General features: G+C 72.0%; 107 protein-coding genes and 2 pseudogenes (2 of these 109 only partly in view). 53 read left to right on the top strand and 56 right to left on the bottom strand.

Translation table 11 applies throughout. The features are described 5' to 3' along the window. A protein-coding gene (locus B042_RS0118605) for a helix-turn-helix domain-containing protein (protein WP_028649597.1) crosses the window boundary here: on the top strand, positions 1-122 show its end. The gene continues 751 nt to the left of window position 1, outside the view; only the last 122 of its 873 coding nucleotides appear in the window; its start codon lies beyond the left edge, outside the window; it ends in the stop codon at positions 120-122. Between the two features lie 56 nt (positions 123-178). Here B042_RS0118605 and B042_RS0118600 read toward each other — a convergent pair whose 3' ends face one another. After that, positions 179-775: an HD domain-containing protein gene (locus B042_RS0118600; protein WP_028649596.1), complete on the bottom strand. Its 597-nt coding sequence runs from the start codon at positions 773-775 to the stop codon at positions 179-181. A 46-nt stretch (positions 776-821) separates the two neighbouring features. Beyond that, positions 822-2,075 carry an FAD-dependent oxidoreductase gene (locus tag B042_RS0118595; RefSeq protein ID WP_028649595.1) on the bottom strand — a complete coding sequence of 418 codons (1,254 nt, stop codon included), beginning with the start codon at positions 2,073-2,075 and terminating at the stop codon, positions 822-824. A gap of 179 nt (positions 2,076-2,254) precedes the next feature. Between B042_RS0118595 and B042_RS0118590 the strand changes: the two genes are divergently transcribed. Next, positions 2,255-2,872: a TetR/AcrR family transcriptional regulator gene (locus tag B042_RS0118590; protein ID WP_028649594.1), complete on the top strand. Its 618-nt coding sequence runs from the start codon at positions 2,255-2,257 to the stop codon at positions 2,870-2,872. Between the two features lie 11 nt (positions 2,873-2,883). On the opposite strand, the gene B042_RS23845 is transcribed toward B042_RS0118590, so the two are convergent. Both B042_RS23845 and B042_RS0118580 read right to left on the bottom strand, forming a co-directional pair. Continuing rightward, on the bottom strand, positions 2,884-3,396 hold the full coding sequence (locus tag B042_RS23845) for an alpha/beta fold hydrolase (RefSeq protein WP_051415781.1): 513 nt from the start codon (positions 3,394-3,396) through the stop codon (positions 2,884-2,886). After that, the gene (locus B042_RS0118580) at positions 3,393-3,824 is read right to left on the bottom strand and encodes a helix-turn-helix domain-containing protein (RefSeq protein WP_028649593.1); all 432 of its coding nucleotides are present in this window, start codon (positions 3,822-3,824) and stop codon (positions 3,393-3,395) included. Before B042_RS0118580 ends, B042_RS23845 begins: the two co-directional genes overlap by 4 nt. 54 nt (positions 3,825-3,878) lie before the next feature. On the opposite strand from B042_RS0118580, the gene B042_RS25915 reads away from it, so the two are divergent. Next, positions 3,879-4,034 carry a hypothetical protein gene (locus tag B042_RS25915; protein WP_155989208.1) on the top strand — a complete coding sequence of 52 codons (156 nt, stop codon included), beginning with the start codon at positions 3,879-3,881 and terminating at the stop codon, positions 4,032-4,034. Positions 4,035-4,172: 138 nt separating this feature from the next. Beyond that, the gene (locus B042_RS0118570; protein WP_028649592.1) at positions 4,173-4,844 is read left to right on the top strand and encodes an enoyl-CoA hydratase-related protein; all 672 of its coding nucleotides are present in this window, start codon (positions 4,173-4,175) and stop codon (positions 4,842-4,844) included. A 50-nt stretch (positions 4,845-4,894) separates the two neighbouring features. On the opposite strand, the gene B042_RS0118565 is transcribed toward B042_RS0118570, so the two are convergent. Continuing rightward, positions 4,895-6,244: a CoA transferase gene (locus B042_RS0118565; protein WP_028649591.1), complete on the bottom strand. Its 1,350-nt coding sequence runs from the start codon at positions 6,242-6,244 to the stop codon at positions 4,895-4,897. A 199-nt stretch (positions 6,245-6,443) separates the two neighbouring features. On the opposite strand from B042_RS0118565, the gene B042_RS0118560 reads away from it, so the two are divergent. After that, positions 6,444-7,139, top strand: a complete 696-nt coding sequence (locus B042_RS0118560; RefSeq protein WP_028649590.1) for a type 1 glutamine amidotransferase domain-containing protein — start codon at positions 6,444-6,446, stop codon at positions 7,137-7,139. 339 nt (positions 7,140-7,478) lie between these two features. Next, positions 7,479-8,288, top strand: coding sequence for a bifunctional 2-polyprenyl-6-hydroxyphenol methylase/3-demethylubiquinol 3-O-methyltransferase UbiG (locus B042_RS0118550; RefSeq protein ID WP_028649589.1), 810 nt, complete (start codon positions 7,479-7,481; stop codon positions 8,286-8,288). A gap of 402 nt (positions 8,289-8,690) precedes the next feature. Here the strand turns inward: B042_RS0118550 and B042_RS0118545 are convergent, their stop codons facing one another. The 3 genes from B042_RS0118545 to B042_RS0118535 all read right to left on the bottom strand — a co-directional run bounded on the left by B042_RS0118545 (position 8,691) and on the right by B042_RS0118535 (position 10,588). Next, positions 8,691-9,116 carry a VOC family protein gene (locus B042_RS0118545; protein WP_028649588.1) on the bottom strand — a complete coding sequence of 142 codons (426 nt, stop codon included), beginning with the start codon at positions 9,114-9,116 and terminating at the stop codon, positions 8,691-8,693. A gap of 21 nt (positions 9,117-9,137) precedes the next feature. After that, the gene (locus B042_RS23840; protein WP_051415779.1) at positions 9,138-10,127 is read right to left on the bottom strand and encodes a phosphotransferase enzyme family protein; all 990 of its coding nucleotides are present in this window, start codon (positions 10,125-10,127) and stop codon (positions 9,138-9,140) included. A 71-nt stretch (positions 10,128-10,198) separates the two neighbouring features. Beyond that, positions 10,199-10,588, bottom strand: coding sequence for a RidA family protein (locus B042_RS0118535; RefSeq protein WP_028649587.1), 390 nt, complete (start codon positions 10,586-10,588; stop codon positions 10,199-10,201). Positions 10,589-10,669: 81 nt separating this feature from the next. Between B042_RS0118535 and B042_RS0118530 the strand changes: the two genes are divergently transcribed. Continuing rightward, positions 10,670-11,032 (top strand): helix-turn-helix domain-containing protein, encoded by a 363-nt coding sequence (locus B042_RS0118530; protein WP_028649586.1) that lies wholly within the window; start codon positions 10,670-10,672, stop codon positions 11,030-11,032. An 11-nt stretch (positions 11,033-11,043) separates the two neighbouring features. Here the strand turns inward: B042_RS0118530 and B042_RS0118525 are convergent, their stop codons facing one another. Then, the gene (locus B042_RS0118525) at positions 11,044-12,339 is read right to left on the bottom strand and encodes a DUF2637 domain-containing protein (RefSeq protein WP_028649585.1); all 1,296 of its coding nucleotides are present in this window, start codon (positions 12,337-12,339) and stop codon (positions 11,044-11,046) included. 139 nt (positions 12,340-12,478) lie between these two features. Here B042_RS0118525 and B042_RS0118520 point away from each other — a divergent pair, with 139 nt between their 5' ends. The 5 genes from B042_RS0118520 (at position 12,479) to B042_RS0118500 (ending at position 19,289) form a co-directional block, all read left to right on the top strand. Further along, positions 12,479-12,937 carry a helix-turn-helix transcriptional regulator gene (locus B042_RS0118520; protein WP_197024359.1) on the top strand — a complete coding sequence of 153 codons (459 nt, stop codon included), beginning with the start codon at positions 12,479-12,481 and terminating at the stop codon, positions 12,935-12,937. Positions 12,938-12,942: 5 nt separating this feature from the next. After that, positions 12,943-13,353 carry a VOC family protein gene (locus B042_RS0118515; RefSeq protein ID WP_028649583.1) on the top strand — a complete coding sequence of 137 codons (411 nt, stop codon included), beginning with the start codon at positions 12,943-12,945 and terminating at the stop codon, positions 13,351-13,353. A gap of 74 nt (positions 13,354-13,427) precedes the next feature. Continuing rightward, a complete protein-coding gene (locus B042_RS0118510; RefSeq protein ID WP_028649582.1) occupies positions 13,428-15,788 on the top strand; it encodes an excinuclease ABC subunit UvrA in 2,361 nt (786 codons plus the stop codon). 389 nt (positions 15,789-16,177) lie between these two features. Continuing rightward, entirely contained in the window at positions 16,178-16,804 is a 627-nt protein-coding gene (locus tag B042_RS26960) for a TetR/AcrR family transcriptional regulator (protein ID WP_028649581.1), read from the top strand. 28 nt (positions 16,805-16,832) lie between these two features. Further along, complete coding sequence (locus tag B042_RS0118500; RefSeq protein WP_028649580.1) at positions 16,833-19,289, top strand: MMPL family transporter; 2,457 nt, start codon at positions 16,833-16,835, stop codon at positions 19,287-19,289. A gap of 207 nt (positions 19,290-19,496) precedes the next feature. Here B042_RS0118500 and B042_RS0118495 read toward each other — a convergent pair whose 3' ends face one another. Further along, positions 19,497-20,282, bottom strand: a complete 786-nt coding sequence (locus B042_RS0118495) for an SDR family oxidoreductase (RefSeq protein ID WP_028649579.1) — start codon at positions 20,280-20,282, stop codon at positions 19,497-19,499. A gap of 526 nt (positions 20,283-20,808) precedes the next feature. Between B042_RS0118495 and B042_RS25910 the strand changes: the two genes are divergently transcribed. Together B042_RS25910 and soxR are read left to right on the top strand one after the other, a co-directional pair. Then, complete coding sequence (locus B042_RS25910; RefSeq protein WP_028649578.1) at positions 20,809-21,315, top strand: hypothetical protein; 507 nt, start codon at positions 20,809-20,811, stop codon at positions 21,313-21,315. Positions 21,316-21,324: 9 nt separating this feature from the next. Next, positions 21,325-21,792: a redox-sensitive transcriptional activator SoxR gene (soxR, locus tag B042_RS0118485; RefSeq protein ID WP_028649577.1), complete on the top strand. Its 468-nt coding sequence runs from the start codon at positions 21,325-21,327 to the stop codon at positions 21,790-21,792. Positions 21,793-22,469: 677 nt separating this feature from the next. Here the strand turns inward: soxR and rnhA are convergent. From rnhA to B042_RS0118460, 3 genes are all read right to left on the bottom strand, one after another. Beyond that, entirely contained in the window at positions 22,470-22,946 is a 477-nt protein-coding gene (gene rnhA, locus B042_RS0118475; protein WP_028649576.1) for a ribonuclease HI, read from the bottom strand. A 463-nt stretch (positions 22,947-23,409) separates the two neighbouring features. Continuing rightward, complete coding sequence (def, locus tag B042_RS0118465; protein WP_028649574.1) at positions 23,410-24,078, bottom strand: peptide deformylase; 669 nt, start codon at positions 24,076-24,078, stop codon at positions 23,410-23,412. A gap of 108 nt (positions 24,079-24,186) precedes the next feature. Continuing rightward, positions 24,187-24,618, bottom strand: a complete 432-nt coding sequence (locus tag B042_RS0118460; protein WP_028649573.1) for an SMI1/KNR4 family protein — start codon at positions 24,616-24,618, stop codon at positions 24,187-24,189. A gap of 220 nt (positions 24,619-24,838) precedes the next feature. On the opposite strand from B042_RS0118460, the gene B042_RS0118455 reads away from it, so the two are divergent. Then, a complete protein-coding gene (locus B042_RS0118455) occupies positions 24,839-26,104 on the top strand; it encodes a sensor histidine kinase (RefSeq protein ID WP_028649572.1) in 1,266 nt (421 codons plus the stop codon). Then, positions 26,056-26,703, top strand: a complete 648-nt coding sequence (locus tag B042_RS0118450) for a response regulator transcription factor (RefSeq protein WP_028649571.1) — start codon at positions 26,056-26,058, stop codon at positions 26,701-26,703. Before B042_RS0118455 ends, B042_RS0118450 begins: the two co-directional genes overlap by 49 nt. A 64-nt stretch (positions 26,704-26,767) precedes the next feature. On the opposite strand, the gene B042_RS0118445 is transcribed toward B042_RS0118450, so the two are convergent. From B042_RS0118445 to B042_RS0118425, 5 genes are all read right to left on the bottom strand, one after another. Continuing rightward, positions 26,768-28,705 (bottom strand): AMP-binding protein, encoded by a 1,938-nt coding sequence (locus B042_RS0118445; RefSeq protein WP_028649570.1) that lies wholly within the window; start codon positions 28,703-28,705, stop codon positions 26,768-26,770. A 143-nt stretch (positions 28,706-28,848) separates the two neighbouring features. Further along, positions 28,849-30,021 (bottom strand): multidrug effflux MFS transporter, encoded by a 1,173-nt coding sequence (locus tag B042_RS0118440; RefSeq protein ID WP_028649569.1) that lies wholly within the window; start codon positions 30,019-30,021, stop codon positions 28,849-28,851. 241 nt (positions 30,022-30,262) lie between these two features. Further along, positions 30,263-30,700, bottom strand: coding sequence for a DUF3037 domain-containing protein (locus B042_RS0118435; protein ID WP_028649568.1), 438 nt, complete (start codon positions 30,698-30,700; stop codon positions 30,263-30,265). Further along, positions 30,697-31,464 carry a HipA family kinase gene (locus tag B042_RS0118430; protein ID WP_028649567.1) on the bottom strand — a complete coding sequence of 256 codons (768 nt, stop codon included), beginning with the start codon at positions 31,462-31,464 and terminating at the stop codon, positions 30,697-30,699. The genes B042_RS0118435 and B042_RS0118430 overlap by 4 nt, the downstream gene beginning before the upstream one ends. 326 nt (positions 31,465-31,790) lie before the next feature. Continuing rightward, entirely contained in the window at positions 31,791-32,477 is a 687-nt protein-coding gene (locus B042_RS0118425) for a hypothetical protein (RefSeq protein ID WP_028649566.1), read from the bottom strand. Positions 32,478-32,632: 155 nt separating this feature from the next. On the opposite strand from B042_RS0118425, the gene B042_RS0118420 reads away from it, so the two are divergent. The 5 genes from B042_RS0118420 (at position 32,633) to B042_RS0118400 (ending at position 37,334) form a co-directional block, all read left to right on the top strand. Then, on the top strand, positions 32,633-33,694 hold the full coding sequence (locus B042_RS0118420; RefSeq protein ID WP_028649565.1) for a MoxR family ATPase: 1,062 nt from the start codon (positions 32,633-32,635) through the stop codon (positions 33,692-33,694). Positions 33,695-33,711: 17 nt separating this feature from the next. Further along, complete coding sequence (locus tag B042_RS0118415; RefSeq protein ID WP_369797730.1) at positions 33,712-34,665, top strand: DUF58 domain-containing protein; 954 nt, start codon at positions 33,712-33,714, stop codon at positions 34,663-34,665. Positions 34,666-34,747: 82 nt separating this feature from the next. Next, positions 34,748-35,695, top strand: a complete 948-nt coding sequence (locus tag B042_RS0118410; protein ID WP_028649563.1) for a VWA domain-containing protein — start codon at positions 34,748-34,750, stop codon at positions 35,693-35,695. 152 nt (positions 35,696-35,847) lie between these two features. Then, positions 35,848-36,582, top strand: coding sequence for an HAD family hydrolase (locus B042_RS0118405; protein ID WP_028649562.1), 735 nt, complete (start codon positions 35,848-35,850; stop codon positions 36,580-36,582). Next, positions 36,579-37,334 (top strand): NUDIX hydrolase, encoded by a 756-nt coding sequence (locus tag B042_RS0118400; RefSeq protein WP_028649561.1) that lies wholly within the window; start codon positions 36,579-36,581, stop codon positions 37,332-37,334. The genes B042_RS0118405 and B042_RS0118400 overlap by 4 nt, the downstream gene beginning before the upstream one ends. A 10-nt stretch (positions 37,335-37,344) precedes the next feature. Here B042_RS0118400 and B042_RS0118395 read toward each other — a convergent pair whose 3' ends face one another. Both B042_RS0118395 and B042_RS25340 read right to left on the bottom strand, forming a co-directional pair. Next, complete coding sequence (locus tag B042_RS0118395) at positions 37,345-38,604, bottom strand: APC family permease (RefSeq protein WP_028649560.1); 1,260 nt, start codon at positions 38,602-38,604, stop codon at positions 37,345-37,347. Between the two features lie 222 nt (positions 38,605-38,826). Then, positions 38,827-39,333, bottom strand: coding sequence for a dsRBD fold-containing protein (locus tag B042_RS25340; protein ID WP_081748877.1), 507 nt, complete (start codon positions 39,331-39,333; stop codon positions 38,827-38,829). A 142-nt stretch (positions 39,334-39,475) separates the two neighbouring features. Between B042_RS25340 and B042_RS0118385 the strand changes: the two genes are divergently transcribed. The 4 genes from B042_RS0118385 to B042_RS0118370 all read left to right on the top strand — a co-directional run bounded on the left by B042_RS0118385 (position 39,476) and on the right by B042_RS0118370 (position 43,443). Further along, on the top strand, positions 39,476-40,150 hold the full coding sequence (locus B042_RS0118385) for a class I SAM-dependent methyltransferase (protein ID WP_028649558.1): 675 nt from the start codon (positions 39,476-39,478) through the stop codon (positions 40,148-40,150). Positions 40,151-40,270: 120 nt separating this feature from the next. Next, positions 40,271-40,831, top strand: coding sequence for a TrmH family RNA methyltransferase (locus B042_RS0118380; protein ID WP_028649557.1), 561 nt, complete (start codon positions 40,271-40,273; stop codon positions 40,829-40,831). A gap of 225 nt (positions 40,832-41,056) precedes the next feature. Further along, a complete protein-coding gene (locus tag B042_RS0118375) occupies positions 41,057-42,436 on the top strand; it encodes a hemolysin family protein (RefSeq protein WP_028649556.1) in 1,380 nt (459 codons plus the stop codon). Beyond that, complete coding sequence (locus B042_RS0118370) at positions 42,433-43,443, top strand: hemolysin family protein (protein ID WP_028649555.1); 1,011 nt, start codon at positions 42,433-42,435, stop codon at positions 43,441-43,443. Before B042_RS0118375 ends, B042_RS0118370 begins: the two co-directional genes overlap by 4 nt. Before the next feature lie 66 nt (positions 43,444-43,509). Here B042_RS0118370 and B042_RS0118365 read toward each other — a convergent pair whose 3' ends face one another. The 3 genes from B042_RS0118365 to B042_RS0118355 all read right to left on the bottom strand — a co-directional run bounded on the left by B042_RS0118365 (position 43,510) and on the right by B042_RS0118355 (position 46,219). Then, positions 43,510-43,938, bottom strand: a complete 429-nt coding sequence (locus B042_RS0118365; RefSeq protein ID WP_028649554.1) for an organic hydroperoxide resistance protein — start codon at positions 43,936-43,938, stop codon at positions 43,510-43,512. Positions 43,939-44,003: 65 nt separating this feature from the next. Then, on the bottom strand, positions 44,004-44,489 hold the full coding sequence (locus B042_RS0118360) for a MarR family winged helix-turn-helix transcriptional regulator (RefSeq protein WP_028649553.1): 486 nt from the start codon (positions 44,487-44,489) through the stop codon (positions 44,004-44,006). Between the two features lie 182 nt (positions 44,490-44,671). Continuing rightward, positions 44,672-46,219 (bottom strand): aldehyde dehydrogenase family protein, encoded by a 1,548-nt coding sequence (locus B042_RS0118355; RefSeq protein WP_028649552.1) that lies wholly within the window; start codon positions 46,217-46,219, stop codon positions 44,672-44,674. Positions 46,220-46,376: 157 nt separating this feature from the next. Between B042_RS0118355 and B042_RS0118350 the strand changes: the two genes are divergently transcribed. Next, positions 46,377-47,921, top strand: a complete 1,545-nt coding sequence (locus B042_RS0118350) for a polysaccharide deacetylase family protein (protein WP_028649551.1) — start codon at positions 46,377-46,379, stop codon at positions 47,919-47,921. A gap of 12 nt (positions 47,922-47,933) precedes the next feature. Here B042_RS0118350 and B042_RS0118345 read toward each other — a convergent pair whose 3' ends face one another. Beyond that, positions 47,934-49,340, bottom strand: a complete 1,407-nt coding sequence (locus tag B042_RS0118345; RefSeq protein ID WP_028649550.1) for an aldehyde dehydrogenase family protein — start codon at positions 49,338-49,340, stop codon at positions 47,934-47,936. Positions 49,341-49,488: 148 nt separating this feature from the next. Between B042_RS0118345 and B042_RS0118340 the strand changes: the two genes are divergently transcribed. Continuing rightward, positions 49,489-50,115, top strand: coding sequence for a TetR/AcrR family transcriptional regulator (locus B042_RS0118340; protein ID WP_028649549.1), 627 nt, complete (start codon positions 49,489-49,491; stop codon positions 50,113-50,115). Between the two features lie 24 nt (positions 50,116-50,139). Here the strand turns inward: B042_RS0118340 and B042_RS0118335 are convergent, their stop codons facing one another. Both B042_RS0118335 and B042_RS25335 read right to left on the bottom strand, forming a co-directional pair. Further along, positions 50,140-50,475: a type II toxin-antitoxin system PemK/MazF family toxin gene (locus B042_RS0118335; RefSeq protein WP_028649548.1), complete on the bottom strand. Its 336-nt coding sequence runs from the start codon at positions 50,473-50,475 to the stop codon at positions 50,140-50,142. Next, positions 50,472-50,747: a RuvA C-terminal domain-containing protein gene (locus tag B042_RS25335; RefSeq protein WP_155989204.1), complete on the bottom strand. Its 276-nt coding sequence runs from the start codon at positions 50,745-50,747 to the stop codon at positions 50,472-50,474. The genes B042_RS0118335 and B042_RS25335 overlap by 4 nt, the downstream gene beginning before the upstream one ends. A gap of 146 nt (positions 50,748-50,893) precedes the next feature. On the opposite strand from B042_RS25335, the gene B042_RS0118325 reads away from it, so the two are divergent. After that, entirely contained in the window at positions 50,894-51,937 is a 1,044-nt protein-coding gene (locus B042_RS0118325; protein ID WP_028649547.1) for an aminotransferase class V-fold PLP-dependent enzyme, read from the top strand. Here B042_RS0118325 and B042_RS0118320 read toward each other — a convergent pair. Next, positions 51,934-53,205: a GNAT family N-acetyltransferase gene (locus B042_RS0118320; RefSeq protein WP_051415778.1), complete on the bottom strand. Its 1,272-nt coding sequence runs from the start codon at positions 53,203-53,205 to the stop codon at positions 51,934-51,936. The two genes, B042_RS0118325 and B042_RS0118320, sit on opposite strands and share 4 nt — an antisense overlap. A 173-nt stretch (positions 53,206-53,378) precedes the next feature. Here B042_RS0118320 and B042_RS0118315 point away from each other — a divergent pair, with 173 nt between their 5' ends. Beyond that, positions 53,379-54,389 carry an N-acetylglucosamine kinase gene (locus B042_RS0118315; protein WP_028649545.1) on the top strand — a complete coding sequence of 337 codons (1,011 nt, stop codon included), beginning with the start codon at positions 53,379-53,381 and terminating at the stop codon, positions 54,387-54,389. Positions 54,390-54,398: 9 nt separating this feature from the next. Here B042_RS0118315 and B042_RS0118310 read toward each other — a convergent pair whose 3' ends face one another. Continuing rightward, positions 54,399-55,757 (bottom strand): NAD(P)/FAD-dependent oxidoreductase, encoded by a 1,359-nt coding sequence (locus tag B042_RS0118310; RefSeq protein ID WP_028649544.1) that lies wholly within the window; start codon positions 55,755-55,757, stop codon positions 54,399-54,401. A 198-nt stretch (positions 55,758-55,955) separates the two neighbouring features. Here B042_RS0118310 and B042_RS0118305 point away from each other — a divergent pair, with 198 nt between their 5' ends. After that, positions 55,956-56,588 (top strand): trimeric intracellular cation channel family protein, encoded by a 633-nt coding sequence (locus tag B042_RS0118305; protein WP_028649543.1) that lies wholly within the window; start codon positions 55,956-55,958, stop codon positions 56,586-56,588. Here the strand turns inward: B042_RS0118305 and B042_RS0118300 are convergent. Beyond that, entirely contained in the window at positions 56,518-57,480 is a 963-nt protein-coding gene (locus B042_RS0118300; RefSeq protein WP_028649542.1) for a LysR family transcriptional regulator, read from the bottom strand. The two genes, B042_RS0118305 and B042_RS0118300, sit on opposite strands and share 71 nt — an antisense overlap. Positions 57,481-57,579: 99 nt before the next feature. Between B042_RS0118300 and B042_RS0118295 the strand changes: the two genes are divergently transcribed. From B042_RS0118295 to B042_RS23835, 4 genes are all read left to right on the top strand, one after another. Further along, entirely contained in the window at positions 57,580-58,509 is a 930-nt protein-coding gene (locus B042_RS0118295; protein WP_028649541.1) for a serine/threonine dehydratase, read from the top strand. Positions 58,510-58,611: 102 nt separating this feature from the next. Continuing rightward, positions 58,612-59,283, top strand: coding sequence for a 1-acyl-sn-glycerol-3-phosphate acyltransferase (locus B042_RS0118290; RefSeq protein WP_028649540.1), 672 nt, complete (start codon positions 58,612-58,614; stop codon positions 59,281-59,283). Between the two features lie 619 nt (positions 59,284-59,902). Next, complete coding sequence (locus B042_RS27145; protein WP_197024358.1) at positions 59,903-60,181, top strand: Arc family DNA-binding protein; 279 nt, start codon at positions 59,903-59,905, stop codon at positions 60,179-60,181. After that, a complete protein-coding gene (locus B042_RS23835; protein WP_036555547.1) occupies positions 60,165-60,920 on the top strand; it encodes a cyclopropane-fatty-acyl-phospholipid synthase family protein in 756 nt (251 codons plus the stop codon). The genes B042_RS27145 and B042_RS23835 overlap by 17 nt, the downstream gene beginning before the upstream one ends. Here the strand turns inward: B042_RS23835 and B042_RS0118280 are convergent. From B042_RS0118280 to B042_RS0118270, 3 genes are all read right to left on the bottom strand, one after another. Next, positions 60,917-62,404 (bottom strand): aminopeptidase P family protein, encoded by a 1,488-nt coding sequence (locus B042_RS0118280; protein WP_028649539.1) that lies wholly within the window; start codon positions 62,402-62,404, stop codon positions 60,917-60,919. The two genes, B042_RS23835 and B042_RS0118280, sit on opposite strands and share 4 nt — an antisense overlap. A 182-nt stretch (positions 62,405-62,586) precedes the next feature. Continuing rightward, positions 62,587-63,126 carry a GNAT family N-acetyltransferase gene (locus B042_RS0118275; RefSeq protein WP_028649538.1) on the bottom strand — a complete coding sequence of 180 codons (540 nt, stop codon included), beginning with the start codon at positions 63,124-63,126 and terminating at the stop codon, positions 62,587-62,589. A 42-nt stretch (positions 63,127-63,168) separates the two neighbouring features. Next, the gene (locus B042_RS0118270) at positions 63,169-64,095 is read right to left on the bottom strand and encodes an oxygenase MpaB family protein (RefSeq protein ID WP_028649537.1); all 927 of its coding nucleotides are present in this window, start codon (positions 64,093-64,095) and stop codon (positions 63,169-63,171) included. Between the two features lie 173 nt (positions 64,096-64,268). Between B042_RS0118270 and purB the strand changes: the two genes are divergently transcribed. Continuing rightward, a complete protein-coding gene (purB, locus tag B042_RS0118265) occupies positions 64,269-65,699 on the top strand; it encodes an adenylosuccinate lyase (protein WP_028649536.1) in 1,431 nt (476 codons plus the stop codon). 39 nt (positions 65,700-65,738) lie between these two features. Here the strand turns inward: purB and B042_RS0118260 are convergent, their stop codons facing one another. Both B042_RS0118260 and B042_RS23830 read right to left on the bottom strand, forming a co-directional pair. After that, positions 65,739-66,719, bottom strand: a complete 981-nt coding sequence (locus B042_RS0118260; RefSeq protein WP_036555546.1) for a threonine/serine dehydratase — start codon at positions 66,717-66,719, stop codon at positions 65,739-65,741. Between the two features lie 31 nt (positions 66,720-66,750). Next, the gene (locus tag B042_RS23830; RefSeq protein ID WP_155989202.1) at positions 66,751-67,461 is read right to left on the bottom strand and encodes a zinc ribbon domain-containing protein; all 711 of its coding nucleotides are present in this window, start codon (positions 67,459-67,461) and stop codon (positions 66,751-66,753) included. 202 nt (positions 67,462-67,663) lie between these two features. Here B042_RS23830 and B042_RS0118250 point away from each other — a divergent pair, with 202 nt between their 5' ends. Continuing rightward, positions 67,664-68,257, top strand: coding sequence for a flavin reductase family protein (locus B042_RS0118250; protein ID WP_028649534.1), 594 nt, complete (start codon positions 67,664-67,666; stop codon positions 68,255-68,257). A 5-nt stretch (positions 68,258-68,262) separates the two neighbouring features. On the opposite strand, the gene B042_RS0118245 is transcribed toward B042_RS0118250, so the two are convergent. From B042_RS0118245 to B042_RS0118210, 8 genes are all read right to left on the bottom strand, one after another. Next, entirely contained in the window at positions 68,263-68,931 is a 669-nt protein-coding gene (locus tag B042_RS0118245; RefSeq protein WP_028649533.1) for a maleylpyruvate isomerase family mycothiol-dependent enzyme, read from the bottom strand. A 127-nt stretch (positions 68,932-69,058) separates the two neighbouring features. Next, positions 69,059-70,132 (bottom strand): lytic polysaccharide monooxygenase, encoded by a 1,074-nt coding sequence (locus B042_RS0118240; protein WP_028649532.1) that lies wholly within the window; start codon positions 70,130-70,132, stop codon positions 69,059-69,061. Between the two features lie 73 nt (positions 70,133-70,205). Further along, a complete protein-coding gene (locus B042_RS0118235) occupies positions 70,206-71,573 on the bottom strand; it encodes a cellulase family glycosylhydrolase (RefSeq protein WP_028649531.1) in 1,368 nt (455 codons plus the stop codon). Positions 71,574-71,735: 162 nt separating this feature from the next. After that, positions 71,736-73,544 (bottom strand): glycoside hydrolase family 6 protein, encoded by a 1,809-nt coding sequence (locus B042_RS0118230; RefSeq protein WP_028649530.1) that lies wholly within the window; start codon positions 73,542-73,544, stop codon positions 71,736-71,738. 541 nt (positions 73,545-74,085) lie between these two features. Continuing rightward, positions 74,086-75,513, bottom strand: a complete 1,428-nt coding sequence (locus B042_RS0118225) for an endo-1,4-beta-xylanase (RefSeq protein WP_028649529.1) — start codon at positions 75,511-75,513, stop codon at positions 74,086-74,088. A 74-nt stretch (positions 75,514-75,587) separates the two neighbouring features. Next, positions 75,588-78,266: a glycoside hydrolase family 48 protein gene (locus B042_RS0118220; protein ID WP_028649528.1), complete on the bottom strand. Its 2,679-nt coding sequence runs from the start codon at positions 78,264-78,266 to the stop codon at positions 75,588-75,590. Between the two features lie 409 nt (positions 78,267-78,675). Next, positions 78,676-79,299 carry an FMN reductase gene (locus B042_RS0118215; RefSeq protein WP_028649527.1) on the bottom strand — a complete coding sequence of 208 codons (624 nt, stop codon included), beginning with the start codon at positions 79,297-79,299 and terminating at the stop codon, positions 78,676-78,678. After that, the gene (locus B042_RS0118210) at positions 79,296-80,390 is read right to left on the bottom strand and encodes an LLM class flavin-dependent oxidoreductase (protein WP_028649526.1); all 1,095 of its coding nucleotides are present in this window, start codon (positions 80,388-80,390) and stop codon (positions 79,296-79,298) included. The genes B042_RS0118215 and B042_RS0118210 overlap by 4 nt, the downstream gene beginning before the upstream one ends. 219 nt (positions 80,391-80,609) lie before the next feature. Between B042_RS0118210 and B042_RS25905 the strand changes: the two genes are divergently transcribed. Then, complete coding sequence (locus tag B042_RS25905; RefSeq protein WP_155989200.1) at positions 80,610-80,831, top strand: hypothetical protein; 222 nt, start codon at positions 80,610-80,612, stop codon at positions 80,829-80,831. 714 nt (positions 80,832-81,545) lie between these two features. On the opposite strand, the pseudogene B042_RS23825 reads toward B042_RS25905, so the two are convergent. After that, positions 81,546-82,149, bottom strand: a pseudogene (locus B042_RS23825) (SAM-dependent methyltransferase). A 203-nt stretch (positions 82,150-82,352) separates the two neighbouring features. On the opposite strand from B042_RS23825, the gene B042_RS0118185 reads away from it, so the two are divergent. Continuing rightward, positions 82,353-83,177 (top strand): DNA polymerase beta superfamily protein, encoded by an 825-nt coding sequence (locus B042_RS0118185; RefSeq protein WP_028649522.1) that lies wholly within the window; start codon positions 82,353-82,355, stop codon positions 83,175-83,177. 810 nt (positions 83,178-83,987) lie between these two features. Continuing rightward, positions 83,988-84,215 (top strand): hypothetical protein, encoded by a 228-nt coding sequence (locus tag B042_RS23820; RefSeq protein ID WP_036555545.1) that lies wholly within the window; start codon positions 83,988-83,990, stop codon positions 84,213-84,215. Positions 84,216-84,224: 9 nt separating this feature from the next. On the opposite strand, the gene B042_RS0118170 is transcribed toward B042_RS23820, so the two are convergent. Then, positions 84,225-84,941: an alpha-ketoglutarate-dependent dioxygenase AlkB gene (locus B042_RS0118170; RefSeq protein ID WP_051415777.1), complete on the bottom strand. Its 717-nt coding sequence runs from the start codon at positions 84,939-84,941 to the stop codon at positions 84,225-84,227. Continuing rightward, positions 84,938-86,746 carry a hypothetical protein gene (locus tag B042_RS0118165; RefSeq protein WP_028649519.1) on the bottom strand — a complete coding sequence of 603 codons (1,809 nt, stop codon included), beginning with the start codon at positions 86,744-86,746 and terminating at the stop codon, positions 84,938-84,940. The genes B042_RS0118170 and B042_RS0118165 overlap by 4 nt, the downstream gene beginning before the upstream one ends. Positions 86,747-87,049: 303 nt before the next feature. Here B042_RS0118165 and B042_RS0118160 point away from each other — a divergent pair, with 303 nt between their 5' ends. The 4 genes from B042_RS0118160 to B042_RS0118145 all read left to right on the top strand — a co-directional run bounded on the left by B042_RS0118160 (position 87,050) and on the right by B042_RS0118145 (position 92,826). Further along, entirely contained in the window at positions 87,050-88,534 is a 1,485-nt protein-coding gene (locus tag B042_RS0118160; RefSeq protein ID WP_028649518.1) for a DHA2 family efflux MFS transporter permease subunit, read from the top strand. Positions 88,535-88,795: 261 nt separating this feature from the next. After that, the gene (locus B042_RS0118155) at positions 88,796-89,338 is read left to right on the top strand and encodes a GNAT family N-acetyltransferase (protein ID WP_028649517.1); all 543 of its coding nucleotides are present in this window, start codon (positions 88,796-88,798) and stop codon (positions 89,336-89,338) included. A 108-nt stretch (positions 89,339-89,446) separates the two neighbouring features. Further along, positions 89,447-90,688, top strand: coding sequence for a hypothetical protein (locus tag B042_RS0118150; RefSeq protein WP_028649516.1), 1,242 nt, complete (start codon positions 89,447-89,449; stop codon positions 90,686-90,688). A 20-nt stretch (positions 90,689-90,708) separates the two neighbouring features. Continuing rightward, positions 90,709-92,826: an FUSC family protein gene (locus B042_RS0118145; RefSeq protein ID WP_028649515.1), complete on the top strand. Its 2,118-nt coding sequence runs from the start codon at positions 90,709-90,711 to the stop codon at positions 92,824-92,826. Between the two features lie 15 nt (positions 92,827-92,841). Here the strand turns inward: B042_RS0118145 and B042_RS0118140 are convergent, their stop codons facing one another. After that, on the bottom strand, positions 92,842-93,495 hold the full coding sequence (locus tag B042_RS0118140) for a cyclase family protein (RefSeq protein ID WP_028649514.1): 654 nt from the start codon (positions 93,493-93,495) through the stop codon (positions 92,842-92,844). 226 nt (positions 93,496-93,721) lie between these two features. Between B042_RS0118140 and B042_RS0118135 the strand changes: the two genes are divergently transcribed. The 3 genes from B042_RS0118135 to B042_RS0118125 all read left to right on the top strand — a co-directional run bounded on the left by B042_RS0118135 (position 93,722) and on the right by B042_RS0118125 (position 98,980). Further along, positions 93,722-94,408 (top strand): 1-acyl-sn-glycerol-3-phosphate acyltransferase, encoded by a 687-nt coding sequence (locus B042_RS0118135; protein WP_028649513.1) that lies wholly within the window; start codon positions 93,722-93,724, stop codon positions 94,406-94,408. A 328-nt stretch (positions 94,409-94,736) separates the two neighbouring features. Continuing rightward, entirely contained in the window at positions 94,737-96,083 is a 1,347-nt protein-coding gene (locus B042_RS0118130) for an FAD-dependent oxidoreductase (protein WP_028649512.1), read from the top strand. A gap of 383 nt (positions 96,084-96,466) precedes the next feature. Then, positions 96,467-98,980, top strand: a complete 2,514-nt coding sequence (locus B042_RS0118125; RefSeq protein ID WP_028649511.1) for a penicillin-binding transpeptidase domain-containing protein — start codon at positions 96,467-96,469, stop codon at positions 98,978-98,980. A gap of 56 nt (positions 98,981-99,036) precedes the next feature. Here the strand turns inward: B042_RS0118125 and B042_RS0118120 are convergent, their stop codons facing one another. The 5 genes from B042_RS0118120 to B042_RS0118100 form a co-directional block, all read right to left on the bottom strand. Further along, entirely contained in the window at positions 99,037-99,348 is a 312-nt protein-coding gene (locus B042_RS0118120; RefSeq protein ID WP_028649510.1) for a DUF3040 domain-containing protein, read from the bottom strand. 174 nt (positions 99,349-99,522) lie between these two features. After that, a complete protein-coding gene (locus B042_RS0118115) occupies positions 99,523-100,599 on the bottom strand; it encodes a sulfate/molybdate ABC transporter ATP-binding protein (protein WP_028649509.1) in 1,077 nt (358 codons plus the stop codon). Continuing rightward, positions 100,596-101,414 carry an ABC transporter permease gene (locus tag B042_RS0118110; RefSeq protein ID WP_028649508.1) on the bottom strand — a complete coding sequence of 273 codons (819 nt, stop codon included), beginning with the start codon at positions 101,412-101,414 and terminating at the stop codon, positions 100,596-100,598. Before B042_RS0118110 ends, B042_RS0118115 begins: the two co-directional genes overlap by 4 nt. Then, positions 101,411-102,208: a molybdate ABC transporter substrate-binding protein gene (gene modA / locus B042_RS0118105; RefSeq protein WP_028649507.1), complete on the bottom strand. Its 798-nt coding sequence runs from the start codon at positions 102,206-102,208 to the stop codon at positions 101,411-101,413. The genes B042_RS0118110 and modA overlap by 4 nt, the downstream gene beginning before the upstream one ends. After that, positions 102,201-102,602 (bottom strand): molybdopterin-binding protein, encoded by a 402-nt coding sequence (locus B042_RS0118100; protein ID WP_028649506.1) that lies wholly within the window; start codon positions 102,600-102,602, stop codon positions 102,201-102,203. The genes modA and B042_RS0118100 overlap by 8 nt, the downstream gene beginning before the upstream one ends. Positions 102,603-102,821: 219 nt before the next feature. Here B042_RS0118100 and B042_RS0118095 point away from each other — a divergent pair, with 219 nt between their 5' ends. Continuing rightward, positions 102,822-103,529 (top strand): nuclear transport factor 2 family protein, encoded by a 708-nt coding sequence (locus B042_RS0118095; RefSeq protein WP_028649505.1) that lies wholly within the window; start codon positions 102,822-102,824, stop codon positions 103,527-103,529. 11 nt (positions 103,530-103,540) lie between these two features. Here B042_RS0118095 and B042_RS0118090 read toward each other — a convergent pair whose 3' ends face one another. Beyond that, positions 103,541-104,443 carry a trans-aconitate 2-methyltransferase gene (locus tag B042_RS0118090; protein ID WP_028649504.1) on the bottom strand — a complete coding sequence of 301 codons (903 nt, stop codon included), beginning with the start codon at positions 104,441-104,443 and terminating at the stop codon, positions 103,541-103,543. A 134-nt stretch (positions 104,444-104,577) separates the two neighbouring features. Here B042_RS0118090 and B042_RS0118085 point away from each other — a divergent pair, with 134 nt between their 5' ends. The 3 genes from B042_RS0118085 (at position 104,578) to B042_RS0118075 (ending at position 106,114) form a co-directional block, all read left to right on the top strand. Beyond that, a complete protein-coding gene (locus tag B042_RS0118085) occupies positions 104,578-105,192 on the top strand; it encodes an XRE family transcriptional regulator (RefSeq protein ID WP_028649503.1) in 615 nt (204 codons plus the stop codon). A 73-nt stretch (positions 105,193-105,265) separates the two neighbouring features. Further along, positions 105,266-105,772: a pyridoxamine 5'-phosphate oxidase family protein gene (locus B042_RS0118080; RefSeq protein ID WP_028649502.1), complete on the top strand. Its 507-nt coding sequence runs from the start codon at positions 105,266-105,268 to the stop codon at positions 105,770-105,772. Positions 105,773-105,904: 132 nt separating this feature from the next. Beyond that, positions 105,905-106,114, top strand: a complete 210-nt coding sequence (locus B042_RS0118075) for a hypothetical protein (RefSeq protein WP_028649501.1) — start codon at positions 105,905-105,907, stop codon at positions 106,112-106,114. On the opposite strand, the gene B042_RS25320 is transcribed toward B042_RS0118075, so the two are convergent. Together B042_RS25320 and B042_RS26900 are read right to left on the bottom strand one after the other, a co-directional pair. Further along, a complete protein-coding gene (locus tag B042_RS25320) occupies positions 106,068-106,649 on the bottom strand; it encodes a VOC family protein (RefSeq protein ID WP_255342360.1) in 582 nt (193 codons plus the stop codon). The genes B042_RS0118075 and B042_RS25320 overlap by 47 nt on opposite strands. Positions 106,650-106,786: 137 nt before the next feature. Beyond that, positions 106,787-106,876 (bottom strand): annotated as a pseudogene (locus tag B042_RS26900) (VOC family protein); the annotation flags it as partial. A gap of 215 nt (positions 106,877-107,091) precedes the next feature. Here B042_RS26900 and B042_RS0118065 point away from each other — a divergent pair. Continuing rightward, on the top strand, positions 107,092-109,551 hold the full coding sequence (locus B042_RS0118065) for a PEP/pyruvate-binding domain-containing protein (RefSeq protein ID WP_028649499.1): 2,460 nt from the start codon (positions 107,092-107,094) through the stop codon (positions 109,549-109,551). A gap of 75 nt (positions 109,552-109,626) precedes the next feature. Next, positions 109,627-110,532, top strand: a complete 906-nt coding sequence (locus B042_RS23815) for a hypothetical protein (protein ID WP_028649498.1) — start codon at positions 109,627-109,629, stop codon at positions 110,530-110,532. 69 nt (positions 110,533-110,601) lie between these two features. Here the strand turns inward: B042_RS23815 and B042_RS0118055 are convergent, their stop codons facing one another. Together B042_RS0118055 and B042_RS0118050 are read right to left on the bottom strand one after the other, a co-directional pair. Next, the gene (locus tag B042_RS0118055) at positions 110,602-112,656 is read right to left on the bottom strand and encodes a PhoX family phosphatase (protein ID WP_028649497.1); all 2,055 of its coding nucleotides are present in this window, start codon (positions 112,654-112,656) and stop codon (positions 110,602-110,604) included. A gap of 290 nt (positions 112,657-112,946) precedes the next feature. After that, positions 112,947-113,330, bottom strand: coding sequence for a PPOX class F420-dependent oxidoreductase (locus tag B042_RS0118050; RefSeq protein ID WP_028649496.1), 384 nt, complete (start codon positions 113,328-113,330; stop codon positions 112,947-112,949). A 180-nt stretch (positions 113,331-113,510) separates the two neighbouring features. Here B042_RS0118050 and B042_RS0118045 point away from each other — a divergent pair, with 180 nt between their 5' ends. Beyond that, a protein-coding gene (locus tag B042_RS0118045) for a sodium:proton antiporter (protein WP_028649495.1) crosses the window boundary here: on the top strand, positions 113,511-113,642 show its beginning. It continues 1,146 nt past the right edge of the window; only the first 132 of its 1,278 coding nucleotides appear in the window; its start codon is at positions 113,511-113,513; the stop codon falls past the right edge of the window.

Raw genomic sequence — 113,642 nt, 5'->3', positions numbered from 1 at the left:
ACTGGTTCCCCTCCCAGCCGTCCTATCGGATGCGGCCAGGGCCCAGCCTGCTGCGGGTGGAGTACACGGCCGACCGCACCAGTGCCGAGGCCCAGCTGTGGCTGCCGGTCGAGAGGGTGTGAGGGGCGGGGCCCGCCGGTGCCGTGGCCGCGCATCCGCGCGGCCACGGCACGCCCGCTCAGACCAGGGCGTGCCCGTAGGAGAGCGAGAGCGCCTCCAGGTCGGGCTTGCCGTAGCGGGCGACCATCGCCTCGAACCGGGCCTGCTTGTCGGTGCCGAATCGGCGGACCCTGCGCGCGTAGGAGGCGGCCGAGACGAATACCGGCGGGCTGCTCTTGCTGTGGAACTTGTCGGCGTACATCACCACCTCCTCCTCGGTCGATCCGGCCGTGTAGTCGTCCTCGGGGATCGGCAGCCCCTGCGAGCGCACGTCGGCGCGGGTGATGCCCACGCCCGTGTGGCAGGAGCAGAACCGGCACAGCGCCTCGCCGAACCCCCGCGCGTACAGCACCTCGTGGCCGAGCACACCGTGGCGCACGTAGTGCGCACCGTCGAGCACCCCCGAGGCGTCCATCAGCCGGTACACGCCGATGTCGTGGAGCAGGCTTCCGGCCCGCACCAGCTCCAGGTCGACGTCGAGCCCGCCGAGCTCGACGAGCCGCTCGGCGATCTGGCACACGATCCGGCAGTGCGTGTGGACGAGGTCGAACGCAGCACGGGTGGGCGCGAGCTCGGCGTGCAGCGCCCGGATCTCCCGGTCCGTTGGAATCGGCATACCCGGACTCTACGGGGGCACGGGCACCGCTCCGGCCGCCGCGTCTTCAGCGGGGGCCGGACGTACGCGCGGCGGCAGTGTCGCGCACGGCACCGCGCGGCGGACGCTCGGGGCGCACCCCCACACCGAGTACGTAGGCGGGCACCGCCGAGAGTCGGGGGGCGGCCCGGACCAGGGCCACCATCGGCTTGGGCGGGCTGGGGCGCCGACCGTCCAGGATGGGGCCCACCACCTGCTTGTGCAGGATCTTCTGCAGTGCCTGCACGAGGACGGTGGGCAGTGCCCGTCGGCGGCGCACGGCAGCCAGGCGCCGAACAGTGACCCGTCGGCGGCGCAGGGGGTCGGCCAGCAGCCGGGCGGTGGCCACCGCGTCCTGGACGGCCAGGTTGATGCCGACCCCGCCCATCGGTGACATGGCGTGCGCGGCGTCGCCGATGCACAGCAGGCCGTCGGTGTGCCAGCGGCGCAGCCGGTTCAGCCGCACGTCCAGGTGCTTGACGTCGTCCATGGAGGCGACCTCGCCGACGGTGTCGGCCAGTTCGGGGATCAGTTCGACCACGTCCCGGCGGAACGCCTCGATACCGCGCGAGCGCAGTTGCGGGTCGGTGCCCTTGCGTCCCAGGTAGGCGATCTGGGCGTAGCCCTCGCGCGGGATGACGACCATGATCTTGCCCGGCCCGGTCCTGGGGGTGAGGGAGGGCAGCACGGAGCCTTCGACGGGGACCTTGAACCACCAGGCGTCGAAGTCCACGCCGAACTCGCGCACGGGCAGTCCGGAGGTGCGCCGGGCCATCGACCAGCGGCCGTCGCAGGCCACGGTCAGGTCGGCACGCAGTTCGCCCTCCCCGTCGGGGCCGGTGTAGCGCACGCCCGACACGCGCCCGTCCTCGCGTACCAGTGAGGTGGCCTCGGTGCGCATGCGCAGGGTGAAGGCGGGTTCGTCCCGGCCGGCCTCGGCCAGCAGGTTGAGCAGGTCCCACTGGGGGACCATCGCGATGTAGGGGTGGGACAGGCGGCGGCGCAGTCGGGTGAAGTCGCCGAAGACGACCTGGCTCCCCCCGACGTCGAAGGCGACCCTCTCGATCCTGCTCTGGGGCAGGGCGGCGAACCTCTCGCCCAGGCCCAGCTCGTCCAGCAGGTCGAGCGTGGTGGGGTGCACGGTGTCGCCGCGGAAGTCACGCAGGAAGTCGGCGTGCTTCTCCAGCACGGTGACCTCCACGCCGGCGCGGGCCAGCAGCAGGCCCAGCACCATGCCGGCGGGCCCGCCGCCGATGATCGCGCAGGTGGTCGTCTCGTTCATGGTGGCTCCGTCCTTGGAACACGACCCAATTTATCTCCACAAGCGTAGAATTCTACACTTGTGGATGTCAACACCTGTGGAATTTCCAACGGGCCGACGGGAGCGGCCCCGCACCCGGGGATACCCGGTACCTGCGGGGATGTAGAATTCCACACACAGGGAATTGAGGGGAGGGCGCCATGGCCGCCACCGAACCGCGGCGCGCAAACCAGCGGCCCGGCGGACGCAGACCGGGCCGCAGCCAGACCAGGGAGGCCATCCTGGCCGCCGCGCGCGAACAGTTCGCCGCCAAGGGCTACACCGGCACCACCTTCCGCGGCATCGCCGCCCAGGCCGGCGTCGACCCCGCCCTGGTCCGCCACTTCTACGGCACCAAGGACCAGCTCTTCGCCGCCAGCATGCACATCCCCACCGAAGTGTTCGCGGACGTGGAGAGCGCTCTGCTCACCGGCGGCCCCCACGGACTGGGTGAGCGCCTGGCCCGCACCTACCTGGGCCTGTGGGACGACCCCGCCACGGCCGCCCCGCTGGCCGCGCTGGTGCGCACCGCCCTGACCACCGACCAGGGCGCCGACCTGCTCAGGAACTTCCTCCAGGGGCGCCTGCTGGAGAAGGTCACCCCCGCACTGGACCAGGACCGGCCCCGGCTGCGCGCCGAACTGGCCGTCTCCCACCTCATCGGCACGGCCCTGGCCCGCTACGTCCTGCGGGTCGAACCGATCGCCTCACTGGAGACCGACGAACTCGTGGCCGTCCTGGCCCCCGCCCTCCAGCGCTACCTCACCGGCACGATCTGACCCGGCGCCGCTCAGGCACGCAGGAACCGCCCCACCGCCTCCGTCTGCCCCAGGACCGCGTGCCCCACCCCGGGCAGCAGCACCGCCTCGGCGCCGGCCACGTGTGCGCGCACCCGCCGCAGCGTCTGGCGGGAGTCGAACATCACGTCGCGCTCACCCACGATCACCTGCACCGGCACGGACAGGCCCGCCAACTCCCGGTCGGAGAAGACCGGGAGCCGCTCCGTGCGCGGCCGGAAACAGGAGAAGGCCTCCACGGTGAAGTCCAGCGCCTCCCGGTGCTCGGGTGCGCCCAGACCCGCCACGTGCGCCACCGACCGGCGCAGACCGCGCCGACCGAGCAGCCGCCGCAGCAGCATCCCGGGCAGCCACCTGGTCGTTGTCTGCCTGCCGATACCCGCCGGGCACAGCAGCACCAGCCGCTCCACCCGCTCCGGGCGGCGCACGGCGTAGTCCAGCGCCGTCCACCCGCCCAGCGCCAGGACCCGCTCGCGGCCCTGAGCGGAGGAGTAGATCCCCTTCACGCCTCCACCAGCCCCTCGATGTACTCCAGCATCCGCGCGGTGTCGGCCAGGGAACCCATGAGGACGACCTTCATCCGGGCCCGGTCCGGGTCGTAGACCGCCTGCACTCGCAGCGGCTCCTCCTGCGGCCCCCGCCCGGTGGCCGAGGCGGTCACCAGCGTGGTCAGGCGGTGGGCCGTCTCGGGCGGGACGGCCTCGACCTCCACGATCGCCGAGACCTCGCTGCGCCGCTCACGCCGCACGCCCTCCCGCACGGGCGGGGGCACCGGGCGGCCGGTGAAGGCCTCCAAGTCCTCCTGCGTGATCCGGTACTGCTTGCCGATACGCACGGCGGTGAGCCGCCCGTCACGTACGTAGTTGCGGACGGTGCGCGCGTGCAGCCCCAGGTGCTCGGCGACCTCGTCCACTGAGTAGAGTCGTTCTTTCATGCAAAAGACTCTACTTTACTCAAAACTCTGTGACAAAAAGGTATTTTCAGGAAAATGGAGAGGGTGAGGGGTGCCCTCGCTCACCCCCGCGCCACCGGCACCGTCCACCGCGCCCTGTCCGTGCGCTCGACGTGCGACCGACCCCCGCCGCACGGCGTCGACCTGCACCACACCCCAGGAGTCCCCGACGGCGGCGTGCTCCCCGAATGAGGACCCCGCCCCCGTGAGAGGCTCGGCGCGGGCACACGTGAACGGCGGACACCCCGATAGGACGCACCGGCCGCGTCCGGTAGTGTGCCCACCTGGAACTACTCACCAGTAACAAAAGGTTCTCACCCAGGAGGCCCCATGCCCACCCTCGACCGCGACGGCGACGTCCTCATCCTCGACCTCGGCGACGACGAGAACCGCTTCCACCCCGACTGGCTCACCGCCGTCAACACCCTCCTGGACCAGGTCGACGAAGCCGAAGGCCCCAAAGCCCTCATCACTGCTGCCACCGGCAAATTCTTCTCCAACGGCCTGGACCTGGACTGGCTCGGCGCCCACCCCGACGCCCGCCCCGACTACATCGCCACCGTCCACGCCCTGTTCGCCCGACTGCTGTCGATGCCCCTGCCCACCGTCACCGCCGTCCAGGGCCACGCCTTCGCCGCCGGAGCCATGCTCACCCTCTGCCACGACCTGCGCGTCATGCGCGCCGACCGCGGATTCTGGTGCCTGCCCGAAGCCGACATCCACATCCCCTTCACCCACGGCATGAGCGCCCTCATCCAGGCCCGCCTCACCCCCCAGACCGCCCACGAGGCCATGACCACCGCCCGCCGCTACGGCGGCACCGAAGCCCACACCGCCGCCATCGTCGACCACACCGCCCCCGAAGGCGAGGTCCTGGCCACCGCCCTCGAACTCGCCCGCCCCCTGGCCACCAAGGCCGGCCCCACCCTGGGCACCATCAAGACCCGCCTGTACCCCACCGCCCTGCGCCTGCTACGCGACACCCACAACCCCCTGGACTGACCCCGACACCGCCGTGTGCCCCCTCCGGGCACACGGCCACACGGCGGTGGCTACAGCCACACGGCCGGGTCGCCACCCCAGCGCCTGCAGGGCGCAGCCCAGTCCACCGGTACCCCCGCATAACCCAGGGGCGGCAGCGCGTACCGCAGCCGACCGTAGGGCGAAGAGGCCTCAGCCAACCAGTCGGCCACCTCATAACCGCCCGACCCGGCCCGCACCGGCGCGATACCGTGCAGCAGCCAGTGGGCGGTCCCCGCCAGCGAGAACCGCAGCAGGCGGCCCCGGCCGTCGTCCTGCCGGTCGGTGAGCGCCCGCAGCACCCCCGCCGCCATCAGGTACCCGGTACCGTGATCCAGAGCCTGAGCGGGAAGCACCCCCGGACGCCCTCCCGGACCACCCTCGACCGCCGCGATACCACAGGCCGCCTGCACCAAGCTGTCGAAACCCCGCCGCCCCGCCCACGGGCCCGACCACCCCCACGCGCACAACCGCGCCACCACCAGGCCGGGACAGCGGGCCACCAGCTCCTCGGCCACCAGCCCGCGCCGCTCCAGCGCGCCGGGCCGGTAACCCGCCACCACCACGTCGGCCGACTCCAGCAGAGCCCACAGAGCTTCCCTGCCCTCGGCCGAATCCAGATCCAACACGGTCGAGCGCTTGCCCTGGCCGGTGTCGATGTGGCTGCGAGCGTCCTCGGCCAGCCCCGGCGGATCCACCCGCAGCACGTCCGCCCCCAGCAGTGCCAGCGTGCGGGTCGCCACCGGACCGGCGATCACCCGGGTCAGGTCCAGGACCCGCACCCCCGCCGCGGGCAGCGCAGCCGGCGCCAGCCTCCGCACGCCGACCCCGTCCGCCACCTCGACCTCCGCCAACGGCAGGCCGCCGGGGACGGGCCCGGAAGCCACCGCCACCGCCAGACCGCCCGCCGCGTAGACCCGCTCCTGGACCTCACGGGCTCCCAGCTCCGCCACAGCACCGGCGAACCGCTCCACCGGCTCCGCCCCGCCCACACCCAGCGCCGACAGCAGCCGGGCCCGGTGGTGCGGATAGTTGGCGTGGGTGCGCACCCACCCGTCCGCGGTCCGCCAGAAACCCGACAACGGCGCGAACGGGTCCGACACGCGCCCCTCCACCGCCAGGTGCCGTTCACTGGTGAAGGCCGTGGCCACCGCCCCTTCCTCCACCCGCACCCGGGGAACCGGCACCCCACCGCGCACGGCCAGCAGCTCGGCCGCGGCCAGCGAGCACGCCCCGACCGTGGCCCGCGCCAACGCGCGCACCGGCAGCACCGCGGGCAGCACATCGCCCGCCCCCCTGTAGGAGACCCCGGCCGCCAGGTCCGCCGCCCCGCCGACCGCTTCCCACGCACGGGCCGTCGCCACGTCATATGTGTCCGTCATACACCCATGCTCCACCGCGGCGCGGCTCCGCATCCGACCGGGGCCACCGGCCCAGTCCCCGCACATGGGAAAACCGATAACAGACACGCGCTCGCGCAGGGGCCGCCCACAGCGCCGACCCCCTAGGTTCGACACCGTCACCACTGCTCAACACACGTTCGACGACCCGCGAGGGTCCGCCCCGGAAGGCGCACCACCCATGGCTCAGATCCTGTTCGTGATCACCGCCGCAGACCGCTGGACCCTGGCCGACGGCACCGAACACCCCACCGGCTTCTGGGCCGAGGAGGTCGTCGCCCCCTACCAGGTACTCACCGAAGCCGGACACCGCATCACCGTCGCCACACCCGGTGCTGCCCTCCCCACCGTCGACCAGGTGAGCCTGGCACCCGAGAGCACCGGCGGCCCCGACCGCGCCACCGCGATGCGCAGCGCGCTGGAGGCCATCACTGAACTCCGCCACCCGCTCCCCCTGGACCAGGTCGACCCCGACGGCTTCGACGCCCTCTTCTACCCCGGCGGGCACGGACCCATGGAGGACCTGGCCGCCGATCCCGCCTCCGGAGCCCTGCTCACCCGCGCCCTGGACGCGGGCACACCCCTGGCAGTGGTCTGCCACGGCCCCGCCGCCCTGCTCGCAGCCACTCGCCCCGACGGAACCAACGCCTTCGCCGGATACCGGGTGGCCGCCTTCACCAACACCGAGGAGACCCGGGCCGGTCTGGCCCAAGACGCCCCGTGGCTGCTCCAGGACCGCCTGACCGGGGCCGGGCTCCACGTCCAGGAGGGCGAACCCTGGGCACCGAACGTGGTCACCGACCGCACCCTGCTCACCGGACAGAACCCCGCCTCCTCGGCCCCGCTGGCCGACGAACTGCTCACACACCTGTCCTGAACCACGGCACCCGGTCGGTGGCCTCCATCGCCGAGCCGCCCGGAACCAGCCCCGGGGCGCTGTACCACCACATCCCCGGCCTGAAGGGGGTCCCGGTAGTTTTCGCGGAAAATCCAACGCTATGCGTCGGACCCTCCGTGGCTGGCCGCAGACAGGGAGAGCACCTGGCGGTGCAAGGTCTGGGCCTTGGCGGCCTTGCGTGCGGCCACCACCCGATCCAGCAGCCGCACTGAGCTGGCATGCGGCTTTCCGCGGACATGAACTCAGAGCGCCGGGCCGGTCGCCTGGAGTAGTGTCCTTGCTGCTACCGCGAGGGCCGCGACCGGGGGAGAGCCAACCGTGGGAACAACAGCAGGGAATGAGTGCTACGGCGATGTCCTCTTCGCCGCTTCCTGTGCCTCTGAAAGCGAGCGCTTGGAGGGTCTGGCCCGTGCTTTCGATCCGGCGAGCCGCCAGGACCTGCTCGCGCTAGGCCTGAACGCCGGGTGGACCTGCCTGGACGTCGGAGCGGGGACAGGCAGCCTCGGCGGCTGGCTCGCCTCGGTCACCGAGACCGCCGATCAGGTCACAGCCGTCGACCGTGACAGCCGGTTTCTCGGCCCGCTGGCGGCACAGGGCGTGAACGTCATCGAAGCGGACATCGCCGACCCGGACTTCCATCCCGGCCAGTTCGATCTCGTCCATGCACGATTCGTCCTGATGCACTTGCGAGAGCGCAACGGCCTGCTGCCCCGGCTGGCCTCCTGGGTCAAACCCGGTGGGCTGCTGGTCGTCTCCGACTCCCTCGCCGTCGGCGGCGAGACATCGCCGCACGGGCCCTACCGGGACACCGTCACAGCCCTGTGGCGCATGCTCGCCGAGGAGATCGGCACCGACCGGCACTGCGCTGGACAGTACCCTCAGGTATTCACCGGCCTCGGACTGCGCGACATCGGCATGCGCGCCCACCTGCCGGTGGCGGGCCTCGAGGCGGGGTTCACCAGGTTCCTGACCCTGACCTTGCAGCAGGCCAAGCCCAGACTCCTGGCAGCCGGGCTCCCAGCCGCCACCTACGACCAGGCGCTCCTCCACCTGGAGCATCCCCTGAGCCGCGAACTCTTCTTCGCCATGGTCACATGCTGGGGCCGCACGTCCGCTATCCGCAGGTAACGGACCAGCCCGGTTCCCTTCAGCACCGCACCGCGCCCCTCGGGAGAAGGGCACCGCAGGCCACGGATCGGGCTTTCGCGGATCACGGTCCGCTTTGGCCGCGGCCCCGGTGCGCGTTCGTTCGCAGGGCCGCGGTGCTCCCTTAATTTCGTTTAGTTTGTAACGTTACTTAATAACGAAACAAGGCAAGCGCCAACGCAAATACCCTCCAGGGGTGCGGGTTTCTGGCCTCCGATAAGCGGGCCTTATAAGGTGTTACAACATGTACTGATACATAAGAGGCGTGCGGCACCCGCATTTCGTTGGCGCACTGACCGCACCCCTCCCCGGACCACCGAAAACGAGACGGATACAGCGAGGGCTGTACTGAAGGTCTCCGCGGCGGGGAGGGACGAGAGCCCCTCAGCCGACCTGCTCGTAGAGCCCGACGATGATCCCCTCGGGACCACGGACATAGCAGAGCCGGTAGACGCCCCCGTACTGCTCCACCCCGCCGACGAGCCGCGCGCCATGGGGGCGCAGGCGAGCCACGGTGTCCTCGACGTCGTCGACGGCGAACATGATCCGGCGCAGCCCCAGCGTGTTGGCCGGGGCCTCCCCGGGCTCCGCGGCCACCGCCTCGGGCTCGTGGAACATCGCCAGCTCCACCCGGCCGTGGCCGTCAGGAGTGCACAGCATCGCGATCTCCTGCCGCACCCCCTCCACCCCGATGACGCGCTCCACCCAGGGCCCCTCCACCGGCGCCCTGCCCTCCAGCTCCATCCCGAGCTCGACGAAGAACGCGATGGCGGCGTCCAGGTCCTCGACCACGATGAGGACGTTGTCCATCCGCTGAATCGCCATGTGTGCTCACATCTCCTTCCGGGGCGGCCGGACTCCCCGGCACCGACACCGACGGTATGGCCCAACGGCGACGAACACGCGGCTTTCCCGGTCCGAGCCGGTGGCCGCCGCGACGAAGCACCCCAGGCTCGTTACCACAGCGCAACCGCCGCCCAGGGGCCGCGCCAGAACGCTAGCGGCGGTCGGCCAGCCGCCCGGCGATCGCCGGGCCCTCCCGCGCGATCCACGCCCGGGCCCGGGGCATGCGGTCTCTGACACCCTCCTCCCACAGGCGGCGAAACACCGGGTCGCGGCCCGCGGCGGCACGGGCCCCGCATGGAAGCGGTCGATCATCGCCACCGCCATCGGCACCAGGTCCGCGCGCTGGCCCCCGTCCATGCCGTAGGCGTCGGCGAACACCGCGACCCGGCGGGCCGCGTCCAGGCCGACGAAGGCCGGTGCGCGGTCGCGCGGGTCCAGCAAAGGCACCCACCAGTACAGGGCGTTGGCGATCTCGGCCAGGCGCGTGGTGGGCCGGGCCAGGTCGAAGTCGATCAGGGCGGCGGGCAGGCCGCGGCGGAAGACGACGTTGCCCGGGCAGTAGTCGCGGCGGCCGACCAGCTCAGGGCCTCGGCCGAGCGGATCCAGGACACCGGCCGACGATCCGGGAAGAGAGCCCCAGACCGCGTCCGCCGGCGCGGCCCAGCCCTGGCTCGCCTCGTGCAGACGCCGCACCAGGCGGGCCAGGGCGGCCAGGACGTCCTCCCCGGCCGCAGCCTCGGGCAGCGGCTCGCGGGGCACGTCGCCGCTCACGTAGGTGAGCACCTCCCGGCCCCGGCCGTCGGTCCCCAGCGGGACCGGAGCGGCGGTGAACCCCGACCGGTGCAGGTGGGCGAGGTAGGCGTGGACCGTGGCGGTGAAGGGCCGCACCGGGCGCCGCACGGTGGCGCCCACCCGCACGATGCCCGGGGTGACACCGTCACCGACCAGGGGCTGCCCTTCCGCAGGGGCGCACACAGAGGCTCTCCTTCCAGTGGGGGGCGGGCCGTTCACGGCCCGCCCCCCCCACATTCCCGCCACCGCCGTGATCAGTCCAGGACGGCGGTCGCCTCCACCTCCACCAGGACACCGGGCTCGAAGAGGGACTCCACCCCGATCAGCGACGCCGGGGGCATCGGGCGCGGCATCCCCAATTCCCCGGCGGCCCGCTCGACACCGTCCATGAACGCCGCCATCTGCTCGGGCCGCCACCCCACGACGTAGAACGTCAGGCGCACCACGTCGGCCATACCCGCGCCGGCCCCCGCCAGACCTCTGGCGGTGTTGCGCAGCGCCTGGGCCGTCTGAGCGGCCAGGCCGCCGTCGGCCCCGCCGACCTGGCCGCTGACGTGCACCTGCCGGGTGCCCGTGCCGACCGCCACGTGGTGGTAGGGGACGGGGTGGGCCATGCCCTCGGGGGAGAGCAGTCGAACAGCCATCACCAGCTCCTTCGAACCTTCGCTTACAAGTATCCCTTTGATACCTTGTATCCGAAAGTCACTTCAACGGAACCAGGTGTCATGACCGATACCACCCCACCGCTGCACATCACCGCCGAGCACCGCGAACTCCTCGCCCACATCCTCGACACATGGTCCATGGAGGTCCTCAACCGCCTGTGCGAGAACCCCTGCCGCTTCAACCAGCTGCGCCGCGCCATCCCCGCCGTCACACAGAAATCCCTCACCACCACACTGCGCCGCCTCGAACGCAACGGCATCGTCGAACGCACCATCGTCCACACCCGCCCCGTGGCGGTCGAATACGCCATCACACCCCTGGGCAAGACCCTGCGCGCACCCGTGGAGGAACTCCTGCGCTGGAGCGCCCGCCACCGCAGCGCCATCGAACGCGCCCGCACCCGCTTCGACACCCAGGAGTAGAGCCCGGCCGCTCACCGCTGGGAGACGGGCTGCTCCACCTTGGGCCAGCTGCTCGTCACCGCCGACACCGACGCCGGATCCGCGCCGCCGCCCGCACCCTCCTGCGCAGACAGCTCGTCCCGGTAGCGGCGCGCGGTGCGCCGCGAGGCACCGATGGAGGCCGCCAACTCGGCATCGGTGATCCCGGGCCGCTCACGCACCAGATCGCGCACCCTCTGGCGCTTCTCCTCCGGAGACAGCCCCGCCTGCTCCGCCGCAGCCTCCTCGGCAGCGGCACCCCGCTCCCGAACACGCTCACGGGGCCGCTCCACCTCCCCTGCGGGCTCCTGCACCCGCCGGGGAGGCTCCCGGCGCACCGGAGCCCTGCTCGGCTCGGGCCCCTCGCCCCCGGGCGCGGCCGGCTCGGACCGCCGCTCAGCCGCCACCGCGGGCCGCCGACCCGACAGCACCGCCACCTCGTCGGCGGTCATCGCCACCGCCGAAACCGTCATCGCCCGCGTCAGCTCATAGGCGGTGTCCAACTCGTAGCCGTTGTCGAGCATCCACCGCAGATGCCGCGGCGTACGCCGCCGCCACGCCCGCCCGTACTGCTCACGCAGCATCGCATAGGCCAACTGGCGGCGCTGCTCGCGCTCCAGCGCCTGCGGATACGAACCGATCCCCCACCCCAGCATCAACCGCGCCACCCGCGCCGTCGACACCGGATGGGCCACCCACCGGCCCACCGGGATCCGGTCCGCCGCCTGTCCGTGCGCCAAACCAGCCAGATGCCGCACCCACGCCGCCACACCCTCGGCGATCAGGATGATCACCACCGGCGGGCCCGCGTGCCCCAGATACGACGCCGTCGTCTCCTCACCCTGCGACACGTTCAACACGATCGTGATCGCCGACAAAGTGTAGGCCGCCCACCGGTTCAGCGGATGGCGCCGCCCCTGCCACTCCATCAAAAGGTCCATCGCCAGGAAGTAGACGATCACCGCATCGATCCCGAGCGGGAACAGGAACCGCAGGTCCCCCCCGTTGATCGCCCGCAACTGCGTATCCTCCAGCCACGTGGCCGCCTGGTACAGCGCCGCATAGCTCATGGTGAACGCCACCAGGATCAGCGCCAGCGCCACCACCGCGATCACCGCCGTGGCCACCACGTACCCCCCGGGCAGGGACCCCCCCGACCCGCGGACCGCACCGCCCTCACCGGGGCGCCGACGGGACCCGGCCCGGCGCATCGCGGCCACAGCCAGGGCCGTGACGGCCACCGCGGCCGCAGCGATCACCCACCACACAGGCAGGGGGAAAACATCCATGGGGGAGCCCCTTCAGAAGGAAAGACCCGTACGAGTGTGCCAGAACCACATCACAAACACGGCAAGCCCCCCGAAACCCACCGTTACCCGAACCCGACCACACCGCAGCGCACCCCCACCGTCCCCACCCCGTGACACGATGACGCAGGTGAGCACCCGAACCGCCCCCGCACCGCACCTGGCCGACCTCGCCCGCCTGCGCCGCGTCCGCGACCGCATCGACCGCGACCACGCCCAGCCGCTCAACGTCGAAGACCTCGCCCGCGGCGCCCACATGTCCGCCGGACACCTCAGCCGCCTCTTCCGCCGCGCCTACGGCGAATCCCCCTACGCCTACCTCATGACCCGCCGCATCGAACGCGCCATGACCCTGCTGCGCCGCGGCGACCTCACCGTCACCCAGGTGTGCTTCACCGTCGGCTTCTCCTCCCTGGGCACCTTCAGCACCCGCTTCACCGAACTGGTCGGCACCACCCCCAGCGCCTACCGCGACCACGCCGCCCCCACCACCGACGGCATCCCCCCGTGCCTGGCCCACCAGGTCACCCGACCGATCAGGAATCGAGAAGCACCCACCGCACGCCCCCACCTACGCTGACCGCCATGGACATCAACATCCACGCCAGCTTCCTGCCCCACGACGACCCCGACACCGCCCTGGCCTTCTACCGCGACACCCTCGGCTTCGAAGTCCGCAACGACGTCGGCTACGGCGGCATGCGCTGGCTCACCGTCGGCCCCCCGGGCCAGCCCGACACCTCCATCGTCCTCACACCCGCCGGAGCCGCCCCCGGCACCACCGACGCCGAACGCCGCACCATCGCCGAGATGATGGCCAAGGGCACCTACGCCAGCCTCCTCCTGGCCACCGCCGACCTCGACGCCGCCTTCGACGCACTCCAGGCCACCGACACCGAGATCGTCCAGGAACCCACCGACCAGCCCTACGGCATCCGCGACTGCGCCGTCCGCGACCCCGCCGGCAACCTGATCCGCATCCAGCAACGGCCCTGAACCGCGACCGGGGGGCCGCACCCGCCGCGGCCCCCCGAGAGCCGGAAACCGCATCCCAGACCACGGAGACCACGATGAGCACGCCCCACCCCGCCGACCGCCACGACCTGATCCGCGTCCACGGCGCCCGCGAGAACAACCTCAAGGACATCAGCGTCGAACTGCCCAAACGCCGCCTGACGGTCTTCACCGGCGTCTCCGGCTCAGGCAAGAGCTCCCTGGTGTTCGCCACCATCGCCGCCGAGTCCCAACGCATGATCAACGAGACCTACAGCACCTTCGTCCAGGGCTTCATGCCCACCCTGGCCCGCCCCGACGTCGACCTGCTCGACGGCCTGACCACCGCCATCATCGTCGACCAGGAACGCATGGGCGCCGACCCCCGCTCCACCGTCGGCACCGCCACCGACGCCAACGCCATGCTGCGCGTCCTGTTCAGCCGCATCGGCCGACCCCGCATCGGCTCCGCCCAAGCCTTCTCCTTCAACGTCGCCTCCATCAGCGGCGCCGGAGCCGTCACCCTCCAACGCGGCGGCACGACCGTCAAGGAACGCCGCGACTTCCACATCACCGGCGGCATGTGCCCGCGCTGCGAGGGCCGCGGCTCGATCACCGACTTCGACCACACCCAGCTCTACGACCGCGACAAATCCCTCAACGAAGGCGCCCTCACCGTCCCCACCTACAGTCCCGACGGCTGGTACGGCCGCATCTTCCGCGGCTGCGGCTACTTCGACCCCGACAAGCCCATCGCCGAATTCACCCCCCGCGAACTCGACGACCTCCTGCACAAGGAACCCACCAAGATCAAGGTCGAAGGCATCAACGTCACCTACGAGGGCCTGATCCCCAAGATCACCAAGTCGTTCCTGTCCAAGGACCGCGAAGCCATGCAGCCCCACATCCGCGCCTTCGTGGACCGCGCCATCACCTTCACCGACTGCCCCGACTGCGAGGGCACCCGCCTCAACCCCGCCGCCCGCTCCGTCAAGATCGACGGCGTCAGCATCGCCGACGCCTGCGCCATGCAGATCAACGACCTCGCCGCGTGGGTGCGCGCACTCGACGAACCCTCCGTCGCCCCCCTGCTGGCCACCCTGACCCGCACCCTGGACTCCTTCGTCGACATCGGCCTGGGCTACCTCTCCCTGGACCGCCCCGCCGGCACCCTCTCCGGCGGCGAGGCCCAGCGCACCAAGATGATCCGCCACCTGGGCTCCTCCCTCACCGACGTCACCTACGTCTTCGACGAACCCACCAGCGGACTGCACCCCCACGACATCCAGCGCATGAACGACCTCCTGCGCCAACTGCGCGACAAGGGCAACACCGTCCTGGTCGTCGAACACAAGCCCGAGGTCATCACCGCCGCCGACCACATCGTCGACCTGGGCCCCGGCGCCGGAACCGCGGGCGGCACCGTCTGCTTCGAAGGCACCGTCGACGGACTGCGCGCCAGCGCCACCCTCACCGGCCGCCACCTCGACGACCGCGCCGCCCTCAAGGACAAGGTGCGTACCCCCGCCGGCACCCTGCCCATCCGCGACGCCCGCACCCACAACCTGCACGGCGTCGACACCGACATCCCCCGGGGCGTGCTCACCGTCGTCACCGGCGTGGCCGGCTCGGGCAAGAGCTCCCTCATCCACGGCTCACTCTCGGGCCGCGAAGGCGTCATCACCGTCGACCAGAGCGCCATCCGCGGATCACGCCGATCCAACCCCGCCACCTACACCGGGCTGCTCGACCCCGTCCGCAAGGCCTTCGCCAAGGCCAACGGCGTCAAACCCTCCCTGTTCAGCGCCAACTCCGAAGGCGCCTGCCCCACCTGCAAGGGCGCCGGAGTGCTCTACACCGACCTGGCCATGATGGCCGGCGTGGCCACCCCGTGCGAAGAATGCGAAGGCAAGCGCTTCCAGGCCTCCGTCCTCGAACACCGCCTGGGCGGCCGCGACATCAGCCAGGTCCTGGCCATGTCCGTGTCCCGAGCCCAGGAGTTCTTCGCCGCAGGAGAGGCCCGCACCCCCGCCGCGCACAAGATCCTCACCCGCCTGTCCGACGTCGGCCTGGGCTACCTCAAACTCGGCCAGCCCCTGACCACCCTCTCCGGCGGCGAACGCCAACGCATCAAACTCGCCGCCCAGATGGCCGGCCAAGGCGACGTCTACATCCTCGACGAACCCACCACCGGCCTGCACCTGGCCGACGTCGACCAACTCCTGGGCCTGCTCGACCGCCTCGTCGACTCCGGCGCCACCGTCATCGCCATCGAACACCACCAGGCCGTCATGGCCCACGCCGACCACATCATCGACCTGGGCCCCGGCGCCGGCCACGACGGCGGCCGCATCGTCTTCGAAGGCACCCCAGCCGACCTGGTCGCCTCCCGCGCCACCCTCACCGCACGGCACCTGGCCGACTACGTCCAGGCCTGAGGCGGGCTCCCCTTCAACCGGGCGCGGGACCCACAGCACACCGCACCCCTCCGGCAGCGGCCCCCGCCCGGCCAGCGGCAGCACCCGACCGCGCCGCCCCGCAGGCGGGTCGCAACGCTTCACCGGCGCCGCACCCACGCCGCCGGGGTGAACGCGCGGGGCGGCCAGGCGCTCAGCCGGATCCACCACTGCGAACGGCGTCGCCGCCCATGCGCCCCCCGGCCGCCGGCTCGCCCCGCGCCACCACCAGCTCCACCAGAACCCCCACCTTCCGCGGCCAGGCCCAGGCGGGGGTCCCGGCCCGGTGCACAGCGGAGCATGGCGCGCCTGTGACGCACACCATCCCCCACCGCGTGCACTCAGTGCATTCATGCACATAATGTCGAAATGTGACCGCGCCACCCCACAGCGAGGACCGCCGCACCGCCCTCAAAGAACGCCACCGCCGCGCCATCATCGACGCCGCGGCCGCCCTCCTCCACGAACACGGCTCAGGCCGCTTCACCGCCGACCAGCTCGCCGCACGCGCCGACGTCGCCCGCCGCACCGTCTTCAACCATTTCCCCTCCACATCCGACGTCCTCATCGAGGTGTGCGCCGACCGCCTCGACACCCTGGTCACCGACTACCTGACCCTGACCGCCCACACCCCCGACCACCACCCCACCGCCTTCGACGACCTCGCCGCCGCCCTGCGCCGCACCGACCTCGTCCCCGCCATGGCCTACCTCACCCGCGCCATGGAAGGCACCGCCACCCCCGCACAGGCCCCCCTCATGCCACGGGTGTTCACCGCCCTCAGCCAACGCCTCACCGACGCCATCACCCGCCAACGCCCCCACCCCGACCCCCTGGAGACCCAACTCCTCGTCAACACCGTGATCATCGGCGTCAGCACCCTCTACAGCCACTGGGCCCACCAGACCGGCGCCACCGACACCGACCACTCCCGCGCCCTGTGGAACGCCCTGGTCGAACAACTCCTCACCCGGCTCCGCCACGGCTTCGACCACTGACCCCACCCACCCACCACCAAGGACCACCATGGCAACACTGCTCTACCGCCTCGGCCGCTGGGCCGCACGGCGGCCCGCCACCGTCATCACCGCGTGGATCGCCCTCCTGGCCCTGGCCGCCACCGGCTACGTCCTGGGCTCCGGCGCACTGGCCAGCACCTTCACCATCCCCGGCACACCCACAGCCCAGGTCACCCAACGCCTCGAAGAACAAATGCCCCGAGCCGCCGGAGGCACCGCCAGCATCGTCTTCCAAACCAGCGACGACACCCCCCTCACCGAACAACAGCGACAGGCCATCAGCGACCGCCTCACCCAGGCCGCCGACCTCGACGGCGTCGAGACCACCATCGACCCCTTCACCACCCAGGCCCAACGCACCGCCGAAGCCGACGAACTCGCCACCGGCCGCACCGAACTCGACCAGGGCCGCCAACAGATCGAACAGGGCCTCCAAGGAATCCAGACCCAACGCACCCAAGCCGAAGCCGCCGGCACCCTGCCCGACCTCGAAGCCGAACTCGACGCCCAACAGGCCGAACTCCAGCAACAACTCGAAGAACTCGACACCCAGGAACAGCAACTCGACCTGGGCCAGTCCCTCATGGACATGGCCGCCCAGATCCAGACCGTCTCCGACGACGACACCACCGCCGTCGCCTCCGTCGTCTTCACCGACCCCATGCTCGACGTCGCCGAGGACACCAAGCAGAGCGTCGTCGACCTCTTCGACGAACAACCCCTCGACGGCATCGACACCGACTACTCCTCCGACCTCAGCGCCCCCCTGGGCGGCCTCATCGGCACCGGAGAGATCATCGGCCTCCTCGTCGCCGCCACCGTCCTCATCATCATGCTCGGCACCCTCGCCGGAGCCGGCCTCCCCCTGGCCACCGCCCTCACCGGCGTCGGCATCGGCGCCCTCGGCACCCTCGCCCTCTCCGGCGCCGTCGAGATGGTCTCCGTCACCCCCGTCCTAGGCATCATGCTCGGCCTGGCCGTAGGCATCGACTACAGCCTCTTCATCGTCCACCGCCACCGCCGCCAACTCCTCCGCGGCACCGACGTCCCCACCTCCATCGCCCTGGCCAACGGCACCTCCGGCAACGCCGTCGTCTTCGCCGGCACCACCGTCTTCATCGCCCTGCTCGCCCTCAACATCACCGGCATCCCCTTCCTCGGCCTCATGGGCACCGTCGGCGCCCTGTGCATCGTCATCGCCGTCCTGGTCGCCACCACCCTCACCCCCGCGCTCCTGGGCCTGCTCGGCACCCGCATCCTCAAGCGCAGCGAACGCACCCGCGCCCAAGCCGCAACCCCCGACGACCACACCGCACCCACCGCCCCCGCCCTGTCCACCCCGGCCGCACTCCTGCGCGTCCTGGTCGCCGCTGCCGCCCTCATCGCCGTGGCCCTCCCCGCCCTGGACCTGCGCCTGGGCATCCCCGACGGCTCCTCAGAAGAACCCGGCACCAGCGCCTACCAGGCCTACACCACCGTCGCCGACAAGTTCGGCCCCGGAACCAACGGCCCGCTCCTGCTCGTCGCCGACCTGCCCCCCACCCAAGACGACACCGAACTCCTCCAACACCAGGCCGACATCGCCGAACAGATCCACGCCCTCGACGACGTCGTGGCCATCGCACCCATCGGCACCTCTGACGACCAGGCGCTGACCGCCTTCCAGATCCTGCCCGCCGAAGGCCCCACCAGCGCCTCCACCGAACAGCTCGTCCACCACCTACGCTCCATGTCACCACTGGACGGCGGCTTCGACATCTCCGTCGCCGGCCAGGCCAGCGGCAAGATCGACATCTCCGACAAGCTCGCCGACGCCCTGCCCGCCTACCTCGCCGTGGTCATCGGCCTGTCCCTGATCATCATGGTCCTGGTGTTCCGGTCGGTGTTCGTCCCCCTCATCGCCACCACCGGCTTCATCCTGTCCTTCTTCGCCGCCCTGGGCGGCGTCGTGGCCATCTACCAGTGGGGCTGGCTCTCCGAGGTCTTCGGAGTCCACACCCCCGGCCCGATCCTGAACTTCCTGCCCACCATCCTCGTGGGCGTCCTCTTCGGCCTGGCCATGGACTACATGCTCTTCATCGGCTCAGGCATGCGCGAGGCCTACGCCCACGGCACCCCGGCACGCGCCGCCGTCGGCCAGGGCCTCAAGGCCGGACGCTCCGTCGTCACCGCCGCCGCCATCATCATGGTCTCCGTCTTCGGCGGGTTCATCTTCTCCCACACCGCCATGATCCGCCCCATCGGCTTCGCCCTGGCCTTCGGCGTCCTCATCGACGCCTTCGTCGTCCGCATGTACCTCATCCCCGCACTGATGCACCTGGCAGGCGACCAGGCATGGTGGCTGCCCCGCTGGCTGGACCGCCTCCTGCCCGACGTCGACGTCGAGGGCGCCTCACTCCACCACCAGCACCCCGACCAGACCACCCGCGACGAAGACGAGAACGACCCCGTCTCCGTCCACTGACCCACCACACCACCCGGGCCCGCCACCCCCTCCGGGGCGGCGGGCCCGGCCACTCCCACAACACCACCCACCCCTTGCGGACGCAGACGGCCATCACGCCCGCACCAGTCGCACCGGCAGCACCACCCCGGCGACCACCTCACCCGCCACACACCGCGGGCCCGCCCACACACGTGGACGGACCCGAAGCCAACGGACAACGCGGACTCAACTCGCCTGACGGGTCGGCATGATCGTCACCTGCTGCAGGTTCACCCGCGGCGGCAGCGCGGCCAAGAACCCCACCGTCCGCGCCACATCCGGCGGCGTCAGCCACTCCATCGTCTCCTTAGAGGCCTCCAGCCACTGGAGCACACCCTCATCGGTGACATGGCTCTGCAGCTCGGTGCCCACCATCCCCGGCTCCACCGCCGACACTCGAACACCCTTGCCTCCCAGCTCAGCGCGCAGGTGCCGTGACATGTGCGTGATGTAGGCCTTGCTGCTCGCGTAGACAGCGAAGTTCGGATAGATGTTCTGCGCCGCGATCGACGACGTGTTCACCAGATCGGCGACCCCGCGCTCCTGCGCGGCCCTCACCAACTGCCCCGTGAACGCGGTGATCACGTTCATCATCCCCGTGACGTTCACATCGATCTGGCGCTGGCACTGCTCCATGTCCAACTGCTCGAAAGGCCCTGCCACCGAGATACCGGCGTTGTTGAACACCAAGTCGGCCCCACCGCACTCGCCATCCACACGATCAGCCACCTCCTGCACCGCCGCGCCATCGGTCACATCGACAGCGGCCACCACAGCGGAACCGCCGTCCTTACCGATCCGGTCGGCCAACTCCTCCAACCGCTCCACACGCCGCGCCATCAGCACCACGCGTGCACCCAACTCCGCCAGGTGCTCGGCCACAGCCTCCCCCAAACCGCTGGAGGCACCAGTGACCACCGCCACACGACCGGCCAAAGAAGCGGGAAGAGCCGATGAGGTTCCCTCGGACATACGACACACCCTTCAGGGGAAACGAGGAAGAAAGCCGTTCACCACCGTGAACAACACGAAAAGCCAAGCACCCCCACAAGACACACCACAAGATCCGCGCACCGCTCTTCACACAGTGTTCACAGCACCCTCCTTCCACTGAAGACCACCCCAACACCAGCCGCCCCACAGACCACTCCGCTCCACCTACTGCGATGGTCCTTGCCACGCCCCACATCCGGGGAACCGCCAGCACCGTCACCCGCGTGTGCATCACCCCCTCCCAGGGCAAGCGCTGCCCCGGCCAGCCCGGCATCGTCCAACGCCTCTCACACGACCGCGCCCCACCCCGTCCGCGTCTCCTGCCGCCCCGCCTCCCCGCCCAGGCCGCAGGCCGACGGCCCCACCCACCTGGCCGCCAACCTCGACCAGAGCCCCCTACCGCCCCACCACCGATACCGTGAAAGAGACCCTGCCCGACACAACCACCACACCGCCCAGGCCATCCCAACCACTACCGACGGACCCACCGGAAGAACGGACACCCGTGAGGCTCTCCCACCGTGGCAAGCTCCACCACAGCCCCGCCACAGAACGGCCCCAGCCCCGGCCGCTCGTGCACTTCCACGACGTGTCCCTCACCCACGACCGGCGCACCGTCCTGTCCCGCCTGGACCTGACCGTCCACACCGGCGAACACATCGCCCTCATCGGCCTGCCCACCACCGCCACCACCCACCTCGCCCACCTCCTCACCAACCACATCCACCCCACCCGCGGCCACCTCACCACCCACGCCCCCATCCACCACAACCCACCCACCCCGCCCACCCCGCCCTGCCTCCTCCTACACACCGACCCCCCACCCACCACACCCAACCCCCTCCCACCCCACACCGGCCTCCTCCAACTCACCCTCCACCCCGCACCCACCGCCGACCGCATCCTGCTCCTACGCGAGGGACACGTCACCGAAACCGGCACCCACCGCCAACTCCTCACCCGCGGCGGCGCCTACGCCCGCCTCTACGCCCTGCACCGCCCCCACACCTAAAATGGACCGGTGCCACCCACCGCCAAGGAACTCACCGTCGGACAGGTCGCCAGGCGCGCCGGAGTCACCGTCTCGGCCCTGCACTTCTACGAGCGCCAAGGCCTCATCCACAGCCGCCGCACCACCGGCAACCAGCGCCGCTACCGCCGCGACACCCTGCGCCGCGTCTCCTTCATCCGCGTCTCCCAGCGCGTGGGCCTGCCCCTGGCCCGCATCCGCCAGGCCCTGGACACCCTCCCCGACCACCGCACACCCACCCCCCAGGACTGGCAACGCCTGTCCCAGCAATGGCGCGACGAACTCGACACCCGCATCGAACAACTCGTCCGCCTCCGCGACGACCTCACCGACTGCATCGGCTGCGGCTGCCTGTCCCTGAACTCCTGCGCCCTGGCCAACCCCAACGACGCCCTGGCCACCGACGGCACCGGCGCCCGCCGTCTCATGGCCGAGGCCCCCGAGGGCGAACAGGCCTGACCGCCCCACCGATCACACCCCCGCCACCGGCCGGGTCCTGACGGTGCATGGCCGCCGACAGCGGCACCACCCTCGTGCTGCCCCAGACCGGTCTGGAGCAGCACGATCCGCGAGAGGCCGTATCGACCCTGGCGTGATACTCAGTACCGACATCGGCGGCCGGGGGCCGACCGCCCTCCCACGCACCTCATCGCCCGCGAACTCGGATTCAAACAGTTCAGCCCGGTCGGCCACGAACGCACCGCGCCCGACCACCCCGAAGCGGTGGACTGCCTCGCCAACCCGGACGTACTACCGACCATGGACACCTTGGGCCGCCCTGCGGGACGTCGACACCAAGGTCGCCTGGCACCTGTATCTGACGGCCCGGCCGATGGGCCTACCCGAGATGACCGCCGCCGTGGACCACGAGGAGTTCTTCGACTCCCTCCTCTCACGATGCCCGTCGGTGTCATCTCCCAGGACTGGAGCTCCCGACTCGGCCTCGACGCGTCCGCACGGCCAAGGAGAACCCCGACGAGACCGCCGCGTTCACCACCGGACTCATCGAGCGGGCATCAGCCACCCGGTACTGAACCGCCGCCGCACCCACGAGGGGCCCGCCCCGCGGACGGTCCCCTCCACCCGCCGAACACACCCCGGAACAGGAACGGCGCGATGCGCCCGAAACACCCCGCCTACCGCCCCGACGCCTCGTCCCGGCCCCGCCGCGCCAACCCGTCGGCCCGCTCGTTGCCCGCGTCACCGCTGTGGCCGCGCACCCACCGCCACTCCACCTCGTGCCGCGAGGCCGCCTCCTCCAGACGCTGCCACAGGTCCACGTTCTTCACCGGTTTCTTGTCCGCCGTGCGCCACCCGCGCCGCTTCCAGTTCGCCATCCACGACGTGATCCCGTTGCGCACATACGACGAATCGGTATGCACCAGCACCGGCACCGGCCGACTCAGGCTCTCCAGCGCCCGGATCGCCGCCATCAGCTCCATCCGGTTGTTGGTCGTACGCTCCTCACCGCCGTACAGCTCCTTCTCGTGCTCGCCATAGCGCAGCCACACACCCCACCCTCCCGGGCCGGGGTTGCCACTGCACGCCCCGTCGGTGTACACGATCACCCGCTGCGCCGCGTCCGCCGCGGCTCCGCCGTCCCCGTTGTCCATGCCGGGCAATCTACCGCCCGCCGCGGCAGGAGCTGACCCCACCCGCACCACCACCGGGCCACACATCAGACCACATCACCACAATGGCCCTCTTAGAACTACGAAATCGGACCCATAGCGCACGGCAAAAGCACCAAAAACAAATACCTTGCACCCGCCCCGAAGCTCCGAGGCGATACCCCCGCCCACAACGCCCCCCAGGTCCTCCTGCGGCCCCAGAGGCACCGCCCTCCTGTTCCCGCGCATCCCCGAACCCAAGACCACCGAGCCGAACGCCTCACCACCCTCAGAGCACACCCGGGCCAAGACCACCACCGCACCGACGGCACCGGCCAGCCCCTCACACACGACCCCGAGAGCAACGAACACTGCGCCACCCTCCCCCGCGGCCAGATCTGACCCCACACACCACGAAGGGGGCGTGCCCGACATCCCGGGCACGCCCCCCCACCGCATACGGCCCTCAGCCCGGCAGCTCCTCCTCCAACTCCTTCGCCCGCACCCGCCGCCGCTCGAACACACCCTCCGACATCTCGTTCATCTTCTTCAGCACCCGCTTGCGCTCACGCGCCGACAACCGGTCCACATACAACTTGCCCAGCGTGTGGTCCGTCTCATGCTGAAGACACCGCGCGAAGTACCCGCTACCCGACACCACCACCGGCCCGCCGTCACGGTCCACACCCCGCACCGTGGCATGCTCGGCCCGCCCCAACTCCGCATGCGGCCCCGGCACCGACAGGCACCCCTCGTTCTCCACCACCACCGCGTCGTCGGGGTCGCGCGCCTCCAGCACCGGATTGACCACATGCCCCACATGCCGCACACCGTCATCATCAGGGCAGTCATAGACGAACAACCGCCACCCCACCCCGACCTGGCTCCCCGCCAACCCCACACCCTCGGCGGCATACATCGTCCGGAACATGTCGTCGATCAGCCGAGCCAGCTCCGCCCCGCCCAGCATCTCATCGGGCACGTCCACACCCCGCCGGTGCAGTACCTCCTCGCCCCGCGCCGTGATCGCCCGCACCCGGCCACGCGCCGCCTCAGGCGCCAGCACCGGGTAGTCCGCCACCTCCCGGCCCTGGACGACGGCGGCTACCTGCGCGGGCGTGGACTGCTCCGACATGGTCCTACTCTCACTACGATCTCGGGGAGACGCCAGGGGCCACAACACCACCCAGCACCCGAAAAATAGCACGAAACAGCTGGTCAAACCCCTACCAAGATCGCACCCTCACCGAAACCACGCATTCCCCTGGATGAAGCACCGAGCCAGGTAGTCACGCAACGACACCACCACCAGCCGCCGCCGATCCGTCTCATGGTCCCACACCACGATCCCCGGACCATAGTCCGTGTGCACGTACGCGAACTGCGGCCCCATATCCGAATCCCCGAAGAAGATCATCTCGTCGAAGGGCGCGTACAGCTCCAGATAGTCCGGCTCCACACGCATCGCCAGATTGTCCTCCACCAGACGCCGCACACTCCACACCACCGCATCCCCGTACTCGTTGGTGACCCCGTCCGTCTCACGCAACAACGACGCCAACTCGAACGGCAAAGGCAGCATCAACCGCTTCTCCGCCTCGGCAAGAGCCACCTCATCAGCCGGATCACTCAGATCGGCCTCCGGATACATCTGCAGGATCAGTTCTCGCCACACACACCGATCATCACAGGTCCCGACCGAACACGGGAAATCGCCACCCGCACACCACCCCGAAAACCGTCCCAGCCACACCAAGAAACCACCACAACCCACCAAACAACCAGCAAAACCTCCACCACCCCACCCCCACCCACACGCCACAATGGACACCACACCCACCCGCACCCACCCAGGAGAGGGCACCCACCTTCGGGGACCCACACCGAAGCCCGCCATGAACACCACACACCGCACCCACCACCGCCCCGGCCCACTCACCACCCCCGCCTACCTCTTCCTCCTCCTCTCCCAGAACACCGCAGCCCTCATCCTCACCCCCCTCGTCCTCCTCTCCGCCCTCCTCACCCTCATCTGGATCGGACTCCCCTTCGTCATCCTCACCGCCACCCTCCTGCGCGCCCTCGCCGACTCCCAACGCCGCACCCTCGGCCACCTCCACCCCCAAGGCCCCATCCCCTCCGCCTACCGCCCCCTACCCGCAGGCAGCATCATCCGCCGCGCCAACGCCCTCATCACCGACACCACCACCTGGAGAGACATCCTCTGGCAGATCTCCGCCCTCCCCAACCTCCTCCTCATCGCCCTCCCCTGCACCCTCCTCATCCACGGCACCTACCAGACCCTCCTCACCTTCACCACCGTCCCCCTCTACGGCTTCTACACCCCCACCACCACCACAGAGCACCTCCTATCCCTCACCACCGGCCTCCTCCTCACCACCCTCGGCCTCTACACCACCCCCAAAGCCCTCAACACCTACCTCGCCTTCAACCGCCTCCTCCTCATCCCCAGCGAAAAAGCCCGCCTCACCGCACGCGTCGCCCACCTCGCCACCAGCCGCGCCAACACCATCGACACCCAGGCCTCCGAAATCCGCCGCATCGAACGCGACCTCCACGACGGCGCCCAAGCCCGCCTCGTCGCCCTCGGCATGACCCTCGGCATGGCCGAACAGATCATCACCCACGACCCCGATACCGCCCGCACCATGCTCACCGAAGCACGCGAAACCACCCGCCACGCCCTTACCGAACTCCGCGACCTCGTCCGCGGCATCCACCCACCCGTCCTCGTCGAACGCGGCCTCCAAGGCGCCGTCCACGCCCTAGCCCTCACCCACCCCCTCACCGTCCACACCACCGCCGACCTCAAAGGCCGCCCCGCCGACCCCGTCGAGTCCGCCGCCTACTTCGCCATCGCCGAACTCCTCACCAACACCGCCAAACACAGCCACGCCACCCACGCCTGGATCCGCATCAACCACGGACAAGGCCGCCTCGTCATCACCGTCACAGACAACGGCACCGGAAACGCCGCCCCCGCCCCCGGCAGCGGCCTGACCGGCATCACACGCCGCCTTGACGCCTTCGATGGCACGATGAACCTCACCAGCCCCCCGGGCGGCCCCACCATCGTGACCCTGGAGATCCCGTGCGCGTTGTCATCGCCGAAGACCTGGCCCTCCTCCGAGACGGACTGATCCGCCTCCTCCAAGCCCACGGCTGCACCGTCGTCGCCGCCGTCGACAACGGCCCCGAACTCCACACCGCCCTCACCCAGCACCGCCCCGACGTCGCCGTCGTCGACGTCCGCCTCCCACCCACCTTCACCGACGAAGGCCTCCAGGCCGCCCTCGCCGCCCGCGCCCACATCCCCGGACTGCCCATCCTCGTGCTCTCCCAACACGTCGAACAGCTCTACGCCCGCGAACTCCTCTCCGACGCCACCGGAGGCGTCGGCTACCTCCTCAAAGACCGCGTCTTCGACATCGGCCAGTTCATCGAAGCCGTCCGCCGCGTCGCCGCCGGCGGCACCGCCATGGACCCCGCCGTCATCTCCCAGCTCCTCGCCCGCCAGGACCAGAGCGGCCCCCTCGCCCAACTCACCCCCCGCGAACGCGAAGTCCTCGCCGAAATGGCCGAGGGCCGCTCCAACTCCGCCATCGCCGCCCGCCTCTACATCACTGACAAAGCCGTCAGCAAGCACATCAACAACATCTTCACCAAACTCGACCTGCCCCCCTCCTCCGACGACAGCCGCCGCGTCCTCGCCGTCCTCGCCTACCTCAACGGGCAGTGAACACAACGAAGCCGCGGCCTGATGGCCGCGGCTCCCCCACGAACGGCACCGACACCAACACGCCCTAACCCCGGTCGCGCACCACCCGGTACAACCCGTCGATCTCCTCCGAGAACGCCCGCAACACCGCATCACGCCGCAACTCACCCGACGGTGCCACCAAACCCGACTGCACCGTGAACTCCTCCGCCAACACATGGAAGGACCGCACAGCCAACCGCCGCGGCACACTCCGGTTGGCCTCATACACCAACCCCTGCACCTCACGCAGCAGATCACGATCACCCGCGATCTCCTCAGGCGCCATCGACAACGGACGCCCGTTCACCAGACGCCAGTACTCCAACTGATCACGCACCAACGTGATCAACGCACTCGCGAACGGCCGCCCCTCCGAGATCACCAACACCTGGCTCACCAACGGATGCGCACGCAACCGACCCTCGAACTCGGCCAGCAGCGCCGCGTCATCGACCGGCTCCGCCGTACCCTCCGCCACCACAGGCACCGCACCCTCCTCCAGCGCAGGCGCCACCCGCGTCACCGGCTCCGTGACCGGCTCCACAGCACGCTCCGGTACCGCGAACCGCCCCGGAACCTCGACCACCGCCGCCTGGGGCCGAAGCCGTCCCCGCACACGCACGAACCCGTCCTCGTCCATGTCCGCCAGCACCCCCGTGGCCAACCATCCCTCACGGAACGCACCGCGCGTCGCCTCACCGTCCCCCCAGTACTCCGAGAAAAGGCCGCCCCCGCGCACATGGACCTCGCCCTCACGCGACACCCACACCTCACGCCCCTCCAACGCACGCCCCACCGACCCAGCCAACCGGTCCCCCACCGCATTGGCCACGAACACACCAGCCGTCTCAGGCGTACCGAACACCTGCGCCACCGGCATCCCTATACCGCTGAAGAACCGGTCCAACCGCTCGGACAGCCCCCCGCCCCAACACACCACCAGATGCACCCGGCCACCGAACACCTCACGCACCCGACCCAGCGACCAGTCGTACATCGACCGCGACAACCGCCGCCACGGACTCTTCTTCGGCGCCCGATCGAACTGCACCGCCGCATCCGCCGCCGCGTTGAACGTCCCCAGCGAATCCCACCCCATCAACCGGGCACGGTCCCGCTCACCCTCATACACGCCCTCCAACAGACCCGCCGACCCCACCAGCACCGTCGGAGCGAACGAGGACACCAGAGCCGACAGCGACCCCGGAGCCACCAGCCCCAACCGCACCCGGCCCATCACACACGCCAACAACGAAGCCAACCCCGAGATCTCCGACAGCGGAAGATCCACCAACGCACTCGCCTGCCCCGGCTTCAACTCCGACAACCGCGGCCACATCCGGTCCACCACGTCCGCCGCCGCGTCCCGCAGAGCACCGTGCGAGAGCACCACACCCCGCATCCGCCGCGACACCGTACTCATCGGATACAGCACCACCGCGGTGTCCTCAGCAGCGATCGCATCCCGCCGGAACCGCACCGCCGAGGTGTCCATGTACGCACCCAGCCGCACGATCTCTCCGGCACCGCCCTCCAGGCGCCACACACGCCCTAGATCCGACACCTCACGCTGCAACCCCGACACCACATGCCACACCCGCTCGCCCTCGACCACCGCCGCCGCAGGACGCGTCTGACGCACCACATGGGCCACCCGCTCCACCGAAGCCGAGTCCGACACCGGGACCAGCACCGCACGCACCGACCACACGGCGAACGCCACACGAGCCCAGTCGTGATGGACCCCCGCCACCAGCAGCACCCGATCCCCCTCGGACACCCCCGACGCGACCAGCCCCTTGGCCAGAGCCGTCACCTCCGTGGCGAACTCCCCCACAGTCCGCCGCCGCCAGCCCCCGCCCTCACCGGGCACAGTGAACGCCTCGACGTCCGGGGCCTCCCGAGCCAACTCGTACACCAACTCGCCCAGCCCGGACAGTTCTCGCCCACGCACACCCGGACTGACACTCGACCCGGCCATAGACCATCATCCTCTGACACGTCGGCAACGGGATCACATATCAGCAGGCCCGTCACGAAAGGGGAACATGAGCACCTACTGTGCCCGGACACACCACCCCACGGCAACCCTGACCAGGTACACGACCCCCAGCACACGACCGGTCATCGGACCTTCGAACGCACGGACCACACGAACGCCGCCAACGACAGCACCGCCGACGCCGCCATCACCACGGCCATACTCAGCACCGAGGCCTCACCCGACGGGGTCATCCCGGCCAACGCGGCCACACCGCCCCCCATCGCGAACTGCAACGCGCCCATCAGCGCCGAACCCGTGCCCGCCACCGCCACCGGCTGATCATCCAGCGCCAACACCGTCGCGTTGGGCATGATGAACCCGACGCTGAACATCATCAGCGCGAGCAGCGCCGACACCACCGCCAGCGTCGCCGCACCGCACAACTCGAACACCAACAGCGACACCACCGCCACCAGCGCGATCACCAACCCCAGAGCCAACCGGCGCGGCGCCTCCACCCGCCCCACCAGCACCCCGTTGATCTGCGTCCCCGCCATCAGCCCCAGCGAATTCACCGCGAACAACCACGCGTACACCTGGGGCGAGGCACCGAACCCCTCCTGCGCCACGAACGAGAACGACGACACATAGGTGAACAGCATCCCGAAACTCAACCCGACCGTGAGCACCGGAGCCACATACCGCGGATCACGCAACAGCCGCCCCACCGTCACGGCGAGTTCCCGGGGCCCCCGCGCACGCCGCTCCTCCATCGGCAGGCTCTCCGGAAGCCACACCAAAGCCAAGACGAAACTGAGCACCGACACCGCCGCCAGCACCCAGAAGCTCACCTGCCACGGCCCCACCAGCAACAACTGTGCCCCGGCCAAGGGGGCCAGCAGCGGCGCCAGCAGCATCACCAGAGCCAGCCGGGAGAAGAACCGCACCGCCTCATCACCGGAGAACAGGTCGCGCACCACCGCGCGGGCGATCACCGCGCCGGCCGCACCCGCCGCGCCCTGAAAGAACCGCACCACCGCGAACACCGTCGCGTCGGGTACGAAAACGCACAATACGGACGCCACCGTGAACAGCGCCACGCCCACCAGCAGCGGCCTGCGCCGACCCACCGCATCGCTCATCGGGCCGATCACCAACTGTCCGACCGCCAACCCGAGCATCATCGCCGTCAGTGTGAGGTGGATCTGCCCCTCGGTCGCCGCCAGGTCATCGGCAATCTGAGGAAACGCCGGCAGGTACATGTCGGTCGCCAACGGGCCCAGGCCCGTCAGCACACCCAACACCAGGACCAAGAGGGCAACCGAACGGCGCGGCCGGGCGGGCCGGTCCGCACCACTCGCCCCGGGAACCGACTCGACTGACAGGGACTCCGATGACTGCACGAGCGCTCCAAAACACGAGGGGGAGGGGGCCAGGGGACACCACCGGGGCACGACGAACACCCCAGGCCATCCCCTATCAACACTGTTGAACGCCAAAAGCGTCCCGGCAACCCCCGGCATCCGTTGTGACTTGCGCTACCCGGGCCCCGCCTCAGCGCACCAGCCGCTCCAGCAGCCGCTCCGCCTCGGCCGCCGGATCCTTCGTCAGCCCCCCGTGCACCGGCCCCGTCTGCACAATCGTGCTCCTGGGCGCGGTCAGCCAACGGAACCGCTGCCCGGGGCGCTCACCACCGGCCGCCCCCGCCGCCGGGCCGCCCGCACACGTAGCCTCGACCGCGGCCAAGGCTCTCCGCACCCCCACCACGTCGGCGTCCGGGGCCAGCGCCAGCAGCTTCCGTTCATCCAGCGCCGTACAGGCCACCAGGAACGCCCGCTCCTGGCAGTAGACGATCACCCCCGCGTTCACGCACTCGCCGCGCTCCAGGCAGGGCACCACCCTCACCAGCGCGTACTCGAACACACACCGGTCGCGCTCCTCGCCCACCCGTCCGGTCGTCACCGCGTCGCTGTAGCGGCCGCCCCCGCTCACCGCCCCGCCTCCGGCAGCCAGGAGCGCTCCGAAAGCCGAGCCAGCAGGTGCCGCACGTAGGCGTCACGCACCTCGCCGGGAGAGCCGAACCCCGGCTCGTCGGCCAGCCACTCGTCCGGTACCAGGTCCACCGTCGCCCGCAGGAGTTCCTCCCCCACGGCGGGGGCCAGTGCCGCGTCCGCGGCGGCCAGGTCGGGAGAGAAACCCGACAGGACGTGGTCGGAGGCGTCGTAGGGGCGGGAGACGAACCGCTCCGCGTTCGCCCAACTGTGGTGGAAGACGAGTGTCGCCCCGTGGTCGATGAGGTAGGGGCGCCCGTGCCACAGCAACATGTTCGGGTTGCGCCAGGAGCGGTCGACGTTGCCGGTCAGAGCGTCCAGCCACAGCACCCGGCCGGCGAACCCGGGATCGGTGTCGAAAGCCAGGGGATCGAACCCCAGCGACCCGGGCAGGAAGTCCATCCCGAGGTTGAGTCCGCCACTGGCCTTGAGCAGTTCCTGAACCTCGGGGTCGGGCTCGCCCCGCCCGATCACCGGATCCAGTTCCACCAGTGCCAACTCGGGGACCGGCAACCCCAGGGCCCGCCCGAGTTCACCGGTGACGACCTCGGCCACGAGCGTCTTGCGCCCCTGCCCGGCCCCCACGAACTTGACCACGTACATCCCCGAGTCGTCGGCCTCGACCAGACCGGGAAGCGAGCCCCCTTCGCGCAGCGGCAGGACGTACCGCGTCGCGACCACTTTCCTCAACACGACGACCAGCATAAGCAGACGCCGGGCGTGGACCGGCCCCACCGGCGGTCACCGCATCCAGGGCCGCGCAGACGGCCGGGGCCGCCCCACCCGGCGCAAGCCCCGGAACGGGACGGGCCGTGCCCGCTCTCCGCCCCTGAACATGTTTCAGCCCCATGTCCGATCCGACGGTGGCACACCGCTCCCGGCTCAGCTCGGAAAGCGTGCGGCGTAGCCGCGCGATTGTCTTTTTGGTGTCTTCTGAGTTTGGTGTAAAACCAAACCACCATCTTTACGTTGTAGATTTATGCGGGTCTGCAGAGGACGACGCGGCACTTCCACCGGGGTCGCCCTCCACCTCACAGGTGGTCCTCGGGGTCGCCCTCCAGGTCCTCCCCCTCCATCGGGGGCCTCGGCGTCTCCGGAGCGGGCTCCTCCACCACCGGTGGGGCCGACTCACCCTCCTCTGCGTCCTCGGGCTCGATCTGGATCGGCCCCGGCGGAGGCATCTCCGGCGGAGGGAACTGCAGCATCCACCAGTACAGGGCCGTGACCAGCAACAGCAGGAAGACCAGGAAGGCGGCCAGAGCACCGACCAGCCACCAGTTCCGCTCCCCCGGCACGGCCCCGGCCTCCCGATGGTCCTGCAGAGGCGCCCAGCGCGCGGCGGTCCCCGGCCGCTCCCCGGCCCAGTACGGCAGCACGACCGGCCCGTCGGCGACCACCGGACCGCCCTCGGCAACCTCCCTGAGAACCTCCCCCGCCGCGGAGGCGGCACCGGGCAGCGCGACCCACAGCACCGACCGGCCGCGGGTGCGCGCCGCCAGGACGTCGTCCCGGCTGCGGATCGCCCGTACGAACCTCTCCCTCGCCCGGGGATCGGCACCGGCGCCGGAGTGCAGCACGGCCACGCTCACCTCGGCCCCCGAGGCGTCCCGGCCCAGGAACACGACCCCCACCGGGGAGGTGTCCGCCCTGCCGAGCAGGCGGAACCCGCCCAGTTGGCGGGGATCGTCCCCGTGCAGGCCCCGGGTGGCAACCCCCATGTCGTGGTCCCCTCGTTCAACGACTCAGCCGCCCGCCACGTGGCGTCGTGTCCCGGAATCTCCCGGGTGAAGCGGGTAGTGTCGCCACAAGCGGGTGGTCCACACCCTATGCGGCGCTACCTGTCACGCGGGGCTCCCAGTCGGAGAGGCGGAAGATGTCAGAGAACTCACCCGGAGCCGTGCCCCCTCAGGGCGCGGACGGCACCCCGGGCGAGCCCACCAGGCTGCTGCGCTCGGCGCTCCAGGAGGTCTCCACCGTCATCGTCGGCCAGGACCGGATGGTGGAACGCACCCTCATCGCCCTCGTCGCCCGGGGCCACTGCCTCATCGAGGGCGTTCCCGGCGTCGCCAAGACCCTGGCGGTGTCGACCCTGGCCAAGGTCACCGGCGGCTCCTTCTCCCGCATCCAGTTCACTCCCGACCTGGTGCCCTCCGACATCGTGGGGACCCGGATCTACCACCCCTCCACCGAGAGGTTCGACGTCGAACTGGGTCCGGTCTTCGTCAACTTCGTCCTCGCCGACGAGATCAACCGCGCTCCGGCCAAGGTGCAGTCGGCGCTGCTGGAGGTCATGGCCGAGGGTCAGGTCTCCCTCGGCGGCACCACCTATCCGCTGCCCTCCCCGTTCATCGTCATCGCCACCCAGAACCCCGTGGAGTCGGAGGGCGTCTACCCGCTGCCCGAGGCGCAGCGGGACCGCTTCCTGATGAAGGTCGACGTCGGGCACCCCGGCGCGCACGAAGAGATGGAGATCCTGCGCCGGATGAGCACCCGTCCGCCCACGGCGCACCAGGTGCTGGACCCGGTCACTCTCAGCGAACTGCAGTCGGACGCCGAGCGCGTCCACGTGCACCAGCTCATCGCCGACTACGTGGTGCGCCTGGTCATGGCCACCCGTGAGCCCGAGCGCCACCAGATGCCGGACCTGCGCCAGGTTCTGGAGGTGGGCGCCAGCCCCCGCGCCACCCTCGGCCTGGTCGCGGCCGCGCGCGCCCTGGCCGTCCTGCGCGGGCGCGACTACGTCCTGCCCGACGACGTCAGGGTGCTGGCCCGTGACGTGATCGCCCACCGGCTCGTGCTGACCTTCGACGCCCTCGCGGACGGGGTCACCGCCGGCCAGGTCGTCGACCGCATCCTGTCCACGGTCCTGGCGCCCCGGGTGATCTGGGACGAACCGCCCAGCGGCGAGACGGCCTCCTTCGCATCCCCGAGGTGAGCCCCGTGTCCGCGCCGATGTTGGGAACCGACGCGCGCCTGCGGGCCGCGCTGCGCCGGCTGGACCTGCGCATCGTGCACCGCTTGGAGGGGCTGCTGCACGGCGAGCACCTCGGGCTGCGCCTGGGGCCCGGGTCGGAAGCGGCCGAGGCCCGCCTGTACCAGCCGGGGGAGGACGACGTCCGCCTCATGGACTGGGCGGTGACGGCCCGCACCGACGTCCCGCACGTGCGCGACCTGGTCGCCGACCGCGAGCTGGAGAGCTGGACCCTGCTGGACCTGTCTCCGGGCATGGACTTCGGCACGGGCCTGCACACCAAGCGCCAGGTGGCCGTCGGCGCGATGGTGGCGGCGAACCTGCTCACCCAGCGGGTGGGCGACCGCTTCGGCGCGCACTTCCTCCACCAGGGCACGGTCCGGCGCTGGCCCGCCCGCTCCGGCAAGGAGGCACTGCTCTCACTCCTGGCCACGGTGGCGGCCGCTCCTACGGGGGACGCCCCCCACCCGGCCGGCGCGACACTGGCCGACGCGGTGACCGACCTGGTGCGCACCCGGCGGCGCCGAGGGCTGCGCGTGGTCGTCTCCGACTTCCTGGACGACCCGGCCGGGGAGGGCGGGTCCCCCGGCTGGGAGCGGCCCCTGCGGCAGCTGTCCTCGCGCCACCAGGTGCTGGTCGTGGAGGTGGTCGACCCCAGGGAACTGGACGTGCCCGACATCGGATCGGTGACCCTGCGCGACCCGCGGACCGGGGCTGTGCGCGACATCCGTCTGACCGCACGGGTCAGTGAGCGCTACCGGCGGGCCGCGCACGCCCAGAGGCAGGCGATCCGGGCTGCCCTACGGCGGTGCGGCGTCCACCACCTCGTGTTGCGCACCGACCGCGACTGGGTTCTGGACACCGCGCGGTTCGTCATCCACCAGCGCCGGACCGCGCACCACCTGGCCAGGCACACCCCGGGGACGCCCCGGTGACCACGGAACGGCGGCAGAGGATGCGACACCGACGGCACGGGCGACAGCCGTACCGGGGCGCGGACGGACGGAGGCGGGGCGCATGACCTTCCTGGAGCCGCAGCGGCTGTGGTGGCTGCTGGTGATCGTGCTGCTCGTCGCGGCCTACATGTTCGCCCAGACCCGCCGTCGGCGGTACACGGCGCGCTTCACCAACCTGGCCCTGCTGGACCAGGTGGTGCCCCGACGCCCGGACCTGCGCCGCCACGTCCCCCCCGTGCTGTTCGCGCTCACCCTGGCAGTGCTGATCGCGGCGATGGCAGTGCCCGCCATGCCGGTGCAGGCGCCCCGGGAGCGGGCCACGATCATCGTGGCGGTGGACGTGTCCCTGTCGATGGCAGCCACCGACATCGAGCCCGACCGGCTGAACGCGGCCAAGAAGTCCGCCCAGGGGTTCGTGGACACCCTCCCCGACCGGTTCAACGTGGGCCTGGTGTCCTTCTCCTCGACGGCGACGGTGGTGGCTTCGCCCACCCAGGACCACGAGGCGGTGGTCACCTCGATCGAGAACCTGCGGCTGGGTCCGGGCACGGCGATCGGCGAGGGCGTGTTCGCCTCGCTGGAGGCGATCCGCGGTTTCGACGAGGAGTCCGCCGAGGACCCTCCCCCGTCGGCGATCGTACTGCTGTCGGACGGTGAGAACACCAGCGGGCGGGCGATCGCGGAGGCCTCGTCCGTCGCCGAGGAGGCGGGCATCCCGGTATCGACGATCGCCTTCGGCAGTGGTGCCGCACTGATCGAGATCGACGGCTACCAGGTGCCCGCCGACATCGACAAGGAGGCGCTCATGGAACTGGCCGACGGCACCCGGGGGCACTTCTACGAGGCCGCGTCCGAGAACGAGCTCAACGACGTCTACGAGGACATCGGCTCCTCGCTGGGCACCGAGTGGGTCCATGAGGAAATCGTCACACGCTTCGTCCTGGGCGCTCTCCTGCTGGGCCTGGCCACGGCCGTGACCTCGCTCCTGTGGTTCCAGCGGATGCCGTGACCGCCTCCCTCCGGTGAGCGGGCTCCTCCCCCGACCCCACCCCCGCACACTGTGATGTTAGCAACATCCGTTTAATAGGGGTTTACCCTATTCCTGTCGTGTCCACGGGTTAGCGTTGCCATGTTTTGTCCTGCCCTGCTAGTTGAGGAAAGATGCCGAACATACCCGCAGCAGCACCCACCGCGATCTGCTTCGACCTGGACGACACACTCATCGACGACAGCGCCGCGTCGTCCACGGGGCTGCGTGCGGTCATGGAACGGATCGGCCACCCCGACTTCTCCGCCGCACGGACCCTGTGGGAGGTACAGACCGAGATCTCCTTCGGCACCTACCTGCGCGGTAAGATCAGCCTGGAGCAGCAGCGCCGCGAGCGCATACGGGCGCTGGCCGTCCAGGCCGGACGCTCCGACCTGGTCGACCAGCAGTGCGACGACCTCTACCGCCTCTACCTGGACGCCCACCGCTCGGGCTGGCAGGTCTTCCCCGACACGCACCGCGCACTGAACGCCCTGGCCTCCGCCGGGTACCGTCTGGCCGTGGTCACCAACGGCGTGGAATCCCTCCAGCACGCCAAGATGCAGGCCCTGGAGCTGACCCCCTACTTCCACGCCGTGGTCTGCGCCGACACCGTCGGCGCGGGCAAGCCCGACCCGCGCATCTTCGAGACGGCCGCCCAGCGCCTGGGCGTGGACCCGCGCGCCTGCTGGCACGTCGGCGACCAGATCCAGTCCGACGGCGTGGGGGCCCGGGCCGCGCACATGCACCCCGTCGTGATCGACCGCCGGGGCGGGAGGGGCTTCGAAGGCGTGACCATGGTCTCCGGCCTCGACGAGCTGCTCCATCTGGTCGGCCTGCCCACCGCGGCCCCCTCGGGGGTGCTGTGAGGCCCTCCCGGGCCACCGCGCGCCGCGTCACCGTCCACCTGGTCCCGAAGACCGGGACCGCCGTACGCGGACGGCGTCTGAGGTTCCCCGAGTCCCCCGAGGCGGTGGCCCGCGAACTCGGCGGCCTGGCCCCGGACGCGCCCCTGTCGGCCGTGGACGTGCTCACCGAACTGGGCCCCTCCCCAGAGGGCGGCACCGTGCACGTGGACCGCCTCGTGTTCGCCGAAGCGGAGGGGGCGCGCCCCCCGTTGGCCGGACCGCTGGCCCCCTCGGTCGCGGAACTGGCCCCCGAGGAGGCGCCCGCCGACGGCCGCCCCCGGCTGAGCCGGGTGGCCTCCTACGGGATCGTGACCGGCCCGGACGGCCGCCTGCTGCTCAGCCTGATCGCCGAGGGCTTCCCCGGCGCGGGCACCTGGCACCTTCCGGGCGGGGGCGTGGACGCTGGGGAGGGCGTGCGCGAGGCCCTGCGGCGCGAGGTGTTCGAGGAGACCGGCCAGCACGGCACCGTCAGAGAGCTCATCGCGGTGACCGGCCACCACCGGACCGCGCCCCCCGGTCCGCAGGTGCACGGCGTGTGGGTCTTCTTCCACGTGCACGTGGGAGAACCGGTCACCGCACGCGTGGTGGAGACGGGCGGCTCCACCTCCGACTGCGGGTGGTTCACCCCCGAGGAACTGGGCGGGTTGCGCCTGTCCACCACGGCCAGGTGCGGACTGGGGCACCTGGTCGGCCGCCCGGCCGGGGACCGCTGAGCCGAACGGTTCAGCGGTGCCGCTCGCGCAGCCACCACAGGAGCGCGCCGGACCCCAGCACGGCCAGTCCCACCGCCCCCACGGACAGCGGAAGACTGCACGCCAAGACCACGCACCCCACCAGCCCGGCCACCGGCACCAGCAGCGGCGGACGGTCCTCGTCCGGCCCCAGCCTCAGCGCCGAGGCGTTGGTGATGGCGTAGTAGACCAGGACGCTGAAGGCGGAGAAGGAGATCGCCCCCCACAGGTCGGTGAGCAGCACCAGTGCCACGACCACCGCGCCGACCGCGATCCTCGCGCGGTGGGGGACGCCCGAAGACGGGTACAGGCCGCGCAGGAAGCGCGGCAGGTGGCCGTCCTCGGCCATCACCGCGGCGGTGCGGGCCACCCCCGGCAGCAGCGACAGCAGGGCCCCCAGGCTCGCGACGGCGGCACCGGCGACGACGACGGGAGCCAGGGTGTCGAAGCCCGCCACCCGGACCGCGTCGACCAGCGGCGCGGTGCTCGTGGACAGGCGCTCGCGGCCCAGGACGATGAGTACGCCGGTGCCCACGACCAGGTACAGGGCGAGCACCCCGCCCAGGGAGAGGGCGATCGCCCTGGGGATGGTCCTGCGCGGGTCGCGGACCTCCCCGCCCAGCGTCGCCACGCGCGCACAGCCCGCGAACGCGAAGAAGATCACGCCGGCCGCGCCGAGCAGGCCGAAGGACCCGGGCCAGGGGCCGAGTCCGTCCACCTCGGTGACGGCGGCCAGACGTCCGCTGAAGCCCATGGCGACGACGACGGCGGCCAGGACGGCCAGCACCCCCACGAGCACGGCCTTGACTGCCAGTGTGGAGCGGCGCACCCCCCAGTGGTCCAGGACGACGACCGCGGCGACGGCTGCCGCGGCGACGGGCCGCTCCCAGCCGGGCACGGCGTAGGCGGCGAAGGTCAGGGCCATCGCCGCGCAGGAAGCGGTCTTGCCGACGACGAAGGCCCAGCCCGCCAGGTACCCCCACAGCTCGCCCAGGCGCTCGCGTCCGTAGACGTAGGCGTCGGCGGACCGGGCGTGGCGGGCGGCGAGGCGGGCGGCGGAGACCGCGTTGCAGTAGGCGATCGCGCCGGCGACGACGATGGCGACCGGCAGCCAGGCTCCCGCGCCGACCACCGCCGGAGCGAAGACGGCGAACACTCCGGCGCCGAGCATCGCTCCCGCGCCGATGGCCACCGCGTCGGCGGTACCCAGTACACGGGCAGGGGTGGCCTGAGCTCCGGAGGGGGTGGTCAAAGGCGTCTCCTAGGGTTGGGTGGTGACCCGCCTTTTCCGAGTGTGCCCGATCCGGATGACCATCGGGTGCCCGTGGGTGTGACGGCGGTGACCGCTTCCGGTCACGGCGGTGTCGCCGCGCGGGGGCCGGACCGCGGGCGGCCCCCGGCGGGTGCCGGACCGCGGGCGGCCCCCGGCGGGTGCCGGGGGCCGCATGGTTCACACGCCGTCGCAGCGGAGCCCTCAGCTCGGCCGCCACGGGGTGCCGGTGTTCTCGTTGATGTCCTCGGCCGCCACTTGGCGAAGCTGGCGGGAGAGGTCGGACAGCGCACGCGACACGGCCAGTTCCTCGCCGATCTCGGGAACGTCCAGGTCCGCAGGGTGCTTGCGGGCCATGCCGTGGCCTCTGAGAGCCGTCCCGTCGTCGGCGATCATGCCGACTTCGGCCCAGGTTCGCGCGGCCTCTCCCTCGCTCTCCTCCGACACGACGACGTCGACGTCCCAGCGCTTGGTCGTCTGCATGGTGCTCGCCCCCTCCGCCTGTGTGTCCGCGGCCTTTGACGTGGGCTCGATGTGGGCGTCCGGTCCGGGGTACACGAGGTCGTCGTGTCCGTGCCCGCTCTGGAGCCAGTGCACCTGGTACGGCGGTTCCCCGCCGCTGCCCCGGACGCCGGTCACGATCCCCGTCCTGCGGTGTGCGTCGTCGCGCGGGCTCTCGACGACCAACCGGTCTCCTACCTGTGCTCGCATGCTCTCCCCCACAAACCTCGGCTACCTCCATCTTGGGCACGGCCGGGCGTCCGGTCCCGGGGGTTGACGATTTCGTTCCCGCTGGAACGGGAGGTTTTTGCCGTGCGGTTCCCCTCGCTTGCGGTGCTGGTACCGTCGCTGCGTGGCCCAGCACTACTTCGACCCCGACCCCGGCACCGCCAGCCGCCCGTCGACGGCCGACCTCGTCCTGCCCGACCTGCACCTGCGGCTGCGCACCGACCGGGGCGTGTTCTCGCCCGACCGGGTCGACCTGGGGACCCGGGTGCTGCTGGAGACGGTGCCGCCGCCACCGGCGCAAGGACGGCTGCTGGACCTGGGCTGCGGTTACGGACCCATCGCCCTGACCCTGGCCTCACGCGCCCCCGGCGCCCGTGTCCTGGGCGTGGACGTCAATTCCCGGGCCGTGGGCCTGGCCCGGCGCAACGCGGCCGAGCACGGGCTGGGGGGCGCCCGCTTCGCCGTGGTCTCCCCCGGGGGCGGCCTGGCCGCGGACCAGGAGCCGCAGCGGCCGGACGACCTCTCCTGCACGGACCGGGACCTGGCCGGGCCCTTCGATGCGGTGTGGTCCAACCCGCCCATCCGGGTGGGCAAGGGGGTACTGCACGCGATGCTGCTGACGTGGCTGGGCCGCCTCGCCCCCGGAGGTGAGGCCCACCTGGTGGTGCAGCGCCACCTGGGCGCCGACTCGCTGCAGAGGTGGTTGGACTCCCAGGGCCTGCCCGCCGAACGCACGGCCTCCCGCGCAGGGTTCCGGGTGCTGCGCGTGCGCCGTTCCGGCACCGACGAAACGTCGTAACACCAATTTTGCCCGTTGTGCCCCAGGTGAGGAGTGCGGTCGACCCCCCGACCGGTTAACCTGAGGCGAGCACTGGCAGAATCGAGAATCCGTCCCCACCCGCTGAGGAACACACCGCAGTTGAGCACGCAGTTGCGTCCCACGGACGTCAAACGCCTGAACCGGCAGTGGCGCAGGCGCACGGAGGGGCGCGTCGCCCTTCTCGTCGAATCCGTCACCCAGCCCTTCAACCTGGGTTCGATCCTGCGCACGTGCGCGACGCTGGGCGTGGACCGCCTGTGGCTCACGGGCAACAGCGCCGACCCCGACGACCCCAAGGTCGGCAAGACCGCGCTGGGAACCGCGGCGAAGGTCTCCCACACCCGCTTCCCCACCACCGCCGAGGCGCTGGAGGACGTGCGCTCGGACGGCTACAAGGTGGTGGCGGTCGAACTCGCCTCCGGTGCGCTCCCCCTGCACGCCGCCCCGCTCGAACCGGACGTGTGCTTGGCCGTGGGCGCCGAGGACCACGGCTGCTCCCCCGCTCTGCTGGCGGGCGCGGACGCCGTGGCCTACATCCCGCAGATCGGCCGGGTCGGATCGCTCAACGTGGCGGTGGCCACCGCGATCGCCCTCGCCGAGGCGCGCCACCGCGAGTGGGCCTCCCTGGGCGGGGAGGCCGACGCCCCCGTCGGGGGCTGACCGGGAACCCTTCCCCGCGTTCGAACGTTCTCATCGCACACACAGGCCGTTTCAGGCACATCCAACGCGCGAAGGCGCAGAGAGAGGAACAGTGGACCCGTCCCGAAGTACCAACAGCGTCCCCCGCGGATGCTGTGACCCAGACTCAGACGAGCCCCCTTCTCCTAGGGGCGCGCACCGGTACAGGAGCCCCGCCCCGCGGCGGACACGGGCGGTGCGTGCCCGATGAGCACCGTCCTCGGTATCGCCGTCGGCCTGCTGGTGGTCCTGGTGATCATCGCCGCCAACGGCTACTTCGTCGCCCAGGAGTTCGGCTTCATGGCGGTGGACCGCTCCCGTGTCCGGGCCCGGGCCGCCACGGGCGACCCCGTCGCGAGGCGGGTCAAGAAGGTCACCGACCGCACCTCGTTCATGCTCTCCGGGGCCCAGTTGGGCATCACCGTGACCGGCCTGCTGGTCGGCTACGTGGCCGAGCCGATGATCGGCCGGGGCATCGGTGAACTGCTGGGGCTGACCGGGATCCCCGTGGCCACCGGTGTGGCCGTGGGCACCGTCTTCACGCTGCTGTTCTCGACCGCGGTGCAGATGGTGTTCGGCGAGCTCTTCCCCAAGAACCTGGCGATCGCCCGCCCCGAGCCGGTCGCCCGCTGGCTGGCCCTGTCCACCAACGTCTACCTGCGGGTCTTCGGCCCCGTGATCTGGCTGTTCGACCAGGCAGCGATCGTCCTGCTCAAGGCGGTGCGGATCACGCCGCTGGAGGACGTCCAGCACGCGGCGACCCCGCGCGACCTGGAGAGCATCATCGCCGAGTCCCGGGAGAAGGGCGACCTGCCCGCGGAGCTGTCCACCCTGCTGGACCGCACCCTGGACTTCCACGAGCGCACCGCCGGGCACGCGATGATCCCGCGCCCGGAGGTGGCGACGGTGGAGGAGGGCGACCCGGTCAGCCGGGTTGTCGAACTGATGGCCTCGGACCACTCGCGCTTCCCGGTGCTGGGAGACGGCGTGGACGACATCGTGGGCGTGATCTGCCTGCGCGACGTCCTGGCCCTGGGCGAGCACGACCTGGCCGCGATCAGGGTCAGCGAGGTGGCGCGGCCCACCGTCATGGTCCCGACCTCCCTGCCGCTGCCGGAGGTGCTGGACCGGCTGCGCGAGGCGGACGAGGAGTTCGCCTGCGTGCTCGACGAATACGGCGGCCTGGCCGGGGTGATCACCACCGAGGACCTGGCCGAGGAGCTCGTGGGGGAGATCGCCGACGAGCACTCTCCCGACGAGGAGGCCCCGGCGCACCTAGAGCACGAGGGCGGCTACATGGTGCCGGGCGCCCTGCACGTGGACGAGGCCGAGCGGCTGCTCGGCCACGACCTGCCCCAAGGCGACTACGAGACCGTGGGCGGCCTGCTCATCCACGAGCTGCACCGGCTGCCCGACGTGGGCGACCGGGTCGACATCGCCCTGCCCCGGCCGGCCGGCGCCCACGAGGAGGACCCTGACATGGAGCTGACACTGATCGTCGACTCCGTGCAGCGGCACGTTCCGCACACCGTGGAGCTGCGCCTGCACGAGGCGGCGGGTGCCCGGTCCCGGGAGGTGCGGGCATGAGCGACCTGAACCCGGGGGTGGCCCTGGCCCTGACCGCGGCCATCATCGCGCTGAGCGCGTTCTTCGTGGCGATCGAGTTCGCTCTGGTGGCGGCCCGCCGCTACCGGTTGGAGGCCCAGGCCGAGCACAGCGTGTCAGCGCGTGCCGCGCTGCGCAACGCCCGCGACCTGTCACTGCTGCTGGCCGGTTCGCAACTGGGCATTACCCTGTGCACGCTGGCTCTGGGGGCGATCTCCAAGCCCGCCGTGCACCACCTGCTGGAGCCGCTGTTCTCGGGGCTGCCGCACGCGGTGGCCTCGACGGTCTCGTTCGTGCTCGCCCTGACGGTCGTGACGTTCCTGCACCTGGTGGTGGGTGAGATGGCGCCCAAATCGTGGGCGATCTCGCACCCCGAGAAGTCGGCGACACTGCTGTCGATCCCGATGCAGGCGTTCATGTGGTTCACCCGGCCCCTGCTGGTCACCCTCAACGGGGTGACCAACTGGTTCCTGCACCGGTTCGGCGTGGAGGCCGTGGACGAGGTGTCGGCGGGGCACGACCCCGACTCGGTGCGCGAACTGGTGGAGCACTCGGTCAAGGCCGGGGCCCTGGACTCCGAGCGCCGCGACCAGCTCGCCACGGCGCTGGAGGTCAACTCCCGGCCGCTGAGCGAGATCATCACCCCGCGCGGGGAGATGGCGTGGGTGGCGCCCGAAGCCGACCTGGAGGAGATCAAGCGCGTCTCCCGCTCCTCCACACACCTGCGCCTGGTCGTCGTGGACCAGGAGCAGCCGGTGGGCGTGCTGCACGTGCGCGAGGCCCTGACCCGCCCGCCGGGGACCACGGCGGCCGACCTGATGCGCCCAGTGCTCACCCTTCCGGCGAGCACGCCGATGTACGCGGCGATGAGCGTCATGCGGGAGAGCCGCAGCCACCTGACCCTGGTGGAGGAGGACGGTGTGCTGCGCGGGCTCGTCACCCTCCAGGACATCCTGGACCGGCTGCTGCTGTTGGACACCGCGGCCTGAGGTCGGAGGGGAACCGCCGGGGGCGGGGGACGCGGTGCGTCTCCCGCCCCCGGCTCCGTCTCGGCGTCAGGACGTCTTGACGGTGAGGTTGACCTCGATGTTGCCGCGGGTGGCCCGGGAGTAGGGGCACACCTGGTGGGCGGCCTCGACGAGCTCCTCGGCCCTGGCCTGGTCGGCCCCGGGGATCGTGACGACCAGGTCCACCTCCAGGGACAGGCCGTCCTCGGCCTTGCCCAGGCCGACACGGGAGTCGATGGTGGAGCCGGCCAGGTCGGCACCGGCGCCGCGGGCGACCTTCTTCAGGGCGCCGTGGAAGCAGGCGGCGTAGCCCACCGCGAAGAGCTGCTCGGGGTTGGTGCCGGGGCCGTCATCGCCGCCCAGCCCCCGGGGGACGGACAGGTCGACCGACAGGCGGCCGTCGTCGGTCTTGCCGGTTCCGGCGCGCCCCTCACCGGTGACGGTGGCGTGGGCGTTGTACAGGATGTCGAGAGCCATGGACTGCCTTTCTGTGTGGTCCGGCGCCCAGCGGGGCACCGGGGTCGGGATACGGCCGACGGTGTTCAGGGCCCGCCGGGTCCGGAGTGCGAGCGCCCGCCGCGGGGGGCGGACCCCACCGACGCGGTGAGACGGTCGAGCGCCCGCCGCAGCTCACCGGCTTGCTGCGGGTCCAGCCCGGCCGCGTGCAGGACACGCCCGGGGACCGCCCACACCCGTGAGCGCATCCGCTCGCCCTCCTCGGTCAGGGTGACCTCGACGACGCGCTCGTCGGCGGCGCTGCGGCGCCTGTCGAGGAGTCCGGCGCGCTCCAGGCGGCGCAGGAGCGGTGAGAGCGTGCCCGAGTCCAGGCGCAGGGCGCGGCCCAGCTCCTTGACGGTGAGCGCGTCGCGCTCCCAGAGGGCCAGCAGGACGAGGTACTGGGGGTAGGTGAGCCCCAGGTCGTCCAGAAGGTCGCGGTAGAGCCCGGTCAGAGCCCGTGAGGCCGCGTACAGGGAGAAGCAGAGCTGGTTCTCCAGTGCCAGGTGCTCGTCGCGCTGCCCGTCGGCCATGGCCCGCTCCCCTCTCCCGTGTCCGGTGCGGCCCCACGGCCAGCGTAGCACTCACCAGTTGTCCACAACATGATTTTGCACAATGTTTGTGCCCGGGGGTCGCCGTGCAGCGGCGCACCCTCGCCTCAGCGTGCTCCCGCGAGGAGCCCCGGGCCCTTGAGAAGCTCGGGAGGAAGCGCACCTCAAAGGAAGCGCACACCCTGGGCCAGCGGCAGCCCGCCGCCGTAGTTGACCGTGTTGGTCGCCCGCCGCATGTACGCCTTCCAGGCGTCGGAGCCGGACTCGCGGCCGCCGCCGGTGTCCTTCTCCCCGCCGAAGGCACCGCCGATCTCCGCCCCCGAGGTACCGATGTTGACGTTGACGATCCCGCAGTCCGACCCGGCCGAGGACAGGAACAGCTCCGCCTCGGCCTGGTCCCGGGTGAAGATCGCCGAGGAGAGGCCCTGGGGCACCCCGTTGTGCAGTTCCACCGCCTCGTCCAGGGTCCGGTAGGACATCACGTACAGGATCGGGGCGAAGGTCTCCTCACGCACGACCTCCGTCTGCCCGGGCATGCGCACCACCGCCGGCTCGACGTAGTAGGCGTCCGCACCCGCCTCCTCCAGGCAGCGCCCCCCGCCGACCAGGACGTCACCGCCATCGGCCGCGGCCCGCTCCAGCGCCCCGACCATGGCCTCGTACCCGTGTCGGGTGATGAGCGGCCCCACCAGGGTCGACTCCCCGAAGGGGTCTCCGATACGGTCACGTAGCTGCGTGTAGGCGGCCACGAGGCGCTCGGCGACCCGGTCGACGACCGTCTCGTGCACGATCAGGCGGCGCAGCGAGGTGCAGCGCTGGCCCGCGGTCCCCGCCGCGGAGAACACACTGCCGCGCACCACCAGGTCCAGGTCGGCCGAGGGCGCCACCACCGCGGCGTTGTTGCCGCCCAGTTCCAGCAGGCAGCGCCCCACCCGCGCCGCGACACGGGGGCCGACCTGGCGCCCCATCGCCACCGACCCGGTCGCCGACAGCAGCGCCACCCGGGTGTCGTCCACCAGTGCCCCGCCGACCTCGCGGCCGCCCAGCACCACCGTGTGTACGCCGGAGGGCGCCCCGGTGTCGGCCGCCGCACGCATGAGCAGCGCGTGGCAGGCCAGAGCGGTGAGCGGGGTCGCCTCCGAGGGCTTCCACACCACCGTGTTCCCGCAGACCAGCGCCACACAGGTGTTCCACGACCACACCGCCACGGGGAAGTTGAACGCGGTGATCACCCCGGCCACGCCCAGCGGGTGCCAGGTCTCCATGAGGCGGTGGCCCGGCCGTTCGGAGGGCATCGTGCGCCCGTACAACTGCCGGGACAGCCCCACGGCGAAGTCGCAGATGTCGATCATCTCCTGGACCTCGCCGAGGGCCTCGGACGTGATCTTGCCCGCCTCGATCGTCACCAGTTCGGCGAGGTCGGCCTTGTGCACGCGCAGCAGTTCCCCCAGGCGCCGGACGAGCCCGCCCCGCTGGGGCGCGGGGGTGTCGCGCCAGACCGAGGAGAAGCACTCGCGGGCGGCGGCCACGGCCCGCCCCGCGGACGCGGGGGTGTCGAACTCGACCGGGAACAGGTGCTGGCCGGTGATGGGGGTCCGGGCCATTCCGGCCGCGCCGATCGGCTCGCGCAGCCGGTCGACCCCGCAGCGCTCCAGGGCGGCCCGGGCGCGGTCGGCGAGGGCGTCGGTGTCGGGAAGGGCGGCGGTGTGCATGGAATGCTCTCTTCGTCGAGAGGTGGACCTGGCATCCCACACACTGCCAACTCCGGCCCCTGTGGTCCAGGCCCACCGCCGCAGACATTCATGACACGGTGCGCTCTTCGTGTCGCGTTGAGTAGTAATGGGATGGCTCTTCGGATAGTGTCCCAGCGTGTCTGTGACCTCACTGAGACGAGAACTCCGCGCCCGCGCCGCCGCGGCCCTGGGCTTGCTTCTCCTGGCGTCGGGCTGCCACTCCGACGCGCCGGAGGAGGCGCGTGCCGAGGCGATCCGCCTGCCGATCGGCGAGGTGCCCGGCCTCGACGTGGCCGAGCACTCCGTGGACACCGACCACAGCGTGGTGGGCTACCGCTACCCGCTCCTGGGCGAGGCCCACCCGCTGACCATGGAGGTGCGCACCGCGATGGCGCGCCGCCAGACCGCGTTCCTGGAGGAGCTGACCGGCAGGGGCCGACCCGAGCTGCGGCAGGACGCGGCACTCCTGGCGGCCTCCGCCGACGTGGTCGGGGTCCGCCTCACCGCGGTCTCCTCCGCGGGGATTCGCGACCACGAGGAGGCCACCACACTGTGGTACGACGCTGAGAGCGGGGGCGTGCTGCCTTGGACGTCGCTGTTCCGCGGCGAGGCGGCCATCGAGCGCGCCCACCTGGTGCTCGCCGACACCCTGCTCGACGGCTACGGCCTGTCCCTGGAGGAGCTTCCGGGGATCGTCGGCGAGGTCGCCCTGCGCAGCGCGAGGGAGACCGCCTCCCCCGAGGGAGCGGTCGCCCCCGGAGGCGCCCCCGCGGAGACACCCGGGGGCGAGGGCACCGACCTGCTCGACCCCGTGCGGGCGGCGGAGGCGGCCCAGGCGTGGGAGGGCTCGCCCTTCGAGGACCTGGCCTTCAGCACCGCCGGAGGCCTGGCGGTGCGCCTGGACCCGACGCAGTTGCCGGGTGCCGGCCGGGTGAGCGACGTCGTCCTGCCCCTGGAGGCCAAAACAGCCGAGGGGATCCTGTCCGCGCTGGGCTTCCACGCACGCGACGCGGCTCTGGAGGGCCCCGCCCCGGGGCTGTCCGCCGACGGGCCCGTCTCGGAGAAGGACACCCTGGACTGCCTGCGGCTCAAGTGCGTGGCCCTGACCTTCGACGACGGTCCAGGCGAGCACACCGAGGGCCTCCTGGACAGCCTCGCCGCCTTCGACGCCAAGGCCACCTTCTACGTCCTGGGCTCCCTGGTGGGCGAGTTCCCCGAAACCGTGGCGAGGATGGACGCCGAGGGGCACGAGCTGGGCAACCACACGTGGAAGCACGACGACCTGAGCGCGATGTCGGCCGCCGGGATCGAGGCCGACCTGGGCCGGACCAACCGGGCGGTGCGCGAGGTCATCGGTTCGGACCCGCCCACCCTGCGCCCGCCCTACGGCGCCCTGAACGGGACGGTGCGCGAGCACGCCGGCCTGCCCATCCTGCTGTGGGACGTGGACACCATCGACTGGCGCAGCCGCGACACCGACGAGATCGTCGGTCGTGCGCTGGACAAGAGCACCGCGGGCAGCGTGGTGCTGCTCCACGACATCCACGCACCGTCCGTGCGGGCGGTGCCCCCGGTGCTCAAGGAACTGCACCGGCAGGGGTACCACTTCGTGACGGTCTCGGAGATGTTCGGCGCCATGCTGGAGCCGGGCGACGTGTTCACCGACGCCCGGCCCCAGTGAGCGCGGACCGGATCACAGCACGCGGCGCAGGAGCCGCTCCTTGAATCCGGTGACCGGCGCGTAGGCCAGCCGCATGGTGTCCGGCACCAGGGACTTGTCGAGCACCGACTTGGTGTGCGAGAAGGTGTCGATCGAGGCCTCGGAGTGGTAGGCGCCCATACCGCTCTCGCCGACCCCGCCGAAGGGCAGGCCCGGCACGGCCAGGTGGGCGACCGGCAGGCCGAAGGCCAGGCCCCCCGAGGAGGTCTCCGTGGTCAGGCGGCGCTTGGTCTCGGCGGACCCGGTGAAGGCGTACAGCGCCAGGGGCTTGTCGCGCTCGTTGACGAAGGCGATGGCGGCGTCCAGGTCGGGGACACGGATGACCGGCAGGACGGGACCGAAGATCTCCTCGGCCATGACGGGCGCGCCGGGGTCCACCCCGTCCAGGACCGTCGGGGCGATGTAGAGGCCGTCGCGGTCGTACTCGCCCCCGACCACCGCGGTACCCGAGTCCAGCAGGGCGGTGAGCCGGTCGAAGTGGCGTTCGTTGACGATACGGCCGAAGTCGGGGCTGGCTTGGGGGTCGTCGCCGAACATCTCGGTGACGGCCGCGGCCAGTTCGCGCTCCAGCGCCTCGGCGCTGTCGCCGACGGCCAGGACGTAGTCGGGGGCCACGCAGGTCTGTCCGGCGTTGGTGAACTTGCCCCAGGCCAGGCGCCGCGCGGTCGCGGCCGGGTCGGCGCCGGGTTCGACGATCGCGGGGCTCTTGCCGCCCAGTTCGAGGGTGACGGGGGTGAGGTGCTTGACGGCGGCGGCCATGACCAGGCGCGCCACCGCGCCGTTGCCGGTGTAGAAGATGTGGTCGAAGCGCTGCTCCAGCAGGGCGGTGCTCTCGGGGATACCGCCCTGGACCACCGCGACCGCCTCGGTGTCGAGGTAGCGCGGAACCAGCTCGGCCAGGGCGGCGGCGGTGGCCGGAGCGAGTTCGCTGGGCTTGACCAGGGCGGTGTTGCCCGCCGCGATGGCGCCGACCAGCGGTGCCAGGGCCAGGTTCAGCGGGTAGTTCCACGGCGCGATGATCATCACGGTGCCGAGGGGTTCGCGCACCTTGCGGGCCCTGGCCGGGGCCAGCGCCACGGGGACGGAGACCCGCTGGGGGCGCAGCCAGGACTTCAGGTGTCTCAGGGTGTGGTCGATCTCGTTGAGGACGAAGCCGATCTCGGTGGTGTGCGCCTCGACCGGGCTCTTGCCCAGGTCGTCCTTGAGCGCCTGCTCCAGTACGGGCCGCTCCTCGGTGAGCAGGCGCCGCATGGCGCGCAGTTGTTCGCGGCGCCAGGCGACCGGCTTGGTGCGGCCGTCGGCGAACGCGGCGCGCAGGCCGCCGACGATCTTGGGGATGTCGGCGACGGCGTCTTCGCTGCAGGTGTGGGTCTTCGACATGGCCCGATGGTAAACGAAAGCGTTTCGTTTCCATAGGGGTGGGGCGCCGCCGGAGGGAACCCCCGCGCACCCCCTCTCCTCTCCGCGCGGAGGCGGGCACCGCGTCCGGACACGCTCCGGAAACAGCGGCTGGCATAGGATTCCTGGCATGACCACGGACCATCTGCCGGACGTGTCCGCCCCTGCCCCCGCCCGGGGGCGGCCGCGGGACGCGGCCCGGGACCGCGCGCTGATGGACGCCACCCTGACCGAACTCCGCCTCCACGGATACAGCGGACTGACCACCGCCGCGGTAGCCAAGAGGGCGGGAGTCTCCACGGCCACCCTCTACCGCCGCTGGAGGTCCAAGGAGCACCTGGTGGTGGGGGCCGCCCAGGCCTGGATCGAGGACCTGGGGCCGGACGAGGACACCGGGAGCCTGCGCTCGGACCTGTCCCGCCTGCTGCACGACAAGGCCCGTGCCCTCGACAGCCCCTCGGGGCAGTTGGTCCGCGCCGTCATCGGGGAGGCCGCGCACAACCAGGCACTGGCCGACGTGCTGTTCGAGGCCTACATCGTGCCCCTGCGGAACCGGGTCGCCGCGCTGCTGGAGCGCTCCGCCGCGCGCGGCGAGATCGAACCGGTGGCCGACCCCGCGGTCGTCGGGGAGATGGTGATCGGGCCGATGACCACGCACACCTACCTCGTCCCCCACGTGCCCGGCACCACCCCGAGCGCGGACATGGCCGACCGTCTGCTCCCCTACCTGCTGCGCGCCCTGGGAGCCCGGGACTGACGCCCCCCCTTCGACGCGCCCGCGTCAGAAACCCACGTCGACGCTCAGGCCCAGCCACAGACCCAACGCGTACTCCACCTGTGCCATGTCGGTGTGGTCCAGATAGCCAGCCGGGTCACCGAGCACATAGCTGGTGTCAATGGTCCGTACCTGGTCCGTGAGGGCCAGAGTGTCGCGCCCAGCGATGTGCAATCGAGGTCTGAACAGCGCGGACTGGGCACTGGTCGACGTGGGGACGACGGTCACTGTGGACCATATACGCGGACCGTCGCTGACGACGATGCCCAGGCGACGCCCGCGCTGCTCGTGTCCACGCTTGGCGTCCCCCAGTTCGATCGGGTAGGCGGCGCCTCGGATCAACGGGTCTCCTCCGGGCGCGCGTTGACGATCGTGTCCGTGCCAACGATGCGGATACGGCCGTCCTCCGTGTACTCCCATTCGTCCGGTTCATCGGCGGGATTCTCGCCAGAAGCGGCGATGCGAGCCATGTCCTCGTGGGCTCTGCGTCGCTGCTCCTCTCTGGCCAGGGACCGCAGCCCGCGTCGAATCAGCTCGCTGGTGGACTCCCCAGGGCCTTTCAGACATTCGATGAGCTGTGCGTCCGCTTCGGTGGGTCGAAATCCGGTACTCATACCCTCAATCGTACAACGAATGTTGGACAGCCATCGATGCGCAGGGCCAAACCCGTCGCGTGACGTGCGAGACCGAACGACTGGACCCCGATTCGGGCCCCGAATGGACCTTGAGGCGGCCTGCGGACTCCGACAGCATCGGGGCCATGGACGACACCAGCCGACCGCACACCGCTCGCAAGCAGTTCGCCCCCGAGGGGGTCTACCTCAACACCGCGACCCACGGCCTCCTGCCCCGCCGCGCGGTCCTGGCTCTGCGAAGACACACCGACGAGGTGGCCTCGGGCCGGTTCCAGGCCGTCGATGCCAACGCCGACATCGAGGCGGCCCGCTCCGCCTACGCCCGGCTCGCGGGCGTCCCCGCGAGCCTGGTCGCGGCCGGCACCCACACCTCCCAATTCGTGGGGACCATCGCCCGGTCCCTGCCCGAGGGCGCGCGGGTCCTCACCGCCGAGGGGGAGTACGGATCGGCGGTCCACCCCCTCATGGCCGACGGCCGGCTCACCGTCGAACAGGTCCCGCTGGAACGGCTTCCCGACCAGGTCGGCCCCGGCACCGACCTGGTCGCCGTGTCCGCGGTCCAGTCCTCCAACGGCGCCGTCGCCCCCGTGGACGACCTGGTGACGGCGTGCGCCGACCACGGCGCCCGGCTGATGCTGGACACCACCCAGTCCGCCGGTTGGCTCCCGGTTCCGGCCGACCGCGTCGACTTCACCGTGTGCAGCACCTTCAAGTGGCTGCTGGGCCCGCGCGGCGGCGCCTACCTGACCGCCACCCCCGAGGCCCTGGACACGCTCCGCCCCCTGGCGCCCAACCCCTTCGCCTGCGCGCGGCCCTGGGAGTCCCTCTACGGCGGTCCGCACGCCCTCGCCGAGGACGCCCGCCGCCTGGACCTGGGCCCGGTGTGGTCGGCCTGGATCGGTCTGGCCCCGGCCCTGGAACTCCTCGAGGAGGTGGGGGTGCCGACCATCGGCGCGCACAACGCCGCGCTGGGCGACCGGCTGCGCACCGCGATGGGGCTGGAGCCGGCCGGATCGGCCATCGTCTCCCTGAAGGTGGGGCCCGAGACGGCCGAACGCGTGCGCGCGGCGGGCATCGCCACAGCCGAGCGCGACGGACGGCTGCGCGCCTCCTTCCACCTGTACAACGACGAGTCCGACGTGGACCGGCTGGTGAGGGCCCTGCGCTAGAAGATCGTCCCGCACAGGGGCGCGTGGGGCACGCGCAGCGCGGTGTCCAGCGACACGGCCGCCCCCGGCGTACGCTCGTCGACCAGGCCCGCCGCCACATGGGCGGCCAGGGTGTGCTGGCCCAGGAACGCGGCACCCAGGTGGGAGGCGTCCAGCACCAGGTCCGGGGCGGCGCCGGTGGCCTCCACCGAGGCGCCGCCGCCGTCGGCCCTGAGGTGCCAGCGGCCGGCGTTCCACGGCGCGTGGCGGTCTGCGACCTCCACCACGGTGTCGACCGGCGCGGCGTAGGAGCGTTCGGCCAGGGCCGCGGGTACGTCCACCAGGCGCACCCACAGGGCGGTGCCCGGAGCCGCGTGGATCCGCTGCCGGTCGGCCAGCAGGGACCACAGCGGGTCGTCCACGGCGGTGTGCTCGAAGATGATCCGCGCGACGAGGTCCCGGGCGAACACGTGCTCGTACAGGGCGACACGGGCAGCCGGGTCGGCGGCCACCAGCTCCTGGACGCGCAGTTCACTCTCCCAGCCCGTCAGTGAGGGCTCCCCCTTGATCCGGTACAGTGCGTAGCCGCGCGGGCCGCCACCGCCGGAGACCACGACCGCACGCAGGGGGCCGAAGCCGCCACGTGTCTCGGGCCGGTCGTCCAGGACGCGGTCCCACCAGCGGCCGTCGCGCCGGTAGCGGCCGGGCCGCTCGGCGACGGCCGCGTCGAACACCCGCGCGATCTCCTCACGGACCTCGCCGGGATCACCGAGGAAGACGCGCAGGGCCGGGTCGCGGGGGGCGTCGGGGCGCAGTACCGCGGCGGAGTGCGGCACGGTCAGACCCGTCTCCACCGATGCCGCGCCATAGCCGAACCGGCCGTAGATACCGCCTTCGGAGGCCCACAGCGCGGCGAGCGGCTCGCCCCTGCGGTGCAGGTCGCGCAACTGGTGGCGCATCATGGCGGTGAGCACGCCCCGCCGCCGGCAGGTGGGCCACACGCCCACGACGGTCACACCCGCGACCGGGCGCGGACCGCCCGGCATGGCCATCTCGAAGTCGAACGACCCAGCCGTGCCGACGATACGATCGCCCCCGACGGCCACCAGGAACCGGTCGTATCCGGCAGCCTCGGCCATCGGCCGGAAGCGGTCCGCCCACTCCCGGGGATCACCGGAGGACAGCAGAGCCTCCCCGACCACCGCGGCCAGGTCAGGGAGTTCGTCGGGTTCGATACCGCGCACGGTCCACACCGCCGAGGCCTGTTCTGAACTAGGGTCGTTCGCCATGGATCCACCCAACAGGAGAGCAGCCCCGGCCGCCACCGAATTTCCGCGGCGCACCGCGCGGCCCCGGGGAAGGAGTAGCCCCGGGCGCGCGGGGGGACGCTCATGATGTGACTCATTCCATGCACTCCCACCGCCCAGGCACCCCGCGCGATACCGACCGGCTCGTGGTCGGGGTGGACGCGGGCGGCTCCACCACGCGCGCGATCGTGGCCGCGCCCACCGGCGAACGTCTGGGCGAGTCGTGGGCGGGCGGATCCAACCCCGGCACCCACGGCGCCATCCAGGCCGCCGCGCAGCTCGCCGAGGCACTCGGCGGCGCGCTGGACCAGGCCGGACGGCGGTCGCGCGCCGCCGTCGTCCGAGCTGTCGTCGGCCTGGCGGGGATCTCGGCCCTACGCGACCCGGACGTGCGCGCACGGATGGAGGGCGCCCTGGCCGAAGCAGGCCTGGCCCCGGAGCGGGCCGTGTTCACCGGCGACGACGAGACGGCCTTCGCCGCGGGAACGCCGGACCCGGACGGCACCGTGCTCATCGCCGGCACCGGGGCGATCGCCACCCGTATCGGCGGGCGCCGCCGCGTCAGGTCGGCCGACGGCATGGGCTGGTTGATCGGCGACGACGGCTCGGCCTTCTGGATCGGCCACCAGGCGGCCAAGGAGACGACACGGCAACTGTCCCGGGGCAGCGACCTCAGCCCGCTGGGCGCGGCCGTAGCCAAGCGGGTGATCCCCGGGCAGCGCCCCGCGGAAGGGGAGGACCACTGGCCCGAGGAGCACGCCCGCAACTTCGCGCGGACACTGACCGAGGGCCCCCCGGTGGCGCTGGCCGCACTGGCACCGCTGGTCAGCGAAGCGTACGCGCTGGACGACCCGGCGGCAGCGGTGATCGTGGAGGCGGCGGCCGGCCACCTAGCGCACACGGTGCACCAGGTCCGCACCCCCGGTGAACGGCTGCCCGTCGTGCTGGCCGGCGGGGTCCTCACCCACTCCGAACCCGTGCGCACCGCCCTCACCCGCAAACTCGCGCTGGGCACCGCCGGGTCGCGGATCCTCCCGGCGGGCTGCTCCGCGGGCGGAGCGGCGTGGCTGGCGGCACTGGAGGCGGGCGTGGACGCGGCGGACGTACGGCTGCACGGCGTGTTCACCCGCACCGGACGCAGAACGGGACGCACCGACGCCGCCTGAGCGTGCCCCTCACCTCCCCAACGTCTCCAGGGCAGCCAGGTAGGCCTCGTTGAAGGTGGGGAACTGGGGGACCGACTCGGCCAGCACCGCGACCGGCACCCGCGCCCGGATGGCCAGGGCCGCGGTGTGGATCCACTCCGAGGCCAGGGGGCCGTGCGCCCACGCCCCCACCAGGACACCGCGGCCCCGGTCGGCGACCAGTGCGAGCGCACCCTCGGGGTCGGCGGTGTAGGTCCAGGGGCGCGCCGTGTTCTCCGGCACGTCCACCTCGGCGACGGCGGTGTCGATGCCCCGGTCGCGGGCCTGCCGCGCGGTCAGGCCCACGGCGGCGGCCTCCGGATCGCAGAACACCACGCGGGGTACCGCCGTGTAGTCGGCGGCACGCTCGCGCCCCAGGATGTTGTCGGCCACGACCCTGCCCTGGTACTTGGCCACGTGGGTGAACATCGCCCGGCCCGTCGCGTCGCCGACCCCCCACAGCCCGGGCGCGGCGCGGCAGTACTCGTCCACGGGCAGGGCCGTCCCCTCCAGGTCGACCCCTGCCTCGGGCAGCCCGAGCCCGTCGGCGGCGGGGCGGCGGCCCGCTCCGAGCACGACGACGTCGGATCGGACCACGGTGCCGTCGCCGAGCACGGCGCGCACACCCGCCCCGTCCGGGACCACCGACCGCAGTTCGGTACCCACCCGCACCTCCACCCCGTTGCGGGCGAAGGCCTGCCCGACCAGCGCGCACAGCCGCGGGTCCTCTCGGTCGAGCAGGCGCGGGCCGCGCTGGAGGAGGGTGACGCGGGTCCCCATCGCGCCGAGGAAGTGGCCCAGTTCGATACCGACCGCTCCCCCGCCGACCACCAGGGCGCTGCCGGGCAGGTCGGTGAGCGTGGTGGCCTCCCGGTTGGTCCACACCCGGTCCGGCCCCAGGGCGTCCAGGCCCTCCACGGGCGGACGCACCGGCCGCGATCCGGTGGCCACGACGACGTGGTCGGCGCAGACCTCGCTCTCCCCGACCCGCACCCGCCAGGGGTCGCGCCCGGTGACACGGGCCCGTCCGCGCAGCAGCAGGGCGCCGCGGTCGCGGTAGCCGTCGGCCTGCGCGGTGTCGTCGAGGTGGCGGACCATCCGGTCACGGCGGGCGCGCAGGGCCGGCCAGTCCACCGCTGGCCGCTCCAGCCCGGCGGCGCCCCCGGCCTCGCCGCGTGCCTCGGGCGTGCGCAGCAGCACCTTGGAGGGGATGCAGGCGTAGTAGGCGCACTCGCCACCGATGAGGGCGTGCTCGGCCACGGCGACCCTGCGCCCCGCGTCCAGCAGCCGGGAGGCGACGGTCTCGCCTCCCGGTCCCATACCGATGACGATCACGTCGACGTGCTCCATAGGGCCCTCCGCCTTCCCAGTCTCCGGTGCTCCCCGCGATCGTCGCCCCCGGCGCGGGCCCGCGCGGGGCCGACACGCCGGGGTGCCGCCCGGTGTCCGGACTCACACCGCTGACGTGCGGGAACGGTCGGCGGCCGTGTTTGACTGTGGTGCGCTCCGCCGTCGAACACGAAGGGACCGCCGCCCCGGCGCACCGGCATGTCCACCCAGACCATCATCCTCGTCCTCGACCTCGTCGGCGTGTTCGCGTTCGCCCTCGACGGAGCCCTGACCGGCATCCGCACCACGCGTGTGGACATCGTCGGTGTCATGTCGCTGGCCGTGGTCACCGCCATCGGCGGCGGCATCATCCGCGACGTACTGCTCGGCGTGACCCCGGCGACGTTCCAGGACTGGCGCTACCTGGTGACCGCGCTGGCCGGGGGCACCGTGGCGTTCTTCCTCGGCCACCGGCTCAGGCTCCTGAACAAGGCGATCCTGGTCTCCGACGCGGCGGGGCTGAGCCTGTTCGCGGTGATCGGGGCGACCAAGGCCCTGGAGCTGGGGTTCGGGCCGTTGCAGGCCACCCTGCTGGGCGCCATCACCGGGGTCGGCGGCGGCACGGTCCGCGACGTGCTGCTCAACCGGGTGCCGACGGTGCTGAGCGCCGACTCCCGCCTGTACGCCATCCCGGCGATGCTCGGCGCCGGGTTCGTGGTGGTCGTGGACGTGTTCGGGTTCGGCGCCGGCTGGGTCGCCGCCGTCGGCGCGCTCGTGTGCTTCACGGTCCGGGTCCTGTCGCTGCGCTACCGGTGGAACGCGCCGAGCCCGCCGGGGGCACGGACCCGGTGAGGCGCGCCGCGGTCTCGTGCAGCGTCGCCACCATCGCCGAGACCGGTTCCGAGGGGCGCCGGCGGTGGACGGCGAAGATCTCCCTGGCCAGACGCGCCCCGTGCAGGGGGCGGCTCACCCAAGCCCCCGTACGGGCCGCACCGAGGATGCTGCTCGGGATGAGCGCCACGCCCACCCCCGATTCGATGAGGGCGAGCGCCACCTCGTAGTCGCGGGTCTCGTAGACCACGTTGAGCCGCACCCCCGCCGCGGCGGCCGCGGTGTCCAGGCTGATCCGGTCGTGGACGCCCGGAGCGCCGCAGATCCACTCCTCTCCGGCCAGGTCGACCAAGGACGGGGACCGGTCGGTGATCGGGTGGCCCTCGGGAGCCACCGCCATCAGTGGGTCCACGAGCACGCGTTCGCGGTGCAGTCCGCCCGTGCGCGGCAGGGGCACACCCGGGTACCGGTGGGTGACGAGCAGGTCGAGTTCGGCACAGGTGAGCAGGTCGTAGCCGCCCGGCGGCTCGATGTCGGACAGTGACAGCCGCACGTGGGGGTGAGCGTGGCCGAAGGCCGCCAGGGTCCGTGGCAGCAGGACCTTGCCCGCGCTGGCAAACGCCCCCAGGGACAGCCGCCGGGGCGGCTCGCCTGCGATGGCCCGGACGGCGGTCTCCGCGTCGCGCAACTCCCCCAGGACCCGCTCGCCGTAGTCCAGCAGGACCCGCCCTGCCTCGGTGAGGGTCGCACCGGTCCGGCCGCGCTCCACGAGCACGCAGCCCGTCTCACGTTCGAGCTTGGTGAGCTGCTGGGACAGCGCGGGCGGGGTGAAGGAGAGCCGCTGGGCGGCGGCGGCGATCGATCCGGCGTGCGCGACCTCCACCAGGACGCGCAGCCGGTGGGCGTCCAGCACCGGCACCACCCCCGAACACGGTCCGATACAAAGCTGAGCTTCACCATCTTTAGCAGACCCAACTTCACGTTAACCGAAAACGGCGGCACAGTGGTGGACATGAGTCCCGTTACAGCACACACGGCCCGCACACCCACGGCCACCGACGTGCGGGCCGCGGCTGAGCGCATCGCGCCCTACGCCCGCCGCACTCCGATCCTGCGTGCCGAGGTCGACGGCAGGCCGCTCACCCTGAAACTGGAGCACCTCCAGCGCACGGGAGCGTTCAAACTGCGCGGCGCCCTCAACGCTCTACTCGGCGGCGCACCCGCCCAGCGGGTCATCACCGCCTCCGGCGGCAACCATGGGCTGGGGGTGGCCACGGCCGCCCGGCTCCTGGGGATCGGGGCCACGGTCTACGTACCCGAGACGGTCCCCCGGGCCAAGGCCGCCGCTCTGGCCGCGACGGGCGCCGAGATCGTACGGGTGGGCGAGGGCTACGCCGAGGCGGCCCGGGTCGCCAGCGCCCGCGCCGAACACGAGGGGGTACGCTACCTGCACGCCTTCGACGACCCCCTCATCGTGGCGGGCCAGGGCACCATCGGCCTGGAGATCGCCGCCGACGCGCCCGAGTGCGACACCGTGGCCGTGGCCGTGGGCGGCGGCGGGCTGGTGGCGGGCGTGCTCCTGGGCGCAGGCGGCCGACGCGTGGTCGGCGCCGAACCGCGGGGCTGCGCGAGCCTGCACGCGGCGCTGGCGGCCGGGCGGCCGGTCACCGGCCCGGTCGACTCGGTCGCCGCCTCCGCGCTGGGCGCGCCGGCCCTGGGCCGTGTCCCCTTCGAGGTGCTGAGCGGCCGTCCGGCGGAGTCCGCGCTGGTCGACGACGGGGAGATCACCCGCGCCCAGGACCGCCTGTGGGAGGAGTTCAAGATCGCCACCGAACCCGCCGCGGCCGTGCCGTTCGCGGCGTGGCTGGCGGGCCGGGTCCCCGGTGCGAACCCGTGCCTGGTGGTGTGCGGGGCGAACACGGGCTGGCACCGCGACGGCTGAGCCGGGGGTGACGTGGGGCACAAAGGGCCCCTGCCTCCCGCGTTACCGGCGGGTCGCCCTTACATTGTGGTGGGCATCCCACCACATCGTGAAGGAGAATCCGTGTTCTACGGTGCGCTGCGGCAGACCGCGGCGGTCCTCGCCCGGACCCTGTGCCGACCGACCGTCGAGGGCCGGGAGAACATCCCCGCCACCGGGGCGGTCCTGCTGGCCAGCAACCACCTCTCCTTCGTCGACAGTGTCGTGATCCCACTGTCGGTGACCTCGCGCCGGGTCAGGTTCCTGGCCAAGAGCGACTACTTCGAGGGAAGCGGCCTCAAGGGGCGGTCCGCCAAGGCCCTGTTCGGGGCGCTGGGTGCCGTGCCCGTACGCCGAACCAGCGCCCGCGACGCCATGGCCTCGCTGGACCTGATGCTGGAGCGGCTGCAGGAGGGCGAGGCGTGCGTGGTCTACCCCGAGGGCACACGCTCACGCGACGGGCGGCTGTACCGGGGCCGCACCGGCGTGGCCCACCTTGCGCTGGAGTCCAAGGCTCCCGTGGTGCCGGTGGCGGTGTCGGGCACCGAGAAGGTGCAGCCGATCGGTGCCTCGATGCCGCGCCCGCACCACTTCACCGTCCGCTTCGGCGAGCCGCTGGACTTCTCCACCGGCTACGACCACCTGGCACCGGGCAAGGCGCGCCGGGAGATCACCGACCACATCATGGACGCCATCCACGGTCTCTCCGGCCAGGAGCGGGCCGGCAAGTACAACACCTTCACCGGCGAGGGCTGAGCCGGAGCGGCGCCACGGGGACACCACGACTCCCCCACGCCGCCACAGGAAGTGTTTCTCCGGTCCGTGAGCAGCGACGGGCATGGACGCAGTTCGAGAGACGTCCATGCCCGGAAGGCGGCCCCGAAGCTCCACCACGCGCCGATCCGCCTGACCGCGGGCGCGCTCATCCCCGGCTCCGGGCGGGGCAAGCACGAGGCCGACGAGGAGACCGCCCCAGGGCCGCACGGCATGGCCTCGGGCGTCCACCCGTTCCTGGGCAAGGTCCCGCCGACCGGCTTCGTCCGTCTGTTCTCCGCCGAACTCGCACTGGTTGCGGCACCGCTGCTGCCGCCCGGATGGTGGGGGCCGGTCTGGCCGCGTTCGCCGCCGGCTCTGGCCGGCGCGCCACTCGGCGAGCTGTTTGTCCAGCATCGCCGGAGCACACTTGGCACCGGCCTTATGGGCGGATCGGGAGGAGGCGAAGCAGTGGTTCCACACCCACCGGCACCGGTCCCACTTCGGCCGGCAGAGCCCGTGGAGCGGTAGACGACACGCGCAGCCGACAGGTGTACCGGGGCGGGCCCGGTATCCTTTTCCTGCTGCGGCGGTGTCTTCATGATGCCCGTCACGCATTCGTGTGGAACCATGCCGCATCTCTTCTGGAGCCAGGGAAGATGAGAAGCGCATCTCGCTGCGCCTGCCCGCGGAACTACACGCACGCCTGGCTGAGCGGGCCAGACGCGACCGCCGTCCACTCAACGCTGAGATCGTCCACCTACTGGAAACCACTCTGGGCGACGCCGGTTCACCCGAAGGCGAACCGGCCTGGCCTGTCCCGCCGTGCGGGAGAGCGGATTCCTCCCCGCCCCGCAGGCCGGGGCTACCCTCCGGGAGATCAGATGACCGAATCCAGTGACGCGGCTACGGCGGCCTTCCTCACCCTGCACGCCGACCTGCCCCGGCAGGGGCCGGGCTCGGCGCAGACCACCCGCCGCCTGCTCGACCTGGCCGGGCCGCTGCCCGACCGACCCCGGGTACTGGACCTGGGCTGCGGGCCGGGGCGCTCGGCACTGCTGCTCGCCGCCGAAGCCGGGGCCCGCGTCACCGCGGTCGACACCCACCAGCCGTTCCTGGACACGTTGACCGCCGCGGCGGCCCGCGACGGCCTCCAAGAGAGGATCACCACCGAGAACCGGTCCATGGACGCCCCGCCCTGGCCGGACGGGCACTTCGACCTCGTCCTGTCGGAGGGAGCGGCCTACGCCATCGGGTTCGCACGCGCCCTGCGGTCCTGGCGCCGTCTCATCGCGCCCGGCGGAACACTCGTCGTGACCGAGTGCGAGTGGACCGCCGCCACCCCCTCGCCCGAGGCCCGCGCCTTCTGGGACGCCGCCTACCCGCTGCGCACCCGCCGGGAGAACACCGCCCTGGCCGAAGCGGCCGGTTACCGCGTCCTGGCCGCGCGCACCCAGCCCGAATCCGACTGGTGGGCCGAGTACTACGATCCGCTCGCGGCCCGGACCGAGGCGGCCGACCTGTCGGTCCCCGGCATGGCCGAGGCCGTGGCGGGCACGCGCGCGGAGATCGCGCTGCGCCGCGACCACGGCGGCGAGTACGGCTACACCGGGTACGTGCTGCGCCCCCGGGACCGCTAGCGCGGCACGCGTTCGGCCAGCCACGCCTCGACGTCGGCCGACGAGCGCGGCAGCCCCGCCGACATCACCCGGCGGCCCTCCTCAGTCACCAGGACGTCGTCCTCGATGCGCACACCGATACCCCGGTACTCCTCGGGCACGGTGAGGTCGTCGGGCTGGAAATACAGGCCCGGTTCCACCGTGAGCACCATGCCCGGCTTCAACTCGCCGTACAGGTGCACCTCCTGGCGGGAAACCGCGCAGTCATGCACATCCATGCCGAGCATGTGGCCGGTGCCGTGCAGGCTGTAGCGGCGCTGGAGCCCCAACTCCAGGACCCGGTCGACCGGCCCCTCCAGCAGCCCCCACCCGATCAGCCCCTCGGCCAACACCCGCTGGGCGGCCTCGTGGAAGTCGGTGAACGGCCGCCCCGGGGCCACGGCGGCGATCCCCGCCTCCTGCGCGGCGTACACCAGGTCGTAGACCCTGCGCTGGAGGGCGGTGAAGGTGCCCGAGACCGGCATCGTGCGGGTGACGTCGGCGGTGTAGAGGGTGGTGGTCTCCACACCCGCGTCCAGCAGCAGCAGCTCGCCGTCGCGCACCGGCCCGTCGTTGTGCATCCAGTGCAGGGTGGTGGCGTTGGGGCCGCAGGCGGCGATCGTGCCGTAGCCGACGTCGTTGCCCTCCACCCGCGCCCGCAGGAAGAACGTACCCTCGACGAACCGCTCGGAGGTCTCCTTGGCCCGCGGCAGCGCCCCCACCACGTCGTGGAACCCTCGCACGGTGGAGTCCACGGCCTTCTGAAGCTGGGCGACCTCCCACTCGTCCTTGACCAGGCGGTGGTCGGCCAGCGCGACCGCCAGCTCCTCGTCGAGCCGAGCGGACTTGGCACACGACTCCTCGTCGACGTCTGCGCGCAGCCCGTCGACGATCGCGTCCAGCTCGGCGTCGTGGCCGCGCACGATGCGAGTGGTCCCGGCCGCCGAGCGCAGCGCCCCGGGCAGGGTGCGCACGTCCGCGGTGGCCACGCCCAGCAGGTCGGCGGCCTCGCCCAGGCTGTTGCGGCGGCCGGTCCACAGCTCGCCGTAGGCACCGAGCCAGAACTCGCCGTTGTCGCGGTTCGAGCGGGGCTTGAGGTAGAGCACCGCCTCGTGCCCGCCGTCGGAGCGCGGGTTCAGCACCAGGCAGCCGCCGTCGGAGGTGTCACCGGTCAGGTAGGCGTAGTCCGTGGCCGCCCGGAAGGGGTACTCGGTGTCGTTGGAGCGGGTGAGGAGCCGACCGGCCGGGAAGACGAGCCGGTCGCCGGGGAAGGCGGCCCCGATCGCGGAGCGGCGGCGCGCGGTGTGCCCGGCCTGCTCGATCGGCTCCAGGTCGCGCCGCTCGGTGTCGGCCCAGCCGGTGCGCATCCACGCGGTGAGCTCGTCGGAGACCGACTGCGCCTGGCCGTTCTTGCGCGGGGTGAACACGAAGGCGTCCTCGGCTTCGGGGCGCTGCTGCTCGCTCACGTCGCGGCTCTCCTCAGGGATCGTGTGGTCGTCCGGGGCTGCCGCTTGTGGCGGCCCGCCCCTCCCATCGTAGGGCGGGTGCGTCAGGGCGTCGCCCCCCGGCACGGACACCCGCACAACACCCGCATGGGCGCGGCTATGCCTTTCCATCAGAGAGGAAGCCCCGGACGGCCGCCGCCCGGTCACGGCGCCAAGTCGCGGCCGAAGGGGATCGCGGTGGGGTGCGGCAGCGCGCCGGCCTCACCCGGCCCCAGACGCCGATAGCCGATCCGCTCGTACAAGGCGAGCGCCTCGGGCTGGGCGGGTCCGGTGTAGAGCAGCACCCGCGTGTATCCCAGGGCACGGGCGGCACCCTCCAGCGCGGCCATGACCGTGCGGGCCAGTCCGCGGCGCCGGTGCCGCGGCGAGGTCCACACGCGCTTGATCTCGGCCGTCCCGGCCTCCGCGGCGCGCTCAGCGACGTAGGGGCGCACCGCTCCCCCGGCGACGACCTCCCCGCCCAGCTCGGCCAGCACCAGGCAGCCGTGCGGCGCGGCGAACTCCGAGAGCGGGTACAGCGCCAGCTCACGGGCGGCCCCAGCGGCGCCGTAGCGCTCGGTGTACTCCCGCCTCAGCCCGGCGAGCAGCCCCGACACCCTCGGGTCGTCGTGGCCCACCCGCAGGAGCGCCACCTCGCCGGCGGGCACCGCCGCCGCGCCCTCCGTGTTCGGGGCATACGCCACCGTGGTCCTCCCCCCACTCGCCCTGTGTGCCCGGGTGCCCGCTCAGGGGCCGCTCGGTGTGCGCTGGCCGGGGACCCGGGGATGACGGAACCGAGGGCCCGCGCCCAGCACCCGCAAACCCCGCTCCATCCCGTACCCCGCGGCCAGCAGCCGCTCCTTGGCCGCCTGCGCGCTGCGCACGGTCTCCTCGTCGAACACGAGATTGTAGTAGCGCTCGGGCACCCGGTTCAGACTCGCGCGCAGGGCCCGCAGCGCCGCCGTGACCGCCGCCCCGCCGCCCGCCTCGGGCAGGACCCCGTAGCCGCGGCGCGCCCACGCCGGCAGGGTGGCGTAGGCCAGGGCACCCACCGGGAACCACAGGGGCTTCAGCGGCGCCAGCCACGACAGGTGCTCGGGCACCTTCGGCCACAGCAGGAACCGCACCGCCCACCGCGCCTCCGGAGTCACCCGCAGCAGGGGGCGGACCGAGGCCAGGTAGCGGCGCATCTGCGCCACGTCGCGCGGCACGTCCCAAGGATCCAGGCCCACATAGGTGGCGGTGCGCGCCTGCTCGTCGATGTAACCGTCCATCTCCGCGGCGGTGAGCGGTACCCCGGCGCGGTACGTGGTCTCCAGGTAGGAGGAGACCTCCGCGCAGTGCACCCACGCCAGCAGGTCGCGCCGGTCCACACGGTGCGGCCGACCGGTGGCGGGGTCGGTGAAGGACAGCGCGGCGTGGACCCGCCGGATCCGATCCCCGATCCGGTCGGCCTCCTGCGGGCTCCCGTAGGTGGTCACGGCCACGAAGTGGGCGGTGCGCAGCAGCCGCCCGGTGGGGTCGGCGCGAAAGTCCGAACGCTGCCACACACCCTGCATCGCCACCGGGTGCAGGGCCTGGAGCATGAGGGCGCGCACCCCCGCCACCCACATCGAGCGGTCCATGTGGATCTTCCAGGTGACACTCTCCGGGGCGGCGACGGTCGGCTGCATCGACTCCTCCAGAGGGGCATACCGCGGGACGGTCCGCTTCTACGATACGACCGGCTCATCCGGCTCGGAGGGGGAACACGGCTTTTCGATAGCGCACCGAGAACCGGGCCCGCCCCGGCACAAGAACCGTCCGGAGACGACCGGACCTGGTCAGACCGATAGGGTGGCCAGACGTGAGCGCGAAACCCCTGATTCCCGATGTCCTAGCCGCACGCTATGCCTCTGCGGAGCTGACCCGCCTGTGGTCCCCCGAGTACAAGGTGGCCGCCGAACGGCGGCTGTGGCTGGCCGTCCTGCGCGCCCAGTCGCGCCTGGGCGTAGAGGTCCCCGACGGGGTCGTCGAGGACTACGAGAAGGTCCTCGACCAGGTCGACCTGGGCTCCATCGCCGAACGCGAGCGCGTCACCCGCCACGACGTCAAGGCCCGCATCGAGGAGTTCAACGCCCTGGCCGGGCACGAGCACGTCCACAAGGGCATGACCTCGCGCGACCTCACCGAGAACGTCGAACAGCTCCAGGTGCGCGACAGCCTGCTGCTGGTGCGCGACCGCACCGTGGCCCTGCTGGCCCGCCTGGGGCGGCTGTCGGCCGAGTACGGCGCGACGGTGATGGCGGGCCGCTCCCACAACGTGGCCGCGCAGGCCACCACCCTCGGCAAGCGGTTCGCCTCGATCGCCGACGAGGTGCTGGTCGCCCACGGTCGGCTGGAGGAGCTCATCGCCCGCTACCCGCTGCGCGGGATCAAGGGCCCGGTCGGCACCGCCCAGGACATGCTGGACCTGCTCGGCGGCGACCGCGGCGCCCTGCGGTCGCTGGAGGACGGGGTCGCCTCGCACCTGGGGTTCGAGCACCGCCTCACCAGCGTGGGCCAGGTCTACCCGCGCTCGCTGGACTTCGAGGTGCTGACCGCGCTGGTGCAACTGGCCGCCGGGCCGTCCTCGCTGGCCAAGACCGTCCGCCTCATGGCCGGACACGAACTGGTCACCGAGGGGTTCGCCGAGGGACAGGTCGGCTCCTCTGCGATGCCGCACAAGATGAACACGCGCTCGTGCGAGCGGGTCAACGGACTCGCCGTCATCCTGCGCGGCTACGCCTCCATGGCCGGTGAGCTGGCCGGCGACCAGTGGAACGAGGGCGACGTGTCGTGTTCGGTGGTACGCCGTGTGGCGCTGCCCGACGCCTTCTTCGCCTTCGACGGGCTCGTCGAGACCATGCTGACGGTGCTGGACGAGTTCGGGGCCTTCCCCGCGGTGGTCTCCGCCGAACTGGACCGCTACCTGCCGTTCCTGGCCACCACCAAGATGCTCATGGCGGCCGTGCGCGCGGGGGTGGGACGCGAGAGCGCGCACGAGCTCATCAAGGAGCACGCGGTCGCCTCCGCCCTGGCCATGCGTCAGGAGGGCACCGGCAACCGGCTGCTGGAGCGGCTGGCCGAGGACCCACGCTTCCCGCTGGACCGGGCGGAGCTGGACGCGCTGCTGGCCGACCGGATCACGTTCACCGGGGCCGCCGCCGACCAGGTCGCCGCCGTCGTGGAGCGTATCGGCCGCATCACCGGTGCCAGCCCCGAAGCGGCCGCCTACACCCCCGGCGCGATCCTGTAGGACGACGGTCCGGTTCCCGCGCCTGCGCGGGAACCGTTCTCAGAATCCGGCCGGACGCACCAGCCGGGCGAACAGGTCCGGGTCCACGTTGCCGCCCGAGACCACCGCGACCGTCTCCTCCGGCCGTCCCGGAACCGCGGCCACCTTGCCAGCCATGACCGCCGCGGCGGCCAACGCCCCGCTGGGCTCGGCCACCAGGCGCGCGCCGTGGGCCAGGGCCGACACCGCCCGCGCGATCTCTTCCTCGTCCACCGTCACCACCTCGTCCAGCCGCGCGGACAGGTGCGCGAAGGTCAGCTCCGACAGACACGTGCGCACTCCGTCGGCCATGGTCCGGCCGGTGCGCTCGGCCGACCACTCCACCCGGTGCCCCGCGGCCAGGCTCTCCGCGGCGTCGGCGGCCAGCTCCGGCTCCACCCCCACCACCCGCACGGGCCGGGGCCGCACCGTCATCGCCACCGTGGCCACACCCGAGGCCAGCCCTCCCCCACCCACCGGGACCACCACCGTGGTCACCTCCGGAGACTGCTCCAGGATCTCCAGGCCCACGGTGCCCTGCCCGGCGATGACGCGCGGATCGTCGAAGGGCGGCACCAACACCAGGCGCTCCTCCGCCTCCAGCTCCCGGGCCGCGGCCAGACGCCGCCCGGGGGGCACCGTCACCACACGTGCGCCGCACGCGCGAATACGGTCGACCTTGACCTTCGGGGCATCCTCGGGCACCACGACCGTGCACACCACGCCCTGGGCACGGGCGGCGTGGGCCAGCGCCAGACCGTGGTTGCCCGAGGAGTGCGTCACGACCCCCGAGGCGCGCTGGGTCGGGTTGAGCAGGGCCACGGCGTTGGTGGCGCCGCGCAGTTTGAACGCGCCGGTGGGCTGGAGGCTCTCGGGTTTGACGAGGAAGGGAGGGGCGTCGGGGGGACCCGCGGTGAGGGGGGTGCGCACGACCCGTCCCTCCAGCCGGGTGGCGGCGGCACGCACGTCGTCTGCGGAGACCAGTCTCGTGGCTCCTCCCATCGCTGAAGCGGCGGGCTTGTCCTGCCTCCGCTCAGGCGACGGGAAGGACCAGCCCGGCCCTGATACCCACGTCGACCGCTCCCGCCCGGTCGGCGTGCTCGGTGTAGCCGCACCGGACGCAACGGAGCTTCTCCTGTGTCGGGCGGTTGTCCGCACCGGTGTGCCCGCACGGCACGCGGGGGCAGCGCGACGTGTTGCGAGGGTCGACCGGGACCAACCCACGACCGGCGCTCTCAGCCTTGCGCGCGAGGATTCCCAGGAACACCCCCCAGCCCGCCTCATGAATGCTCTTGTCCAGCCCGGCCTTGGCGGCGGCGCCGTTGGGAAGGAACGCGCCTTGCCGTTCGGGGTCGGGCCTGGGCGCGGACTTCTTGGTCATACCCGCGATGTTCAGGCGTTCGTGTGCGATCGCGTCGAACGAGCGGATGAGGTCAAGGGCGGCCTTGTGGTGGTGATCGACGCGTTGGCGCCGCACCTTCGCGTGGAAGCCGTTGACCCGGGCCTGTGCCGCACGGTGCTTACGCGTGCGGTTCTGTGCCTTGACCCGTGTGGGGAAGGCGGACAGGTCGACTGCGATGACCTGCCAACCGCGCTCGTCCGCCTTGGACCTGATCAGTTCCTCCAGGCGCTGTGCCACGCGTCCACTGAGTACCGGTCGGCGGTACTTCGAACACCACACGACGTGGAGTCCGAGGTCGTACACGCCGCCGGAGAACCGGCGAGCCTCGCGAGCCACAGACACGAGAGCAGTATACACGTGCCACAGGTCTACTTTCCGTGTCCTGTGATGGACGCCGGACCGCCTAGCGGCGGTTCGGATGCCCTTGTCCCGCCGCACGGGAAGCCCGGTTCCCCCACCGGCTGAAGCCGGCGGTCCCCTCAGGAGAATCTGATGGTGCCGATATGCCCCGCACCACCCGTGTGCATACGGGATAATCACTATGATGCGTACCGAATGGACACCTGAGGACCTGCCCGGAAAAGCGTTCTACACGCTCCTGACCGCTGTGGTGGTGCCCCGTCCCATCGCCTGGGTGTCCACCACATCGGCCTCCGGCGTGGACAACCTGGCCCCGCACTCGTTCTTCACCGTCGCCTGCACCGAACCGCCGATCGTGCAGTTCACGTCGGTCGGACGCAAGGACTCGCTGCGCAACGCCGAGGCCACCGGCGAGTTCGTCGTCAACCTGGCCCCGGAGCCGCTCCAGCGCGAGGTCAACGCGACCGGCACGCCCTACCCGCCCGGGACCAGCGAGTTCGACGCGGTGGGCGTGGCGCGCGAGGCCAGCAGGGCGGTCCGGCCGCCGCGCGTGGCGGACTCCCCGGCGGTCCTGGAGTGCGCGCTGCACTCGACCGTGCCTCTGGAGGGGTGCACGCTCGTCCTGGGCCGGGTGGTGCACGCCGCCGTCGACGAGAGCGCCCTGGCGGACGGGCACCCCGAGATCGGCCGCCTGCGCCCGCTGGCGCGGCTGGGACGCGACGAGTGGTCGGCCATCGGCGAGGTCAGCGAACTGCGGCGTCCGCCCTACCGGCCCTGACCGGCTCAGACGTCGAGGGGCTTCTCCGCGGCGGGCAGCAGGGACAGCAAGCCCACGACCGGAGCCGGGTCGCCGGACCAGTCCATGGCGATGATCTGGCCGGTGGTGCGCCGCCCCATGAGGGCCCGGTACAGCTCGAAGGCGGTGCCGCGCCAGTGCGGCCCGGTGCCCTCCCCCAGTGTCCAGGACCGTTCGGCGTCGGTGGCGGTCACGGTCAGGGCGGGCCGCTCCTGCGGCCAGGACCGTCCCATCCCGGTGAGGGAGAAGTCCAGCAGGGCCTCGGCGTGCTCGGTCTGGGCCGCCAGGCCCAGGGCACCGCGGATGTCGTTCTCGTGGTTCCACACGTCCACCGCGGGCAGCCGGTAGCGCGCCCTGCCCTGGCTGCGCATGAGATCGAGCAGAACGGGTGCGCTGGTGCGCCATTCCCGGCAGATCTCGGCGATGTCGCGGCCGTCGCGGTCGGCGACCTGGACTGCGGTGATCTCGTCCGTCACCGGAGGGGAGACCGTCCCGGCCGCCACGTCCACACACACCCCGGCCAGGTGGGCGTAGGTCTGCCGGACGGTCCACGCGGGGCAGGCGGGGACGGCGGCGGACAGCTCGCCGGGGGGCAGGCCGAGGGCCAGGTCGAGCAGGCGGCCGTGGGCTTGGCTGTAGATACGCACCGGATCCATGCGGGACACATTACCTAACGCCGTTCGGCGCACAGGAGCGTCCCGCCCCTTCCGGGCTCGGATCGGAAAGGACGGGACGCGGTCTCAGGACGGTGCGGGGGCCCGTCCCGAAGACGGGCCCCGCGGATCAGTCCTCCTGGCAGTACACCCGGGGTTCGATGTTGACCCCGTCACGGCTGCCCACGAACCCGAAGGTCGTGGACTCGCCCGCCGCCACCGCCGCGTTGTTGGACACGCTGGTCGCCTCGTAGTGGGCGCCGTGGTTCACGACATCGGCGTTCCAGGCGTGCTGGACCTGCTGGCCGTTGGCGAACACCCAGTCCACCATCCACCCGTTCAGGGCACTCTCCCCGGCGGTCACCTCCACCTGGGCCTGGAAACCGCCCGGCCACTCGTTGACGAGCGTGTACTCGGCCGTGCAGTACTCCTCCACCGGCTCGCTCGGCTCGTCGGTGGGCTCCTCCGTCGGTTCCTCCGTGGGCTCGTCGGTCGGCTCGTCCGTGGGCTCCTCCGTCGGCTCGTCCGGCACATCGCCGAAGACCACGTCCGAGCAGTTGTAGAACGCCTCGGGGCTGTCGGAGCGCTCCCACACCACGTACACCATGTGGCGGCCCTCGCGGTCGGGCACGTCGACGTCCCAGTAGTACTCCGCCCCGGCGTCGCCCTCGCTGCGCAGCGGCGGATCGGTGGTCTCGTCGATCAGTTCCAGGTCGTCCCAGGCCAGGGGCGACTGCGGATCCCACCCGTCACGGGTGAGGTAGGTGAAGAACGTGCCCGGGTGCGGCGCCCAGGCGTTGTGGCGGAACTCCGTGGTGCCCGGCTCCAGCTCCGTGGTCGGCCAGTCCGTGCGTGCCGCGTTGAACGCCGCGAAGTCCTCGGTGGGACCGCACAGCTCACCGTCGGCGACGCGGTCGCGGTGCGCGCTCCCGACGTCGGGGATCAGGTTGCCGTACCAGTTCCAGAACGCGTACTGGCCGCCCTCGTCCAGCGCGTCGGCACACGCGTCGTTGACGGGCTGCAGGTTTCCGCCGCTGCTGCCGCCGGTCGCGTCCTGGAAGCAGGCGTAGGTGCGGCTGGCCGGGTAGGTGTAGGCGCCGTGGGCCTCGGCCGGGTCGGGGGTGGCCACGATGACGCCGCCGCCGAGCATGAGCCCGCCGAGCGCCGCCGAGAGGGCCAGAGTCGTACGTGACCTCGTTCTCATAGTCGTTCACTGCTCCTTCGTGGGGGGGTGGACCGCTCGCGCGGGGCCCTGTGCGCCCCCGCGCGAGCGGGGTTCAGGAGGTGCAGGTGGGTTCGGGGACCTCTGCCGGGTCCTGGCGGGTGCCGGTGAAGCCGAAGGAGGTGCTCTGCCCCTCGGACAGGACGGCGTTGTAGCCGGCGTCCGCTGCGCTCACCTCGGACCCGCTGGTGGTGACCACCGCGTTCCAGGCCTGGGCGACCCCTTCGCCGTCGGGCAGGGTCCACCCCACCGTCCAGCCGTCCAGGTCGGTCTCGGCGGTGACGGTGACCTGGGCCTGGAAGCCGCCGGGCCACTCGTTGCCCACCGTGTACTCGGCCGTGCAGTCGCCCGCCGGGACGGTGGGCTCGTGGGTGGGCTCCTCCGTCGGCTCGTCCGTCGGCTCGTCCGTGGGCTCCTCGGTGGGCTCCCCGCCCCCGTAGACCGGTGCCTCGACGGCGGTCTCGGCGATTCCGTCGGGGCCGTTGAAGATCCGCTCGCCCCAGGACGTGATCCGGGCCGGGTCGAAGTCCTCGACCATGTCGAGGTAGTCCACGCCGCCGCTGTTGCCGCTCCAGGACCAGCCGACATAGCCCAGGCCCAGTCGCTCGGTGTGGTGCATGATCGCGTCCTCGTCCGGGTTCCCGTCACTGTGGTCGTGGCCGAACTCGCCCACGATCAGCGGCAGGCCCGCGTCGACGAAGGACTCCAGGTAGTCGACGACGGTCGACTCCTGCTCATAGACGCCGTACATGTGGATGGAGAAGACCGTGTTGGCGTGCGGGTCGGAGTCGAAGACGCCCTGGGCCTGCTGGCGCATGGTGCCCTGCCAGTCCTGGCCCCAGTTGGGCGCGTCGACCACCAGGGCGTGCTCGAACCCGGCACCGCGCAGCCGGTCGACGGCCGCGCTCGTGTCGGCCGCCCAGCCCGCGTTGGCGGCGGCGTCGTTGCCGTAGGGCTCGTTGCCGATGTTGACCAGGACGTGGTCCTCCTCGCCCTCCACCGCCTCCTGCACACGCAGCCAGTAGTCGACGGCCTGGTCCAGGGTGGCGGCGGCCGATTCCTCCCCGTACCCGGTGGTGTCGTGCACCTCCAGGACGCAGATCAGCCGGTGGGCCTTGCACTGGGCGACCACGTTGGACACGTCAGCGGCGTCGTTCTCGTTCCACCGGTCACCGCTGCTGAGGACCACGCGCACGGCGTTGGCGCCCAGGGACTTGATGCCGGCGAGGGAGTCGAGTTCCTGGGGGTACCAGGTGTGGGCGTGGCTCACGCCCCGGATGATGAAGTCGTTTCCTGCGGCGTCCACCAGGCGGCCGTTCTCGACACGGAACCCCGTGTCGGCCTGGGCCGGGAGGACCTGGACGAAGAGCGCGGCGACCAGCGCCAGCGCTGGGGTGAGAGCGGTGGCCCATCGTCTCATCATGCGGAGCTCCTGGGGGGTCGTGCCCGGCGGGGCACAGGGGGGCAGCGGGACGGGGTCGGTCGACGTGCTCTGCCTCGACGCCGCCGTCCCGGGAGGGGCGCCCGCCCCGAAGCGGGCGCCCCGGTCATGCCGGTGCCGCGTGCCGCGGCCCGGCCGGACGGGTCAGTCGAGGGGCGGGTAGGCGTTGTCCAGCAGCTCCTGGAACTGTGCGGAGAACCAGTGGCCGGCGACCGGCGCGTCGGGCAGGGCGCCGCTGGGGTTGTTGCCGTTGAGGACGTTGCCCCCGTAGGTGGGGTCGCACATCCGGTCGAAGCCCTTGCCCTCGTCGTTGGGGATCAGCTCGCTGGAGCCGTCGGACTCACCCGGCGGCTTCATCCAGACGTAGGCGTCGATCCCCGGCTCGGGGGCGGTCTGCGGGCGCTCGCCCAGGCCGGCGCCGGCCTGGTTGCACCAGTTGCCCACGTGGATGCGCCGGTCGATCCGGCTCTCCTCGATGTAGGTGTTCAGGTCCGTCGACGAGCTCGGGCCGCTGGGACGCTCGTCGCCGCCCCAGCCGTTGCGGGAGGTGTCGATGAGCATGCCGATGTCGCTGTCGAAGCCGGTCGAGACCAGCTCGGTACGCAGCGCCTGGGCGAAGGAGAGCTCGTCAACGTAGTGGTTCCAGTCCACCCAGTCGGACTGGCGGACCAGGACACCGTTGATGACGCCGTCCACGTCGATGTGGGGCTCTTCCAACGCGGAGTAGTTGGCGGTGTTGGCGATGAAGCCGTGCACGTCGCCGGGCGTGGCCCCGGCGGCGTTGGCGGCTTCGTAGAAGAGCTCGGCGGAGGGGGTGAAGTTGGTGTCCCACCCGATCCAGCCGTGGTGGCCGGCGTCGACGTAGTTGTAGACGTTGCCGATGTCGCCGAGGGTGGACAGGGCGTAGCCGACGCCCTCGACGTAGTTGCCGTTGGCCAGCATCTCGTCGCACTCGGGGGTGGCCGTGGGCCGGGAGCCGACGTTGGTGACCAGGTTGGGCAGGGAGTCGATCTCGATCGTGGCCACGACCCGCAGGGAGGTGTCCTCGTAGTCGGCGAGGATGTCGGCGATCGGGTCGATGTACTCGTTCTTGTAGCGGTCGATCTCGTCCGGGCCGAGCTCCCCGTTGGAGGCGAGGGCGGCGCAGTCCCGGCCGGGCAGGTTGTAGATGACCACCTGGAAGACCAGCGGGTCGCCGTCGGCCTGCTCCAGTGCCTCGTCGAGGTGGTCGCGCAGGCCGTAGGAGCCGGTCGTGGGGCTGTCGTTGCCCTCGATGGCACCGATGCGGTCGAGCCAGACGCCGGTGGGCTCGTCGGCGACGGCCTCGCCGCCGGGCTCGGCCGCGGCGTTGGCCGACCAGACCGGGTTCACGTAGACGTCGGCACCCACGTAGGGGTTGTCGACGCGCTCACCGGGCTCGTCGGTGGGCTCGTCGGTCGGGTCCTCGGTGGGCTCCTCCGTCGGCTCGTCGGTGGGCTCGTCGGTCGGGTCCTCCGTGGGGTCGGGGTCGACCTCGCCCTGGCACACCGTGCCGTTGAGGGTGAACTCGGTCGGAACCGGGTTGGCGCCGCTGTAGGTGCCCTGGAACCCGAAGGAGACGCTGGAACCGCTGCCGATCGAGCCGTTGTAGCCGACGTCGCTCGCGGTCACGCTCTGACCGGACTGCTCGTACGCGGCGTTCCACATGTTGGTGATCTGCTGGTCGCCGGCGTAGTCCCAGCTCAGGTCCCACCCGTCGGCGGGGTCGCCGAGGTTGGTGATCTCCACGCTGGCGACGAACCCCGAGCCCCAGTCGTTGGCGACCTGGTAGTCGACCTCGCACTGGGTGTCAGCGCTAGCTGAGGTGGGGAAGACGACGGCGGCGAGCGCGCCGCCGAGGACGAGGGCGAAGGTCGCGGCGAGGCCGCGGCGCGCCGCCGAGCCCGTGCCCGGTACGCGTCTGGGTGTACTCATCTGCTGTTTCCTCATGGTCGGGGGGTGGATCCATGGTTGAGGTGAGCGTGCGCGGTGGCGGCCCCCGGGCCGCGTACGGTGTCCGCACGCGGCCCTGCGGGCCCTCGACGACGGGATGGGAGCGGGGCATGGCCACCTCGTTGGTCGGGGCGTGCGGCCTCCACCGGCGAACGTGCCCGGGAGCGCTCCCATGCGGGAGGCGCCCGCGGGGTCCGCCCGAGGAGACCACGGTCTCTTCAGCCCTCCGCCACGTGACCCACGCCACGTTCGGGAGCGCTCCCAGGAGCGTAACCACAGACTGTGCGCATGTAAACACCCCCTAAAGCAGAAAATTTTACGAATGTGTCGAACAGGTTTTCCCTACGAAACAGGGCTTGTCGCCGGCACGCGTAGCGCCACGGCACCGAGGAGTGTTCGGTGCCGTGGCGCGGGGACCGCGCGGGCCTACGGCCCTACTGGGGGGTACGGTCCCCTTCCCGGGAGGTCGTCACGGCGGCGGTCCGCCTCCGGGCCGGTTCCGGCCCTCCCGCGCGGGCACGGGTCAGAGCGCGCCGCACGCGGGTTCGGGGGACGAGACACCCCCGCCGGTGCTGCCGACGAAGCCGAAGGAGGTCGACTGCCCGGCGGAGAGGGTGCCGTTGTAGGCGGCGTTGGTCGCGGTGACGTCGGCCCCGCCACCGGTCACCGAGGCGTTCCAGGCGTGCGCCACGCTCTCGCCGCTCCCGAAGGTCCACCCGACGGTCCACCCGGTGAGATCCGTTCCGGCGGTGACGGTCACCTGCGCCTGGAAGCCGCCCTGCCACTGGTTGGTGACGGTGTACGCGGCCTCGCACTCCCCGGGGGGCGGGGGGTCCGTCGGGGCCGGGCCGGGGTCGCCCCCCAGCGCCTCGTGGAGGGACCAGTAGGCGGGCTTGGGCCGGTAGCCTCCGTCGATCGGCAGCGCGGCCCCCTGGCCCTCGAAGACGCCGGGGACCCAGGAGTGGGCGTCGGTGACACCCCACACGGTCACGCCGGAGCACCCCTCGACCGCGTAGCAGGCCTCGGCCACCCGCGTGTAGTCGTCGGCCTGCTGCTCCAGTTTCTGCTCGGTGGCCGGCAGTTGGACCCGGATGTCCAGTTCGGTGATCATCACCTCCAGCCCCAGGTCGACGAACCGCTGGATGTTCTGCTGGATGTCGGCGGGGACCTGCCCCGAGACGAGGTGTCCCTGGAAGCCGATGCCGTCGATGGGCACTCCCCGGGCCAACAGGTCCCGGACCAGGGCGTAGTAGGCGTCGCTCTTGGCGTTGATCCCGTCGATGTTGTAGTCGTTGATGAACAGGCGGGCGTCGGGGTCGGCGCGGTCGGCCATCCGGAAGGCCTCGGCGATGTAGTCCTCGCCCAGGGTCCGGTGGAAGACCGAGTCGCGGAACCGGGCGTCGTCGCCGATGGGCTCGTTGACCACGTCCCAGGTGTCGATGTCGTCCCGGTAGCGTCCCACCACGGCGGTGATGTGGGTGTCCATGACCTCCAGCAGCTCGTCCTCGGTGAAGCCGCCGTCAGCCACCCAGGACGGCAGTTGGCTGTGCCAGAGCAGCGTGTGGCCGTGGATCGTCTGGTCGTTGCTCCGGGCGAACTCCACGATGCGGTCGGCACCGCTCCAGTCGAACTGCCCTGGCCGTGCTTGGACCGTCTGCCACTTGAGGGAGTTCTCGTGGGTGACCGAGGTGAACTCCTCCGCCGCGGTCCGCGCGTAGTCCGGCTGGTCCAGGTGCCGCGCACCCACCGCGGCACCCATGCGCAGGCCCCGTTCGTCGGCCAGCTGCCGGAGTGTGGCGGCTTCGGCAAGGGCCGCGTCCCGGTCCGGGAGCGCGCTGTCGTCCTGGGCGTGCGCGGCGGCCGTCAGGCCACCGGTGAGCAGGGCCGCGGCCAGGGCAGCCGCCGCCACGGCCCGGCCCCGGGGCGGTCTGCGCCCCTCGGTCGATGGCATGGTCCTTCTCTCCTTCGGTGGGGGTAGGGGGCGGGCGCCCGTTCGACGCCCGCCCCGCATGCGGCCACGGACGGTCAGGAGCCGTCGCCGAACAGCTCACCGTGGGTGGCCAGGGCCGTGGCCACGTCCACCTGAGCCCAGAAGCGGTGGTAGGTGAACTCGGGAGCCGGCCCCCCGTCGAGGTAGTCCTCGACCCGGGACCAGTTCGGGTCCTCCTCGTAGAAGGAGCGGATCGACAGGAACGTCGAGTCGGAGTCGATCGCGTCCCCGTTGGGCATCTGGCCGGTCCATCCCTCGGGGACGTAGAGGCCGCCGTCGGGGGAGTCGAACGGGTCGTCGAAGCGCTCGTAGTCGGCCCGCGTCTCGGGAACGGCGACGCCCAGGTCGTCCTGGTGGACCAGGAGCGCGTCGAGCAGACCCTCGGCCACCTCGCGGGACTCGGTGTCACCGGTGGCGGCGGAGTAGTGCATGAGGGTCTTGGCCAGACCCGCGGCGATGCCGACGTCCTGGCCGTGCGAGACGACCTCGACGCTCAGGCCGGGGTTGCCCGTGCTCTCACCCGTCCAGGTGTCGGGCTGTCCGGTCCACTCCATGTCGGCGGGGATGGCGAACTCGCCGTTTTCTCCGACCGTGGTGTTGGCGATCGCCCACGGGATCCAGTCGTCCAGGATCCCGGCGGCGCGCTCGTCACCGGTGATGCGGTGGTACTCGGCCACCCGCTCCATGTCCCAGACCTGGAAGCCGAACCAGCGGTTGGACGGCGGGTCGTGCCAGACGGGCTTCTCGTCGTAGAACATGCCGTGGAAGGTGGGCGTGCCCGAGGGCGGCTGGGCGTAGGTACCCTCCCAGCTGTTGGTCGCGCCGCCCGCGATACCGCCGTCGGAGGACTGGAGCCACTCCAGGAACTCCAACTGCCGGTCGAGGCTGGTCTCCCAGTCCTGGGTGCCGGTCGCCGACTCGGGCTGGAGCGCGGCCACCTCCGAGAGCGCGTAGGCCGCCATCACGTTCTGGTAGCCCTGGTGCGCGGAGGAGCCGCCGATGCGCCAGGCCCAGGGGTACTGGGCGCTCTCCGAGGCACCGCCCCAGGCGTAGTACCAGGACATCAGGTAGTGCGCGGAGTCCTTGCCCGATCCGGGCGGGCAGGCCTGGGCCCCCACGCAGTCGCCGATCTCCTTGAAGTACTTGTCGAACATGGCGTAGCGCAGGTAGTCGCCCATCATCGCCGCGTTGGCGACGTTCTCGACGATGGCGCCCTCGTTGCCCTGCTCCGAGGCCCACTGGTGCGCCAGGTAGGCCACCTGCACGGCCCGCGCGTCGGCGTCGGGGGCGTTGGTGTAGCGCCACTGCTCGGAGTAGGCGTCGTCGTCGGTGAACAGGTCGAGGAACCCGTGGTCACCGCCGTGCTCGAAGGTCTCGCAGGAGGGGTGCGGCACGGTCTCCCAGACCGACTCGTTGGAGCCGCGCTGGAAGGTGTTGATGTAGGCGGGGGCGTCGTCGGTGCCGTCACCGCAGAAGCCGTAGCCGTAGGTGTTGTCCACGTCCAGCAGCCAGTGCATGCCGTAGACCTCGTCGGTGCCGTAGGTGCTGCTCAGCTCCTGGGCGAGCGGGTCGGATCCGGCCGCGGCCCCGTCGTCCAGGGCCATGGGGTAGTCGCTGGGGTCGAGCGATTCGGGGATGTAGGTGGCCGGGTCCGACGGGTCATAGCCGCTGTTCGTGGGCTGGTCGGCCGTGCCCGGGATGATGAACGCCTCCATGGACTCCCAGGCGGAGTTGAAGGGCGCCCAGTCACCGGTGATCCTGCCGTAGGTCGCCTCCAGCCACAGGTAGTAGCTGTAGGCCTCGGACGTGGTGGCGTGGCCGTGGTCGGGCGCCTCCACGATCAGGGTCTCCACCGAGTGGTAGGGCACGAGAAGCCCGCCGAAGTCGCGGAAGTAGCCGCTGGCGGGGTCCTTGATCTTCTCGTACTGGGTGAGGAACTCCTCCTCGTAGGCGTTGGCGGGGCCCATCAGTTCGCGGGCGGTGACGACCACGGGGTCGTAGCCCTCGGCGGAGACGGTGAACTCGGCCTGGGCGGGGTCCCCCGACCCGTCACTGGAGGAGGCGACGGTCACCTCCTGGGGCGTATCCCAGTCGGTCTCACCGAAGGTCAGCGCGGCACCCGAGGACACCGACAGCGCCTGGCTGCCGGAGGTGCGCTCGACGGTGACGGCGACGTCCGCCTCGGGGGCCTGCGACAGTGCGACGTCGAAGGAGGCCTCGCCGCCGGGCTCCAGGGCGATCGAGTCGGGGGCCACGGCCAGGGCCGGGTCCTCGGGGTCGGGCTCGTCCTCGCCCGCGCAGTCCACACCGTTGAGGGTGAACTCGGTGGGGGCGGGGTTGTCACCGCTGTAAGAGGCCTGGAAGCCGAACGTCGCGGTCTGGCCCGCGGCCAGACCGGGGGCCCAGGGCGGCCCCTGTGCGCTCACGGCGGCACCGTCCTGGGTGACCTCGGCGTTCCAGGAGTTGGTGATCTGCTGGTCGCCGGAGAACTCCCAGCCCAGGTTCCACTCGGTGAGGGGGTCGGACTCGTTGGTGACCGAGACCTGGGCGGTGAAGCCGGTTCCCCAGTCGTCGGTCTGGTAGTCGACGGAGCAGACCGGGGCGGCCTGCGCGGGGGCGGACGGGAACAGCGCGGCGACGAGCGCCGCGCTCAGGAGGGCGGAGGCGGATCTGCGCCGGCGCGTGCGGTGCGGATCGAGGTGGGGGGTGGACACGTGTCCTCCTCGGACAGGTTCTCCTCTGCCGCCGTCCCGCGTCCGAGGGCAGAGGCGTGGCTCTGCCCAGGGGGAGGGCGGCGGGGTCGGAGCGCGGGTATCTGAGGGGAGCCGGGCACAACGCTGTGACCTGCGGCTCGGAGCCTGGGAGCGCCCACTTGGGAGCGCTCCCAGGCGAGGGGGATGGGTAGGGTAGGTGACGGGATACTCGCGCTCTCCGCATGTGATCCATCCCATACGGGAGCGCTCCCAGGAGCGTAGCCACAGACCGTACCCATGGGAACACCCCCTAGGGCCGAAAGTTCACCGAAACTCTCGGCCCCGCTTCCCCCGCGGCACAGGGCCTCCCGTCCCCGCGCGGGCCGCGGCCGGCCCTGCGTTGCCCGCCCGTTCCGGGCGGGCAACGGCTTCACCTGCCCAGGCCGTCCATGAGGTCGGCGAAGTCGACCGGGTCCGCGCGGGAGTCCCGTTCGCCGGAGGCGTGGTCGGCGGCCAGCAGGGCCAACTGGCGGGCGGCCCGCCCGACACGGTCGTCGAGCTCGCGGGCTCCCTCACCGTCGGCCCCCCAGTCCGCCGAGGCCGCGTACACGCCCGTGGGTACGACCACGGAGCGGGTGTGGGAGAACAGCGGGCGCAGCGCGTGCTCCAGCACCAGCGAGTGGCGCGGGCTGCCTCCGGTGGCGCCGACCAGCACCGGGGTCCCGTCCAGGGCCTCGGGTTCGACGACGTCGAAGAACGCCTTGAACAGCCCGCTGTAGGAGGCGCTGAAGACCGGGGTGACGGCGACGACGCCGTCCGCGGCGGACACGTCGTCCAGGATCGCGGGCAGGTCGCCGGTGGGAACCCGCGTGAGCATGGCGTTCACGATGTCGTGGGCCACCTCGCGCAGTTCCACCACGCGCACGTCGGCCTTCAGGCCCCGCTCGCCCAGGGCGCGCTCGGCGGCCCCGGTGAGCCGGTCGGCGAGCAGCCGGGTCGAGGACGGGGTGCTCAGCCCCGCCGAGACGGCGACGATCCTGCGAACCTCGGTCATGACACGGCCTCCTCGTCGGTGCCCTTCGCGGCCAGCAGCGATGCGTGGTCGGGCGCGTCGGGCACGTGTGCGGGCTTCCTGGCAGCGAACTCCTCGCGCAGCACCGGGACGACCTCCTCCCCGAGGATGTCCAACTGCTCCAGGACGGTCTTGAGGGGCAGCCCGGCGTGGTCCATCAGGAAGAGCTGGCGCTGGTAGTCGCCGAACTGCTCCCGGAAGGTCAGGGTACGGTCGATGACCTCCTGGGGGCTGCCCACCGTGAGCGGTGTCTCACGGGTGAACTCCTCCAGGGAGGGTCCGCCGCCGTAGACCGGGGCGTGGTCGAAGTAGGGCCGGAACTCCTTGACCGCGTCCTGGGAGTTCTTGCGCATGAAGACCTGACCGCCCAGGCCGACGTAGGCCTGGTCCGCTCTGCCGTGGCCGTAGTGCTCGAACCGGCGGCGGTAGAGCGAGATGAGCTTCCTGGTGTGGGTGGCGGGCCAGAAGATGTTGTTGTGGAAGAAGCCGTCACCGTAGTAGGCGGCCTGCTCGGCGATCTCCGGGCTGCGGATGGATCCGTGCCACACGAACGGGGGCACGCCGTCCAGCGGGCGCGGGGTGGAGGTGAACCCCTGGAGCGGGGTGCGGAACTTGCCCTCCCAGTCCACGGCCTCCTCCCGCCAGAGGCGGTGGAGCAGGTGGTAGTTCTCCAGTGCCAGCGGGATGCCCTGGCGGATGTCCCGTCCGAACCAGGGGTAGACGGGGCCGGTGTTGCCGCGGCCCATCATCAGGTCGACCCGGCCGTCGGCCAGGTGCTGGAGCATCGCGAAGTCCTCGGCGATCTTGACCGGGTCGTTGGTGGTGATCAGTGTGGTCGCCGTGGACAGGACGAGCCGCTCCGTGCGTGCGGCGATGTAGCCGAGCATCGTGGTCGGAGAAGAGGCCACGAACGGCGGGTTGTGGTGCTCCCCGCTGGCGAAGACGTCCAGGCCGACCTCCTCGGCCTTGAGCGCGATGGCCACCATCGCCTTGACGCGCTCGGCCTCCGTCGGTGTGCGCCCGGTGGTGGGATCGGTGGTCACGTCGCTCACCGAGAAGATTCCGAACTGCATGGCCGCCCCTCAGACTAATTTCCAAAGAAGTAGTTTCTTGCGAAATTATCACGCGGAACAACAGCGCGCACCGGTGCATTCCCCCTGCCGGAGGGGGTCTCACGAGGGACCGTGTTCATCCATAGGCACGCTGTGTATCCACTGGACGTCATATCGGCGTGCTATTGCTGATCAGTGGGCACCGCTACGGTCACCCCGAGTCATCACGGCCGAACGCGGTTGAGAACGCACACGAAGGAGGAGGGCGCCGACCACCCGACGGCGGCCCGACACCCCATGGCCACCACGCTCGGCCCCCGCCGGCACGTACCCCACCAGCGCCAGGACACCCACGAGCACACCGACCGCGAACCCGTCGTACTCGCCGACGCCCTCGGCGAGGTCATCGCCGCCCTGGGCGGACCGCCCCCCGAACCGGCCGAACCCTCCCTGCCCCGGTAGCCGGCCCGGGGCCCGGGGATCTGCACTGCTCCCTGGAAGTGGGCCGGGAAGATCCCGTCCCCTCGGCCAGGGAGCAGTCCCATGAGAGCGACCAGCTCGATCCGCCCCAGGACGTACTGGTCGAACTCGGCCAGTTCCTCCGCTGGGACCCACAGTTCCAGGACCGTGCGACCGCCGACCCCGCGCACCGGGCAGCGCGCCGCGAAGACCGCCCCACGGACCGCGTCGTCCTCGTTCAGCACCCGGGGAGAAGCTCGGCCGCTCCGGCAGGCGCGGCGTCCGCGCACTCCGCCCAAAGTCCCTGACCAGCGCCGGCTCCTTCGGCCCCGCGGGACGCCACAGGATCGTCGCCTCGGGCATGGCGCACCTTCCGTTCACACGGGTCCGGATGCTCCTAGGACTCCCATGACCTGGAATGCACGCGGTTATTACCCACCTCACCGAGAATCGGTCGCGCCACCGGGAACACCACTCCTAGACGAGGCGTTCTCACAGGTGAAGCGCTCGACAACAACTCCCGACAGACCCCGTTCCACCCGTCTTCACCCTTGGAGCGCTCCACACAAACCATGCGCGGGTGCGCGCGTTCGTGTTCGGCAATGGGGGTTACCGACACGTCTTTCACAGCCGCACCCGCCTTCCCAGCGGCCGGACCGCACTCAGTGCACTCTGGCCGCGCCGGCTGTGGCCCGCGTTGGGGGACGCGGGCCACAGCTATGTCCGCAGGGGTTTGCGGCCGACGCCGCAGTACTCCGCCACCGGGACGACCTCCCCCGACCGGGCCGGCCCCACCCGCCACAGCGAGCACGACACCACGCCGGGCTCCAGCAGTTCCAGACCGTCGAAGAGCGACTCGGCCTGCGCGGCCGAGCGCACCGTCAGCTTGGGCGTCCCGCGCTCGTTCCACGCCGCGGCCACGTGGTGGGCGCGGTCGGCGTCGACGTCGTCGGTGGCACCCTTCGCACCGCTCGTCAGCAGGGCGCGCGTGGGTGAGCACGAGCGGGTCGTTGTCGACATAGACCGCCCGGACCTTCCGGGGCCAGCGGCTGTGCCACCTCGTGGGTGTTGTTGTGGGTGGGCAGGCCGGCACCGATGTCGAGGAACTGCCGGATCCCCTCCCTCTCGACCAGGTGGGTCACCGCACGTTCCAGGAAGCGGCGGTCGGCAACGGCGTTGTCCGCGATCTCGGGGAAAACGAGCGGATCCGCTCGCCCATCTCCCGGTCCACGGGGTGGTGGTCCTTGCCGCCCAGCCAGTAGTTCCAGATACGGGCGTTGTGCGGAACGGAGGTGTCGATCTTGGGGTTCTCGGGAGGCACGCCCTGCACTTTCTCCATCCGTGGTGTGAGTACCGCGAGGTTTCGGGGCCCGGGAACATCCGACGCCTCCCAAGGCCACCGGAGCAAGTCGCCCGGAAGCGGAAAAGCCGTTCGTTGCGGCGTTCCAGGGCACGGTACGCTCACGCCGCACAGGGCGGGCACAACGGGCGCCCACCGCACCGTCGGGGCAGTGGAGGCAGGGCGTGAAGCATTCCAGTGCGGAGTTCGCGCGGATCGCCGAGAACGGCACCGTGCTGCGCTGCCGGGTCGGCTCCTCGGTCCACGGCCTGGCTCTGGAGGGCCGGGGCGACCGCGACGAGATGGGGATCTGCGTCGAGCCGCCCGAGTACGTCATCGGCCTGCGCGTCTTCGAGCAGTACGTCTTCCGCGCCCGCCCCGGCCACGTGCGCTCGGGCCCCGTCGGCCTCGACCTGACCGTGTACTCGCTGCGCAAGTGGGTCCACCTCGCCTTGGAGGGCAACCCGACCGTGCTGCTGCCGCTGTTGGTGCCCGAGGAGGAGATCGTCACGGCCACCGGCCTGGGACGCGAACTGCGCGCCCACCGCGACCGCTTCCTCTCGCGCAGGACGGGTCAGCGCTTCCTGGACTCCCTGCGTGCCCAGCGCGAACGCATGGAGGGCACACGGCACGGAAAACACACCAACCGCTCTGAACTGGTCGAGATACACGGTTTCGACACCAAGTACGCGTACCACATGGTCCGCCTCGGTCTCCAGGGCGTGGAACTGCTGGAGACCGGGGGCCTCACTCTGCCCCTGCCCGAACCCGACCGCTCCTGGCTGCGCGCCCTGCACCGCGGCGAGCACAGCCGGGCCGAGGCCCTCGACCGCACCCGAACGCTGGAGGAACGGCTGTCCGGACTGTGCACGACCTCCCCCCTGCCCCGCGAACCCGACTCCGCCTGGGCCAACCGGTGGCTGGTCGGCGCCTATCGGCGCGTCTGGTCCGAGGGCGGGGCGCCGATCCCCAGCGGGGCGGGCACGTCGGCGAACGAGCCCACGATGTGATCGGGGCGGGCTCGGCCCGCTCCAGAACTTCCTTGCGGAACTTGCCGGTGCGCACCAGTCCCCCACCGCCCCCGTTCTCGGCGGACCTGGTCACAGCCGCGGCCCGGCGCGGCACGCCGGAGGGGCCGGGATAGGATTCCGCTCGAAGAGGTGACGCGCCCGCTCTTCGCCGAACCGGCGCGTCGGGTACCGGTCCGTCCTCGGACCGTGCCCGGCAACGACGAATGTGAAGGAACACCATGGTCGGAACCATCGCGGTCGTGCTCATGATCGTGAGCCTGTCGATGATGCTCGTCTCGGGCGTCCTCGCCACGATCGTCAAGACCCGCTAGCCGGGCGGCGGGCGCGGCTCCGGTCGCGCCCGCGCGGAGCGTCCTTCCCGTGTGTTCCTCCCCCTCCACCCCGTGGTGTGCACACGACAGGCACCTTTACGGCGTAGATCATACAGTGCCGCGGTGGTCCGCCCCGGGCCGCCCGGCACCTGGGGACACCCCGTCGTGTCCCGCCGTGCCTGCGGCCCGGTCGACCACGGTCCGTTCGGATTCGCAGGAGAAGGTCGGGGCTCATTGGTGCGGCTGGGGCCTCCCTGAGCCTCAGTGGTGAACAGGCAGCACTCCCAGCCCCACCGGTCCGGAGAGTCGCCAGAATGCACCGAGAACACCCGTCGGGACAACCGCCCCGACCCATCAACCCCATGCCCCCCGTCTCCCCCATCCGGCCACACGCGGTGACCGTGGCCGCCGGGACCGCCGGCCACAACCGGTCACAGGAACCGTTGTTCCCGACACCGCGGGTGGCTAGTGTGGGCCCATGTCGATTTGGTCACGCGGCGACCGCACGGGCAGGGTCGAGGAGGCCCTCCTCATGCTCAAGGGGCAGAGGATTATCGACGGCCTGGAGATCCGGGCCGCCGAACCCAAGCCCTACCGGGTCCGCGTTCCCGCGGGGATCGTCCACATGGACGAGGACGAGGCGTCGATGTTCGCCCTCGGGGCGGTCGTCGGCACCTTCGGCGAAGTCGCCCGCGGGCCCCGGTAGCCGCGCCCCTCACCGGCCCAGCCCGGAGGCGCGAACGGTGATGTTGAGCCGCCCCTCCAATCCGAGTCCGGGCGGCGCGGTGCCGGGCCGTACCCGCGCCACCCCGTGGTAGGCCGCGCGCGAGGGCCCGCCGAAGACGAACAGGTCGCCGCTGCGCAGCACGAGGTCGGTGTGGGGGCGGTCGCGCGTCTCGGTGTTGCCGAAGCGGAACACGCACGTGTCGCCGAGGCTGAGTGAGACCACCGGGGCGCGGGAGCGCTCGTCGCGATCCTGGTGCATCCCCATGCGTGCGTCCGGGCCGTAGAAGTTGACGAGGGCGACGTCGTAGGGGTCGCGGGGGTCCGGGGAGCGGCCCAGGGCGTCCCGGACGGCGCGTGCAGCGAGCTCGGCCAGGGCCCCGGGCAAGGGCGGGACGGGCCTGCCGTCGGGCAGCGCCCGGCTGTAGCCCGGTGGGGCGCCGTGCCGCCGTGTGTCCGGCGGAGGGTGGCGTGCGGGACTCCAGAACCATCCCATCGAGAGCATCCGCACGCTCATGAGGCCGCCGCCCGGCATGCGGTGGCGGACCATGCCCGCGCGCGCCCAGCGACGGCAGTCCTCCACCAGGGCCGCCTGCCGGTCCGCGGACAGCCAGCCGGGCAGGTGGACGGCCCCCGGTGCCACGGTTACGGGCGGTGTGTCGAACAGCGGGTCGGGTTCGGGGACGCCCCGTCGGCCGGTCCCGGTCAACGGCGCATGAGGTCGCGGACGTTGACCACCAGCAGGACCGCGACGATCACAGCGATGGGTACGGCCAGGGCGATGCGCCAGTCCAGGACGAAGGAGACCACCACGCCCACGATGAGGCCGAGCACCACCGCCAGGATCGCCAGGCCGGTGAGGAAGGACAGGAACTTGCGGCGGGCGACGGCGTCGACCGCCGCGAAGGCCACGACCACGCCCAGCATCGCGTACAGGGTGGTCGTCCCGTCGAGCAGGAACAGGGTGGCGGCCAGGGACAGCAGCAGGAGCGGGGTGCTCAGGGCGACCCACGCGTGCAGGAACCGGGTGCTCTGCTGCTTGCCCGAGGAGTAGGGGCGGTGGGGGGCCTTGAGATGTCCGGTGGGGTCCGGGAGGAGCGGGGCGTCGGCGGCCAGCGCCTCCAGGTGGCTCTCACGCTCGTCGGCGACCAGCACACGCTCCTCGTACACCTGGGCGAGCTCCTGTTCCAGGACCTCCATACGCTCGGCGTACTCGCGTGCGCGGGGGCGCGAGCCCGCCCGGCGTCCGAGCACCATGCGTGCGGCGTCCAGGCGGCGCAGGCGGTCGCGGCGCTCGGCGATCTCGGCGTCCAGCTCTTCGCTGCGCCGCTCCAGGTCCCGGACGTGCGCGCGCAGGCCGGCACGGGCCTCCTCCTCCGTGGGCGCGACCTTGTGCAGGCCCACCCAGGCCAGGGAGTCGGCCCAGGACCGGCGGACGGTGCCGTCGCGCTCGTAGCGGGGGCCGCTGGGGGCGCGCTCACCGTCGAAGAAGTCGCCGGTGTCGCGGCCCCACAGTCCGCGGTAGCCGCGGATCCACGGGGTGTCGTCGTCGATGAGCACCGGGGTCCACTCCCGGTCGCCGCCCGGCCCCAGGCGCATGCCGTCGCCGCGGGCGTAGTCGACGAAGGGAACACCGATGCCGTGCCGGTTGATGGCGCTGTCCGAGCGGAAGAGGCGCTGGGTGGCGGCCCGCCAGACGCGGACGAGGCCGCGGAAGATGGAGGGGTCGACCTGGATGAGGTAGTCGCCGGGCAGCATCTGGTGCGAGTGCGAGCCGGCCCCGACGTAGACGACGGGGTGGTCCCCGGACCGGTGCAGTTCGGGGTCGCTCCAGCTTCGGCGCAGGTCGTCGCCCTGGTACTCGTGCGAGGAGGCACCCACCCACACGGGGCGGACGGTGCCGTCGGGGTCCTCGGCGAGGTAGACGGTGACGCGTTCCCAGTCGGCCTCGTGGTCGTTGACGCCGCCGTAGATCGTTCGCCAGTCGTTCATCGCGTAGAAGAACCAGTACTGGAGGACGACGTAGCCGCCCTCGCGCAGAACGCGTCCGTAGTAGGTCGCCCCGCCGTCGTCGACGCGCTCACGGAAGCGGGTCACCGCCGCGAAGCTGACCCCGCCGGGTACGGCGCCCCGGATGAGCAGGGAGAACTTCATCAGGATGTCGAGGATGCGGCCGAGGACGCCGACGGCGGCCAGCCGCCCGCTCTTGGGGATGACCGTGCGGGCGCTGCCGCGGAAGCGGCGGGCCTCCTCGCGCAGGGTCTCCTTCTGGACGAACCTCAGGTGCTTGTGGCGCCCGGGCCACTCGTCCTCGGCCTGCGCGAGGCGTTCCAGGGTGAGTTCCCCGGCGGGCACGAGCACGCGCTCGCCGCCGCCTGGATCCTCGATCCACAGGCTGCAGTTGCGCACGTAGTTGTCGACACGGGTGGGGAAGAAGAGCTCGCCCTTGGTGCACAGCAGGACGGGTTCGTGGGCACGCAGCAGTTCGAGGTCAGAGTCAGATGTGGCAGCCATGATTCGCACCAAGTTAGTGCATGGCGGTGGCGCTTTCGTACTCCGCGGTGCCCCGGCACCTCTGGTTCTCCCGGTGAGGACGCCTTCCCCTCCGGCCGGCGGATGGCACGCCCCGTCCGCGCGGACGGGGCGGCCTCCCTCCCCCTGCTCGCCCGGGGCTCCGGGCGGAAAACCACTGTCGATCCATCCCCTCTACCCGGAATACTGCCGCCCCGGGAGCGGTTTCCCGTCTGCGTCGGGCAGGCGGGCGCCGCCCGCAGCCCCCCGTTTCCCACGTCCGCAGACGAGCACGCAAGGACGCATGTGACCAGGCAAGAAGAGACGACCGCCGGCGACGGAACGCATCCGGGGGGCGACGACGGGCGCGGGGCGCGCCTGGTCGTCCCCCTGCTCCTGGTCTCGGCGTTCGTCGTCATCCTCAACGAGACGATCATGAGCGTGGCCCTGCCCTCCCTCAGTGAGGACCTGGGCATCACCGCCTCCACCGGGCAGTGGCTGACCTCGGCCTTCATGCTCGTGATGGCCGTGGTCATCCCGATCACCGGGTTCCTGCTCCAGCGGTTCCACCTCCGGCGGGTGTTCATCACGGCGATGACACTGTTCAGCACCGGGACACTGCTGTGCTTCGTGGCGCCGGACTTCACGGCGCTGCTGCTGGGCCGCGTCGTGCAGGCGTCGGGGACCGCGATCATGATGCCGCTGCTGATGACGACCGTGTTGAACACGGTGCCCGCCGACCGCCGCGGCCGCACCATGGGCAACATCTCCGTCGTCATCGCCGTGGCCCCGGCCATCGGCCCGACCCTGTCGGGGATCATCCTCGGCGCGCTGGACTGGCGCTGGATCTTCGGCCTGGTCCTGCCGATCGCCCTGCTGGGGCTGGGACTGGGCGCGGCCCTGATCCGCAACGTCACCGAGCCGCGCCCGGCCCGCATCGACGTGGTCTCGGTGGTCGTGTCGGCTCTGGCCTTCGGCGGTCTGGTCTACGGGTTCTCCGGTCTGGGCGAGGGCGCCGAAGCCGGTTCCCCGGCCCCTCCGGGGCTGTCCATCGCCGTGGGCGCCGCCGCTCTGGCGCTGTTCGTGTGGCGGCAGGTGCGCCTGCAGCGCGAGGACCGGGCCCTGCTGGACCTGAGGGTGTTCGCCTCCCGGCAGTTCGCCCTGTCGGCGGTCCTGATGGCGGTCAGCTTCATGTCGCTCTTCGGGCTGATCATCCTGATCCCGTTCTACATGCAGAACGTCCTGGGCCACGACACGCTCGTCACCGGTCTGACCCTGCTGCCGGGCAGTCTGGCCATGGGCCTGATGGCACCGGTGGTGGGCGGTCTCTACGACCGCTTCGGCCCGCGTCCACTGATCAGCCCCGGGGCCGCGGTGGCGGCGCTGGCGTTCTGGTCGATGACCGCCTTCGGCCCGGACACACCTGTGGCAGCCCTGGTGGCGGCGCACACGGCGCTGAGCCTGGGGCTGGGCTTCATGTTCACGCCGCTGATGACCGGGGCCCTGGGTTCGCTGCGTCCCGCCCTGTACGCGCACGGCAGTGCCGTGGTGGGCACCCTGCAGCAGTTGGCGGGCGCGGCGGGCACCGCGGTGTTCGTGTCCGTGATGTCGGCGGTCGCCGCCGGCCTGGCCGCCGACGGATCCGGCCCGGTCGCCGCGGAACTGGGCGGTATCACCACGGCCTTCACGGTGGGCGCGGTGGTCTTCACCCTCGCGTTCGCGGCGACGTTCTTCGTACGCGAGGCCGAAGGGTCCCGTTCCGCGCCCGAGGGCGCCCCGGGCACACCGTAGGGCGGTGCTGGGCCGTCCGGGTGCTGTGGGCCGCCCGGACGGACCAGCACCACCCCTTCCCGCGGCCCGGTCAAAGAATTTCTCTTTTTCTTCTCTCAGTGTGATCTCGTGTCGCTCTTTCCCCGTGTTGGCGACACTTCACCCCAAACCCGGAACGTAGAGTCAGACGCACAGTTCAGCCACGGGTCCGTGCCGCACGACCCCAGGGGATCAGCACCCAGTGCTGGTGGAACGGGTGAGAAGATCATGCAAAATTCGCTGATGACCCAACCGCGACCGTCCGACGTCGGCGTTCTCAGCTTCCGCTACCTGGGCGCATACGAGATCGACGAACTCGCGGACCTGTGGGGCGCGCTCCACCAGCAGCACACCGTCACCGCCCCGCACCTGGCGGACATCATCAGCGCCGTGAGCATGGACGAGTCCTGGCGCCGCCGCCGCGCCCAGTACCTGGCCTGGCTCACCGACCCCGACACCATGGCCATCCTCGCCGAGAGCGGCGACGACCCGGCCGGGTACGCCATGGTGACGGTCAAGGAGAGCTCCCAGGGCAGTTGGGACCGCGGTGAGCGCGTCGCGGTGGTGCAGACCTTCGCGATCGACCCGGAGTACTCCGACACCGGCGTGGGCTCCAAACTCTTGGAGGAGGTGCGCCGCCAGCTGGGTGCGATGGGCGTGCGCGACATCGAGTTCTCCGCGCTGGCCACCAGCTCCGAGGACATCCGCTTCCTGGAGCAGGAGGGGTTCCAGCCCTTCGTCACCACCATGGTCTGCCGCGTCGACGCCTTCGGCGCGCACGACTGACCCCGCCCGTCCCCCCGCTCCCCCACACGGCCCCCGTGCCCGGCACGGGGGCCGCTCCGCGCCGGCACGCCCCGGCGCCGCAGGCGGGTGAGGCGCTACGCTCACCCCGTGGCGACCTCCGACTCCAACACCTGCAACTTTCCCGGCTGCGACCGTCCGGTGCCCCGCGGATCCTCCCCCGGGCGCCCGCCCGAGTACTGCGACCTGCCCGAGCACACACGTTGGCGCGCCTGGCGGGAGCGCCAGAGGCTGGCGCAGGAGTCCGAGCGGATCGCCGAGGAGGCGGTGGGGACCTCCGGTGCCGACGATGCGGCCACGGCCTCCGTCGTACCCGCCAAGGGCACCGAACCGGTGACCGCCGCCCGCCTACGCGCCGACGACCTGCTCACCCGGTTCGCCGTGCAGAGCGAGCAGATGGTGAAAACCCTGGACTCGGCCCGGGAGGCGTTCGCCACCATGAGCGACCCCGCCGCGGCGGAGGCCCAGGTGGAGGCCGCCCGGTTGGAGGGCGCGCGCAGGGTCGCCGAGGCCGACTCCGCGCGGTTGGAGGCGGAGAACCGGCGCCGCGAGGCCGAATCGGCGCGGCGGGTCGCGGAGGAGGCGGCGTCCTCCGCCGTGGCAGCCACCCGGTCGGCCGAGCTGATCGCCGAGGAGGCGATCGGGCGCCGCGACGCCGCCGAGGCCGAGCGCGACCGCCTGAGGGAGGCGGCCGAGCGCGCCCGGGACGAGCGCGGTGCCGCGATCGCTGAGGCCAACGCCGGTCTGGCCGCCGCCGAGCGCAGGATCGCCGAGACCGAGGGGCGCGCCCGGGACGAGGTGGCACGGGCGCGCGCCGCGCTCGAACGCGAGCGCGCCGACACCGCCGACCGGCTGGAGCGGGCGGCCGCCGAGGCCGAGCGGTGCAGGTCCGAGGCGAAGGAGCAGGCGCGCCTGCGCGGCGAGGCGGTCCTGGCCTCGGAGCGGGCGGTGGCACGCGCCGAGGACGCGCAGGAGCGGGCCCGGGAGGCCGTCGAGGCGCTCAGGGCGGAACGGGCCCGTCACGACACCGAACTGGAGCGGGCCCACGAGCGCCGTGAGGCCGACCGTGCGGCGGCCGACGCCGAGCGCGCGCGGCTCACCGCCGAACTGGAGCGGGCCGCGGCCGACCGCGAGCGGCTGGCCGGGGAGCTCGACGCCCAGCGGCGCAACGCGGAGATCACCCTGGAGGAGTCCCGCACGGCCGCGGCGGCACGCCTTTCGGCCGCCGAGGAGGCGCGGGTCCGGGAGCGGGAGCGCGCCGAGCGGGCCGAGGCCGCGCGGGACGAGGCGCTCGCGCACCGGGATACCGACCGCGTACATCAAGGATCCTAGTTTCAGCCCTTTTGTCTAGGATGGGGTCCGTGCGAGATCTGGGAACGACGGGCGACACGGGCCCCCTGCCGACGGACTCAGCGGCGGACCGGGGCCCCAGGCGGGCGGAGGTGGCGGCCCGGCCCAGGCCCGCACTCGACCTGCGCGCGCTCTTCGGTATGGAGCACGGTCCGTGGGCGTGGACGACCGCAGTGCAGGCCACCGTCGCCATGGCGGCCTCCTTCGGCCTGGCGGCGTGGCTGTTCGGCCCGCACATCGGCACCCTCGCCGCCCTGGGCTCCATGACCGTCCTGTACGAGAAGAAGACCCCCTACGTCTACCGGTCCGCCGCCCTGGCCGTCGTGGGCCTGGGGTTCGTCGCCTCCGTCGCCCTGGGTTCCCTGGCCTCGGCACTGTCGGTGTGGGCGGCAGCCGCCGCGATCGGCCTGATCGCGGGGGTGTCGACCTGGCTGTGCGCGGCCTGGCGGGTGGACCGCCCCGGCGCGCTGTTCTTCGTCATGGTCGGTGCGATCTCCACGATCGCGCCCGGCGGAGTGTCCGACGTCCCCCAGCACGCGGCCGTGGCCGCCTTGGGCGCGGCCGTCGGCTGGGCGGTGTCCATGTCCGGTGCGCCCTTCCGTGCCCGCCGTCCGGAGTACCGGGCGGTGGCCGCCGCCTTCCGGCAACTGGCCGCCCTCCTGCGCGCCGTGGGCACCCCCGACCTCGACCACGCCCAGCACCGGGCCTCGGTGGCGGTCGCCGACGCCTGGCGCACCGTCCTGCTCGCCCAGACCCGTGGCTACCGTTCCACCACCCACGCGGCACGGCTGCGCTCCCTGCTGCGCTGGGTCTCCGACATCCACCTGGCCGTCACCCAGGTGGGCATGGTGCGCACCGAACCGCTGCCCGGCGAGGCGGCCGGCTTCGCCGACCGGATGGCGGCGGCGGTCGCCGAGCCCGACCGGGCGCCGGAGGCCTCGGACCTGGACGACCTCCGCCAGGGGATGCGCCCCCGCGCCCTGGAGGCACGGGTCTACGGCCTGCTGGCCCGGGCCGCCACCGCGGCGCACAGACCGGACCGCGACGAGGAGGACGAGCGGGCCCGCGCCTTGGAGGACCAGCGCTATCCGGCCCTGTGGGACTCCCTGCGCTCCAGCCTGGGCACGGAGTCGCTGATCCGGCCCACGGCTCTGCGCATGGGGATCACGGTGACCCTGGCGGGCGCGTTCGGCCTGTGGATCGGCCTGGACCGCTCCTACTGGATCGCGATCACCGCCACCGCCGTGCTCCAGGGCGGCAACGTCGTCGTGACCACGAAGCGGTCGGTGCAGCGGTCGGTGGGGACCATGCTGGGGGTGGCCGTGGGCGCGCTGGTGCTCTGGTTCGATCCGCCGGTGTCGGCGGTCGTGGTCCTGGCTGCGGCGTTCATGGGACTGAGCCAGCTGGTCATGGGCCGCAGCTTCCTCTACGGGTCGGTGCTGGTCACGCCGATGGCGCTGCTGCTGTCGCACACGGCCGCGCCCGACCCGATCACGGCGCTGGCGGGGTCGCGCGTACTCGACACCGTCGTCGGATCGCTCTTCGGCCTGGCGGGCTCGCTGCTGCTGTGGCGCCGGGCCTCGACCGCCCGGCTGCCGCAGGCGATCACCGATGCCCTGGACACCGCCCGCCAGTGCGTGGTTTCGGTGCTGGACCCGGAGGTGCCTCTGGGGCCCGAGCACCGATACCAGCTCCGCCGCGACATGCGCGCCAGCCTGGTCAACCTGCGCGGTGTCTACGAGAGCGCTGTGGGCGACGTACCGCGCGCGGCCACCACGCAGCCGCTGTGGCCGGTGGTCGTGGCCACCCAGCGCGCCGGGTACCTCGCGCTGTCCGCGTTGGCGGTGGAACGCGCCGAACCGGTGGGCACCATCACCCTGCAGCGGGTGGATCTGGCCTTCGGTGAGCTGATCGCCTCGATGCGGGAGCGGCGCACGCCGCGGATGGGCGCGCTGCCGCGCCTGGCCGCCTACCCGCGGATCAACATGGAGCTGCGGGCGCTGTCCAACGCCATGGCGGGGGCCGTCGCCCAGGACGAGCACGCCGCCCGGCAGGAGGCCGAGCGGCGCGCTCTGCGGGAGGAGCACCGCGCGCGCGGGGACGTGGACGCCGACCTTTGAGGGCGGGTGCGGCGCTCAGCCCAGGAGGGCGAAGGCCCGCACCGGGAAGGCGGCCATCCCCCGCACCTTGACCGGGACGGCGAAGAAGGAGAACCCCCCGCCGGGGAGCCGGTCGAGCAGGCACAGGTGGGAGACGACCGGGACCCCGGCGGCGAGCAGGACGCCCAGTGCCGGGCGCGCGCCCTCGGTGGCGGGCGAGGTGTCGTCCACTCCGACGCTGTCGATGCCGACCAGGGCGGCTCCGGCGTCCACCAGGGCCTTGGCCGCGTCCTCGGTCAGGTGGGGGTGGCCGGTGTCGCCGTAGGCGTCGGTGCGCCAGTGCCGGTCCCAGCCCGTGCGCAGGAGGACGGCGCGGCCCCGCAGGTCGAGTCCTTCGAAGGACTCCGGACCGATCCGGTGCGCCGCGACGGCGTCGACCACCGTTCCGGGCAGGCCCGCGATACGCTCCAGGCCGAGGTCGGCCAGGTCGGCCCCGTCCCGGTAGCGGTGCGAGGGGGTCTGTACGTAGGTCCCGGTGGTCCCGGCCATGGTGACGCGGCCGCTGCCGGGTTCGTGGCCGACGGCCGCCAACGGCCCGGATCTGCCCTCCTCGACCACCGGTACCGGCAGTCCGGGGCACGTGGTCATCCCGTCGGTGATCTGGTGGCTGACGTCGACCAGTTTCGCCATGACTCCTCCGCGCCTCACGCATCCGTCCGGGGAGACCCCCGCACCGCGCGAAGGTCTAGACCACGAGCCTAACCCGTGTGACCCACATCACGACAGTAGTACGAATCAGACAATCCACAAGGATCGCCGAACAGCCCGCGCCAGCGGCTCGATAAGGTCGGAAGCGGACGGCGGGCCCCGCCTCCCCCACGAGCGCCGACGAGAGAACCGGAAGGGCGACGCCATCGTGTCACTGTACGGAGCGGCCAAGGTCGTCATCGCCCCCACGGCACGGCTGGCGTGGCCCCAGCGGGTGGAGGGCGTGCACCACGTCCCCAGGCTGGGGCCGGTGATCCTGGCCGCCAACCACCTGGCGCTGATCGACCCGCTCTTCATCGGCGTCGCCTGCCCCCGCCCCGTGCGCTTCATCGCCAAGCAGGAGCTCTTCGACGAGGGCACTCTGCCCCGGCGCCTCTTCACCCGCGCGCTGCGCGGCATCGGCCAGCTCTCGGTGGACCGCCGCCCCGGCCAGAGCGCGCAGGAGGCCATGGACAGCAGCCTGGAGGTCCTGCGCGAGGGCGAGGTCTTCGGCATCTTCCCCGAGGGCACCCGCTCGCCCGACGGGCGCCTGTACAAGGGCCAGACCGGCCTGGCCTGGCTCGCGCTGACCACGGGCGCCCCGGTCGTACCGGTGGCCCTGGCCGGCACGGACCGGATCCTGCCCCCAGGCCGCAGAGTGCCCTCCTTCAACCGGGTGGGTGTGCGCTTCGGCGAGCCCGTGGACCTGTCCGCGTGGGAGGGCCAGGCGCACAGGGCGCGGCCCCGCAGGGAGGCCACGGACACGATCATGGCCGCCATCGCCAAGCTCTCCGGCCAGGAGCAGGTGCCCCGGTTCGCCTCGTCGGTCAAGGCCGAGCTGCCCCGGGGCCGCTGAAGCGCGCCCACCGACCGGAATCACTCGTCACCAGGGGTGATCTTCCCCACAGCCAAGGTCGGACTTAAGTGCTCTTGGCGGTGCGTTGAACCCCGTCGAGGGCCGCTTCGAAGCGACCCCGCAGGGCCGGCGCGACCGCCGTCGACCGGCCACGCCACCGGAACGGCCGCTCCGGACCCGCCTCGGACTCCCAGAGCCGCGAGGGGAATTGTCTACCACTATAGTGGGTTTTCCCGGTGCCATCACCGGTTAGATTAGGTAAGCCTTGCCAATGGCGTCCGACCCTGGCGCGAAGACTTGGAGCTGTGCGATGACGCGACCACTGCGAGTGGGAATCGTGGGTGCGGGGCCTGCGGGGATTTATGCCGCGGACCTGCTCACCAAGGACGAGACCCTGTCCGCGTGCGGCACGTCCGTCAGCATCGACATCCTCGACAAGCTGCCCTCCCCCTACGGACTGGTGCGCTACGGCGTCGCCCCGGACCACCCCCGGATCAAGCAGATCCAGGGGGCGCTGCACAAGATCCTCGACAAACCCGAGGTCACCTTCTACGGCAACGTCGAGTACGGCGTCGACCTCAAGCTCGAGGACCTGCGCCGCCACTACGACGCGGTGATCTTCGCGACCGGCAGCGACCGGGACCGCCCGCTGGACATCCCCGGCGCCGACCTGCCCGGCAGCCACGGCGCCGCCGACTTCGTCTTCTGGTACGACTCCCACCCCGACGTCAGCCCGTCCTGGCACGTGGAGGGGACCAGCGTCGCCGTCATCGGCGCGGGCAACGTCGCCGTCGACGTCGCCCGGATCCTGGCCAAGGACGCCGACGACCTCCTTCAGACCGACATCACCGACAACGTCTACGAGGGTCTGCGCGCCAAGCGGATCACCGACGTGCACGTCTTCGCCCGCCGCGGCATCGCCCAGTGCAAGGCCACCCCGATGGAGCTGCGCGAACTGGACAAGCAGCCCGGCGTCGAGGTCATCGTCTACCCCGAGGACTTCGAGATGGACGAGGGCAGCGTTCAGGCCTGCGAGGCCTCCAACCAGGTCAAGACCAACGTCAAGATCCTCCAGAACTGGGCGATCCGCGACCGCCGCGGGGAGGAGCACCGCCTACACCTGCACTTCCTGCACCGCCCGGTGGAGATCACCGGCCAGGACCGGGTGAGCGGGCTGCGCACCGAGCGCATGGAACTGACCGGCGACGGCAGTGTCCGGGGCACCGGCGAGTACGTCGACCACGAGGTCCACGCCGTCTACCGCGCCATCGGCTACCTGGGCTCGCCCCTGGTCGGGCTGCCCTTCGACGATGAGCGCGGCGTGGTCCCCAACGCCGAGGGCCGCGTCCTGGACCTGGACGAGAACCCGATCGACGGCGTGTACGCCACCGGCTGGATCAAGCGCGGTCCGGTCGGCCTGATCGGCCACACCAAGGGCGACGCGCTGGAGACCGTCACCCACCTGGTGGCCGACCGCGACTCCCTCACCCCGGCCACCGAGCCCGACCCCGTCGCCTTCAGGGCCCTCCTGGAGGAGCGCGGTGTGCAGTACACCACCTGGGACGGCTGGCAGCGGATCGAGGCCCGCGAGGAGGAACTGGGTGCCGAGCGCGGGCGCAAGCGCCTGAAGCTGCGCACCCGCGAGGAACAGACCAGCATCGCACGCCAGGAGTAAGTCCGGCGTGTGATCTCCCCCGGCCGGTCCCGCGCCCCTCTGCGGGACCGGCCGCTCTCTTCCCCGAACCGGGTATCCCGTACCGTGACATTGCACATGTGTGTCGCCACCGGCCGCGGGAACAACGGCGCGGCCGGATGGGTTAGAGTCACTGTTGGTCGGTGTGGTAGCAAGTGTCCCCCGGGCCTCAACCATTGCCTTCGCGGAATACCGCGTACGGCGTCCGCCCCACGGGGCGGGTGACCGTGCGGACAGGAGCCCCGTTGTGCCCAGCGCCGAGAGGCGACCGCCACGCCGACCCTCAGCCTGGTGCCCCGCTCCCGCCCCGCGGCGGGAGCGGGGCATTCTGGTATCCCCAGCAGACGTAGCGAAGGATTCAAGGCGTGGACGAACGGTCCCCCCGGCAGCCGGACTCCTCCAGGCCGCCCGAAGACACCGCCGACACACCGACCCCGCCGGGGCGCCCCGGGAACCCCTACCGCATTCCGCAGCGGCCGGCTCCGGCCGCGGGTCCCACCGGCTTCGAGTACCCACGTGCCGACGCGCCCCCGCCCGCCGCGCCTCCTTTCCCACCTCACCCGGTCCACGGCGGCCGGGACGACGACGGAACCGCCGCCTCCGGGTGGGGCTCGGTCCCGCCCGGAGGCGGAACCTCCGGAGGGCATCCGGGTGAGGAGCCGCCGGCCCCGGCCCGGCCGGACGCCCCCGGGCCCACCGGCGGCACCCCCGCACACGGACGGCACCCCGGTGCCCCCGACGGGGGCGCGGTCGTGCTCGGTGGGAGCCCCGCACCGGGCGTCCCCCACGACGGGGCCGCCGCCCACGGATGGCCGACAGACCCCGCCGACGGCACCCCCGTCCCCTACCACCCCGGCCTCAGCGACACCTCCGCGCCGGGCTGGCACCCCGGCCTCAGCGACACCTCCGCGCCGGGCTGGCACCCCGGCCTCAGCGACACCTCCGCGCCGGGCTGGCACCCCGGCGGCTCCGACGAGGGCCCGGCCGCCCGCACCTGGTCGGCGGTTCCCGCGGACGGGGGCGGTCAAGACGTACCCGCCTACCAGGGCGGCGTCGCGGGCACCGGACCGCACGCCCCGCTCCCGGGCTCCGGTCCGCAGCCGTCCGCGGCGGCCCCCGAACGCCCCGCGGACGACTTCGACTTCCTCTACGGCGGCGGACCCTCCGGACCACAGGATCCCGGGGAGCCCTTCGACACCGGTCAGGCCCCATCCAAGAGACGCAGGTCGCGCCGCGGACTGCTGATCGGCGTCATCGCCGGAACCGCCGCTCTCGCCCTGGTCGGCGGTGGCGTGTCCTGGTTCGTACTGACACGGCCCCAGCCCGAGGAGACCCTCAACGCCTACGCGGCAGCGTGGGAGGAGCGCGATTACGCGGGCCTGGCCGCCGTGACCACCGGAGGCGACCCCACCGCGGTCCTCGGGGGGATCGATGCGGGCCTGGGGCTGGAGGAGGTCCGGGTCGAAATCGGCGCAGTCACCGTCGACGGCTCGGCGGGCAGTGCGCCCTACGAGGTCACCGTGTCCATGCAGGGCTCCGGCGACTGGGGTTGGGAAGGCGAACTCCCGCTGGTGCGCCAGGACGGCGCGTGGCTGGTGGACTTCTCCCCCGGCGTCGCCTATCCCGGTCTCGGCGAGGGCCAGGTCCTGGCGCGCACCGCGGTCTGGGGCGAGCGGGGCAGCATTCTCACCGCGGACGGCACCCCCGTGGAGGGCCCGGACGTCTCCGGCACCCTGGCGATGATCGCCGGATCCCTCGGTGAGGCCACCGAGGAGGACGTTGAACGGCTCGGACCGGCCTACGGAGTCGGCGACACCATCGGCGTCTCCGGGCTCCAGCGCACCTACGAGGAGCGTCTCGCCGGAGAGGCCGCCACCACCATCCTGATGGTCGACGCCGAGCAGGCCGAGGACCCCGACTCCCTGGAGGCCACCGAGGAGAACACGGTGGCGACCCTGGACGGGGCCGATGGCCAGGACGTCGTGACCAGCTTCGACACAGCGGTACAGAACGCGGCGGCCAACGCCGTCATCGGCTCCGACGACCCCGTCGGCATGGTCGCGGTCCGCGCCTCCACCGGGGAGATCCTCGCCGCGGCGAACGTTCCGGGCGGGTTCAACCGGGCCTTCGAGGGCCAGTACCCGCCGGGCTCCTCCCTCAAGATCATCAGCTACGTCTCACTGCTGGACCAGGGGCTGACCGCGGACGCCACCGTCGAGTGCCCCAAGGAGTACGACCCGGGCGGCTGGCCCTTCGTCAACGCGGGCGGGGGCGAGTACGGCACCCAGACGGTGACCGAGGCGTTCGCGACCTCCTGCAACACCGCCCTGGTGGCCGAGGTGACCCAGCGGCTGTCACCGCAGGCGCTCACGGCCACCGCGGAGCAGTTCGGGATGAACGCGCCGCTCGACATCGGCGTTCCCACCTTCGAACCCAGTTTCCCCTCCCCCGAGGGCTCCGTCATGCTGGGCGCGCAGAGCATCGGCCAAGGCCACGTGCTCACCTCGCCCCTGCACATGGCGACGGTGCCCGCGGCGATCGCCGACGGGTCCTGGCGCCACCCGGTCCTGGTCACCGAACCCGCGTCAGAGGGCCTGCCGGAGCCGACCGCGCTCCCCAGCGCCGCTGCCCTGCGGCCGATGATGCGCGCGGTGGTCACCGGGGGGACCGCGCAGGAGGCCGGGTTCCAGGGCGAGGTGTACGGCAAGACCGGCAGTGCCGAGTTCGGCACGCCCGAGGGCGAGGACGACGAACTGCCCACGCACGCGTGGATGGTCGGCTACAAGGGCGACATCGCCTTCGCCATCGTCGTCGAGGGCGGCGGTGGCGGTGGTTCGGTGGCCGGTCCGCTGGCAGCGGCGTTCACGAACGCGCTCTGACCGTGCGCACGCGGGGCCGGCCCCGCGCCGGGTCGGCCCCGCGTACGCACGGCGGTTCAGGGGCCCGTCGCCGGCTGGGCTCCCTCTGGTACCGGGTCGACGGACTCGTTGGTCTGCGTCGCGGGCGTCTGCGGGTCCGGAGGCGGACTCGGGGTGAGCACGAAGAGCAGGACCAGCAGACCGGTCGTGGCGAGCGCGATGAGCGCGCACGCCACCCACGGTTTCCAGCCGCTGAGCCCGGCCTCGGCCGGGGCGTCGGGGTCGCCGGTACCGAAGGCCTCCAGGCGACCGGCGAGATCCGGGTCCTCCGCGCTGAGCTGTCGCTCGATCTCCGCGAGGATTCTCCGCTCATGCTCTCTCAGGGACATGGCACCCTCCTCAGCCGCCGGGGGAAGGACTGTCATCACCGGGTGTTGTACAGTGTCCCCCGCGTCGGGGTGAGATATCCGTATTTCGCCGTTTTTCCTCGGCCGGATCCCGGCATGCCCCTCCCAGCCCGGCCCCTCTCCGGAGAGATCCCCCTCCTCAGGGCCGTACGCCGCTCAGACCGGATAGCACTCGACCTCGGCGGCCTTCACACCGGCCCAGACCGCCGTGCCCCGGGCCAGGCCCAGGTCCGCCAGGGCGGCGGGGCTGATGTCGGCCGCGAGCGGAGCCGGCCCCGACAGCCTCACCCGCACCTGGTCGCCGAACCGCTCGACCCCCTCCACAGTGAGCCGCCACATGTTGCGCGGACTGCCGTGCGGGCGCTCGGAGTACAGCGCGACGGCCCGGGGCGGGAACGCGACGAGCACCTCGCCCGTGCACGGCTCGTGCACACGCACCAGGACCGGCTGCGCGCCCTTCGGCCCGCCCACGGTCACCGTGGTGCCCTCGGCGCTGCCCCGGAACAGGTTCAGGCCCACCAAACGCGCGACATAGGCGGTCCGCGGACGCCGTGCCACCTCCGCGGGGGTGCCCTGCTGCACCACCCGGCCCGACTCGACCACCGCGAGCCGGTCGGCCAGGACCATGGCGTCCAGCGGGTCGTGGGTGACCAGGACCCCCGCACCCGCGAAGCCCTCCAGGAGGCGGCCGAGCCGCACACGGACATCGACACGGGTTCCGGCGTCCAGGGCGGCCATCGGCTCGTCCAGCAGCAGCAGCCGGGGGCGCACCGCCAGAGCTCGGGCGAGCGCTACCCGCTGGGCCTGCCCGCCCGAGAGCCGGTCTGGGCGCAGGCGCGCGCAGGCCCCCAGTTCCATGGTCTCCAGGAGTTCGGCGGCGCGGCGCCGCGCCGCCGCCTTGGGCACCCCCTGGCAGCGCGGCCCGAACGCGACGTTGTCCAAGGCGCTCATGTGGCGGAAGAGCAGGTAGTCCTGGAAGACCATGCCGACGGGGCGGTGCTCGACCGGGGTGGTGGTCCGGTCACGGCCGTCGATGCGCACGTGCCCGCCCCCCAGCGGGAGCAGTCCGGCCAGGGCGCGCAGGGCCGAGGACTTGCCCGCCCCGTTGGGGCCGAGCAGTGCCAGGACCTCGCCCGGAGCGACCTCTAGGCCGACGTCGAGGGAGAAGTCGCCGCGGGTGAGCCGCAGCCGGGCGTCGAGCACCGGCCCACCGGTCGGCTGCCTCGTGTTCAAGCCCACCTCCCGCGCAGTCCGACCAGGACGGCCAGGGAGACGAGGAGCAGGATGAGGCTGAGGACCACGGCGGCCTCCGGGTCGCGCTGCAGGGCCATGTAGACGGCCAGGGGCATGGTCTGGGTGGTTCCGGGGAAGTTCCCCGCGAAGGTGATGGTGGCCCCGAACTCGCCCAGGGCGCGGGCCCAGCACAGGGCCGCGCCCGCGCCGATGCCCGGCAGGACCGCGGGCAGGGTGATCCGGGCGAAGACGGTGGTGCGGTCGGCCCCCAGGGTGGCGGCGGCCTCCTCGTAGCGGCGGTCGGCGCCGCGCAGTGCGCCCTCCACGCTCACCACCAGGAACGGCATCGCCACGAACACCTGCGCGATGACGACGGCGGCCGTGGTGAAGGGCAGGGTCAGCCCGAACCAGGCGTCGAGGTGGCGGCCGATCAGGCCGTTGCGGCCCAGGGACAGGAGCAGGGCCACACCGCCGACCACGGGCGGGATGACCAGGGGGACGGTGACCAGGGCGCGCAGCAGGCGGCGGCCGGGGAACCCGGTCCGGGCCAGCAGCCAGGCCAGCGGCACACCCAGGAGCAGGGAGAGGGCCGTGGCGGCGGTCGCCGTGGACAGCGACAGCCACAGGGCGGACAGCACCTCCGGTTCGGTCAGGCGCGCACCCATCGTGGTCCAGGGGGCACGCAGCAGCAGACCGGCCAGGGGCAGGGCCAGGAAAGCGATGCCGACCAGTGCGGGGAGCAGGAGGATCCAGGGCGGGCGGCCCCGCCGGGCGCGCAGCCCGCGGCGGGCGGGGGGAGCGGACTCGCCGGTCACGGCGTGCCGAACCCGGCGTCGGTGAGCACGCCGGAACCGGTCTCGGAGAGCAGCAGGTCGACCCAGTCGGCGGCCAGGTCCGGGGTGTCGGTGCCGGCGAGCACCGCGACGGGGTAGTCGTTGCCCGCCGCGGCGGACCCGGGGAAGCCGATGCCCTCGACCGCGCCCCCGGCCGCGGCAATGTCGGTGGCGTAGACGAGTCCGGCGTCGACCTCGCCCAGTGCGACCTTGGTCAGGACGGCGCGGACGTCCTCCTCCAGGGTGACCGGGGTGATCTCGACTCCGGCCGCGTCGGTGGCGGCGGCGGTGGCGGCACCGCAGGGGACCTCGGGCGCGCACAGGGCGGTGGCCACCGACGCGTCGGCCAGAGAAGCCAGGTCCGCCACCTCGGCGGGGTTGCCGGGGGGTACGGCGATACGCAGGGTGTTGGTGGCGAAGACCGCACCCGCCGCGCCGTGCTCGGCCGCCCACGCGGGTTCCAGTCCGGCACCGTCGGCGACCAGGGCCATGGTGTCGGTGTCGGCGGAGGCGAACACGTCGGCGGGGGCGCCGGAGTTGATCTGGGCGGCCAGGGCACTGCTGCCCGCGAAGGCCAGTTCGACCTCCGTTCCGGGGTTGCGGGTCTCGAACTCCCCGGCGAGGGCGGTGAAGACGTCGGTGAGGGAGGCGGCGGCCAGGACGGTGAGGGTCCCCTCCGCCCTTGGGTCCTGGCCGGCGGAGCAGGCGGTCAGGGCCAGGAGTGCGGCGGCGAGGAGCGCCGTGCGGCGCGGGGGGCGGGGGCGGGGCTCAGGCATGGCGGTCTCCGGCGGTCTCGACGACGACGCTGGTGGACTTCACGACCGCGGTGGCCAGGGCCCCCACCCGCAGGCCGAGTTCGTCGGCGGCCTCGCGGCTCATGAGGGAGACCACCCGGTGGGGGCCGGCCTGGATCTCCACGCACGCCATCACGCCGTCGCGTTCGACGCTGGTGACCAGGCCTCGGAAGCGGTTGCGCGCGGAGGAGGACGTACGGGCGGGGTCGTCCTCGGGGGCGGCGCGCAGGTACCGGGCGAGTTCGGCGCCGTCGAGCGTGCGGTGGCCCGACGCGTCGCGGGCGGCGGCGAGGCGGCCGGAGTCCGCCATGCGACGGACCGTGTCGGCGCTGACGCCGAGGATCGCCGCCGCCTCGCTGATCTGATAGGTCGGCATGACGGAAACGTATCACTGGAATGTGCGAGACGCAGAAGCACGAATGCCTCGCTTGAGCCAAATATATTAACGCTCAGGCGTCGCTACTGAGAATCCGCCATCGGCGGGTGGCCGCGACATGACCCGTTCTTGGGCGAACCGGTACCCGCCACAGGCGCACGCTGGGTAGTGGGGCCACCCGTTCAGGAGGCGGCCCGAACCCGACGAGGGAGGCCTGCCATGTCCGCCCGTCAGAGCTTCTTCGACGCAGACACGCTCAAGCGCGCCGTGGCGTCCGGTGACGCGGACACGCTGGTGGCGCAGTTCTCCGATGACGCCGAGATGGAGATGATCGACCAGCGCACCCCGCCCAGTGCCCCGACCGTGCTGCGCGGCCGCGAGGCCATCGAGCAGACCATGCGGGAGCTGTTCTCCAGGGACATGACGCACGAGGTGCTCCAGTGCGTCGTGCAGGGGGACCACGCCGCCTACACCGAGCGCTGCTCCTACCCGGACGGCAACAAGGTCATGAGCATGACGATGCTGGACCTGCGGGACGGGCGCATCGTCCACCAGTCGACCGTGCAGGCCTGGGACGAGGGGCACCCGGCCCGCCCCGAGGCCGGTGACTTCTCGGCCCCGGCCGACAGCCAGGAGATGGAGCTGGCCCGCCTCGACACCGTCAGTGTCGGCGGGATGAACGTCATCCGCATGACCCTCGAACCGGGCTGGCGGTGGTCCAAGCACATGAAGGAGCGCGTGGGCACCGACCTGTGCATGATGGACCACTGCGCGTTCATCGAGTCCGGCACGCTGCGCTGCCGGATGGACGACGGCACCGAGATCACGTTCGGGGCGGGGCAGGTGGCGTGTGTGCCGCCCGCCCACGACGGGTGGGTCGTGGGCGACCAGGCCGTGGTCCTCATCGACTGGAAGGCCGGCAACTGACCCGCGGCCCCTCAGTCTCGGCGGGCCGCGTGCACGGTGGTCGCCGAGAGCAGGAAGGCGTCCGCGCGCCGCAGGATCCCGGAGGGGTCGTCGGGGTCGGCCAGCCGCTTGAGCGTCGCACGGTCACCCTCGTCGAGGCGGTCGTCGAACACCTCGGCGAACCTGCTGAGACGCGTGTGCAGGTACGCGCGGGCCTCGTCCCCCAGCGGTGCCTGGTACTCGGTGAGGAAGGTCCGCGACCCGGCCGGGGCCAGTCCGGTGCGGGCGAGCATCGCGGGCCAGTCCTCCACCACCGGCACCGACCCGGGCAGGTCGGCGCGCATGTCCGCGAAGAGCTCCTCGTGCAGGGCGTCCAGCCGGGCCTGGAGCCCGGGACGGCCGATGCCGATGTCGCGCGGCAGGCAGCGCAGGGACAGCCCGCGTTCGGCGACCGCGAGCAGCCCGCCGGGGCGCAGCACGGCGGCGAGCCCGTCCAGCGCCGCCTGCTGGTCCCCGACATGGTGGACCGCGTGGCTCGTCCACACCAGGTCCGCCTCACCGAGCTTGCCCAGGTCCTCGGGCAGCTCGGCCCTGAGAGTCCCCACCCGCCCGGCGAGGGCCTGGTCGGCGGCACGGGCGCGGACGCGCTCCAGCAGCGCCGGGGACTGGTCCACGGCGACCGCCTCCGCGGAGGGGAAGCGCCGGGCCAGCAGGCACGTGACCACGCCGGGGCCGCTGCCCACGTCGAGCAGACGACGCACCCGTGCCCCGTCCGCGCCCAGCAGCCCGTCCATCCAGTCGGCAGCGGCCTCCAGGTAGGGGCGGTGCAGCCGGGCCTCAAGCTCCAGATGGGCGCTCATGGCGTCCCAGTCGGCACCGCCGTGGTGCTGATGCTCGTGTGCGCCGTGGTCGTGGTGGTGCTCTGGTGCGCTCATGCGGGCCTGCCCTGATCGTGGGAACGCCCCGGCCGGGGCGATGGGGCACCACTGTGCGCACGGCCCGCGCAGGGAGGCAATCATCGTTGCCGGACCGGCAAGTCCCCTTGCCAGAGTCGGCCCCGGAGGGTGGGATGGGCCGCGTGTCCAGCGAACCGAGTATCGACAGCGCCCTGTCAGGGGTGGGGCCCCGGTTGCGGAGGGCCCGTACCGAGCGCGGCCTCACCCTCGCCGCGCTGTCGGAGGCCACCGGCATCTCCACCAGCACCCTGTCCCGCCTGGAGTCCGGTCGGCGCCGCCCCACCCTCGAACTCCTGCTCCCCATCTCCCAGGCCCACCAGGTGCCCCTGGACGAACTGGTCGGCGCCCCCGAGGTCGGCGACCCCCGGGTCCGGCTCACCCCGGTCCACGCGCACGGCGGCACGGCGATCGCGCTGACCCGCTCCCCCGGATCGCCCAGGGCCTACAAGATGGTCCTGCCCCCGCTGCGGAGCACACCGGATCCGCGCACCCACGAGGGCTACGAGTGGTTCTACGTGCTCTCCGGCCGGGTGCGCCTGGTACTGGCCGACCACGACCTGGTCCTGGGGCCCGGCGAGGTCGCCGAGTTCGACACCCGGCTCCCCCACTGGTTCGGTGCCGCCGGTGGGGAGCCCGCGGAGATCCTCAGCCTCTTCGGCCCCCAGGGCGAGCGCCTCCACGTGCGGGCACGGCCCAAACGGCGCGCCCCCGCCGAACCCGGGCGCTGACGGTGCCGCCCTCTGTCACCACCGACGGTTAGTGTGACCGTGCACGCACGAGCGATGACACGAGGAGCGCGACATGCACCAGAGCCCACGGGTCGAGCCCCTGACCGATGCCGAACCCGGTTCCTGGGACCGGGTCCTGCCCCTGCTGGAGGCGGAGCCCGGAACGTCCTGGCTGACGGTGACGGGCAAGGACGGGCCGCCGCACACCCGGCCGCTGCTGGTGGTGTGGGCCTCGGGCCGGCCCTGCTTCGCCTCGGGCGAGGACACCGCCAAGGCGCGGCTGCTGTCGGTGTCCCCCCAGGCGAGCCTGGCCTTCCAGGCGGCCGGGCTGGACGTGGTGGTCGAGGGGACCGTCCAGCGGGTGAAGGAGCACGGGCGCGTCCGGCGCGTCGCCGACGCCTACGCGAAGGCCTACGGGTGGGCCCCGCAGGCCGAGGGCGCCCTCCTCACTGGCGCGGAGGGCGCCCCGACCGCCGGGCCGCCGCCGTACGCGGTGTACACCGTCGTGCCTACGACGGTGTACGCCTTCCCCTCCGACGAGGCCCCGTGCGGACCCACGCGCTGGCGTTTCGATCCGTGAGGGCTGTGTTCGCGACCACGCTATGTGCGTTACCGTCCTGGTGAGGAACCCACCGGGTTGGGTAGATACTCGGCGATTCCTACCCCCGTGGGCCGTCGAAAGGGTCGGCCCACTTCCCCCAGGAGGCACCAAGTGCGCACCAGTATCGTCCTCTCCGTCCTCGTCGTGCTGTGGCTGGTCATCGGTATCTTCGCCGCCTTCCAGCGCGGGTACTTCAGCGCGGAGGAAACCAATTGTTCGTCCCTGGGCAGCACCGTGGTGACCATCTTCGTCGGACCTCTCAACTACTTCGGAGTCAACCCGACCGTCGAGTGCCCGCCGGTCCCCCAGCCCTCGGAGTGACCCCGCCTCCGGCCGCCTCGGACCGCCCGGAGCGGCCGGAGCGCTGACCCCCGCCGCGTCCACGGATGCGCCGGGAACCCGAGCCCGGGCCTGTCGGCGGACCCGGGCACACGGTCGTGCACAGCGCCTGACCGGCCCCGCGAACCGAGGACGAGCCGACCGCGCGGCCCCTCCAGAACCGCTTCCGGCACAGGCTCGGCACCGACGCCGACCACCAGCGGCGCGAGGATCCGCTCGGTCCCGGACGGGTCGGGGTGCTCGGCACGCAGGGACACCGGTTCCAGGGAGGGCAGGCCGCCCAGTCCGGGCTGGGGCGTGTCCCCCAGCCGACGAGGAAGGGCACGGGGTCGGGGCGGATGCCCTCGGTCTTGGCCAGCCGCCAGCGCAGCACCGTCCAGTCGGGTCTGGCCCGGGACCAGGGCTCGACGTCACCGGGGTCGTGTCCGGCGGCCCGCGCACGCTCCACCGCCACGTCCAGGTCGTCTGCGCGCACGGCGAAGGCGGCCGGCTCCTCCGGGGTGTCCAGGCCGAACACGCGGACCGGACCGGGGTCGCCGCGTTCGGGGTCGGGGCCGACGACCTCCAGGTAGTGGGGGCGCGGCGGTGGTCCACCGTGAGCGCGACCAGGGCGTTGGCGCTGCCGACGGGGTGGCGTCCGCCCGGGGCGGGGACCACACCGGTGCGTTCGCCGAACGCGGCCGTGCCCGCGGCCAGGTCGGGAACGGCGTACACGAGATGGTCGAGGCTGCGGGGGAAGTCCATGGCGATCCTTCCTTGCTTCCTCGTCGCTGGGCGTCGAGCCGCCCATCCCGGCACAGACCATGGGGTGGTCCCATGAATCACACCCGGCCTGAGCTGCGATTCCCTCCCGGCCTACGCCGGGAGGCGTACGCCGCACGCCCGTGGGCATCTATCGCGGTAGGGCGGCGCCCCGCCGCTCCGGGAACCGACCGCCACGGCCGCCGGGAGGTCGCTCGATGCAGGTGAAGGGCCTGGAGGAGATCCACGCGGGCCTGGCCGACACAGTCGGCGGCAAGGCCGCAGGGCTCGGCGCGATGCTCGCTGCGGGTGAACGCGTGCCGCCCGGATTCTGCCTGACCACCGAGGCGTACACCTCCGGCCGGCTCCCCAAGGCCGAACTCGCCGCCGCCTACGGACGCCTGGGCGGCGGACCGGTGGCGGTGCGCTCCAGTGCCACCGCCGAGGACCTGCCCGACGCCAGTTTCGCCGGCCAGCAGGACACGTCTCTGGACGTGGAGGGGACCGAGGAGCTGTTCGCGGCGGTGCGGCGGTGCTGGGCCTCGCTCGACACCGAACGCGCGGACGCCTACCGCGCCTGGGCGGGGATCGACCGCGCGGACACCCGCATGGCGGTGGTCGTCCAGCGCATGGTCGACTCCGCGGTGGCCGGGGTGATGTTCACCGCGGACCCGCTCACCGGACGGCGCTCGGCCACGGTCGTCGACGCCTCCCCCGGACCGGGGACCGCCGTCGTCGACGGCAGTACCACCGCTGACCACTACGTACTGGACGACGGCACCCCCGCCGTCTCCTGGGGCGGGTGCCTGACCGCCACGCGTCTGGAGGAGCTGCGCGCGGCGGGCCAGCGGCTGGCCGCCCGCTTCGGCTCACCACAGGACGTGGAGTGGGCCTACGACACCGACGGGGTGCTGTGGCTGCTGCAGTCGCGGCCTGTCACCACGCTCTTCCCCCTGCCGCCCACCACCGGAGGCGGGACCCGCGTGTACATGGAGGCCGGACACGCCCAGGGCATGCTCCGACCCTTCACCCCGATCGGGATGGACGCCCTGACACGGCTGATGGAACAGGCGTTCGCCCGCGTGGGAGTGGAGGGCGACGCCCGCCCGGGGGCCTTCGTCATGGTGCCCATCGGCGGACGCCTGTACATGGACCTGACCGGCTTCATGCGCAGCGCGTGGGTCCGCGGTCGGCTCCCGGCGGCCCTGGAGCTCTACGGGCCCCAGGCCAGGCGCGGCGTCGAATACCTGTTGGACGACCCGAGGTTCGCACCGCGCCCCGGTCTGGGGCTGCCCGTCCCCGCGCCCACCGCCCTCAGGCTCACCGCACGGACGCTCCCGCGCGCCCTGGCGGGTGTCGGCGCGGCCCTGGCCCGACCGGAGCGGGCACGGGAGAGGGCCGCACGTGCGATCGGCGAGCTCCGGGAGCGGGGCGGACCGGCCCCGGACGCCACCACCGCCGAGCGGCTGGCCTTCGTCGCCGAGGAGTCCCGCACCGCCGTCATCGGCCCCCAGCTGTGGCGGGTGGCCTGGGCGACCTACGGCGCGCTCATCCTCCAGGTGCTCCCCGCCGCCCTGCTGCACGGCCTGGCAGGCGAGGAGGAACTGGAGACCGTGCTGGGCGGGATGCCGCACAACGTCACCACGGAGATGGACCTGGCGCTGTGGCGGGTCTCCCGCAGTGCCGGGGAACACGGCCGCCTGTTCCGGGACACCGACCCGGCCGAGCTCGCCGCGCAGCACCGCCGCGGGGCCCTTCCCGAGATCGGGCTCTCCGCGTTCCTGGACGAGTACGGCCACCGGGCCGCGGCCGAGGTCGACATCGGCCTGCCGCGCTGGGCCGAGGACCCCTCCCCGCTGTTCGCGACGATCGCCAACTACCTGCGGGTGGTCGACCCCGGCCAGGCCCCCGACCGCCGGTTCGAGCGGGCCGCCGTGCGGGCCCGCCGGAAGATGAGCGAGCTGTCGCTGCGCGGCCGCGCCCGGCGCCCCGTGCGCGGCCGGATCGCCGCCGCGGCCATGCGCCGCTCGCGCGAGCTCGCCGGCTGCCGGGAACTGGCCAAGTTCGCCTGGCTCATCCCCTTCGCCGAGCAGCGCCGCCAACTGCTGCTCATCGGCCGGGACCTCCACCGGCGGGGCCTGTTGGCGGAGCCCGGCGACATCGTGTTCCTGCGGTTGGCGGAGGTCGGTGCCGCCGTCCACGAGGCGGCCGACCTCCGGGCCCTGGTCGCCGAGCGGCGCGCCGAGTACCGGCGGGAGTCGCGCCGCGGGCACGTGCCAGGCCTGCTGCTGTCCGACGGCACCGACGTGGAGGCCGTACTTCCGCCTCCCCCGGCGGAGGAGGGCACCCTGGTGGGGACGGCGGGTGCCGCGGGCCGGGCCACCGGCCGGGCGCGGGTGGTACGCGATCCCGCCGGGGCGCGTATCGAGCCCGGCGAGATCCTGGTCGCGCCGACCACAGACCCGGGGTGGACACCGCTGTTCATGACGGCGGCGGGTGTGGTGACCGAGACCGGGTCGCCGGTCGCACACGGGCCGACCGTGGCCCGCGAGTACGGGATCCCCGCGGTGATCTGCGTGCGCGACGCCACCCGCGAGATCGCGACCGGCCAGGTGGTCACGATCGACGGCACCGCCGGCACGGTGGCCGTGGAGCCGGAAGAGGGTGCGCAGGAGTAGGCCCGCGACGGGGACGAATTCGCCCATTACGCCGTTCACCTGCGCGGATGCCCGCAGGGTGGCTATGTTGCCGCCATGCCCTCATTCGAACACGAGTTTCCGGTCGACCTGATCCGGAACGACCCGGCCTTCGCCGCCGAACTCCTCCAGGAGGTCTCCGGAAAGCCACTGCCCGAGCACACCCGTGTGCGCTGTGGCGCGGCCGAGGCCACGAGCACGGCGATCGCCCACCTGACCTCGGACAACGTCGTGGTGTGCGAACGTCCGCCCCTGCCGGGCGAAGGCGACGACCTGGTACCGGTGCTGGCGATCGTCACCGAGCCCCAGCGCGGCTGGGACAGCCGCAAGCCCTACAGTTGGCCCGCCTACGTCGCCAACGTCAGGCACCGGCTCAGGTGCCCGGTCGCCCTGCTGGTGCTGACGCCCGACACCCCCCTGGGTCTGCGCTACAGCAGGCCGATCGATCTGGGCTGCGGCGAGATCCGGCCGACGGTGCTCGCCCTGGACACGCTCGAACCGGTGACCGACCACCGGGTCGCCAAGGAACGGCCCGTGCTGACGGTCCTGGCCATGGCCTCCAACCCGACCGAGGACCGGGCGGCCCTGGAGGCCCTCTTCACGGCGCTGAGGAGCCTCGATACGTCGGCGTCCTCGTTGTACTCTGACTACGTGCTCGCGGCGCTGTCGGCCGCGGCCCTGGCATCCCTGGAGGAGATCGTGCGACTGCGCGACTACGAGTTCAAGACCGAGTTGATCGGGCGCCCCTTCCGCGAGGGACAGGCCAAGGGCAAGGCCGAGGGGCTGGCCGAGGGGCTGGCCGAGGGCATGTCGGACGCCATCCTGGGGATCCTGGACGAGCGGGGTGTCGAGCTCTCCCCCGGGGTCCGCGACCGGATCACCTCCTCGACCGACCCCGACGAGCTGAGGCGCTGGGTCCGCCGCGCGGCCAGGGCGACCAGGGCCGACGACCTGTTCACCTGACCGCTCCGCCCGCTCCGGGGGCCGGCCTGCTCCGGGCGTGCCGGCCCCCGAGCCGGTCGGGGGAAGCCCCTACTTGCCGATGTCCTGGCCGTTGCGCTGCCAGATGCACACCACCGACGGGCGGGGGAAGTCGCCGTCGGGCCAGGTGCTGGTGGGTGCGTCGAACGTGCCGTTGTCACCGGGGTGCTGCGGCGCCAGGAACACGGTCTTGTTGTCGGAGGTGATGAACGGTCCGCACGCCTCGGCCCGTACGGGGACGGTCGCGAACGTCTTGAGCTCGCCCCGGTAGCGGCCCTCCACCGGCACCGCGTGCAGCGCGTCGGCGTAGCCCATGCTGCCGGGCTGGCCGTCGGTGGAGATCCACAGGTTGCCGTCGGCGTCGAAGGTGAGGTTGTCGGGGGCCGAGATCGGCATCACCTTGGACTTGTCGTAGCCCGCGAAGTAGGTGTCGTCGTCCTCGGGGTCGCCGCACACGATCGGCACGTTCCAGTCGAAGGAGGTCGCGGCGGCATCGCCGCCGCTCTCGACGATCTCCAGGATGTGGCCGTAGCGGTTGGGGCCGCGCGGGTTGGGCTCGTCGGCCTGGCCGGGCTCTCGGGCGGAGTTGTTGGTCAGGGCGCAGTAGACCTTGCCGGTGACCGGGCTGGCCTCGAAGTCCTCGGGCCGGTCCATCTTGGTGGCACCGACGGCGTCGGCCGCCAGGCGGGTGTGGACGAGGACCTCGGCGACGCTGAACCCGTCGACGAAGCTCTCGGTGTCGGTGCACAGCGCGATCCACTCGCCGGAGCCGTCGAAGGCTCCGTCGGAGGGCAGGGCCCCGGCGCCGTCGATCTCCTCGGCGGGGCTGTTGCCGGCCAGTTTGGCCACGTACAGCGTGCCCGAGTCGAGCAGGCCCATGTTGTGTCGGCGCCGCCCGCGGATGTAGCGCTCGGCACTGACGAACTTGTACATGTAGTCGAAGCGCTCGTCGTCGCCCATGTAGATGGCGACACGGCGGTCGTCGGTCAGGCGGGGGGTGGCTCCCTCGTGCTTGAAGCGGCCCAGCATGGTGTGCTTGACGGGCGTGGAGTCGGGGTCGAACGGGTCGATCTCGACGATGTAGCCGAAGCGGTTGGCCTCGTTGGGGTGCTTGGACAGGTCGAAGCGCTCCTCGACCCGCTCCCAGCGGCGGTAGGACGGCGAGGTGGAGAGGCCGTACCGGTCGGTCTCGGGGGTACCGGGGGCGGAGCCGAAGTACTGGTGGAAGTTCTCCTCGGCGGTGAGGAAGGTGCCCCACGGCGTCATGCCGCCCGCGCAGTTGTTGAGCATGCCCAGCACCTCGGTGCCGGAGGGGTCGGCCTCGGTGCGCAGCAGGTCGTGGCCGGCGGCCGGGCCGCTGAGCTTCATGGGGGTGGAGGTGGTGACGCGGCGGTTGAAGCGGCGCCGTCCGTCGGCCAGCTTCCACTTGCCGCTGTCCCTGCCGCCCCGGCCCCTGCTGTCACGTTCCAGTTCGACCAGTGAGCCGCCGTGCGCCGCCATGGCGACGCGGATGTACTCGGTGTCGGCGGTGGCCGGGTCGGTGTACCCGGGGAACATGATGTTCTCGTTGGTGTACTCGTGGTTGACCCACAGCAGGGCCTTGTCGTCGCCCATCTCCAGGAAGCCGACGTAGTCGCAGTTGTAGCCGAACTGCTGCGCCTGGGCCTGGGCGGTCTGGTGGTGGACGTCGAACTCGGGGGCGCCGGGCAGGACCGGGTCGCCCCAGCGGACGACCACGTGCTGGTCGTAGCCGCGGGGGACGGTGACCTTGTCGTCGTTGTTGGGCGACACGCTGCGGAACTCCAGGCGCGGGTCGCGGTCCCTGCCGCCCCGGCCGTGGCGGTCGCGCTCCCGGTCCGCGTGGGCGGGGGCCAGGGCGGCGAACCCGAAGGCGCTCGCACCGGTGGTGACGGCGCCGGCGCGCAGCGCCGAGCGGCGGTCGACGACCTTCTGGAAGATGTCGCCGAAGTAGGCGTTGCCGCTGGTGTTGGGGGCGGGGTGGAAGCAGGCGTCACCGCAGCGCAGGACACACGTCGCACGCGAGCGGCCGCCGCCGACCAGGTCGGTCAGCGGTAGCAGTCGACGGCGGGGCGCGGATTCGGACACGCGTTTCTCCTCAAGGGTGGTGACTGCCCCGCGTCCCGCCGTGGCGGGGGTCCAACCGGGCGCGGGGGCGGAGCGGATATGACCGGCGGGTAACCGCCGACCGTTCTCGACCCTGGCCGAGGTTTCACACACACGGGTGAAACCGGAGTGAACGCGCTCACAACTCCCGGGCACCGGCATCGGCACCGGCTTCCCCTCGTGCGACGGACACCCGGACACAGGCCAAGAGTGATACCCAGATAACAGAAAGTATCGAACCGGCCGTACTCCGCGCCGCTGTCCGGCCGCCCCTACCGGCCGCTCACGCGCTCGGGCCGCACGTAGACGACCACGCGGGTCTCGTCGGGGCTGTGCCAGGGATAGTCCTTGCCGAGGTACTTGCGCGACATCGCGTCGATGAACGCCTTGTCCGGGTCCTCCTCCACCCGGTCCACCACACCGCGCACCTCCACGTACATGTAGGGGTCGTCGGGGTCCACGGCCGAGACCGCGACGCGCCCGTCGCGCCGGAGGTTGCGCAGCTTCTGCCGCGTGGTGGTCTGGCTGAATTTGAGGAACTCGCCGTCCCAGTCCACCCACACCGGGCTGCTGTGCGGCTCGCCGTCGGGGCCGAGCGTGGCCACGTGCCCGAAGGAGGGCTTGCGCAGGACGTCCTGTTGGCGTTCGGTGATCATCTCGCTCCTGGGGAATCGACTGCTCCGAGTACACCACCGCGTCGCCCGCAGGGACCGGTGCGACACGGGGCGTCGGCGCACCGTTCGACGGCCGCTCGGGGTACCGGCGTGGATGCTCGCGCCCGGCGGGCCGCGCTGGCACGATCGGCGCCGGTGCCGTGCGAGGAAAGGGGGGGACGGGTGGCCGAACTGACCGTGTTCGCCGCGCTCCTGCTGGGCTACGCGCTCCTCTCAGGAATCACGCAGGGCACGTCCCTGACCGCGCCGATGGTGTTCACGGCCGGGGGCCTGGCCCTGGCCGCCTCGGGCGCG

The sequence above is a fragment of the Nocardiopsis sp. CNT312 genome, from assembly GCF_000515115.1.
Classification (GTDB): domain Bacteria; phylum Actinomycetota; class Actinomycetes; order Streptosporangiales; family Streptosporangiaceae; genus Nocardiopsis.
Note: the sequence above shows the minus strand (reverse complement) of the source record. Positions and strands in the feature narration are given on the sequence as shown.

Excerpts from the sequence above, each read along its gene's own strand:
- B042_RS0118090 (WP_028649504.1), bottom strand. The coding sequence starts at position 104,443 with ATGAGCGCACCAGAGCACCACCACGACCACGGCGCACACGAGCATCAG.
- B042_RS0118120 (WP_028649510.1), bottom strand. The coding sequence starts at position 99,348 with ATGTCCCTGAGAGAGCATGAGCGGAGAATCCTCGCGGAGATCGAGCGA.
- B042_RS0118050 (WP_028649496.1), bottom strand. The coding sequence starts at position 113,330 with ATGATCACCGAACGCCAACAGGACGTCCTGCGCAAGCCCTCCTTCGGG.
- B042_RS0118600 (WP_028649596.1), bottom strand. The coding sequence starts at position 775 with ATGCCGATTCCAACGGACCGGGAGATCCGGGCGCTGCACGCCGAGCTC.
- B042_RS0118250 (WP_028649534.1), top strand. The coding sequence starts at position 67,664 with ATGCGTACCGAATGGACACCTGAGGACCTGCCCGGAAAAGCGTTCTAC.
- B042_RS0118425 (WP_028649566.1), bottom strand. The coding sequence starts at position 32,477 with ATGGGGGTTGCCACCCGGGGCCTGCACGGGGACGATCCCCGCCAACTG.
- B042_RS25340 (WP_081748877.1), bottom strand. The coding sequence starts at position 39,333 with ATGCGAGCACAGGTAGGAGACCGGTTGGTCGTCGAGAGCCCGCGCGAC.
- B042_RS0118230 (WP_028649530.1), bottom strand. The coding sequence starts at position 73,544 with ATGAGTACACCCAGACGCGTACCGGGCACGGGCTCGGCGGCGCGCCGC.
- B042_RS0118325 (WP_028649547.1), top strand. The coding sequence starts at position 50,894 with ATGGACGACACCAGCCGACCGCACACCGCTCGCAAGCAGTTCGCCCCC.
- B042_RS0118515 (WP_028649583.1), top strand. The coding sequence starts at position 12,943 with ATGGACATCAACATCCACGCCAGCTTCCTGCCCCACGACGACCCCGAC.
- B042_RS0118370 (WP_028649555.1), top strand. The coding sequence starts at position 42,433 with ATGAGCGACCTGAACCCGGGGGTGGCCCTGGCCCTGACCGCGGCCATC.
- B042_RS0118260 (WP_036555546.1), bottom strand. The coding sequence starts at position 66,719 with ATGGGAGGAGCCACGAGACTGGTCTCCGCAGACGACGTGCGTGCCGCC.
- def (WP_028649574.1), bottom strand. The coding sequence starts at position 24,078 with ATGTCGGAGCAGTCCACGCCCGCGCAGGTAGCCGCCGTCGTCCAGGGC.
- B042_RS0118545 (WP_028649588.1), bottom strand. The coding sequence starts at position 9,116 with ATGGACAACGTCCTCATCGTGGTCGAGGACCTGGACGCCGCCATCGCG.
- rnhA (WP_028649576.1), bottom strand. The coding sequence starts at position 22,946 with ATGGACAACGGGGACGGCGGAGCCGCGGCGGACGCGGCGCAGCGGGTG.
- B042_RS25335 (WP_155989204.1), bottom strand. The coding sequence starts at position 50,747 with ATGAGTACCGGATTTCGACCCACCGAAGCGGACGCACAGCTCATCGAA.
- B042_RS0118345 (WP_028649550.1), bottom strand. The coding sequence starts at position 49,340 with ATGTCGAAGACCCACACCTGCAGCGAAGACGCCGTCGCCGACATCCCC.
- B042_RS0118080 (WP_028649502.1), top strand. The coding sequence starts at position 105,266 with ATGCACCAGAGCCCACGGGTCGAGCCCCTGACCGATGCCGAACCCGGT.
- B042_RS23835 (WP_036555547.1), top strand. The coding sequence starts at position 60,165 with ATGACCGAATCCAGTGACGCGGCTACGGCGGCCTTCCTCACCCTGCAC.
- B042_RS0118165 (WP_028649519.1), bottom strand. The coding sequence starts at position 86,746 with ATGGCTGCCACATCTGACTCTGACCTCGAACTGCTGCGTGCCCACGAA.
- B042_RS0118500 (WP_028649580.1), top strand. The coding sequence starts at position 16,833 with ATGGCAACACTGCTCTACCGCCTCGGCCGCTGGGCCGCACGGCGGCCC.
- B042_RS0118445 (WP_028649570.1), bottom strand. The coding sequence starts at position 28,705 with ATGGCCGGGTCGAGTGTCAGTCCGGGTGTGCGTGGGCGAGAACTGTCC.
- B042_RS0118095 (WP_028649505.1), top strand. The coding sequence starts at position 102,822 with ATGTCCGCCCGTCAGAGCTTCTTCGACGCAGACACGCTCAAGCGCGCC.
- B042_RS0118580 (WP_028649593.1), bottom strand. The coding sequence starts at position 3,824 with ATGAAAGAACGACTCTACTCAGTGGACGAGGTCGCCGAGCACCTGGGG.
- B042_RS0118510 (WP_028649582.1), top strand. The coding sequence starts at position 13,428 with ATGAGCACGCCCCACCCCGCCGACCGCCACGACCTGATCCGCGTCCAC.
- B042_RS0118235 (WP_028649531.1), bottom strand. The coding sequence starts at position 71,573 with ATGATGAGACGATGGGCCACCGCTCTCACCCCAGCGCTGGCGCTGGTC.
- B042_RS0118215 (WP_028649527.1), bottom strand. The coding sequence starts at position 79,299 with ATGACCGAGGTTCGCAGGATCGTCGCCGTCTCGGCGGGGCTGAGCACC.
- B042_RS0118525 (WP_028649585.1), bottom strand. The coding sequence starts at position 12,339 with ATGGATGTTTTCCCCCTGCCTGTGTGGTGGGTGATCGCTGCGGCCGCG.
- B042_RS0118305 (WP_028649543.1), top strand. The coding sequence starts at position 55,956 with ATGTCCACCCAGACCATCATCCTCGTCCTCGACCTCGTCGGCGTGTTC.
- B042_RS0118085 (WP_028649503.1), top strand. The coding sequence starts at position 104,578 with ATGGGCCGCGTGTCCAGCGAACCGAGTATCGACAGCGCCCTGTCAGGG.
- B042_RS0118570 (WP_028649592.1), top strand. The coding sequence starts at position 4,173 with ATGCCCACCCTCGACCGCGACGGCGACGTCCTCATCCTCGACCTCGGC.
- B042_RS0118375 (WP_028649556.1), top strand. The coding sequence starts at position 41,057 with ATGAGCACCGTCCTCGGTATCGCCGTCGGCCTGCTGGTGGTCCTGGTG.
- B042_RS0118320 (WP_051415778.1), bottom strand. The coding sequence starts at position 53,205 with ATGGCGAACGACCCTAGTTCAGAACAGGCCTCGGCGGTGTGGACCGTG.
- B042_RS23820 (WP_036555545.1), top strand. The coding sequence starts at position 83,988 with ATGTCGATTTGGTCACGCGGCGACCGCACGGGCAGGGTCGAGGAGGCC.
- B042_RS0118240 (WP_028649532.1), bottom strand. The coding sequence starts at position 70,132 with ATGAGAACGAGGTCACGTACGACTCTGGCCCTCTCGGCGGCGCTCGGC.
- B042_RS0118355 (WP_028649552.1), bottom strand. The coding sequence starts at position 46,219 with ATGCACACCGCCGCCCTTCCCGACACCGACGCCCTCGCCGACCGCGCC.
- B042_RS0118295 (WP_028649541.1), top strand. The coding sequence starts at position 57,580 with ATGAGTCCCGTTACAGCACACACGGCCCGCACACCCACGGCCACCGAC.
- B042_RS0118410 (WP_028649563.1), top strand. The coding sequence starts at position 34,748 with ATGACCTTCCTGGAGCCGCAGCGGCTGTGGTGGCTGCTGGTGATCGTG.
- B042_RS0118310 (WP_028649544.1), bottom strand. The coding sequence starts at position 55,757 with ATGGAGCACGTCGACGTGATCGTCATCGGTATGGGACCGGGAGGCGAG.
- B042_RS0118595 (WP_028649595.1), bottom strand. The coding sequence starts at position 2,075 with ATGAACGAGACGACCACCTGCGCGATCATCGGCGGCGGGCCCGCCGGC.
- B042_RS0118565 (WP_028649591.1), bottom strand. The coding sequence starts at position 6,244 with ATGACGGACACATATGACGTGGCGACGGCCCGTGCGTGGGAAGCGGTC.
- B042_RS0118590 (WP_028649594.1), top strand. The coding sequence starts at position 2,255 with ATGGCCGCCACCGAACCGCGGCGCGCAAACCAGCGGCCCGGCGGACGC.
- B042_RS0118360 (WP_028649553.1), bottom strand. The coding sequence starts at position 44,489 with ATGGCCGACGGGCAGCGCGACGAGCACCTGGCACTGGAGAACCAGCTC.
- B042_RS0118455 (WP_028649572.1), top strand. The coding sequence starts at position 24,839 with ATGAACACCACACACCGCACCCACCACCGCCCCGGCCCACTCACCACC.
- B042_RS0118065 (WP_028649499.1), top strand. The coding sequence starts at position 107,092 with ATGCAGGTGAAGGGCCTGGAGGAGATCCACGCGGGCCTGGCCGACACA.
- B042_RS0118405 (WP_028649562.1), top strand. The coding sequence starts at position 35,848 with ATGCCGAACATACCCGCAGCAGCACCCACCGCGATCTGCTTCGACCTG.
- B042_RS0118100 (WP_028649506.1), bottom strand. The coding sequence starts at position 102,602 with ATGCCGACCTATCAGATCAGCGAGGCGGCGGCGATCCTCGGCGTCAGC.
- B042_RS0118520 (WP_197024359.1), top strand. The coding sequence starts at position 12,479 with ATGACGCAGGTGAGCACCCGAACCGCCCCCGCACCGCACCTGGCCGAC.
- modA (WP_028649507.1), bottom strand. The coding sequence starts at position 102,208 with ATGCCTGAGCCCCGCCCCCGCCCCCCGCGCCGCACGGCGCTCCTCGCC.
- B042_RS0118245 (WP_028649533.1), bottom strand. The coding sequence starts at position 68,931 with ATGGATCCGGTGCGTATCTACAGCCAAGCCCACGGCCGCCTGCTCGAC.
- B042_RS0118155 (WP_028649517.1), top strand. The coding sequence starts at position 88,796 with ATGACCCAACCGCGACCGTCCGACGTCGGCGTTCTCAGCTTCCGCTAC.
- B042_RS0118535 (WP_028649587.1), bottom strand. The coding sequence starts at position 10,588 with ATGGCTGTTCGACTGCTCTCCCCCGAGGGCATGGCCCACCCCGTCCCC.
- B042_RS0118270 (WP_028649537.1), bottom strand. The coding sequence starts at position 64,095 with ATGCAGCCGACCGTCGCCGCCCCGGAGAGTGTCACCTGGAAGATCCAC.
- B042_RS0118210 (WP_028649526.1), bottom strand. The coding sequence starts at position 80,390 with ATGCAGTTCGGAATCTTCTCGGTGAGCGACGTGACCACCGATCCCACC.
- B042_RS0118430 (WP_028649567.1), bottom strand. The coding sequence starts at position 31,464 with ATGCTGGTCGTCGTGTTGAGGAAAGTGGTCGCGACGCGGTACGTCCTG.
- B042_RS25915 (WP_155989208.1), top strand. The coding sequence starts at position 3,879 with ATGGAGAGGGTGAGGGGTGCCCTCGCTCACCCCCGCGCCACCGGCACC.
- B042_RS0118365 (WP_028649554.1), bottom strand. The coding sequence starts at position 43,938 with ATGGCTCTCGACATCCTGTACAACGCCCACGCCACCGTCACCGGTGAG.
- B042_RS0118415 (WP_369797730.1), top strand. The coding sequence starts at position 33,712 with ATGTTGGGAACCGACGCGCGCCTGCGGGCCGCGCTGCGCCGGCTGGAC.
- B042_RS0118420 (WP_028649565.1), top strand. The coding sequence starts at position 32,633 with ATGTCAGAGAACTCACCCGGAGCCGTGCCCCCTCAGGGCGCGGACGGC.
- B042_RS23815 (WP_028649498.1), top strand. The coding sequence starts at position 109,627 with ATGCCCTCATTCGAACACGAGTTTCCGGTCGACCTGATCCGGAACGAC.
- B042_RS0118560 (WP_028649590.1), top strand. The coding sequence starts at position 6,444 with ATGGCTCAGATCCTGTTCGTGATCACCGCCGCAGACCGCTGGACCCTG.
- B042_RS0118530 (WP_028649586.1), top strand. The coding sequence starts at position 10,670 with ATGACCGATACCACCCCACCGCTGCACATCACCGCCGAGCACCGCGAA.
- B042_RS0118145 (WP_028649515.1), top strand. The coding sequence starts at position 90,709 with ATGGGGTCCGTGCGAGATCTGGGAACGACGGGCGACACGGGCCCCCTG.
- B042_RS0118495 (WP_028649579.1), bottom strand. The coding sequence starts at position 20,282 with ATGTCCGAGGGAACCTCATCGGCTCTTCCCGCTTCTTTGGCCGGTCGT.
- B042_RS0118140 (WP_028649514.1), bottom strand. The coding sequence starts at position 93,495 with ATGGCGAAACTGGTCGACGTCAGCCACCAGATCACCGACGGGATGACC.
- B042_RS0118340 (WP_028649549.1), top strand. The coding sequence starts at position 49,489 with ATGACCACGGACCATCTGCCGGACGTGTCCGCCCCTGCCCCCGCCCGG.
- B042_RS0118225 (WP_028649529.1), bottom strand. The coding sequence starts at position 75,513 with ATGCCATCGACCGAGGGGCGCAGACCGCCCCGGGGCCGGGCCGTGGCG.